We start from the raw sequence: 87,809 nt of genomic DNA on the forward strand, positions 1-87,809 counted from the left end.
GGCTACCGAGAAGATTCGGGTCAGTGGGCCGCAGGGGCGGGCGGTCAGTAAGTTGCCGCAGACGCCTCGGGATAATTCGGGGCCGCGGAATGTGGGGCCGCGAGGTGGGGCGCCGGGGGTGGACGCGCCGGTGGAGGAGACTCGGCCGGCGGCGCCGCCGCGGCCGCCTATGGGGCCTCGGCGGCCGGCTACTGCGCCTTCGCCGGCGGATATGCAGCCGACCATGCCCGCGCAGCCTATCGGTGGGCCGCGCGTCACCGGACCGAATCGGGTTGGCGGACCGCAGGGACCCGGTCAGGCCGGACCGCAGGGGCCCGGTCAGGGCGGACAGCAAGGCGGGCCGCAGGGGGCGGGAGTTGTTGGAGGGCAAGGTGGATTGCAGGACGGCGGGGCGGGGCGGCCGTTGGCGCCGCCGCAGCGGATTCCTGCCGGTGGGGTGAAAGATGGGCAGCCGCAGGGTAATCCGGTGGCTGCGCCGCAGCAGGTGGCGGCTGGACAAGGGGCGGCCGGGGGCGGCACACCGCGGAAGAAGGTGTTGATCATTGCCGGTGCGGCGGTGGCCGTGCTGGTGGTGGTCGTGGGCGTGATTGTCGGGGTGGCGATGAATTCGTCGGACAATTCGCCTGCGGCGCAGGTCAAGACGGCGATAACGACGTATACGAGTGCGTTGTCGTCTGGGGATCTGGACAAGTTGCGTGGGATCACTTGCGGGTCGCAGCACGACTTCTATCAGAATATTTCTGCTGATCAGTTTGCGGGCGTGTACAAGACGTCGAAGGAGCAGAAGAGTATTCCGGTGATCAAGAGTGTGGATGCTGTTCAGGTGACCGGGGACAAGGCGATCGCGCAGGCCACCGTCTATACGTCGGATCCCGCCAAGACGTCGGCGCGGACGTTCGATCTGGAGCATTCGGCGGATGGCTGGAAGGTGTGTGATCCGCCGGCGCAGCACTGAGCAGACCGGTCGTTTTCATTCGTTGCGGCCCCGGCGGATCACATTTCCGCCGGGGCCGCGGCGTGTCCGGTGTGTCTCTGTCGCACTTTCCGCCCGTCTCGCGATGAACGTCACAAACACCTGGTCATCAGACCTACGCGCCGGTAGCATGTGCCGGATTGTCTGGGCCAGCCATGAGGGCATCCGACGCCGCGCGGCTCTCCGTCGTAGCGGCCGTGCGCACACCGAAGTGCCGCGGGCCCACCGGGATTCGAATTTGCAGGGAGCTGAACACCATGCCGGAGACGGCAGAGGCGGCCACCGCCACCGCAACTGAATTGGTCGGCCGGCACTTCCGTGTCCGTGATCACTATGACGTCGGCCGCGAGAAGGTCCGTGAGTTCGCGCGCGCAGTGCGCAACGACCACCCCGCCCATCACCACGAGGCCGATGCGGCCGAACTCGGTTACGGCGCACTGCTCGCCTCGCCGACCTTCGCGTCGGTGATCGGCGCGGCGACCACTCGCTCGCTGATCGGCACCGTGCTCACGGAGTACGACGTCTCGCAGATCCTGCAGACGGATCAGATCTTCGAGTTCGTCCGCCCGATCATGGCCGGCGACCATCTGGCCGTGGATGTGGTGATCGAGAACATCCGCAGCTACGGCGACAACGACTTCATCACCGTGAAGGTGACGCTGTCCGATGTCGAGAACCGGCCGGCGCTGATCGCGACCACCACGATCGTGGCCCGCAAGGGTGTGGAGATCGATCCGGAGTCGGTGCAGACCGTGTCCGGCGTCGTGATGCACGGGCACGTGGCGGATGCCGACGGCACCACCGATCCGACCGGCCTGATCCTGCTGGCCCCCGAGGACGTCATCGAGCTCGACACACCGGCCGCCGCGCTGCCGGTGCACACCGAGCCGAAGGCCGCGACCCTCACCGCCGGAACCGAGCTGCCCGCCGCCAAAGTGCCCGTCACCCGCGGCGACCTGGTCAACTACGCGGGCGTCTCCGGCGACCCGAACCCGATCCACTGGAGCGATGCCGCCGCCAAACTGGTCGGCCTGCCGACCGTGGTCGCGCACGGCATGCTCACCATGGGCCTCACCGCCGGTTTTCTCATCGACTGGCTGGGCGACCCCTCCGCACTGAGCAAGTTCAGCGTCCGCTTCTCCGGCTTCGTCCCGGTCGAGCCGACCGCGCCGACCATCGTCGAACTCACCGGCAAGGTGAAGTCGGTGGACGCCGAAAACCACACCGCCACCATCATTCTGGGCGGTACTTCCGAGGGTAAGAAGCTGTTCGGCCGCGCAGTGGCCGAAATCCGGCTTTCCTGATTGAAACAACTCTCGTAGCTCTCAGGGGCTTACGCCCCTGAAACCCCGAAGAGGGCAGGACGAGAGCGGGCCGCACTTCAAGTGCGGCCCGCTCTTTTACGTGGTACGACAACTCAATTCATGGTGGCATGCATCAGATAGACGTTGTAGTCGCTCCAGGTCGACATCGTGAAGTAGAGGTCCTTACCCGTCGACCACGGGTGGATGAATCCGCCGTACAGCTCCGGGAATTGCAACGCCGAAACCGTGGTGGCGCTGTCGGACCAGACGCCCTGCGGCGAATCGGATTCCCGCACAACGAGAGCCGCCTTGGCGGTATCCAGGTAACTCATCTGCCACACCTTGCGGTCGGCGTCGTAGCGGACCGACAGTTCCCCCGCGGGCGCGTCCACGATCGGGTCGGCCGACACGAATCCGTCTGCGGGCGTCCACGATCCGCCCTTCCAGTACTGGTAGGCGGTCACGTTCAGCACCTGATCCTTGGGCACGCGCGCCAGCCCCACCGCGCCGAGCCGCGAATTGGGGATGCCGAACATGTACACGTAGTCGCCCTGCGGCACCATGGCCGTCACCTGGAAGTTGGAGACGCCGAAGATATTGTCCCAGCGCGCATGTGGATCCTTGGTCCAGTGCTCGCCGTGGTCGTCGGAGTAGGCGATGCCGCCGTAGTTGGTGTACCAGGTGCCCGGAAGGCTGTTCCAGGTGCGAATCGACATGTAGCTCATGTACTGCCGGTCGCCGATGGCGAAGCCGGAGGTCGGGATCGTGGTGATCTCGATATTGTCCAGCTTCTCGCTGCTGAGCAGTTCCGAGGCGTGGCACCGGTCGTCGGTGACCATGCGGTCGAAGACGACGCCGCGGGACAGGTCCTTGTTGCTGCTGAAGGCGAGCAGGTTGCTGCGCCAGTCCTCGCCCATACCGCCCGGCGGATGGAAGTCGCGGCCGACGGTGTCGCCGAAGGCCATGGCGATCTCACCGGGTTTGCTCTCCCACATGATGCCGAGGTCGGTGCCCTGCACCTGCCAGCGCTTGTCGGTGCGGTTGATCGAGTCGGCGCCGGTCACCTTGGCGACCTCGGTGACATTGCCGATCTCGGGTGCGGGCCGGGCAGGCGCCTGGGGCGCCGGCTCGATGGCCGGATGCACCGGCTCCGGGCCCGGCGGTACCGCGGGCGGATTCGGGTTGGGGAACGCGAAATTGAACGCCTGCGGCCGGATCACGAGCTTCGGCAGGCCCAGTTGTTCGAGGACACCGGGTGCGGGCGGCGGGCCGTCGGTGAGGTCCGGGCACGGGTTGACGCACGGGTCCGACGGCAGCTCCATCTTCACGCGTTCGACGGGTTCCACCGCCGGGCCGGGGTCCACGGTCACCACCGGGTAGGAGAACGGCACCTCGAGGGTTTTGGGTACCAGTGATTCGTGTACCGGTGCCGGATCGGTCTTACAGGGCCCGATACCCGGAAGGCCTGCCGGTGCAGCGGAATCCGGTGTCGCCGAGGCGACCGGCCCGTCCACTCCGGCGAGTACACCCGCTCCGAATACCAGCGCTCCCGCAGCTGCCAGCAGCCGCATGGCCATCCATTCAACCTCTCGACATCGGGCTCACCGGACACATCCGGCGCAGAACCCTACCCCCGGCGGCCGGCGATGCGGCGGCACTCGCCCAAGATCGACCGAATCGATACCCGCGCCGCGCCGGTCCGCCCTTCGCGAAACGAAACCGATAGTGCAGCAGCGTAATACAGATACCGTCAGCGCAGGGCCTGGAAGATCAATACGGTGCCGCCGATCCGGACGGCGTCACCGTCGGCCAGGACCGCCGCGCTCTCGATGGGGTCCTCGTTGATGTAGATGCCGTTGGCCGAATGCAGATCCTTGATGAGCAGTCCGGCGCGGCTGGGCGTGATCTGCGCGTGGTAGCGGCTGACCTTGGGATCGTCGAGGACCAGATCGTTATCGGTCATGCGGCCGATCTTCATACCGCTCGCGGCGATCGCGATGACCTTGCCGTCCGGCAGCCGCAGCTGGCCCGCCCGTACGGCGCGCGGCATCTCGGTGACGGTCTCGGTCATGGCCTTGGCCATCCGTTCGACCTCGGCGATCTGCCCGGTGGCGAGGGGTTCCTGCCGCAGCACCTTCTGCTCCAGTGCGATCAGCGGCGGCCCCGGATCGATGCCGAGTTCGTCGTTGAGCAGTTCCCGCACCCGCCGGCACGCGTCGAGCGCGTCGGCCTGCCGTCCGGACAGGTACAGGGCGGTGATGTACTGCACCCACAACGGTTCGCGCAGCGGATATTCGGTGGTCAACTGCCAGAGCAGGCTCACCATGGATGCGGCTCGGCCGCAGGCGATCTCGGTGTCGATGCGCGCGGACAGCACCAGCAGCCGCTCTTCCTCCATGGCGGTGGCGAAGCTGTCGGCGAAACCGAGCCCGATCAGATCGTCGAGGGCCCGGCCGCTCCACTGGTCCAGCGCGTCACCGTAGAGCCGGGACGCGTTCTCGTGGTCGCCGATCGCGGCGGCCTCCGCGCCGGCTCGCCGCAGGCTCTCGAAGCGGCCCAGATCGCAATCGGTATCGGGCACCTCGAGCCGGTACCCGGCGGCCTCGGTGCGCAGCAGTGCCGCGGCGTCCACGCCGGCCGTACGCAGCGTCTTGCGGATGTTCGAGACGAACACCTGCAGACTGGCCTGATACGAATCGGGCGGATCGTCGTTCCACACAATGTCCGCGAGGGCCTGTGAGGACACCGCGCGCCGCCGGTTCACCGTGAGTGCCGCCAGTAGTGCGCGCGGCTTCGGCCCGCCGACCGGCACGGGCCGGCCGGCGACGAACAGCTGCACGGGGCCCAGCACCCGCACATCGACAGTCATGCCACCTGCCTCGATAGAGACCGCGGCGCGCCCGCCGCTCGAAAATTGCCCGGGATTCCGTCGTTTCGGGCGGAATCCCGGGTGTTGAGCTTACTTGGCGCTGATCGAACGTCCCGCCGACTTCAGGTCGTTGCAGGCCTCGACGACGCGGGCCGTCATATTGGCCTCGGCCTTCTTGAGGTAGCTGCGCGGATCGTAGACCTTCTTGTTGCCGACCTCGCCGTCGATCTTCAGCACGCCGTCGTAGTTGGCGAACATGTGTCCCGCGATCGGGCGGGTGAACGCGTACTGGGTGTCGGTGTCGACGTTCATCTTCACCACGCCGTAGCGCAGCGAGTCCTCGATCTCCGACTTCAGCGAGCCCGAACCGCCGTGGAAGACGAAGTCGAACGGCTGCGAACCGGCGGCCAGGCCCAGCTTGGCGGCGGCCACCCGCTGGCCCTCGGCCAGCACCTCGGGCTTGAGCACCACATTGCCCGGCTTGTACACGCCGTGCACATTGCCGAAGGTGGCGGCGAGCAGGTACTTGCCGTTCTCGCCGGAGCCGAGCGCGTCGATGGTCTTCTCGAAGTCCTCGGACGACGTGTAGAGCTTCTCGTTGATCTCGGCCTCGACACCGTCCTCTTCACCGCCGACGACGCCGATCTCGACCTCGAGGATGATGTTCGCCGCGTGTGCCTGCTTCAGCAGTTCCTTGGCGATCTCCAGGTTCTCGTCGATCGGGATCGCGGAACCGTCCCACATATGCGACTGGAACAGCGGGGGCAGGCCGTTCTTCACGCGCTCGGCCGAGATGGCCAGCAGCGGGCGCACGAAACCGTCCAGCTTGTCCTTCGGGCAGTGGTCGGTGTGCAGCGCGATGGTGACGTCGTACTCGGCGGCCACCACATACGCGAACTCCGCGAGCGCGACCGACCCCGTCACCATATCCTTCACACCCAGCCCGGAGCCGAATTCCGCACCGCCGGTGGAGAACTGGATGATGCCGTCGGAACCGGCATCCGCGAAGCCCTTGATGGCCGCGTTGATGGTTTCCGAGGACGTGCAGTTGATGGCGGGAAACGCGAAGGAGTTCTCCTTGGCCCGAGCAATCATCTCGGCGTAGATCTCCGGAGTCGCGATGGGCACAGTGACCTCCGTTGTGTGTGTGCTGTGTACAACAAATTCTGTCAGGCCACACGATAGGCGAATCGTATTTTCCGCACTTGACGGCCTCGCACACCCGACAACTTTGTGAGGTTGCTTCGAGGTTCGGTGTGATGTCCGTACTGCCGGTAGTGTGGTGGCCGTGACCTTGCTGGCCGTGTCAGATGCCGTGACGACCAACGCTGCTTTGCCCGCGATCCTGGACCCGATGCACCTGCTGACGGATACCTGGATGAAGGATGCGGTGCTCCCGGCGATCTTGGTGATCGTCTTCATCGAGACCGGTCTGCTGTTCCCGATCCTGCCGGGCGACTCGCTGTTGTTCACCGGCGGTCTGCTGGCGGCCCATCCGAGCCACCCGGTTTCGCTCTGGGTGCTGCTGCCGTCGGTGGCGTTCGTGGCCTGGCTGGGTGATCAATCCGGTTATTGGATCGGGCGAGCCATAGGCCCGGCGCTGTTCAAGAAGGAAGACACGCGCTTCTTCAAACAGCACTACATCACCGAAACCCACGCCTTCTTCGAGAAGCACGGTCCGAAGACCATCATCCTGGCCCGCTTCGTGCCCATCGTGCGCACGTTCATGCCGGTGCTGGCGGGCGTATCGAAGATGGATTACCGGAAGTTCGCGCTGGTCGACATTATCGGCGCGGTCGCCTGGGGTGGCGGTGTGACCGTGCTCGGCTACTTCCTCGGCAATATCGAATTCATCCGCAAGAACGTGGAAGCCATCTTCCTGCTCATCGTGGTGGTCTCGATCCTGCCGGGCATCATCAGCGTCGCCAAGAATCTGCTGCACCGCGGTACCCGCCCGGCCGAGAGCCCGGAGCTGGCCACCACGACGAACGAGCCGACCCGCTGAGCCGTCGGTGTCGACCACCCCGCTGAACCTTTCGATGAGCGGTTTCGGACCGCTCGAGACGGCCGGGCCACTGCTCGTCTGGGCCATCGTTCTGACATTCGTGTTCCTGGAGTGCGCGTTCATCATCGGGCTGTTCCTGCCGGGTGACTCCATGCTCATCACCGCCGGTGTGGTGCTGGCCTCGCAGGCCGGCGGGCAGGGGCAGGTGTGGGCGCTGTCGATCGCGACCATGATCGCGGCCATCGCCGGCAATCAGGTCGGCTATGTCGTCGGGCAGCGCACCGGGCATCACCTGGTGGCGCGCAAGAACGGTAAATACATCAACACGCGGAATCTGGCTCGCGTGGCGGAACTGCTGCACCGGCACGGTTTCCTGGCCGTACTGGTGGCCCGCTGGATTCCGTGGGTGCGCACGCTGTGCCCGCTTGTGGCGGGTGCGGCGGAGATGGATCATCGCCGGTACACCATCGCGTCGACCATCGGCGCGGTCATCTGGGCGCCGGTGATTCTGCTGACCAGCTACTACGCGGGCAGTTTCCTGGAGGACATTTCCTGGCTCATGCCCGTGGTGATCGGCACGCTGGTGGTGGGCCTGATCGTGGGCACTGTCATCGGTATTCGCCAGTACCGGGTGGAAATGCGGCGGCCCACCGAGGATTTCGACCTGGTGGACATGGACGCGGAGACCCAGCCGATTCCGCACGTGCAGCGCTGAACCGGTTTACCGCGGAGGCGTGCCCGGGACCTCAGAGTCCGGCTGCCGTGACCGTGTGCGCGGCTTCCATGAGTTTCCAGCCCGAAAGCTGAACGGACAGATCGCGTTCGGGGCTGCGGGAGGCTCGCACCGAACCGCTGCCGGTGGCGCGGCCGGCCCCGGCGATCCCGGGTAGTCGCGCGGGTTTGCGCCAGTCCGGTCCGAAGAGCGGGTCGCCCTCGACTTCGAGGCGGTTCTCCCAGGCGGCGTTCGCGGAGCGGTGGACGATACCGGCCGCGGTGCGGCGCGCGGCGGCGAAGTCGCCGTCATCGCCGGGCAGCATGACGGCCAGCAGGGCCAGGTAGCGGACGAGGATGCCGTTGAACAGGCCGCCGTCCCCGCCGCCGCCACCGCTGACGATGCCGCCTTCGGTCATATGCTCTTCGACCGCGAACACCAGCCGGGCCGCGCGTTCGGCGTGCCGGGGTTCGCCGGTGTGCACGGCGAGTTCGGTTTCCAGGCCGAGGACGACGCCCTGGCAGTAGCTGTAGGTGGGGCGTTCGACTTCGCCCGAGGGTAGGTGGATGCCGTCGAAGATGAGTCCGGTTTCCTTGTCGCGCAGCGTGTTGTCGAGCCAGTCGGCGATTTCCACGGCGCGGGGATAACGGCCGAGCCGGGCCATTGCAATACCGACCGGACCGTTTGCTGGGGCATTGAAGAAATCCGAACCCTTACGCCACGGCACCGCACCGAACTCCGGCTCGAAACCGGCGCACAGATCCTTGTCCAGCGCGAGCAGCCCGCCCCGCACCTCGGCGATCCCCTGCGTGCGCTCGGCCCGCTCCAAAGCGATTGCCAGCCACGCCATATCGTCGTAGTACTGATTGGTCCAGCCGCTGAGATTGCGAATTCGCATGGTGCGGGCGATCGCCGCGATCCGCCGCCGGCGCACCGGTGTCGGCGCGCGATTGGCCGCGTCCACACAACAGTCGACGAGATGCGCCTGCCACCAGTAATGCCAGGACGCGAACGCCCGATCCCGTTTGGTCGGCGGCCAGCCCACCACCCCGAGCTGGGTGCGCGGGATCCCCCACAACAGCCGCAGATGCCTGGTCACGATCGCTGACTCGGCCAGATCGGCACGCTCCGCCCAGAGCGCAGCGGTCGGCTCGATATTGCGCCCGGTCCGCGAAGTCATAGGACATATCGTGCCAGTCGGACGGGGCAGTTCGTGGCTGATTTGTTATGTCACCAGGCTGTCGCAGGATCGGCGTGTTGCCGAATCCAGGCGTGCATGGCGATCCCGGCCGCCACGCCCGCATTGATGCTCCGGGTCGACCCGAATTGCGCGATCGAGACGGTCAGCAGCGCACCATCTCTCGCGGCCGCGGTGACCCCGGGACCCTCCTGCCCGAACAGCAACAGGCAATCGCGCGGCAGCCGAGCGGATTCCAGCGGAACCGAGCCGGGAACATTGTCCACGGCCACCACCGTCAGCCCCTGTTCGGCCGCGAAACGCAATAGCTCGGCGGTATCGGAGTGGTGGACGATGTGCTGATACCGGTCGGTCACCATGGCTCCGCGCCGATTCCAGCGCTTACGTCCGACAATGTGCACGGCCGCCGCCGCGAAGGCATTCGCCGTGCGCACCACGGTGCCGATATTCGCGTCGTGCCCGAAGTTTTCTATGGCCACATGGAACGGATGCCGGCGCCGATCGATATCGGCGACGATCGCGGCCCGCGTCCAATAGCGGTACGGATCCACCACATTGCGGCGGTCACCGTGCTCGAGCAGTTCCGGGTCCAGGCGCGGATCGTCGGGCGGTTCGGTGCCGAACTCGTCGCGCCACGGCCCGACACCGTGCGGATGCTCGCCCCATTCGGTGGGACCGGGGGCGAGCGGATCGTCGGAGGCCGGGGCGGAATTCACCCGCTCATCGTAGTGACCGGGTATCAGTAGGAATTCGTGTGCTTGCTGTCGAGCACCGCGAAGAGGATCGCCGCGCCGTAAAACAACACGCCAGCAATTAGTAAGCAGGTGGCTACTATGCCGCACACATAACCGACCGTCACATTGCCGCGACCACCCAGCATGCCGCCCGAATGATCGATCTCCCGGCGCGCCTTGTGCCCCATGAACCACGCGATCGGCCCCAGCAACTGGCAGCACACCAGACTCAGGATGCCGAGCACCATGATGGTGGTGGTCTGCGGATGGTCCGGCGGCCGCCCGTACTGCGGAAAGCCGGGATAGCCACCGGGCGGATAGTCGTAAGGCGGATAACTCACGGCTGCATAGTATTCGGCCGCACCGCCGCGCGCCCGGCTACCCGAAACCCCTCGGACGCTACGAGGAACCGCTGAACGCGGCTGCCAGGATCGCGATCACGAAGATGGTGACGTAGAGCAGCAGCAAGCAGGTGGCGACAATGCCGCACACATAGCCGACCGTCACCAGGGTGCGCCCGCCGATCCCGCCGTTCGACGCATCGATCTCGTCGCGCGCCCGCCGGCCCATGACCCAGGCCACCGGGCCCAGGATCTGGCACAGCACCACGCTCAGAATGCCGACGATGAGGATGGTCGTGGCCTGCGGGTGATCCGGCGGCGGCGCACCGAAATACCCGGCCGGCGGATAGCCCGGCCGGCCGTATCCGCCCGCGGGCGGATAGCCGGGCGGCTGGTTGTAGCCCTGCGAACCGGCGTACGGCTGCCCGTATCCCGATGGCGTGCCATAAGGCTGACCGTATTGCTGTCCCGCCTGACCGTGCTGCTGCGCAGCCTGACCGTACTGCTGTGGCGCCTGACCGTAAGGCGGCTGCCCATAGGGCTGCTGGCCGTAAGGCTGCGCAGTTTGCGGCGCGGCATCGGACGGCGGGGGCGTGGCGCCCGCCGACCATTGGCCGTACTCCATGGGTGGCGCGTCCGTGGGAGCCTCGGTGGATTCCGCGGGCTTGGAAGAGGATTCCGCGGGCTTGGCGAAATCGACCGGTCCCGGATCGGCGTCCCCTGGTGTGGAACCCGGCTTCGAGACGTTCGACGCGTCATCGGTCATGCCCCAGATGCTAGGTGGTAGTGCCTGCCACACCCCGCATTTGCGGGTCTGCTCGATCGCTTCGTCCCCCACATTCCGGCCAGTATGTGAGGTATGACCGATCCGGCGGAGCAGTTCACCCGCACGACCGACCGATCTCCGCAGCCGTCGGGTGCGGCCGCGCCGGACGCGCGAGCGGCGCTGCTGACACTCCTCGTGGCCCCCTTCCAGGCACGGACCTGGAAGGAGTTCATCTACCTGATCATGGCGGGTGGGCTCGGGTTCCTGGCCGCGATGTACGGGCTGCTGGGGTTCGGTGGGACGCTGTACCTTTCGCTGTTCGTGGTCGGAATTCCGCTGCTGGCCTGCGTGATTCTGGGCGCGCGGGTGTGGGGGAAGATCTATCGCGTACTGGGGATCATCCTGCTGGACGCCGAGCTGCCGGATCCGCCGCCGTTCACGTTCCAGCGCAGTCCCTGGGGCTGGTTGCGGGCGGCGTTCACCGATCGCACCGCGTGGCGGGCGGTGGCATTCCTGATGATCCAGACGGTGCTCGGCGTCGCGGTCGGCGGTGGCGTGCTGCTGGTGATCACCCTGGTCGGGATATTCGCGCTGTCGCCGCTGCTGTGGTTCTACCTCCGTCCGACGAATATCGATACGCAGGGGGTGCCGCATCATTCGTTCCTCCAGTTCGGCGACTATTACGTGGAGACCTGGCCGCGGGTGCTGGTTGTCGGATTGTTCGGGCTGCTCGGGTGTTTCGTGCTGCCGTGGCTGATACGCGGTGTCTGCCAGGTACATCGGCTGACGGCGTACTGGCTGCTCACCCCGACCGTCCGCGATCAGCAACTGGTGGAACTGCAGGAGAGCCGCAGGGCCGCGGTGAACGATGCCACCGCGACCCTGCGCCGCCTGGAACGCGATCTGCACGACGGCACCCAGGCGCGGCTGGTGAGCATCGCCATGATGCTGGGCCGCGCCGAGGAACGGACCGCGGCCGGTGGTGAGGCGGGCGAGCTCATCGCCCAGGCCCGCTCCGGCACCAAGGAAGCACTGACCGAACTGCGCGAACTGGTGCGCGGCATCCATCCGCCCGCACTGGAACTGGGCCTGGGCCCGGCGCTGGAGACACTGGCCGCGCGCTGCGCCGTCCCCGTGGAGTTGCGGGTCCTGCTCCCCGTCCGCCCCACACCCGCCATCGAGACGATCGCCTACTTCTCGGTCGCCGAACTGCTCACCAATGTGGTGAAACATGCTGCGGCGACGCATATCTGGGTGGCGGTGCTGCCGACCGGCAATGCCGCGCTCGCGGTGAGCGTGCGGGACAACGGTCAGGGTGGCGCCCTGCAACCGGCCGAGGTCCGGGGTGAAGCGGTGGTGGCAGGCGGTCTTTCGGGCCTGGCCGCGCGGGCCCGGGCGGTGGACGGCACGCTGGTGGTGGACAGTCCGGTGGGCGGCCCGACGGTGGTCACCATGTACCTGCCGATCGCGGGCCCGCAATGATCGACGGCATGCGTACCGAGGAGAAGCGACTACGGGTGATCATCGCCGAGGACAATGCGATTCTGCGCGACGGCCTCACCTCGCTGCTGGTGGAGCGGGGTCACGAGGTGGTGGCCACCGTGGGCGAAGCGACCGGTCTGTCCGAAATGGTTGCCGAACATCTGCCGGACGTCGCCGTGATCGATGTCCGCATGCCCCCGAGCTTCACCGACGAGGGCCTGCTGGCCGCCCTGGCCCTGCGCCGCAGCCATCCGGGCGTGGGTGTTCTCGTTTTCTCGCAATGGATCGAGACCCGCTACGCCACCGAACTTCTCGCCGCCGGCGCCGGCGGTGTCGGCTACCTGCTCAAGGATCGGGTGGCCGATGTCAGCGATTTCGTGGACGCCCTCCGGCGCGTGGCCACCGGCGGTACCGCCCTCGATCCGGAAGTGGTCAGCCAGCTCATGGGCGCTGCCCGCCAGCAGAATTCACTCGCCCGCCTCACTCCGCGCGAACGCGAAGTTCTCGAATCCATGGCCCAGGGCCTGTCCAACGCGGCCATCGCCAAGGCCCTGACGGTGACCGAGCGCGCCGTCGAAAAGCACATCGGCAACATCTTCACCAAACTCGAACTGCCGCCCTCGGATATGCACCATCGCCGAGTATTGGCGGTTCTGCGGTTGAAGGGTTGAAACATCGCTGTGTGGTTGCGGGGCGTGGAAGACTGGGCGCATGCGTCGGTCGAGTTCCGCGGAAGCGCTGCAAACGTTTGCGTCCTGGCCTGATCACCTAGTGACGCTGTCCGAGTGGTCGGCGCTGCCGGAGAACAACCGGCATTGCCGGGAACTGGTGGACGGCGTGCTGGTGGTGGCGCCGCAGCCGCCGCGTCATCAGCTGGCGGTGTGGCGGCTGGCGGCGCAGTTGGAGCGGGCGCTGCCGCGCGGGATCGCGGCGCTGGCGCGGATCGAATTGGTGATCGACGAGGAGCATCCCGCCACGGTGCGGGTGCCGGATGTGCTGGTGGTGGGCGGGGCTGCGGGCGCCTCGCATGTGACGCGGGTGTGGCCGGGGGATGTGCTGGCCGCGATCGAGATCGTGGCGCCCGGCTCGCGGCGGACGGATCGTGTCACGAAGCTCTGGGAGTACGCGGCGGCGGGTATCCGGAATTACTGGCTGCTGGAGCCGGAGGATGCGGTGCGGCTGCTGGCGTACGAGTTGGCCGGGGACAGCTATATACCGACCGGTGAGTATTCCGGGACGCCGGAGATGGAACTCGAGGGCATCACCCTCCCCCTCGATCTCGACGCGCTCACGGTGCTGCGCACAACCGTCTGACCTCGACCGATTCCCCACCCGGTACGAAGATCGGGACTATCCTGGAATTCCAGGAAGCCGTGGTTGGAGGACGTCATGGACCACGCGCGCATATTTCGTACCGTGCTCGGCGTGACCGTCGTCTACGTCATAGCCCTCGGCGTGTGGCTGGGCTGGATCATGCCCCTCACCCCGCCGGGAACCGTGCCCATCCAAGTGATCACGCTGGTCGGCCTGTTCGGCACCTTCCTCGGCATCGGCATGCTGTTCGCGCAGCGCCCCACCCGCTCCGACCGCCGGCTGCTCCGGCACGGGCTGGAGGGCTGGGCCAATATCGAGGCCGTGCACCCGCTCACCCGCACCGACCACTGCACCGAGATCACCGAACTGGACCTCGAACTGGTGGTGCCCGGGTCGGAGTCCTACCGCGGCAGCATCGTCTTCGATATGGAACCGGTGGTGCGGCCGAGAATCATTGTCGGCGAAACCATCTCGATCCGAGTGGACCCGCACAATCGCGACCGCATCATGCTCTGCCTGTGAAAATAGGCGCTCACCGGCTGAAATATATGACATAGCAACTCGGCTGGCCGACCGATACGCCCGATTCTGGCCGTAGCATCACTGGTCATGACCACCGCTGCTTCAGAAGATCGCCGGGAAGCGCCGCTGGTGCTCGACACCGAGCCACCACGCACCCTGGGCTTCGTCGACCAGGGCGCATTCTGGCTGAACATCGGCATCAGCCTCATCGGCTTCAGCGGTGCCGCCGTCGTCCTCTCCCCCGACGGGAAATCGCATCTGCCGATCGCGGGCGCCATTCTCGCGACCGTGCTGGGCACGGTGATCGGTGCGGCCATGGTCGCCGGACCCGGCGCCATCGGCGCCCGCACCGGCGCGCCCGCCATGGCGGTACTGCGCGGACTGTTCGGTACGAAACTCTCCTACCTGCCGACCGTCGCCAATATGGTGCAGTGCATCGGCTGGGGCGTGTACGAGCTGACCGTCATCGCGCTCGGCGTCTCCGCCCTCACCCACGATCATGTGCCGCACTGGATCGTCATCATCGCCGCCGGCGCGCTCTCCACCGCCATGTCCATCTGGCCGCTGAATTCCGTTCGCGCCCTGCGTAAATACGTGTCGGTGGCGGTCGCCATCGCCATGATCTACTTCACGGTTCAGCTACTGCGGCAACCGGTTCCGGCGCCGACGGACACCAGCTGGAGCCAATTCTGGCCCGCCGTCGACAGCACCCTCGCCGTCTCCATCTCGTTCGTGCCGCTGGCCGCCGACTACACCCGGCACTCGCGTTCGCCGCGCACCGCGGCCGGCGCCACCGTACTCGGCTACTCGGTCGCGCAGATCTGGTGCTACCTGCTCGGCATCATCGCCATCCTGCAGGCCGGCGGCGACAGTACCAAGATCTTCGACACCTTCCTCGGCGTGGCCGCGGGCTGGCTGTTCTTCGCGGTCCTGGTGCTGCGTGAAGCCGATCAGTCCTTCGCCAATATCTACTCGACCGCCATGTCCATCCAGAACCTGCTGCCGCGCGTGGACCGCCGGCTGCTCGCGGGCCTGGTCGGGCTGGCGGTCACGCTGCTGGCGCTGCCGGTGCGCGACTTCTCCAGTTACGCCAACTTCCTGGTCCTGATCGGCTCGGTCTTCGTGCCGCTCTGCGCGGTACTGATCGTCGACTACTACTTCGGGCGCGGCCGCCGCGGCTGGGACCTCACCGAAACCGCGCCCACCCGGCTGATCATGCTGCTGCCCTGGGCGGCCGGATTCGTGACCTACCAGCTGTTCAACCCCGGTTCCATCAGCTGGTGGGCGAACTTCTGGAGCAAGGTGCAGGACACCGTGCACATCCACCCGGGCTGGTGGTCCTCGGCGTCACTCTTCGCCTTCCTGATCGCGGCCTTGGTCACCTGGCTGCTGATCCTGCTCGACCGGCGCCCGGCCGACGCCTCCCGACCGGTCGACCTCACAAAGGCCTGACCGCATGACCGATGGCCGCGTCTACGGAATGGGTCACGACCCGCTGGTCGAACCCGACTGGCCGGCACTGACTTCCGCCGAGATCGCGGCGGTCGCAGGCGCGGACGCGGTCATCGAATGGCGCAGCCCGCGCCCACTGTCCGCCACGGCCCGCGTCATGCTGCCGGGCGGACAACCGGTCATCGTGAAGCGGCTGCCGCACACCCTGCGCGATACCGCCGCGCTCGGTGAGGAACACCGCTTCATGGATCACCTGCGCGCGGGCGGCATTCCGATTCCCCGTGTGGTCCGCACCGTCGACGGCGGCGAATTCACCTACGAGGTGCAGGAATTCGGCGTCGGCGCCGACCGGTACGAGGGCGTCTTCTCCTGGTCCCCGTACCTCACCCGCGAGGACGCCGCGGCCGCCGGGCGCCTGCTGGCCAGGCTGCACCTGGCCGCGGCGGGCTACGCCGCGCCCCGCCGCGACCCGCATCCGCTGCTGGCGAGCTTCACCATCTTCTCCTCCGCGAATCCCCTTGCCGCCGTGGCGCAACGGGCGGTCGAACGTCCGGCCCTGGGCGAGTTCCTGGCGCGACGCGATTGGCGTTCCGACCTCGAGCGGGCACAGCTCCCCGTCCACGAACGCCTGTATCCGCTGCTCCCCGACCTGGAACCGCTGTGGACACACAATGATTGGCACGGCACCAACCTGCTGTGGCACGGCGACGGCGTCTCCTCCGTCATCGACTTCGGCCTCTGCGACCGCACCACCGCCATCCACGATGTGGCGACGGCGATCGAACGCTGTGCCGTGGACTGGATTTCGCTGCGCGACGGCGGCCCGGCGCGGGTACAGCTGGAGCAGGTGCGCACACTACTCGCCGCGTACGAATCACTACGCCCGCTCACGCCCGCCGAGCGCCGCGCCCTCCCCGAACTCCTCCCCCTCGTGCACGCCGAATACGAGCTCTCCGAGATCGACTACTTCCTCTCGGTGATCCCCGGCGGCAATGAGAAGAACGCCGAAATCGCCTACACCGAATACTTTCTCGGCCACACCGATTGGTGGAGGAGCTCCCCCGAAGCGCGCCCGCTGCTACGGCTGGCCGGCGGCGAGTAGCCCGAAAGCACCGCGAACGGCGGCCTGGCCGTCGAGGGTGACGGCCATCATGTCCAGCGCCGACTCCGGATCGGACATGAGCAGGACCACGGCGAACTCACGACCGTCGACCGTCCGCGCCGAATAGGTGAACGCGCACACGCCGGGCTCGCTACCGGCCTTGTACCGAACCACCGGGAAGACAGCGGAATCCAGATCCAGACCGCCATCTGTTCGCGTCAGCGCGTGCTCGATCTCCGGCTGTCCGAGCTGCCCGAGCCCCGCATGGGCGCGGCAGAGATCCATCGGCGTGGCGAACCATTCGACCTCGTCGATACGCCGTGGTTCGGTCCACCCGCCGGGCCCGTCCTGCTTCACCGCGAAGAACTCCCCGGTGGTCATGAACGGGATGTTCGACCCGGGATTCGAATGGCCCAGCAGCGTCAGCTCCCGCTCGACCGCGTCCCGGCCGACCCGGTCCATCAGATGATCGGTGGCGGTGTTGTCGCTGATACCGATCATCTTGTCGGCGTAGTCGGTGAGCGGGAGTTCCGTTCCGGCCGCGAGATTCTGCATGCTGCCGGAGGGCGGGCGCTTGAGCTCGTCGCGGATGGGCAGCAGCTCATTCCAGGCGGCCGTGCCCGCCGCGACGGCGCGGCCGATTGCGCCGAGGACATACAGCTTGAAGTTCGATCCGATGGGCCGGGCCGTGTCGGCGTCGATGCCGTGCACGAGCCGGCAGTGACCGGTCTGATCGATCTCCGCGGCGGCGAGCCCGATCCGGATGCCCAGCGCGCGCACGCGCTCATCGAGTTCCGCCCAGGACGCGGGCGGTGCGAGCGCGGCCGCCAGCCCGGTTTCCCGAATCCGGCCCGACTCGTCGATGCCCATCGTCAACCGGAAGTCGCTGCCGCCGCCCCGGACGAGCGCCCGGACGACGGTATCGTCCCGCGCCGTGCCGACTTCCCGGAGCGTCAGTGCGCCGACAGCGGCGAGCCGGGCGCGGAAACCCCCGGGGCCACCGGTGGCTTCCAGCAGCTCGGGGCTCAGATGTTCCCGAATCTCGCTGTCCGGGAGCGTGGTTCGCTCCGAGGCTCGGAGCAGCCAGTCCAGTTGATCGTCGATCATGGGTTCGCCTTTCAGGTTTCTGTATTCGACAGGGAGATGGTCAGCGGCCGAAGACTTTTCGCAGGGCGGCGAGTGGACCGCGGCGATCCGCTCCTACCCAGTCGGCGATATCGGTGATGACGGCCGGGTCGACGTGGTTGGGCTCTTCGTACTGCGCCGGCGCGGACGGTCCCGTGCCGGGGAAGAACATGTGGTCATCGGCGGCGTAGGTACGGAAGGCGGCCTTCGGGTGATCGGCCAGTGCGGTCTGCCAGCCCGGCAGGTCTTCGGCGAGCGTCACCTGATAGTCGCGGGCACCCTGGAGGACGAGGATCGGTTTGTTCAGGGACACAGTGGTTTTCACCTGGTCGTAGGCGCGCAGGTCCAGCCAGTAGGAGGCGGGCCAGCCGAAGAGCAGTTCGGAGGCCGGCGTGTCGGCCGTCAGGCCGGGACTGTCGGTTGCCTCGGCCTGGCGGATGAACGCGTCCGCGGCGGCGCGGGTCACGGGATCCGGGTCCGGGCCGGCCAGGTACCGGGCGGTGCGGATGGCCGAGTAGGGCATGGACACCGTGTCGCCCGCCATGATCACCAGGCCGGCCACGGCCGGCTCGGCTGCCGCCACCCGCGGTACGGCCTTCCCGCCGCCACTGTGGCCGGCGAGGAAGACCCGCGCGGCGTCGACCCGCTCGTGCTGCCGCAGGAAGCGCACCGCGGCAACGGCATTCGGCAGATACTCGTCGACCATGGTGAAACCGGGCCGGGTCACCGATTCGGGGTGCACGCGGGTCGATTTGTCGTAGCGCAGGACCGCGACGCCGCGGGTGGCCAGGCCCCAGGCCAGGTCCTTGAACGGCTTGTTCGGGCCGACGGTCAGATCGCGGTCGACCGGGCCCGAGGAGACGAGCACGACGGCCGGGCAGGGCCCGCGCCCGCGGGGCAGGGTGAGGATGGCGGGGACCTCGGATTCGGCTGGGCCGAGGGTGATTTCGTGTTCGGTCAGCTTGCGTTCGCTCGCGTAGGGCGGGGGTGTCCACGCGTCGGCCGGGGGTGCGAGGCGGAAGCCCTGCAGCGCTCCGGTGTCGTCGACCGCGACGACGAGGGTCATGCCACCGTGCTCGCAGCGGACCGGGATGCTCACGCGGATCAGGCCGCCCGCGATCGCCTCGGTACGCGGTTCGCCCAGTTCTCGTACTGCGCCGATTGTGGCGATTTCACTGCTCCAGGCCACCCGGACGGTTTCGGCGCTCACCGCGGCCCGGAGGTTCGGGGCGAAGAGTTCTTCCAGGTCGTCGAATAGTTCGTCGCGGCAGAGGGCGGCCACGGTGGCCCCCACGGTTGCCGGATCGGTGGTCGATGTCATCATCGGTTCCAACCTTTCTCGTACTTTGAGAACGGTAGCAGTGTATGAGAACGTTGGGAAGTGGGACCACTCGAACTGCTGTCACACCCCGTGCGGATGCGCATCCTGCACGCCTTCCGCGGGCGGGACACCTTGACGACGGCCGAACTCGGGACACTCCTGCCGGACGTGTCCAAGGCGATGCTCTACCGGCACGTGGACACGCTCGCGAGCGCCGGGATCCTCGAGGTCGCGGAGGAGCGGCGGGTGCGCGGCGCGGTGCAGCGGCACTACCGGCTGCAGCCGGCCCGCACCGTGGCCGCGAATGCCGAAGCGCTCGAATCGCTGTCACCCGAGGATCACCGGCAGGTGTTCGCCACCGCCATGACCGTGCTGATCGCGGAGTTCAACGCCTACCTCGATCGCGAGCACGCCGATCCCGTCGCGGATCTGGTGGGCTATCGGCAGCACGGAATATGGCTCACGCACGAGGAACTCGCGGAGTTCGAAGCCGAGCTACGACGGGTGATCCTGCCCCGGCTGGCCAATCAGCCGACGCCGGAACGCGGCCGCTATCTGCTCAGCCCGATCATCTTCCCGGCGGAAGCACCGGCCGGCGAAACCGGCTGAGCCGCAACGACTCAGCGATGCGCGCGCGGATCCGCCAGCAGATACTGCGCAGCGGCGTAGGTCCCGAGGATGACGCCCTCGGTAATGCGCTGCGAACGCGGACTGCGCGCGAAGATGCGACGCAGCACGATCAAACCGTCCGACAGCGTGAACAGGGTCGCGCCCAGGCCGAGGCGGCTGCGCGGATCCGAGTTCGGAATATTCAGGCCCGCAATATTTTTCGAGTCCGGAGCCAAACCGGGATCGGAGGCCAGCGTGGCCGCGGTCCCCAAGGTCGCGCCGTACACGGTCAATGGCACCGCGACGCTCGGGGCCTTGAATCGCATGAGCGTCGCCGCGCCGAGCCAGGCGGCGAGCCGCGGTCCGGCGATCTGCGCCCGCGGACGACCGCCGCGCCGCCACCACAGCCACGAGTACCCGGTCTGCATGAGCGCGAAAGACGAAGCGCCCGCTATCAATCGGCGATCATCGTCCGGATCGATCAACAGGACGTCGCCCACGGTCGCCGCGGCGAGCGAGCCGAGCAGTACGGACCGGTGCGCAACGTCGAGTTCCTGACCGTTTGCCACCACGTCCGCCGCCAGCAGCGGCATGAGCAGAGGCTTTGCGGCCCACTGCAACTTCTCGCGGCCGGTGACCGCACCGAACACGGTCACCGCCGCCGCTGCGGCGAACGCGGCGCGAAAAGGTCTCGCCATGACCGGATTCAGAAGCTGGGCTCGGCCGGGGCCGGCGGCAGCACCGCGACCTGACCCGCATAGGACAGGCCCGCGCCGAAAGCGAGCAGCAGCGCCAGCTGACCGCCCTTGGCCTTGCCGGTGACCAGCATTTCCTCCATGGCCAGCGGAATCGAGGCGGCCGACGTATTGCCGGTGTTCTCGATGTCATTGGCCATCGGGATGTCGTCGGCGAGCCCGAGATTCTTCTTCATGAGCTCGTTGATGCGGGCATTGGCCTGATGCGGGATGAACACCTCGATGTCCTCCTTGGCCACGCCGGACATCTCGATGGCGCTGGACAGGGCGCGCGGCAGCGTGACCGCCGCCCAGCGGAACACCTTCGGTCCCTCCATGTGCAGGGACATGCGGCCGACCGCCTCCACGGCCGGGTCGGTGCCCTGCAGCCGCTGCGCCTTGTTCATGAATTCGAGGAAGTCCACGTCCTGTGCGATGGCCTCGGCGTTCTCGCCGTCGGAGCCCCACACGGTCGGGGAGATGCCGTTCTCCTCGGCCGGACCGACCACCACGGCGCCCGCGCCGTCACCGAAGATCATGGCGGTGCCGCGGTCGGTCGGGTCGAGACCGACGGTCATCGTTTCCGCGCCGATGACCACGATGTACTCGGCCGAGCCGGACCGGATCATGTCGGCGGCGACGCCCAGCCCGTAGCCGAAGCCGCCGCATCCGGAGGTGAGGTCGAAGGCCGGAATGCCGTTGATGCCCAGGTCGGAGGCGATGGTCGGGGCGCCGTGCGGGGTGAGCTTGAGCCAGCTGGAGGTGCACAGGATGAGTGCGCCGATCTTGGATCGGTCGATGCCGGTGTTGTTCAGCGCCCGGTCGGCCGCGGCGACGGCCATGCTGCGCAGGGTCTCGTCGCCGCTGATCCAGCGCCGGTTGTGGATGCCGGTGCGTTCCCAGATCCATTCGGGTGTGGATTCCAGGACCTCGCACACGTCGGCATTGCTGACTATGCGCTTGGGCCGGTAGGCGCCGATGCCGAGCATCGCAACATTCTGATGACCCTTGTTGATTGCAATGCTCACCACAGGTGACTCACACGACCCTTCACAACATCATTGTCGGACGTAAGACCAGGACCCAGGCTAACCCAGAGCTAGGGTTCAGCCCAGGGCAAAGTCACGTCAACCGCACAGTGAGGACATTTGCCCCGACTATCGGAAGACGTGCGGTTCGCGCTACCCGAGCGCCAGATCCTTCAGGCCGAGAATCGACCGGTACTCCAGTCCCTCGGCCGCGATGATGCCGTCGGCGCCGGTCTCCCGGTCCACCACGGTCGCCACGCCCACCACGATCGCGCCCGCGTCCCGTAGCGCGCGCACCGCGGTCAGCGGCGAATTGCCGGTCGTGGTGGTGTCCTCCACCACCAGCACCCGCTTGCCCACGATGTCGGGGCCCTCGATCTGCCGCTGCATGCCGTGCGTCTTGGCTGCCTTGCGCACCACGAACGCGTCGATGGCCCGGCCCGGCGCGTGCATCACGGCCGCCGCGACCGGGTCGGCGCCCATGGTGAGCCCGCCCACCGCGTCGAAGTCCCAGTCGGCGACCAGTTCCCGCAGCAGCTTGCCGATCAGCGGCGACGCCTCGTGGTGCAGGGTGGCCCGGCGCAGGTCCACGTAGTAGTCGGCTTCCTTGCCCGAGGACAGGGTGACCTTGCCGTGTACGACGGCGAGGTCGCGTACCAGTGCGGCCAGTCTGTCCCGGTCGGTCGTCGTTACCTGCATTGCTGTGTCTATGTCCTTCCGCGCGCGTTGAAAATGCCTCTGTTCAGGCGGGTCTGCACGGACCGCGGGAGCAGTCCGGCGACCGCTGCGATCGCTTTGTACTGCACTCCGGGCACGCTGATCACCCGGTCTCTCTCCAGATCACGCAGCGAACCGGCCACGACCTCGTCCACGCTCAGCCACGCTCCTCCTCTCAGCGCTCGCGGTCGTAACGGCGCCGCCGCCGGATCCAGTCCGGCCCGCTGGTGGAATTCGGTGCGGACGAGTCCCGGGCACAATGCCTGCACCCGGACCCCGGTCCCGGCCAGCCCGCCTGCCAGCCCTTGCGAGAAGGATACGACGTACGCCTTGGAGGCCGAATAGGTCGAGCCCCGTCCGGGAATCAGCCCGGCCAGGCTCGCCACATTCACGACCGTGCCGTTGGCGGCGTGCAGCATGGGCGGCAGGGCCGCGCGGGTCAGCTGCATGACGGCGGTGACGTTCACATCGAGTTGGGACTGCAGGTGGCCGGGGTCGAGGGTCCAGAATTCGCCCGCGGTCCCGAATCCCGCATTGTTGACCAGGAATTCGACGCCCCGGCCGAGTCGCTCGCCGACCCGCTCCCGGTCGTCCGGTCGCGCCAGGTCGGCGGGCAGCAGCTCGGCCCGCGCCCCGTAGTGCACTTCCACTTCGTGCGCGAGTGCGGCCAGCCGATCCGCATCGCGTGCCACCAGCACCAGGTCGTATCCGAGCGCGGCCAGCCGGGTGGCGTAGGCCTTGCCGATACCGGAGGTCGGCCCGGTGACCAGGGCCACCGGCCGATGCGCGCCGGGCAGGCGCACGGCGCCGGCCGGATCGCCGGGAGAACGCTCGGTCATCGCGGACTGCCTATCACTCGCACGACAGGGAACCGGTCGGCGATGACCGTGACTGCGCCCCCATTCTGGTCCCTCGCGGGCTCAGACATGCGGAATACACGCGCAAAGAAAAAACCCCGGATCGCCGGTGCGGGACTGGGATCCGGGGTGCGGGTCACCTCGGGGTCGGTCCCTGGTAGGGACGGAACCCCGGATGGAAGGGGCCGCCGGGCGGGGCGCTGCGGCCCTGGTCCTTGCGCCAGCCCTCTTCCGGTTCGCGGTCCGGATCGGGGTCCTCGGCGGGCCAGTCGTCCGGATCCTCGTCGCGCCAGTCTTCCTCGCGGGCGAGGGTGCGTTCGTTCGCGGGCACGCGGTCGTCGTCCGCGGCGCGTTCGGCGTCCTCCGACTCCCAGTCGTCCTCTTCCGGAGCGGGGGGCCAGTTGCGGCGGGGGCGGTTGCGCGGGTCCGGCACGACTTTCAGTGCGGGACGCCAGGATTCGGGTTCCTCGTCCGGTTCGCCGGTGCCGGCGATATCGCTGACCAGCGGGGTGCCGTAGTCGTCGGCGTCGTCCGGATGCGCGGAGCGGACGCGGGCGGCGGGGGCGCGGTCCTCGCCGCCGTAGTCGCCGTCCTCGTCGTAGCCGTCGTAGTCGTCGTCCTCCGGAAGCGGGTGCGAGCGACCGGGTTCCGGCAGTTCGTCGCGGCCGCGTTCGGAGCTGATGACCGGCGGCAGCACGTGCAGCAGGCCGGACAGCCGCAGCACGGCGTCGATGGCCATCTCCCAGTCCTTGGCGACCGCACCCACCGGCAGCATGCCGAGCGTCCAGTTGCCTTCGGACCACAGCTGTTGCACGGTGTCGGGCAGCGATTCGATGAACGCCACCATGCGCTGATCCACCGCGTGCCGGGCGATATCCGGATTGGTGGCGAACACCACCCGGTCCCCGATGGCCCCGAGCAGTTCGAGGTCGTGGTCCTTCGGCGGCGCAGCCGTTTTCAACCGCAGGTCGATATCGATGTCCGAGCCGATCTGCCGGCGCACCGCGACCAGGGTGGCGGCGTCCTCCAGATCGAACAGCACGAACTTCTCACCCTTGCGGTTGCCGGAGACCACGTCCACCGCGGACAGGTAGCCGAGTTTGGCGAGCGCGCCGCGCCGCCAGGTGGAGGCCAGCGCCGGTTCCACCGAAACATAGGTGTAGCCCTGGGATTTCGCCCAGACCTGCCGCACATGCCCGGTGCGCTGCCGTTGCAGCCGATCGAAATAGAGCAGCACGATAGCGCCCACCAGCGCGATCGCGGCCAGCCCGAACCATATTCCCGTCATCGCCGCCTACCCTATCCAGCCGGACGATCGATTGCCCGCTACGCCTGCGGTTTTGCCGTTCATCGCGTCGGCACCGCGGTGCTGATGATGACCTTGGCCTGGATCGACCCGTCGGGGTTCTTGTCGCCCTGCACCATCACCATGTCGCCCACCTTGAGGTCCGCGACCTTGCTGCTGGCCAGCGAGATCACCTGCGTGTTGTCGTCGGTGTGCACGGTGACCGTCTTGCCCGCCATGGTGGTGAGGCCGATGTTCTTACCGTCGTTGCTCGCGATGGTGCCCATATTGGCGCCGAGCTGATCGAGGTCGCCCAGACCCGGGATGGTCGGCACGCCACTGGGCAGCGGCACCACGGAGGTATTGCCCGGATAACCCGGCACCGGATACAGATTGGTGCGCGAGGTGCTGGTGGAGGAGGCATTGTCCGAGGAATCCTTGTGCGCCAGCAGCGCTCCCACGAGCACGCCCACAACGGCCACGAGAACCAGTGCGCCGAGACCGATCCCGATCCACATGCCGGTCTTGCGCGGCGGCTGCGGCGGCGGGGGCTGCTGCGGGAAGCCGGCGGGCACGTACCCGCCGCCCGGCGGCATCCCGGGCCCGCCCGGTCCACCGGGAGCGGCCGGATATCCGCCCTGGGGATAACCGGCTCCGCCGGGGAAGCTCTGGGTCGGCGCGTAACCCGCGCCGCTGTCGTAGGTGGCCGTGGGCGGGTACTCCACACCCGCGCCCTGCCCGGCGTTGGCACCCGGCTCGTACGCACCCCACTGTGCGTCGGCCGGCGGCATCACCCGAGTGGGGTCCTGGCCCAGCGGTTGCCCGAAATACTCGGTCGGCCCGTCCCCCGGGTCACCCTCGGGCCGCCGCGACCACGGATCGCTCGGATTAGTCATGCCCACCAGGGTAGGCGGCCGTGTTTAATTTGCCTCCGCTACGCTCCGGCGGTTCGCAGCCAAGGCGCAGGCTGCAGGGCCGAAAGCCCAGCCTTCCCGGTACAGATTCCGCTGGTGTTCGCGGCCCGTCTCGGTCTGGACTGAGCGGAGCGGGGGAGCGAAGCGGCGGAGCGGAGGGAGGGAAGACCGAGACTTTCACGGCACCCATCACTCTGGGCCTGCCCGCGAACCCGCCCGGAGCGCAGCGGAGGGCCGACTCATCTGCCGACTATGAGGTTGTCGCCGTCCGGGCTGACATTGACCTTGACGGTGTCGCCGTCCTGCACCTCGCCGGCCAGCAGTTCCTTGGCGAGGGTGTCGCCGATGGCCTGCTGGATGAGGCGGCGCAGGGGGCGGGCGCCGTAGGCCGGGTCGTAGCCGCGCACGGCCAGCCAGAACCGGGCCGAATCGGAGACGTCCAGCTTCAGGCGGCGCTGGGACAGGCGCTTCTGCAGCTGGTTCAGCTGGATGTCCACGATCACTTCCAGCTGTTCCTCGTCGAGGGCGTGGAACATGACCACGTCGTCGAGCCGGTTCAGGAATTCCGGCTTGAACGCGGCGCGCACCCTGTTCATGACGAATTCCTTGTCGCCGCCCGCACCCAGATTGGAGGTCAGGATGAGGATGGCGTTGCGGAAGTCGACCGTGCGGCCCTGGCTGTCGGTGAGACGGCCCTCGTCGAGCACCTGCAACAGGATGTCGAAGACGTCCGGGTGGGCCTTCTCGATCTCGTCGAAGAGGACCACCGTGTACGGGCGCCGCCGCACCGCCTCGGTGAGCTGCCCGCCCTGGTCGTAGCCGACGTAGCCGGGCGGCGCGCCGACGAGCCTGGCCACCGAGTGCTTCTCGGAGTATTCGCTCATGTCGATGCGGATCATGGCGCGTTCGTCGTCGAACAGGAAGTCCGCCAAGGCCTTCGCGAGCTCGGTCTTACCGACACCGGTCGGTCCGACGAACATGAAGGATCCGGTCGGCCGGTTCGGGTCGGCCACGCCGGCCCGCGCGCGGCGCACCGCATCGGACACGGCCTGCACCGGTTCCGGCTGGCCCACCACGCGGCGGCCCAGTTCTTCCTCCATGCGGAGCAGCTTCTGGGTTTCGCCTTCGAGCATGCGGCCCACCGGGATTCCGGTCCACGCCGACACCACCTCGGCGATATCGTCGGGCCCGACCTCCTCCTTGAGCATGACGTCACCGTCGGCGGCGGTCTTGGCCTTGGCCTCGGCGTCGGCGAGTTCCTTCTCCGCCTTGGGGATTCGCCCGTACCGGAGTTCGGCGGCCTTGCCCAGGTCGCCGTCGCGTTCGGCGCGTTCGGATTCGCCGCGCAGTGCTTCCAGTTGTTCCTTGAGCCCGCTCACGGAGTCGATGGCCTGCTTCTCGTTCTGCCAGCGGGTCATCAGCTGATTGAGCTTCTCGCGGTCGTCGGCGAGTTCCTGCCGCAGTTTCTCCAGTCGCTGTTTGGAGCCCTCGTCGGTTTCCTTGGCGAGTGCGACCTCCTCGATCTCGAGGCGCCGCACCGCGCGCTCCACCTCGTCGATTTCCACCGGGCGGGAATCGATTTCCATGCGCAGCCGGGAGGCGGCCTCGTCGACCAGGTCGATGGCCTTGTCCGGCAGGAACCGGGAGGTGATGTAGCGGTCGGACAGGGTGGCCGCGGCGACCAGTGCGGAGTCGGTGATCCGTACGTGGTGGTGGCTCTCGTAGCGTTCCTTGAGACCGCGCAGGATGCCGACGGTGTCCTCCACCGACGGTTCGCCGACCAGCACCTGCTGGAACCGGCGTTCCAGGGCCGGGTCCTTCTCGATGTGCTGCCGGTATTCGTCGAGGGTGGTCGCGCCGACCAGGCGCAGTTCCCCGCGCGCCAGCATGGGCTTGATCATGTTCCCGGCGTCCATGGCGGATTCGCCTGTCGCACCGGCGCCCACGATGGTGTGCAGTTCGTCGATGAACGTGATGATCTGTCCCGCGGAGGTTTTGATCTCCTCCAGGACGGCCTTCAGCCGCTCCTCGAATTCACCGCGGTACTTGGCGCCGGCCACCATCGCGCCCAGGTCGAGCGAGACGAGTTTCTTGCCGCGCAAGGATTCCGGGACGTCGCCCGCCACGATGCGCTGGGCCAGGCCCTCCACGATGGCGGTCTTGCCGACGCCGGGTTCGCCGATGAGCACCGGGTTGTTCTTGGTGCGGCGGCTCAATACCTGGACCACGCGCCGGATTTCGGTGTCGCGGCCGATGACCGGGTCGAGTTTGCCGTCGCGGGCGGCGGCGGTGAGGTCGGTGGAGTACTTCTCCAGCGCCTGATAGCTGCCTTCCGGGTCGGCGGTGGTGACGCGGGTGTTGCCGCGTACGGCGGTGAACGCCTCGCGCAGGGCGTCGGCGGTGGCGCCGTACTTCAGGAGTAGTTGCGAGACGTCGGAGTCACCCGAGGCCAGGCCCACCATGAGGTGTTCGGTGGAGACGTACTCGTCGCCCATTTCGGTGGCGAGCCGCTGAGCGGCGGTCACCGCGGCGAGCGCCTCGCGGCCGAGGTTGGGGGTGGTGGTCGCGCCGGTCGCGCTGGGCAGCCGGTCGACGATGTCCTGCGCCTCGCGTCGCACCGGTGCGGAATCGACGGCGACGGCCTTGAGCAGGGGGGCGGCGATGCCGTCGGTCTGATCCAGCAACGCCACCAGCAAGTGAGCCGGACGGATCTCCGGATTGCCCGCGGCGGAGGCCGCTTGCAGGGCGGCGGTCAGGGCCGCCTGGGTCTTGGTGGTGGGATTGAACGAGTCCACAGTCACCTTCCTACTAGTCGTTTTATCTCTGCAACGCGGTTAGAGTTGAGTCTGTTCCGCTCAAGTCTGACTAGTTTCGGGCGTAAGCACCAGAGTCGAAGGGCCATCAATCACGCTACGCGTACGATGAGCCCATTCGTTGACGCATCACCCTGCTGCTCGGTCACCCGGACGCGAAGGAGCCCCATGCGCGCGATCGTCGTTCCCGAATTCGGCGCCCGCCCAGCGCCTGCCGATATGCCGAAGCCCGAACCCGGGCCCGGCCAGGTGCAGATCGAACTCGAGGCCGCGGGCGTCAATCCCTTCGACAAGCGCATCATCGACGGGTTCCTGAAAGATCGAATGCCGCACGACTTTCCGATGATCCCGGGCGTGGACGGGGCCGGGTCCATCACGGCGGTCGGCGCCGGGGTGCACGATTTCCAGGTGGGCGAGCGGGTGGTGGGCAAGTTCCTCATTCCACCTGTAGGGCACGGGACGTTCGCCGAATACATCGTGGTGCCGGTCGATTCCGCCCTCGCCAAGGTGCCGGACGAGGTGACCGCCATCCAGGCGGCGGCGCTGCCGACCGCGGGCATCACGGCTCTCGACCTGGTGCATGCGGCGAAGGTCACCAAGAACCGGACCGTGCTGGTGGTGGGTGCGGCCGGCGGTGTCGGCTCGTATCTGGTGCAGTTGGCCGCGCTGGCGGGCGGGCATGTGATCGCCACGGCCCGGCCGGACGACACCGATCGCATGATCCGCTTGGGCGCGGCCGAAGTGGTGAACTACGGCCGGATGACGGTCACCGATTCCCCGACCCATGCGGAGGCGAGTGAATTGTCGGTGGCCGATTCGGTGCGCATCACGGTGCCCGGCGGCATCGATGTGCTCTTCGATCTGGTGAGCCCGCCCACCGGGTTCGCCGACAATCTGAGCCTGGTGCAGGACGGCGGAGTGGCGTTCACCACGGTGGGCTCGGCGGACGACGCGGCGCTGACCGCCCGCGGCATCACCGGTGGTAACTTCCAATCATCCGGCGGCGCAGCCGAATTGCGGGAACTGCTGCGGCACGTCGGTAACGGCGACCTGGTGGTGCCGATCGACGCGACACCGCCGCTGGAAGCAGCTCCGGATGTCATAGGAGCGCCAGGCGCGCGGGGCAAGACCGTGCTCGTAATCTGAACGACGAGTTCCGCCTCACCCCTCCCAGCGGCTCAAATTCCCCAGCCTCGGCTATATCCGTGCGACCACCAGGTTTTAAGGGATACTTGTCGAGATGGACCGCCCGGAACCAGGCGTGTCCCCTTGACAGCACACGAAAGGAAAGCTCGACGTCGTGGATGCGCGTTCTGCAGCGCTGGTCCGCGCAAACTTCCGGACAGTCGTCGAAGCCCCCCAGGGGCCCGAACGGCTGATCAGCGCGTTCTACGGTCATCTTTTCGCGGAGATCCCCGCCCTGCGGGAATTGTTCCCTCCTGCCATGGACATGCAGCCCAAGCGGCTCGTGACCGCCATCCAGTTCGTGCTGGACAACCTGGAGGACTGGGATCGGGCCCAGCGCTTCCTGGAACAGCTGGCGCGCGATCATCGCAAGTACGGGGTGGAGGCCGCCCATTACGATATGGCGGGGCGTGCGCTGCTGGCCGCGTTCCGCAGCTACAACGGGCAGTCGCATTGGACACGTCAGCTGGAGGCAGGGTGGCGGGATATCACCATCCTGATCTCGGCGTCCATGGCCATCGGCGCGAATTCCGATAAGTCGCAGCCGTATTGGGAGGCGACGGTGGTCGGGCATCGGCGGGTGGTGGACGATCTGGCCATCGTGCGGTTGCAGACCGATGCGCCGATCCCCTATCAGGCCGGTCAGTATGTGCCGGTCGCGATTCCGCAGCGGCCCAAGATGTGGCGGTATCTGTCCCCGGCCATACCCACCAATCCGTACGGGGAGATCGAATTCCATGTGCGCAAGGTGCGTTCGGGCTGGGTGAGCCCCGCCGTCGTGAACGAGACCCAGGTGGGCGACCGCTGGATGATCGCGGCCCCGCTGGGTGGGCTGCACGTGGATCTGCGCAGCCGCCGGGATGTGCTGATGGTCAGTTCGGGTACCGGTATCGCGCCCTTGCGCGCGCAGTTGATCGAGATGGGCAGGCGCGGCATCAATCCGCGCGTGCATCTGTTCATGGGTGGCCGTTATCCGTGCGATCTCTACGACGTCGAGAACATGTGGCAGCTCTCGCAGAGCAACCCGTGGCTCACGGTGATCCCGGTGTGCGAGAACGAAACCAACCCGTGGTGGCATCCGTACCCGCCCGCCGATCCCCCGTTCGGCATGCATCGCCGCCTGATCGGCAATCTGGGTGCGGTGGTGGCCAGCTTCGGCGCGTGGGCGGATCGTCAGATCCAGATCGCCGGTTCGGCCGCCATGATCGCCGATACCAAGCGAGCCCTGCTCGCGGTCGGCACCCCGGAGTCGAGCATCAGCGCGGATCCGGTGTAGGCGATGGATATTCCGGGCCGGTCGGCGACGGCCGCCCCGGAAGATGGTGCGGTACCTGATTTTTCGACGATCGGAGTTGTGCGGTGACCCTCGGCCCGGATGAGACCGGCGCGCTGGCGCTCGGCCCGCAGACGGAGTGGACGGCGACGGTCGTCGGCGCGCACCGGTTGCGGGAGGACACCACGGTGGTGCGGCTGATCGGCGAGTTCGTGCCGTTCGCGGCCGGGCAGTCGGTGGAGGTGCGGACGCCGCAGCATCCGAGCATGGTGCGGCGCATGTATTCGGCGTTGCCGCCGTCGCTGGACGGGAAGCTGGAATTCCATGTGCGGACGGTGCCGGGCGGCTGGTGCAGCGGTTCCATGGTCTCCGATACCCGGGTGGGTGACGAGTGGCGGATCAGTGCGCCCGCGGGCTGGCTGGCGGTGGATCCGGCGGCCACGGATGTGGTGATGATCGCGGATGCGGTGGGGCTGGCGCCGATGCGGTCGCTGCTGCTGGATATCGGGCGCCGGCCGGAGCCGCCGCGCACCCATCTGTTCGTGGGCGCGCGTTATCCGCGCGATCTGTACGCGGCGGACATGCTGTACCTGCTGACCGGTGAAATGCCCTGGCTCACGGTCGTTCCCGTGGTGCAGGACGAGTACGACCCCGAATGGCCCGACCAGTGGTACGAGAGCTGCCGGGTGGATATCGGCTTCCATCCGGAGGAGACGTTCGCCGGCACCATCGCCGATATTCCGTCCCGTTTCGGCCCGCTGACCCACCATCATGTGGTGGTCTGCGGCCGGATCGCGGCGGTGCAGGCCACGGTGGAACACCTGGTCGCGACCGGAACCCCGGCCGAGGCGATCCGGCACGAAGGTTTCTGAACGGGGTTCACTGGACAGACGGCCAGGGTTCATACCGTCGTGGGCGGAGCTGCGACTACTCCCGGGTACCGTGGGCAAATGTCCACCGTGGAGTTTGCCCCGCTGTTGCGTGCCTCTTCGGCGCCGCCCGCGCGCACGCTGGTCGATATTCTGGCCGCCACGGCGAGCATCCACCCGGACGCACCGGCCGTCGATGACGGCGAGACAGTACTGAGCTACGCCGAGTTGCAGATCGAGATCGAGGCCGGAGTGCAGCGACTGGTCGCGGCGGGCGTGCGCCCGGGTGACCGGGTCGGGATCCGGATGCCCTCGGGTAGCTACGAGTTGTACGTCATGATCCTCGCGGTCCTGCACGCGGGCGCGGCCTATGTGCCGGTGGACGCGGACGATCCGGACGAGCGGGCCCGTCTCGTATTCGGTGAGGCCCGGGTGACGGCCATGGCCACCGGCGCGGGCATCGAGAGCTCCGGCACGGCGGTCGGCACGGCCCCGCCCACACCGGCCGCGCCCACACCGGACGACGACGCGTGGATCATCTTCACCTCCGGTTCCACCGGTACGCCGAAAGGTGTTGCGGTGACCCATCGCAACGCCGCCGCGTTCGTCGACGCCGAGGCGCGGCTCTTCCTGCAGGGCGATCCGATCGGGCCCGGGGACCGGGTGCTGGCCGGATTGTCGGTGGCCTTCGACGCCTCCTGCGAGGAGATGTGGCTGGCCTGGCGGCACGGGGCCTGCCTGGTGCCGGCGCCGCGCGCGCTGGTGCGGACCGGCGCGGATCTGGGCCCCTGGCTGGTGCGGCGCGAGATCAGCATCGTGTCCACGGTGCCCACGCTGGCCGCGACCTGGCCCGCGGAGGCCCTGGACGGGGTGCGGCTGCTCATCTTCGGCGGCGAGGCGGTCCCGCCGGAACTCGCGGAACGCCTTGCGGGCGGCGGTGATCGGCCCGATGACGACACCGACGACGAGCCGGACGACGCGGTGCGGATGGACGGCAGCGCACCGCTGCGGGCCAGAATCGCGGGACCGGGCGATCCGGAGGACGGCATCGGTCCCATCGTGCGGCAGACCGGCGCCGCCGCGGGCCCGGTGCAGCGCGAAGTGTGGAACACCTACGGCCCCACCGAGGCCACCGTGGTCGCGTGCGCGGCCCTGCTGGACGGCCGCATGCCGATCCGCATCGGGCTGCCGCTGGACGGCTGGGACCTGACGGTGGTGGACGCGGCCGGAAATCCGGTGGGCGAGGGCGAGACCGGCGAACTGGTCATCGGCGGCGTGGGCCTGGCCCGCTACCTGGACCCCGCCAAGGACGCGGAGAAGTACGCGCCGCTCCCCTCGGTGGGCTGGGAACGCGCTTACCGCAGCGGCGATCTGGTGCGCAATGAGAGTGCGGGCCTGGTGTTCCTGGGCCGCGCCGACGATCAGATCAAGCTCGGCGGCCGGCGCATCGAGCTCGGTGAGATCGACAATGCGCTGCAGCACCTGCCCGGCGTGACCGCGGCCGCCGCCGCCATCCGGACCACCAAGGCGGGCAACAAGATCCTCATCGGGTATCTGACCGGACCCGAACCCGGGTACGACCTGGCCGCCGCCAGAGCCGTTCTCGCCGAACAACTTCCGGCGCCGCTGGTGCCGCGGCTCGCGGTAGTGGCGGATATGCCGACGCGCACCTCGGGCAAGGTGGACCGGGACGCGCTGCCGTGGCCGCTGCCCAAGACCGCGGCCGCCGAGCTGGAGGCCGGGTTCACCGAGACCGAGAAATGGATTGCCGGGCTGTGGGATTCGATCCTCGGCGCCGAGGTGTCCGATCCGAAGGCCGACTTCTTCGATGTGGGCGGCGGCTCGCTGGCGGCGGCGCAACTGGTGGCCGGACTGCGGGAACGGAATCCGCGCATCACCGTCGCCGATCTCTACGATCATCCGCGGCTCGGCGCGCTGGCGGCGCTGCTGGATTCGAGTGGTCCGGCGGCCGTGGTGGTCGAGCGGACGGTGCGGCCGGTGCCGGTACGCGCGCAGTTGTTCCAGGTGCTGGCCACGATTCCGCTCACCACGCTCACCGGTCTGCAGTGGCTGACCTGGCTGGGCATCGTCGGCAATATTGCGGCCTGGTCGGGTTCGCTGCCGTGGCTGCCGCATCTGTCGTGGTGGTGGGCGCTGCTCGCGTTCGCCTTGTTCATTTCCCCGCCCGGCCGCATGACGCTGTGCGTGGTGGGCGCGCGGCTGCTGTTGTCCGGGGTGCGGCCCGGCACCTATCCGCGTGGCGGGCAGGTGCATCTGCGGTTGTGGACGGCGGTGCGGCTGTCGGAGGCGAGCGGCGCCGAGAACCTGTCCGGCGCGCCGTGGATGGTGCCGTTCGCGCGGGCACTGGGCGCGCGCATCGGTAAGGGCGTGGACCTGCACACGCTGCCGCCGGTGACCGGCATGCTGGAGCTCGGCGACGGGTGCAGTGTGGAACCGGAAGTGGATCTGGGCGGGTTCTGGATCGACGGTGACGTCGTGCATATCGGCCCGATCGCCATCGGCCCGGGTGCGGTGGTGGGCGCGCGTTCGATGCTGTTGCCCGGCACCAAGATCGGCCGCAATGCCGAGATCGCGCCCGGCTCCGCGGTGGCGGGCAAGGTGAAGGCCGAGCAGGAGTGGGCGGGTTCACCGGCGGTGAAAGTCGGTAAGGCCCAGCATCGCTGGCCCGACGCGACCCCGGCGCGGGCCTCGCACTGGGTGGCGATCTTCGGAGTCACCTCCATGGTGCTGGCCGCCGTGCCGATCCTCGGATTGGGTGCGGGCGGCCTGTTCCTGGCCTGGTGGATCCGTGACACCACCACGCTGGCAAGTGGATTCGCGCGCGCCATCGCCATTCTCCCGGTGGCCATGCTGCTCAGCCTGGGCGTGTACGCGCTGGTGACGGTGATCGCCGTGCGGCTGTTCTCGATCGGTCTCACCGAGGGGCATCATCCGGTGCGCAGCCGGGTGGGCTGGCAGGTGTGGTCGACCGAGCGGCTGCTGGATGCGGCCCGCACCTTCCTGTTCCCGCTGTACGCGAGTCTGCTGACCCCGATGTGGCTGCGGCTGCTCGGCGCGAAGGTCGGCAAGCGGGTGGAGGCGTCCACGGTGTTGCTGCTGCCCAAGTTCACCACGGTCGCCGACGGCGCGTTCCTGGCCGACGACACCATGATCGCCAGTTACGAATTGGGCGGCGGCTGGCTGCGCATCGGTGACGCCAAGGTCGGCAAGCGCGCCTTCCTCGGTAATTCCGGGATGACCGCGCCGGGCCGCCGGGTGCCGAAGAACGGCCTGGTGGCGGTGCTGTCCGCGGCGCCGTCGAAGGCCAAGGCGGGTTCGTCGTGGCTGGGCAGTCCGCCGGTGCGCCTGCGCCGCGCCGCGGAGAGTGCCGATACGGCACGCACTTTCGATCCGCCGCTGCGTTTGCGGGTGGCGCGCGGGGTGGTGGAGACCTGCCGGTTGATTCCGGTCTTCGTGACCTTCGCCATCGGACTGGGTGTGCTGTTCGCGCTGGCGTGGCTGGCCCGCAACCTGGGTCACCTGCCGGCGGCGCTGCTCAGCGGTCTGGTGCTGCTGGGCGCGGGCGCGCTCGCGGGCGCGGCCTCGGTGCTCGCGAAATGGCTACTGGTGGGCCGGATCCGGGCGGAGGAGCATCCGCTGTGGAGTTCGTTCGTGTGGCGCAACGAGGTGGCCGACACCTTCGTGGAGCATGTGGCCGCGCCGTGGTTCGCGCGCGCCGCGACCGGTACGCCCGTCCTGAACCTGTGGTTGCGTGGACTGGGTGCGAAGATCGGCCGCGGGGTATGGTGCGAGTCCTATTGGCTGCCCGAGGCGGACCTGGTGACCCTCGGCGCCGGCGCGACCGTGGAACGGGGGTGTGTGGTGCAGACCCATCTCTTCCATGACCGGATCATGGCCATGGACACCGTGACGCTCGGCGCGGGCGCGACACTCGGCCCGCACTGTGTGGCGCTGCCCGCGGCGAGCATCGGCGCGGGCGCGACCGTCGGCCCGGCCTCGCTGGTGATGCGCGGCGACAGTGTGCCGCCGTCGACCCGCTGGTGGGGTAATCCGATCGCGCCGTGGTCCGGTGCAGAATCGGGGGTCTGATGACCGATAAATCACTCGACGCGCCCATCGACGATTACCTGCCGCAGAACGGGAACCGCGGCTACCGCGTGTCCCGGTACGACCTGACCCTGGTCTACAAGGTCGCCGCGAACCGGCTGGCGGGCCAGGCGGAGATCACCGGCACCACCACCGGGGTGCGGGAGCGCTTCGCCCTGGACCTGTCGCCCACGCTGGCCGTCGCCAAGGTGCTCGTCAACGGCGCCAAGGCGGCGAAGTACTCCCACCAGCACGGCAAGCTGATATTCCAGCCGCGGCAACGAATTCCGGCGGGCGGCGCGCTGGTGGTGAACGTGCACTACACCGGCTCCCCCAAACCCGTGCGCGGCCCGTGGGGCGAGGTGGGCTGGGAGGAGCTGACCGAGGGCGCGCTGGTGGCCAGTCAGCCGAACGGCGCGGCCTCCTGGTTCCCGTGTGACGATCATCCGAGTTCCAAGGCCAGCTACCGGATTTCGATCACCACCGACTCGCCCTACTACGCGGTGGCCAATGGCACGCTGGTGCGCAAGCAGACCAAGGCGAGCCAGACCACCTGGGTGTACGAGCAGCCCGAACCCATGGCGAGCTATCTCGCCACCATCCAGATCGGGCACTACCGCAAGGAAACCCTGCAGGTGCCGCGGCGCGCGGTGCCCATGCAGGCGGTGCTGCCGCCGCATCTGCACGCCAACTTCGAGCACGATTTCGGCCGGCAGTCGCAGATGATGCGGGTCTTCACCGAGAAGTTCGGGCCGTACCCGTTCGCGGGCTACACGGTGGTGGTCACCGACGACGACCTCGAGATTCCCATCGAGGCGCAAGGCATTTCGGTGTTCGGCGCGAACCACTGCGACGGCCGCCGCGGCTACGAACGGCTGGTCGCGCACGAGCTGGCGCATCAGTGGTTCGGCAACAGCCTCACCATCCGGCAGTGGCGTGATATCTGGCTGCACGAAGGTTTCGCCTGTTACGCGGAATGGATCTGGTCCGAGGCGGGCGGCGGGCCCACCGCCGATCAGCTGGCGCGGGCCGCGCGGCACACCCTCTCGCGACTGCCGCAGGACATCGTGATCGGAAATCCCGGCCCCACTCGCATGTTCGACGATCGTGTGTACAAGCGTGGCGCGCTCACCCTGCACGCCCTGCGCCTGGAACTCGGTGACGAGGCCTTCTTCGACCTTTTGCGCACCTGGACCGAGCGCTACCGGCATTCCTCGGTGAGCACCGACGAATTCATCATTCTGGCAGCGCATTTCAGTCGCGAGCCGCTGCGCCCGCTGTTCGAGAGCTGGTTGCGCAATCCGGCGCTGCCGCAGTTGCCGCCGCAGCACGATCTGGCCGACTCACCCGCTTAGCGCTCCACTGCCCTGTCGCACACCGGCATCCCGGGAGAACGCCGGGGTTCATGCCTCGGCGGGGTCGCGCCCGGCGTTCTCCGGGATGCCGGTGTACGGGTCAGAAGAGCGGGTCGTGGCGGATGTTCCCGGTGGGGGTGCCGGCCGCCATGAGGCGGAATTTCGTCGTCTGGACCATCGAGGGCGAGCCGACGATCTGCACATCGCGGTCGTCCCAATTGCCGTGCCCCGCCACGATCTTCCCGATCTGCCCGATCTGCCGCGGTTGCAGGCCGGGCAGGTCGATGGGTTCCTCGGTGGAGTCGAAATGCCACCACGGGTTCTCGTCGCTCTCGGTGACCGGGGTGACGGTGAGCCATTTGTTGGCGCAGGCCAGCTGGCTGAGCACGTCGAGATCGTAGAGGTCGCACGGATAGTGGCCGCCGACGAACAGATCCACCTTCGGATTGGAGCGGCGCGCGGTCATGGCCATGAGCTGGGCGCGCAGCGGCGCGATGCCGGTGCCACAGCCCACCATCAGCATCTTGCGGCGGGTATTGCGCGGCACGCCGAGCCCGCCGAGCGGTGAACCGATGAGCCACTGTTCGCCGACGCGGGTGTGCCCGACCATGGCCGGGCTGACCCAGCCGCCGGTCACACCGCGAATGTGGAATTCGAGTTCGCCGGCGGCATTGGCGGGGATGGCGGGTGAGAGATATCGCCACATGCGCGGGCGGGAGGGGATCTGCACGCTCATGTACTGGCCGGCCGCGTATTGGATGGGCTGATCCAGCGCCAGTCGCACGATGGCCAGATTGCGCAGCACCTCACGGTGTTCGATGACGGTGCCGGTCCACACCGGCGGGGTGGTCTCCTGGTCGGCCGCCGTGATCATGGTCTCGGCGATGACGGTGATGCCCTCGTCCCAGGCGCGGCTGATCTCGTCGGTCCACAGTTCGGTGCCGGCGTAGGCCTCGAGCGCGGACTTCAGCGATTGCCCCACGGCCGCATAGTGTTCGGCGACGACGCCGTACTTGCGATGATCGCGGCCGAGCTGAGCGAGGAAGGGCAGCAAACGATCCGGGTCCTCCAGCCGGTCGACGCAATAGGCGATGGCCTTCACCAATCGGTCGCGCTGGGCGTCCAGGGCCGCGGGAAAGAAATCGCGGACTTGCGGGTATTGCGTGAAGAGGATGGCGTAGAAAGAACGAGCGAGTTTCTCGGAGCCGCCATCTTCCGCAGCAACCGCCTTGAACGTCGTTCTAATCAATGCGACGGTCCGCGAATCCATATGTGTCACAACCCCATTTCGCACTCGAACACAAGCGGAGGCGGCGAGTGCAGTGCTGCGGGACACTCGACAGCAGCCGTTGCCAAGCAAGTGTAGGGCAGGTTTGCCAGCAACGGAACGGGACGTTTCAACAACACGCCTGTAATTCCTCGAAAACCTGGCAACTTCGGGAATTCGACGTCGAAAACAGACTGTTCACCTGTAACACGCCGAGCGACACGGGGTTTCAGCCATTGAAGTCGGAGGATTCATTTTGCAAGCCTCAACATTCCAGCGATCACACCGCAACCTCGCCAGCTATTTCTCAACCTACCGGTCTGTTTTTAGTTTAGCAAAAGGGGCCCGGAGACTTTGTCTCCGAGCCCCTTTCGATTTACACCATTACTGAGGTTTGCGCCGATTTCTCGGCTGCCACACCACGAGCGCGGTACTACGCGTGGGCGGCGTGAGATCCGGGCGGTATCCCGCCCGGAGCCTTTCCACCTCCGACGTCAACTCCGCCACTCGCTGCTGCAACTCCTCGACCTGATTGGTGAGTTCGATGATCCGTTTGATACCGGCGAGATTGACGCCCTCGTCCTGGGACAGCCGCTGCACCTCACGGAGCAGTTCGACATCCCGGTCCGAGTAGCGCCGCCCGCCGCCCGAAGTGCGTTGCGGCGACACCAGACCCAGGCGGTCGTACGTGCGCAGCGTCTGGGCATGCATGCCCGCCAGCTGCGCCGCCACCGAGATCAGGAAATACTGCGCCTCATTGCGATTCGGATCGGAACTCATCACGCACCCGCCCATCCCGCACGTGGATCGAAGCCGCCGGCCTTCTCCGCCTCCGCATAGCGCCGCAGCGCCTCGCCGGCGTCGTCGTCCAGCTTCTGCGGCACCGCGACCTTCACGGTGACCAGCAGGTCACCGGCCGCGCCGTCACGCTTGGGGACGCCACGGCCCCGCACCCGCAGGGTGCGGCCGTCGGCGGTGCCGGGCGGCACCTTGACGCCCACCCGTCCATCCAGGGTAGGCACGGAAACGGTTGTGCCGAGCACCAATTCGGCATAGCTGACCGGCAGCACCAGGGTCAGGTCATCGCCATTGCGGCCGAACACCTTGTCCTGGCTGACATGCACGGTCACATACAGGTCACCCGGCGGCGCGCCGCGCAGGCCCGCCTCACCCTGACCCGCCAGCCGGATCCGCTGCCCGTCCCGCACCCCCGGGGGGATACGCACGGTGATGGTGCGGGTCCGATTCTGGATTCCGGTACCGCGGCAGTCGACGCACGGGTCGTCGATGATCGAGCCCGTACCCCGGCAGTCCTCGCACGGTTCGCTGAATCCGAACGCACCCTGGTTCCGGCTGACGACGCCGGTTCCGTTGCAGTGCGGGCAGACTCGCGGCGAGGTGCCGGGCTTGGCGCCACTGCCGTGGCAGGTGGTACAGGCGGCCGGGCTGGTCATGCGCAGCGGCACCGTCACACCCTGGGCGGCCTCCCGGAAGCCCAGCGTGGTCTCGGTCTCCACATCCGACCCGCGCCGGGGGCGCGAAGTGGTGCGGGTGCCACCGCGATTGAACAGTCCACCCAGCAGATCGCCGAGTCCACCGTCGGCGGCGCCCCCGGCCTGGCCGAAGATGTCGCCGATATTGAAATCGTTGGAGAACCCGCCGCCCTGGCCGTAGCCGGCGCCGGGGGTGAAGCCGCCGCGGCCGAAACCGCCACCCGCGAACAGCTTCCGGGCCTCGTCGTACTCCTTGCGCTTCTCCGGATCCGACAGCACGGCATGCGCCTCGCTGACGGCCTTGAACCGCTCCTCGGCCGTGGCATCCCCGGGGTTCTTGTCCGGGTGCAGGTCACGGGCCAGCTTGCGGTAGGCCTTCTTGATCTCGTCCTGAGTCGCGCCGGAGGAAATACCCAGCTCTTTGTAGAAGTCCTTCTCGAGCCACTCCCGATTCACCAGGCATCTCCTCCTTTCTCTGTGCGCGCCGGCCGGGATGCCGGCGGGATGGTCGTATTAATCGGTGCCGGCGGCATCGACGCCAGCGTTCGTGCCCGGCTGCGCCGGATCCGCAACCCCATCGGTGACCCCCACCAGCGCGTGGCGCAGGACGCGATCGCCGAAGCGGTAGCCCTTGCGCATGACCATGCCCAGCACCGGATTGTGCCCGGAACCTTCGTGCTGCACGGCCTCGTGCAGGGTCGGGTCGAAAGGCTCACCCTCCGAACCGAATTCCTCGAGCCCCTGCTTCTGCAGGGCGAGGGCGAGCTTGTCGGCGACCGCCTTCAGCGGCCCTTCGAGATCACCGTGCGCGCGGGCCCGATCGAGATCGTCCAGCACGCCCAGCAATTCGCCCACCACCGCCGACTTGGCGGTATCGATCGCGGCCTTGCGGTCGCGTTCGACGCGCCGCCGGTAGTTGGCGTACTCGGCGGTCAGGCGCTGCAGGTCGGCGGTGCGCTCGGCGAGTTCGGCACCGATGGTGTCCGCGAGCGAATCCTCGCTCGCCTCGGCACCGTTCGCGGCCGAGGCCGCGGCGAAATCGTCCGCCGCGGCCCCCTCCCGAACCTCGCCAGTGACCGCGTCGATGGTGACCGGTTCCTGTTCCTGGTTCGGATTCGTCACTTCTTCTCCGGCTCCTCGACGACCTCGGCGTCGACCACGGTGTCATCGGACTGCGGGGCGCCCGCGGCCGCACCGTTGCCCTGAGCGGCCTGGTCCGCGGCCGAAGCCTCGTAGATGGCCTGACCCAGCGCCTGCGACTCGGTGGCGAGCTTCTCCACCGCGGCCTTGATGACCGCGATATCGGTGCCCTTCAGCGCCTCGTTCGCCTCGGCGATGGCCGCCTCGACCTTGGTCTTGACGTCCGCGGGGACCTTGTCCTCGTTGTCCTTGATGAACTTCTCGGTCTGGTGCACCAGCGACTCGGCCTGGTTGCGGGTCTCCGCCTCCTCGCGACGCGCCTTGTCCTCGGCCGCGTGCGCCTCGGCGTCCTTCACCATGCGGTCGATCTCGTCCTTGGACAGGCCGGAGCCGTCCTGGATCTTGATCGTGTTCTCCTTGCCGGTGCCCTTGTCCTTCGCGGTCACGTGCACGATGCCGTTGGCGTCGATGTCGAAGGTGACCTCGATCTGCGGCACGCCGCGCGGGGCCGGCGGGATGCCGGTCAGCTCGAAGGAGCCGAGCAGCTTGTTGTGCGAGGCGATCTCGCGCTCACCCTGGAAGACCTGGATCTGCACGGACGGCTGGTTGTCGTCGGCCGTGGTGAAGGTCTCCGAGCGCTTGGTCGGGATGGTGGTGTTGCGCTCGATGAGCTTGGTCATCACGCCGCCCTTGGTCTCGATACCCAGCGACAGCGGGGTGACATCGAGCAGCAGGACGTCCTTGACCTCACCCTTGAGCACACCGGCCTGCAGGGCGGCGCCGATGGCGACGACCTCGTCCGGGTTCACGCCCTTGTTGGGCTCCTTGCCGCCGGTCAGTTCCTTGACCAGGTCGGACACGGCGGGCATACGGGTCGAACCACCAACGAGCACAACGTGATCGATATCGCCGACCGAGATGCCGGCGTCCTTGATGACCGACTGGAACGGCTTGCGGGTGCGGTCCAGCAGATCCGAGGTGATCTTCTGGAACTCGGCGCGGGTCAGCTGCTCGTCGAGGAACAGCGGGTTCTTGTCCGCGTCGACGGTGATGTAGGGCAGGTTGATCGAGGTCGACTGCGAGGACGACAGTTCGATCTTGGCCTTCTCGGCAGCCTCACGGAGACGCTGCATGGCCATCTTGTCCTTGGTCAGGTCGATGCCCGAGGTGCCCTTGAACTTGTCGACCAGCCAGCCCACGACGCGCTCGTCCCAGTCGTCACCACCGAGGTGGTTGTCACCGGAGGTGGCGCGGACCTCGACGACGCCCTCGCCGATCTCCAGCAGCGAGACGTCGAAGGTGCCGCCACCGAGGTCGAAGACCAGGATGGTCTGTTCCTTGTCGCCCTTGTCCAGGCCGTACGCCAGCGCGGCCGCGGTGGGCTCGTTGACGATGCGCAGCACGTTCAGGCCCGCGATCTGGCCGGCCTCCTTGGTGGCCTGGCGCTGCGCGTCCTCGAAGTAGGCGGGGACGGTGATCACGGCGTCGGTGATCTCTTCACCCAGGTAGGCCTCGGCATCGCGCTTCAGCTTCATCAGCGTGCGCGCGGAGATCTCCTGCGGGGTGTACTTCTTGCCGTCGATCTCCACGGTCCAGTCCTCGCCCATGTGGCGCTTGACGGACCGGATGGTGCGATCGACGTTGGTGACAGCCTGGTTCTTCGCGGGCTGACCCACGAGAACCTCGCCGTTCTTCGCGAACGCGACGATCGACGGAGTGGTGCGCGATCCCTCCGAGTTGGCGACGACGACCGGCTCACCGCCTTCGAGAACAGCGATGACCGAGTTCGTGGTCCCGAGGTCGATACCGACCGCACGAGCCATGGTGATTCCTCCTGGTTTGACGTACCTACGCACCCGATGGGGCACGAATCCTCAGCAACACTGAGTGTGGTCCGCTCAATCCTGCACCCGAATCGGTCGGCGTGCAACTCGAACTTGAGTCCAGGGCACTCAATGTTGTCTGATCAGCTCCAACCGACCAGGTGGATCACCTATTCCCCCGAACCTGGGAATTTTTTTCCGGACACGCCCTGGATGGCCCGGCGAGTCCGAAATGCCGGGCTCGCCACCCTCCGGCCATGAAGATCATCCCAACGTCGTCGCAGCTGAGGAGGGATGATGGCAGCCCGGTTCGGCATCTCGATCCCCCCGGTCGCCTCCGCACTGCCGGTCGTCCTCGACATGGCCAAGGCCGCCGACGACGAAGGACTGGACCTGGTCGGCATCCAGGACCATCCCTACAACGCCGAATTCGGCGACGCCTTCGCGGTGCTCGGCGCGTGCCTGGCGGCCACCAGCCGCGTCAGCGTCTATCCCGGCGTCGCCAACCTGCCGTTGCGCACCCCCGCCATGCTCGCCAAGCAGGCCGCCACCCTCGACCTGCTCAGTGGCGGCCGTTTCGAACTCGGCCTGGGCGCAGGCGCTTTCGAGAGCGGCGTGATCGGCATGGGCGGCCCGCTCCGCAAGGGCCGCGCCGCGCTGCTGGCGCTGGCCGAGGGCATCGAGATCATCCGCGCCGAATGGCGGCCCGGCCGCCTGGTTTCCGTGCTCGGCGCCGAATACACCGTGCAGGGCATCGAGGGTGGGCCCGCGCCCGCCCACCCCATCGGCATCTGGGTCGGCGGCATGGGACCGCACGCCATGGATCTGATCGGCACCTTCGCCGACGGCTGGGTCGCACCCCTGCCCAACTGGATGCCCTGGGAACACTGGGGACCCGCCAATGCCCGTATCGACGCCGCCGCCCAGGCCGTCGGCCGCGATCCGCGCGCCATCTCCCGCCTCGCCGCCCTCCCCGGCGTGGTCAGCGACCGCTCCCTGCAACCGGATCCACGCGGCGCCAACCCGATTCACGGTTCCGCCGACGAATGGGCGGACATCATCGCCCACCTCGCGCGGCAACGCGGCTTCGACACCTTCATCTACTGGCCGCCCGGCTTCGACGTGGACCAGGTGCAACGCTTCGCCCGCCTGGTGGTGCCGGCCGCGCGGGAACGCCTGGGCGAGTAGCTCAGTCCAGCAGCGGGAACCGGCCGGAGCTCAGCAGGCCCGCGATCGCGTCCATCTTCGCCTGCGGCGCAGCGTAATCCGGATGCCCGCCGATGATCGCCGCCGCATCGTGCAGCCGGATCATCTGCCGCTCGGCTTCGGCGACATCCCGTCCGCCGGATGTCACCGGATGCGTCGCGAAGGCCGGGCGGCGCGGATCCACGCGGCCGAGGTCGATCGCCTTCTCCACGCGGCGCGAACAACGGCAGAAAGCCTGCGGATTCGCCAGCCCGCAGGCCGCCGAGAGGAAGTTCCCGAGCCGCTTCTTGGCCCGCTCCAAGCGTTTCCGATAGGCCGCGGGCGTGGTGTCCGCGATCCACGCCGCCTCCGCGGAACTCAATCCGAAGACCTCGGAGAGCACGAACGCCACCCGCTCGTCCCGTGCCAGGCATTGCAGCATGGCCTGACTGCAATTGAGCCGGGTCTCGTGGGTGAGCAGTTCCGACTCGGGTCCGCGGTAATCCTCGTCCGCCAGGCCGTCTTTCAGGCCCTGGCCGAAATCGTCGAGGCTGACCTGCCCGGCCTCCTGCGGCGACTGCCGTCCCAGGTTCAGCAGATAGTTGACCCCGATCCGATAGGCCCAGGTCAGCAACTTCGCCTCACCCCGCCAACTCGCGAGATTCCCCACCACCCGCAACAGAATCTCCTGCGTGGCGTCCTCGGCGTCGGCAGGCCGCCACACCATGCGCAGCGCCAGCCGATAGATCGGATCCTGCAGCAGGCGCACCACTTCGGAGACGGCACCCCGATCACCCGCGACCGCGCGCCCGACCAGCGCCACTTCGGCGGGCTCCGGGCCACGCCGGGCGGATTCCGCTTCGGCCGCGAGGTCGTCCCCCACCGTCTCGGGCCGGTGGGTCAGCGGCTGTGCCTCGTGCTCCATTCCGCCAGCTTGAATCCGCACGCGGTGCCACGCAACCACTGCCGGCGGGACGACATGACTGTTCGCGCACAGCGGAAGCGCCGCTCGGCGCTTCCGCCGGGTCCCACGATCGGTCCGCGCCGCCGGTATCAGGCCACCGCCGGGGTGGCCAGCAGGGCGTGGCGGTGGATCCAGTCGGCGACGGCGGCGCCGATGGCATCGGGCTGGTCTTCCGGGGAGTGATGGCCGGCGAGGCCGATATTCGCGGTTTGGGTGGCGGCGAAGGTCTTCGCGGCCCACTCGATCATTTCGGGGGAGCCGAGGCCGACACCGCCCTCGACGCCCATGACGAGCTTGGGCACCCCGGGGGTTTCCGCCATCCAGCGGTCGTAGTTCTCGATAGCGGCGACCACGTCGGCCGGTTCGCCGTCGAGCGGGAATTCGCGCGGCCACACCAGCATCGGCTTACGGGATTCCGGGGTGGGGTAGGGCTTGCGGTATTCCTCGAGCGCCGACAGGGACAGGTTGCGGGTGGAGGCGGGCAGGTTGAACTCGATGAACATATTGCGTTCGAGAACCATCTCCTCGCCTTCCGGGGACCGGAAGCGGCGGAACAGTTCCGCGCCCTGCGGCGGCATCTCCGACCAGCGCAGCGGGCGCAGGAAGGTCTCCACCACGGCGATGCCGCGCGCCCGGCCGGGATGCCGTGCGGCCCAGTCCATCCCGAGCGCGCCACCCCAGTCGTGGCCGACCAGGACGACCTCGTCCAGGCCCAGCGCGTCGAACCAGGCGTCGAGGTAGCGGGCGTGGTCGGCGAACCGGTAGTCGCTGTCCGGCTTGCCGGAGGCGCCCATGCCGATGAGATCCGGGGCCAGCGCGCGGGTTTCGCCGCTGAGGTGCGGGATCACATTGCGCCAGATGTAGGAGGAGGTGGGATTGCCGTGCAGGAACACGACGGGGATCGCGCCGCTGCCGGTGTCGGTGTAGTTGAGGAACGAGTCGAGCACATCGATGGTGGCCATCGGATTGTCCTTCCGGGTGAGTTGCCTACACCTGGTTGGACACGCGCTGTGCCCGGCTGTGACAGCCCGGTTCGGTGATCCGGGTCACATCAGGCGGTGCAGTCCGTTTCGGCTGTCAGACCGGGGTGGATGCCGGGGGTGAGCCCGACATCCACCGCGACGCGTTGCAGCAGGCCGATGAGCGTCGCCTGCTCGGCCGGGTCGAGGGCGCCCACCATTTCCGCGTCCAGCCCCCGCGCGAGCCGGTCGGCTTCGGCGATCACGTCGCGCGCGGCCGGTAGCAGGTGCACGGCGTGCGCGCGCCGGTCGACCGGGTGCCGCCGGCGTTCCACCAGTCCGCGCTGCTCCAGCGCGTCGACGAGCCCGACCATCACATTGCGGTGGATGCCGAGCGCCTCGCACAGCTGCTGCTGCGTCATGCCGTCATTGACTTCGAGGATGCGCAGGGTGCCGTACTGCCCGGGCTTGAGGCCCAGGGGCTCGAGTAATGCGACGAACCGGTACTCGGACCGAGATCCCAACTGCGCGAAGAGAAATGCGGCGCGCTCGAACATCGGGGGGTAGTTGGAATCGGCGTCGGTCACCCACCCAGGGTACATCCCGGGACGGTTAAATGCCCATGAAGTGATTGCCCTATTGTGTGATAATCACTTGAGGTGCATAGTTTGCAAGCATGGACACGCACACCGCATCACCCCTCGAATCGATCTCCCTCGACCCCCGCCGCTGGATAGCCTTCGCCGTCGTCCTCGCGGCCGGATTCATGGACCTGCTCGACGTCACCATCGTCAATGTGGCCGTCCCGAGCATTCAGAAGGACCTCGGCGCCGCCTACTCACAGATCGAATGGATCATCGCCGCCTACGTGCTCTCCTTCGCCGCGGTACTCATCACCGGCGGCCGGCTCGGCGACATCTTCGGCCGTAAACGCCTGTTCCTGGTCGGCATGACCGGATTCACCGTGGCCTCGCTGCTCTGCGGCCTCGCCGGCTCACCCGCCGTGTTGATCGGCTCCCGCTTCGCGCAGGGCGCGATGGCCGGGCTCATGGTGCCGCAGATTCTCGCCATCATCCGCGTCACGTTCCCGAAATCGGAGCGCGCCAAGGCCATCGCCATCTACAGCGGCGTCGGCGGCTCCGCGTCCGCGGTCGGGCTCGCCCTGGGCGGGCTGCTGGTGCAAGGGAATCTGTTCGGGCTGGAATGGCGGCCGATCTTCCTGGTGAACGTGCCGGTCGGTGTGCTCGCACTGATCGCGACCGCGCTCGTCATGCGGGATTCCCGCGCCCCGCACGCCCCGCGACTGGATATCCCCGGCATGACGCTGGCCGTGTCCGCGGTGCTGCTGCTGGTGTACCCGCTCACCGAGGGACGCCGATTGGGCTGGCCCGCATGGACTTTCGTGATGATCGTGGCCGCCGCGGCGCTCTTCACGGCCTTCATCGGCTACGAACGGTGGCGGGCGCGCACCATCGGGTCACCGCTGGTCGATCCGGCGCTGTTCCGTTCGCGGCCCTTCACCGTCGGGCTGGCGAGCTGGTTGCTGTTCTGGATCGGGTTCGGCGGCTTCTTCCTCATCTGGACGCTGTTCATGCAGGCCGGGCTGGGCTGGTCGCCCATGCGGGCCGGGCTGACCTCGGTGTTCTTCGCGGTCGGCGCGGTCGCCGGGGCGGGCACGTCGGTGAGTGCGCTGGCGCCACGGTTCGGCAAATGGGTACTGCTCGCGGGCGGCGCGGTCACCGCGCTCGGGTTCGCGCTGTACGGCGGGATGGCCACGCATTACGAATCCGGTTTCGCCTCTTGGCAAATGGTGCTGCCCTTGCTCGTGACCGGTATCGGTTTCGGCATCGTGGTCGCGCCGACCATCGACATGCTGCTCGGCCAGATCCCGGACCGCGAGGCCGGAGCGGCGTCCGGACTGCTCAATACCGGCCAGCAGCTGGGGATGGCGCTGGGCGTGGCCCTGGTGGGCATTCTGTTCTTCACTCAGCTCGACCATGATTCGGCGCGCGGCGTGAATGCCGTTGCGGCGCAGACCCGCACAGAACTGAGTGCCGCCGGCATACCCGCACCCGCCGCCGATGAGATCCTCGCGAACTTCCGCGCCTGCGTGCGGGATCGTTCCGCGGAGATCGATCCCAGCGCGGTGCCCGCCGGCTGCAAGACGGCCACGCCTGCGAACCGGGCCGTCGCGAACACGCTGACCCACGCGGGCCAGGACGCGAATGCGGTCAACTTCGCGCACACCTTCGACCGCACCCTGGAGTGGGGCATCGGCCTGATGGCGCTGGTCTGCCTCGGATTCCTGGCCCTGCCGAAGAACGTCCGGCTCGAACCGCACGAGACCGACCCGTCGGAAACCGAACTCGTGGAGGTCTGACTGCGAGAAGAATCGCCGTTGTCAACGTCTTTCGACAGGAGTCATCATGCGCGCGGTCGTGCTCACCAAGGGCGAATTCCGAGTGGAGGACCTGCCCACCCCCACGCCCGGACCGGGACAGCTGCTGGTGAACGTCACCCGCTGCGGCATCTGCGGATCCGACCTGCACGCCCGGGTGCACTGCGACGACCTCGCCGACCTGGCCGCCGCCACCGGCTACGACAACTTCATGCGCTCCGACCAGAACATCGTGCTCGGGCACGAATTCACCGGGGAGGTGCTCGAATACGGGCCCGGCACGCGCCGCCGCTGGAAAACCGGCACCCCGGTGGTGGCGCTGCCGATCCTGCGGCACGGCCGGGTACCCGAACTCACCGGGCTGTCGGCGGCAGCGCCCGGCGGATACGCCGAACAGGTGCTGGTGCAGGAGGCCATGACCTTCGAGGTGCCCAACGGCCTGGCCCCGGACCTCGCCGCCCTGACCGAGCCCATGGCGGTCGGCTGGCACGCGGTGCGCCGTGGCCGGGTCGGCCGGAATCAGACGGCGTTCGTGATCGGTTGCGGGCCCATCGGATTGGCCGTCATCTCCATGTTGAAGGCGTCGGGGGTGCGGACCGTGGTGGCCAGCGACTTCTCACCGCGGCGACGTGAACTCGCCACCCGGTGCGGGGCCGACGTGGTTGTCGATCCCGGGGTCGAATCACCTTGGCAGGCAACGCCGAAGAAGTCGCGCATCAATGGCGCCGCCGACATTCTCAACCTCGGTTTCGACGCCATGGAACGCCTGCGGCGGATTCCGAATGTGCCGTGGTGGTATCTCTTCCGGCTCGCGCACACCCTGAATCAGGGGCCGTCCGGGCCGGTCGTCTTCGAATGCGTCGGCGTGCCCGGCATCCTCGATCAGATTCTGAGCGCCGCGCCGCCGATGTCACGGGTCGTGGTCGTCGGCGTGTGTATGCAGCCCGACACCATTCATCCGGCCACTGCCATCAACAAGGAGATCGACCTGCGGTTCGTGCTCGGTTACGACCCGGGCGAATTCCGCGACACGCTGCACATGATCGCGGACGGCAAGGTCGATCCGTCCCCGCTCATCACCGGAACCGTCGGCCTGGCCGGCGTCGACGCCGCCTTCGCGGCGCTCGGCTCACCCGAGCAGCACGCCAAGGTCCTGATCGATCCGCGGAGTCCGGCCGTCACGCTCGGCCGATAGCCGCCGGATACGGCTCCCCGGGGGATACCCCGGGGAGCGGCAAAGCAAGCTGCGGCGACAAGGAATAACGCGCAATCAGTTCGTGGGGGTAGCGCTCGGGGCCGGCGCGCCGGACGGGTTCGCGGACGGACTACCCGACGGGTTCATACGCTCCCGGGCGTGCTCGATGCGGGTGGCGGTGATGGTGCCGTTGGCTTCCTGGCCCTCGACGCGGACCTTGTCGCCGACGGCGAACTGCGTCGCGGTCTCCTGCTTCTCCTTGGTGCCGAACTGGGTCTGGGCATTGATGGTGACGGTCTCGGAGCTGCCGTCCTGCTTGATGATCAGCCAGCTGCCGCTGCCCTCGGTCTTGATGGTGCCGAAGGCGCCGCCGCGCGGGCCGCCGTGACCGCCGGGGCTGCCCGGTTGCGGGGTCTGGGATTGCGCCTGGGAGGAGGTCGGGGTGCTGCTGCTGGTGCCGCCGTTGGAGCTGCACGCGGCCAATCCGACGACGCCGGCCACCGCCAGGGTCACGGCTCCGAGGGCGAGATTGATGCGCCGCCGGCGGGAGTGGCGCGGTGCGGGTTCCTGCTCGGCAGGGGTTGAGTTCGTCATGACGGCTACGCTATTGGCGCTGCTTGTGAGGTCGCTGGGCGCGCGCTGGTGAGTCACTCTCAGGTCGGTGCGAACGACCAGCCGGTTTCGAACGCGATGCACAGCACTGTCGCAGGACAGTCGCCGCACCGCTCACGGGGCAGCTCCACGTCACGCCCGGAACTTCGAGATCATTTGCGCCGCAATGGATCCAATGCCGGGAAGGGCGTGGTCGGCGGCTCGTGCAGGACCTCCAGCAGACCCTCCGCGCTACGCGCCGCCGTCAGGCACGCATTCGTCATGGCCTGATCCGCCAGTGGATGACGAGCCCGCGCACGCCATTTGCGCACCGCCGCCAACGCCGCCTCCCGCTGCGTCACCAGATCGGTGTGCGGCGGCAGACCCAGGCGCAAGGTCGGCGACACTCCCGCACCACCGATCAGACGCTGCAATTCGGCGAGCTCCTCAGCGGGCAAAGGCAATTCGTCGGCTCGCAGGTGCCCCAGCAGCCGTAGCTCGGTGAAACCGTGCACATCGGCGAGCAGCGTCCGCACCCGCGGGAACAACGCATCCGCCGCGCTCCCCGGATTCGCGCGCAGAATGCGGGCCAGCGCGGTGAGCGCCGAATGCGCCTTCAACTCCTCCGCGCGCTGCGCGAACTGCACATCCAGCACCGTGCGTAACTCGTCCAGGCCGCTGCGATCGGTGAGTTCGGCCGCCAGCGTGTGCGCATCACGCACACCCAGCCGAATCAGCGTGACCGCCAAGCGAATTCCGAACAGGCCGAAACGCGCCACCAGATGGGCGCGCAACTCCGGCGGCACCGGCAGCGGCGACTCCGGACGAGCGAAACGGTCCGCGGACAGCAGCGCCGCACCCAGCTCGTCCACCGGAATGGCGGCCAGCGCCTCGAAGGCCGCGAACTCCCGCTGCCGCAGGGTCGCCGCCGCGAACGCCAGCAGGCCCGCCACCGGAATCACCGACTGGCACAAGCCCGTTCGCTCCAGCTCCACCGCGAAACGAGTCGCCACATCCCGCGCCGAATGCAGGGCGTCGATACGGCCCGCACCGATCTCATCGGCCCGCGACACCACGCCGATCACCCCCAGCGGGCCACCGGCCCCCGCGCCCGCCCCGATGTGCTCCAGAAAATCCACATCCGCCGCATCCAGGCGGCGCAACAGGTAGACGACGGCATCGGCGCTCGGCAACGCGGTACCGGAGGTGCCCGGCGTGAGCAGTTTCGAGGTCCGCGCGGACACCTCCCGGGACAGCGAGGAAATACCCGGCGTATCGATGACCGTGGTGCGCGCGAGCTCCGCCGACGGCCACTCCACCTCCAGCCGGTCCACCTCCCGCGGCTCCTGCGCATTCCAGCGCAGTGCCGACAGATCGAAGGTGAGCCCGTGCGCGCCCGGCAGGCCCTCGGCGCCGCGACCCCGCCGCACCACCACATCGGCGCGGGCGCCGTCCGTGGTGCGGGCCGTCACCCGCGGGGCGGCGCCGTTCCGGTACCAGGTCACCAGGCGCGTGCACTCGGTCGCGTCCGTCGGCGCGATGTCCTGGCCGACCAGGGCATTCAACAGCGTCGATTTACCCGCCTTGAGCTGGCCCGCCAACGCCACCCGCAGGGGCTCGTCGAGCCGGCGCGCACACTCGTCGAGCTGGGCCCGCACTCGCGGCCGATCCGCCAGCGCCCGCCGCGCCGCCGCCACCAGGCCCCGGGTCTCCGGCACCACGCCATATCCGATACCGCCCGGGTCGTCCCTCATGGGTTCCTGATTCCGCAGCACACCGCACCTCCACGCGTCGCATGGGATTCGATATCGACCGGCGCCCCGTTAGCAACCCCGGCATCCCCTCACAGGAACTTCCCACCCGAGGCCCGGGCCACACGGACCGTGTATCGGGGCGAGCAGGCGCTCGCATCGGGCCTGGACCAGCGCGGGATCCGCTCAGGGGCGAGCCTCCAGCGCAGCATGTTCCGGGGCCGCGGGGAGGGCGAGCATCGAGTCGGAGACGCGGCGGAGTTCGGCCACCACGCGCAGGCGGCGTTCCAGCTCGGTCGCGCGTTCGGCGCGGCGCGCGGACTCCAGATTCGCGGCCTCCTGTGCGGCGCGCAGGGATTCGTCGAGGGAACGCAGGGTACGGTCGGCGATCGCGGTGAAATGGTCGCGCAGCAGCCGGTGAATGCGGTGCAGGCGGTCCTTCGTCTCCTTACCGGTATGGAAGGCGACATCGTCCAGATAGCGGCGCACCGCCATCTTGGCGTCGGCGCGGCGCTTGGCCAGGCGGGCCCGCTTGTCGTCACTGAAAGCCTTGCCGCCGAGCAGCACACCCGCACCCAGCGAGATCGGATTCACCAGCGACAACCCGGCCAGCGTGCCGACCAGGCCCGCCATCACCACGCCACCGTAGGAACCCCGCACACCGACCAGTAGCTTGTGGCCCAGACCCAGATCCGGTTCCAGGTCCGCGAGCGTGCAGGAATCGGAGCGGGAGCCGTTCCGCTCCAGCATCTCCCGCAACTCCGGTAGCTCCACCGCACCCAGTTCGGTGAAATGCGCCGCCACCCGTTCACCCAGATCCACGGCGCGGGTTCGGGTCCACAGCAGATTGTCGCCGAGCGCGGTGCCGACGGTGGCGGTCAGCCACTCCTCCACCGTCTCCCAGTGCCGGCCGGGATCGTTGGCCTCGATCCATTCCTCGACCTCACGACCGACATTCCGCAGCCGATCCCGCAGATCGTGATCCACATCCCCCGCCAGATCCGTGACACCGTCACCCAGCGTCTGCTGCCAGGCGGCGGTCGCGCGATGCATCTGCTCGGCAGCGGTTCGCGCGGAACGCAATTCCCGCACCGCCGCCGCGGCCCGCTCCGGATCCCGCAGCGCCACCAGCTCACTGCCGATGGCCAGGGCCAAATGCTCGGCAGCCGAACCGATCTCGAGGCCGATGGCGCGCTGCACGGCCACCTGATCCCGCGCCACCACCTGCTCCCGCAGGAACTGGAACACCGGCCCGAACCCGGACTCCAGGCCGAGCTGCTCGTCCCGCAGCCGCATGGCATGCGTGCGCAGCACCGCCGACACCGGCAACATGGCGATCTCGACCCCATTGCGCGCCAGATGATTCCGGTTCGCCTCGAACACCTGCCGCCAATGCGGATACAGATCGATCTTGCTGACCAGCACCGCCACCGCCGGGCACAACTCCCGCACCTGCCGCAGAAACTCCACCTCCGGATCGGTCAACTCGGTGGACGCGTCGGTCACCAGGAAAACCGCATCCGCCGCCGGCACCACGCCGAGCACCGCCGCCGCACCACCCGTGCCGTGCACCCCCAGTCCGGGGGTATCCACCACGACGATCCCATCGCCGAGCAGCTGATTCGGCACCTCGACCTCGAGCCGCAATACCGCCCGCCCCTGCGCCTGCGGGGCCCGCGTGGTCATCGACCCGATCTCGCCGGCCGCCAAGGGAATCCGCTCCACCTCCCCGCCACCGGCCCCCGCGACCACCAGCGCCGCCCCGGCCTGCGCCCCGAAGGACAACGCCGTCACCACCCCCGTGGTGGCGTCATCCCCGACCGCACACACCTCCATATTCAACAGCGCATTCACGAACTGGCTCTTCCCCTGATTGGCCAGCCCCGCGACAACGATCCGCCGCCGCGGATCCCGCACCTTCCCCGCCAGCACCTCCAACCGCCCGACCAGATCCCCCCGGTCGGCGCCCCGCGCCACCGCAATGGTCTCCGAAAGTATCGACAGCAACGACTGCGCCGCCACAGTGCCAGTCACGAGAATGCCTACCAATCCCTAATCAGCTCAATATTCTTCTGCGCCAACTGTTCACGAGTGCAGCATGTCGCCGACGATATCCCCGGCCGGATGCGTCCCGAGATCGACATGCGTCCCCCCATCCCTGAACAACCCCGCATCCCCACCGGTCTGCACCCCCGAATTCCCGAACAGCCCACCTTCCCCACCGCTCGACACCCCACCCCCGAACGCCTGCGAAACATCCACCCCCGCCCAAGGATTCGCCGCCGCCACATGCACCCCCGCATCCCCCGCCCCGCCAACCGAAGCATCCACCCCACTCCCCACATGCACTCCCCCGCCCACATCCCCCGCCCCGCCCAACCCCGCACCCAGCTCACTCCCCACCTGACTCCCCACCCCCGCAACCGCATTCCCCACCCCGGTCAACCCACTCTCCAGCCCAGCCCCCACCTGACTCCCCGCATCCACCCCACCGGTCAGCCCCGCCCCCAAATGACTCCCGGCATCAACCCCACCATTCAGCCCCGCCCCAACCTGCGACCCGACATCACCCACACCATTCAGCCCGGTCTCCAGCCCCGCCCCAACCTGAGCCCCCGCATTCACCCCACTACCCAATCCACTCTCCAGCCCCGCCCCAACCTGAGTTCCCGCCCCCACCACACTGTTCAAACCGTTCTCCAGCCCAACACCCAACTGACTTCCGGCATCCACGCCACCGGCAAGCCCCGAATCAAGCCCCGCACCCAGGTGCGCCCCGCTATCCACAGCGCCGTTCAGTCCCGCGCCGAGTTGCGAACCGAGGGTGGCTCCACCGTCCAGTGCGCCGTTCAGTCCGGTCTCCAAGCCGCTTCCAAGTTGCGCGCCCAGCCCTGCACCCGCATCCACACCCGAGGTCAAGCCTGCGCCGAGTCCGGCGCCGAGGTCTGTGCCGGCCTGGGTTCCGGCATGCACAGCCGCCCCCAGACCGGTGGAAAGTCCTGTGCCGAGGTCAGTTCCGAGTTGGGTGCCGAGGCCACCTGCTGCACCGAGGGTGCTGTTCAGGCCAGTTTCGAGGCCGAGGCCTGCTTGGGCGCCGCTATCCACAACTGCACCCAAGCCTGTGGACAAACCTGCGCCGAGGTCGGCGCCCGCGTTCAGGGCGTTATCCACAGCCGCGGTGAGGCCCGCACCGAGGGTGGAGCCGACCGCACCGGTCAGGTTCGCGCCGAGACCTGCTCCCAGGTCTGTGGCTGCGTTCGCGGCCGCGCCGAGGGCGGAGGACAGGCCGAGGTCCAGGCCGGTGCCGAGGCCCGCGCCCAAGGCGGCGCCGAGGCCGAGGTCGGTGTTGGTGGTGGCGCCGCCGTTCACTGTGCCGTTGAGGCCGGCGGATCCGTTCAGGCCGGCGGCGCCGTTCACTCCGGCGGAGCCGTTGAGGCCGGTGTCACCGGACAAACCGGCGTTGAGGCCGGTGGACCCGTTCAGGGCGCCGCTGCCTGCGGCGATGATCTCGGAGAGCTGCGAACCTCCGGCAACCAGGGCGGATTCGGCCACCATGGGGGCGCAGGCGGAAATATCCTCGGGTGTCACGTTTTCCAATCCGGCGGCGGCGAGAGCCTGGCCCGGGTTGGTGCAGTAACTGGCTGCGGCCTCGTGATCCCGCAGCAGGTTGAGGATGAACTCGAGAATTGCGTTGGGGCTCATGATGAATCGTCTCCTGGATGGGCGGGCCCCGCTGACCCGCGCTGCTCGAATTACCTTTCACGTTAGGAACGCGACCCGTTACGCCGAAACGGGGTGAACTCCCCCCGATCCACCGACACGCCCATACGGGGCAAGGCGGGCATTAGGGGAATTTCCCCAAACCTGAGCCCGGAACGGTAACGACCATCCCCCAGTAACCGACAGGTCCCGTAGGCCACCCGGCCGACGGCACCGTTTACGTACAAATCGGACCGAAGAGCTTTCCAACGGCGCGCGATTCACCCGGCGCGCGTTTCGAATGACAGGGGAACTCGAATGAGTCAGGGGCTGGCGCTCGGCATCACCGTCGGGACGTCGAACACGGTGGCCGTGACGACTTCGGGGGGACAACGCACACTGCACATCCGCCCCAGCATGCTGGGCGCCGAACAGGAACTTCCGGAAAGCTTCCTGTCCCGGGTCGGGGACCCCGTGGACATTCGGACCAGAGACGGATCCGCTGTTCGCGCAGCGGATCTGGTGGCCGCGGCGGTAGGCCGTGCCGTGGACGACACCGGCCCCGCCGCTTCCATCGTCGCCTGTTACCCGGCCTGGTGGACTCAGCACACGGTGGAGGTACAGCGCACGGCGCTGACCGCCGCCGGCCTGGACAGTGTGGCCCTGGTGCCGGAACCCACCGCCGCCATGCGCTGGCTGCAGGAAGTGCACGAATCCAGCCACGACGGCGCCATGGCGGTATACGACCTGGGCGCAACAGGTTTGACGGTATCGGTGGCTCGTACGGGCGCAATGTCCGGATTACTCGGCGAGCCGATCCACTCCACCACGGTGGCCGGCGCCGAATTCGATCTACTCACCCTGCGTTTCGTGCTCGGATACGCCATCGGTGAAAAGGATTTCGATCCTTTCGACCCGATGGTGGAACAAGAATTGACCGCCTTGCGTGACCGTTGCAGAAATGCGAAGGAAACTCTCTCCAAAAACACAGCCACCGTGGTCCCGGTCCGGCTACCCGGCAGCGCCCCCGTCGATGTCCGCCTGGTCCGCGACGAAGTGGAAGACCTGTACCGCGAATCCCTGCTCGCCTCGGCCGATCTGGTCCGCGAGGCCGTCCGCCGCGCCGGCCTCACCCTGGCCGACCTGGACGGTGTCCTGCTCACCGGCGGCGGCGCGGCCATGCCGCTGGTCACCGAGCTGATCTCCACCGAGATCGGGGTCCCGGTGGCCGCCGCCGCCGATCCGGCCCATCTGAGCGCGCACGGCGCGGCGCTGCTCGCCGCCGACCTGCTCGCCGACTCCATCGCCACCGAAGCGCACCCGGCCCTCGGCGCGAGCGGTCTGCCGCAGCGGGTGCAGGGCACGCCGCTGCCGCAGACCATCCACAGCCCGCGCGCCGGCAGCACCGAACGGTATGGCGCGAACCGCGAAACACTGGGCACCAACCGGTATCCGATCACCGATGCGACCGCGCGGGCGGGCACCGCGGGCGCGAATACGGGTGCGGGCGAAGCGGACAACGGGCCCGCCGGAACGGACGCCGACACGGCCCACAGGCACAACGGCAGCGGACGCACGAACAATGCTGCGGCACAGGCAGGCACCGCCGCCGACGAACCGGGCACGGCCGGGCAGACCCGAGCACTACCCACGCTGCCCACGGACGAGCCCCCGAGCGGATTCGCCCGCTGGCGCAGAGTGGTGATCGCGGGCGCGGCGGTGGTGGTCCTCGCGGGCCTCGGCGCCGGTGGTCTCGCCCTCGGCACCAGCAGTCACACCGCCACCACGAAAACGCCTGCGGCGCCGACGACCTCGGTACTCGCGCCCGCCCCGAACGCTGGCACGACCACCGCCCCGAATGCCGCGAACGCCCCGGCCGCGACCACCGTGCCCGGTCAGCCCGCGGCGGCCGTTCCTGGCGCGCCGTCCACCGCCCAGCCGAACAACGGGCAGTCCGCGCCGCCGGGTCAGCCGGATGCCGCCGCGCCGCAACAGCCTGCGCAGCAACCCGATCCGGGTCAGCCCGCCCCGCAGCAGCCCGCCGCGCCGCAGGCGCCGCAGCTGCCGTCCGTGCAGGCGCCGACCGTCCCGTCCCTGCCCTCCGTCCCGACCGTCCAAGCTCCCAATCTGAACCTGCCCTCCGTGCAGCTCCTCCCCAAGTCCGGCGGCTGAAAGTCGAGTTCTTCGTGATAGGCAATACCCCGGTCGCGCTGGACTCGCTCCCGTGCGCACGAGAGATCTTCCGTGAGCTCGACTCCGAAGATCCCGCTCCCTCGCTCCATCTCGTCCGGGGCCGTTCCGGCACCGGCAAATCCACGCTGCTGTCGGCCCTCCGCTCCCGCCTACGCGCCCGCGGCATCGCTTCGACCGACAATCCCCGGCACCTGCAGGGCGCCGCGACCGGCCGGAGCGCACTGGTGATCGACGATGCGCACACCCTGAATGCGGAAGCATTCGAAATACTGTGCGCGACCATCGAATCCGGCGTCTGCACGGTGGTGCTCGCGACCCGCCCCCAGCCGCACGACCCGCGATTGCGCAGGCTCACCGATCTGGTGGCGCGGCGCGGCCGCGTGATCGACCTGCGTGCCCTGGGCGTCGCCGAAATCGCCCCGTTCGCACGCGAATTGGGCATGATGGTGCCGCGCGGCCTGGCGCAGCACATTCACCGCCAGACGGCCGGTATCCACGGCGGTGTGGTGGCGGCGCTCAGCGCGGCCTGCGCGACCCGCCTGGAAGCCGGTGTGAGCGCCGTGGACGACGCGGTGGCGGCCTGGGCGCGCGCCCGCCTCGACGACGCCGACCCGGACCTGCTGGACACCTTCGTGGTGGCCGCGATCGGCGCGGGCCTGGACACCGGCGAGCTCACCGAGGTCCTGGACCTCACCCCCACGGCCGCACAGGATCTGGTGGACCGCGCCCGCGGCAGCGCCCTGGTCACCGACGCCGACCTCCTGCTGGCCCCCGCCGTCGCACCCCTGCGCACCCTGGTGGGCGACCGCCGCTACCTGACCGTGCAACGCCGCCTCCTGCAGGCCCGCCTCGACGCCGGTCTCCTCCGCGACCACACCGCCCTGCTCCTCGCCGAATCCGGTGTCCGCGACCCGCGCCTCGCCGAATTCCTCTGCGCCACCGCTGAAAAGGCGGGCGACGAAGCCATCCGCCACTACGCGGCCGCCGCGGCAGCGGGCGCCGACCGCAACACCATCGCGGTCCGCTGGGCCGATGCCGCCGCCCGCTCCGGCGATTTCGACGCGGCCCTGCGCCTCGCCGAACCCGCCCTGGCCCGCCCCGGCGTCCCCACTGTCGAATTGGCCGCCGCCGTCCGCATCTGCGCCGGTGTCTGGACCCGCCGCGGCCTCACCACCCGCGCCGCCCAGCTCTACACCTGGCTGGGCCCCGACCGCGTGGGCCCCGACTGGGCGGTGGCCACCACCGCCCTCTACCTCGCGGGCGACGCCGACCCCGCCACCGCCTTCTCCGCCGGCGCAACCCAATGGCCCACAACGGAAGCCACGGCCCGCGCCGGCCAAATCGCCCACGCTCTCGCCGACTCGATTCGCGCCGCCGGTTCCTGCTCGACGGCTCCCCGCACCCCGGGCACCCACGGCGGTACGATCGACCCCGCTGAACCCATCGGTTCCGGCGGCCTGATCGCGCCTGGTGGTTCGGCTGCTCCCATTGCTGCGGCGAACCTGTCTGCTGTGCAGGGAGTTCCGAGCCCGGCGACCCGACCCCCGAGCAATTCGTCCGGTCCATCGGCGCAACGGGCGGCTGTCGGCGCAATGCCGGCGGCTTCGCCCCTGGCGGACGCAGTCGGCCCGGCTGCCGGCAGATCCGCCGTCACGAGCGACCGAAGCGAGACGGCTACCGGGGCTTTCGCGGCGGCAGCGCGGTCGGCATCGGCGCAGCGGATGGTTTCGGTGTGGGGGACGGATGCGCGGCGGAGTGCGGCGCTGGCGGCGGCCTCGCATCTGATTCATGCGGCGCATGCCGGCGTGGCGCCCGGGGAGGACGGCGGGGATCGGGTGCTGCCGTGTTCGGCGGTGTCGATGGCCGTGCTGTTGTGCCTGAGTATGGGGGAACCGCGGCGGGCGGCGGATGCGCTGCGGAATGTGGCGGCGGATCCGCAGTCGGCGGTGCTGACCGCGTGGGTCGCGATGCTGGGCGGGGATGAGCAGTCGGCGCAGGCGATCATGTCGAAACTGGATGTGGGCGTGCTGGATCCGCGGGATCGGCTGCTCGCGCACGGTGTGATCGTGGGGTTGGCGCGGCGCGGCGGCGATCACACGGCGCTGACGCTGGCCTGGCAGGCCGCCTATCCACTGTTCGATGAGGTGGGCGCGGATCTGCTCGCGCTGCTGCCCATCGGTGAACTCTGGCTGGCGGGTATCCGGCTACGTGACGAGGGCCGGGTGACGGCGCTGGTCGACGCGGCCGGGGACCTGCTGCGGCGGCTCGGCGATCCGCCCGCCTGGTCGAATGCGTTCCACTGGTACGCGATTCAGGCCGCCATCGCGCACGAGAGCCCGAACGAGCTACTGCCGCACGCACATCGGCTGAAGGCCGCCGCCGCGGCGGGTGACCCGCAGGCGGCCGCGCTGGCCGATGCCGGCCGCACCTGGGTGCTGGTGCTGCGCGGGCAAGTCGACCGCGAGCAGGTGGAGGCGGCCGTCGCACGACTGGCCGGGCTCGGCCTCAGCTGGGATGCGGCCCGGCTCGCCAGCGAGGCGGCCCTGGCCGCCGGTGATTCGGCGACCGCGACCGCACTGCTCAAACTGGCCCGCACAGTCCGCGCGCAATCCCGTCCACCCGAACCGCCCATCCGCCCGCCTGCACCGGCGCCCGCGCAGCAGCCCCGCCCGGAGCCGCTCCCGGACACGGTGCTGAGCGAGCGGGAACGCGAGGTCGCGGAGCTGGTCCTGCTGGGTTTGACGTACCGTGAGATCGGCGCGCGACTGTATATATCTGCCAAGACCGTGGAGCACCACGTGGCGCGGATAAGACGTCGGATCGGTGCCGGCTCGCGTTCGGAGTTATTGTCAATGCTCCGCGCCATGGGACACGGTTCACTGCTCGTGTGACCGCGCGGTGAGAACCCGGACGCACCGAGTGAGGTAACCAGGATGGCCACTGGGGTGGGCCTGCGGATCGCAGACGACGAATCCGTCGTCGCTGTGGTCACCGGCGACGACGCCACACTCCCGGTGCACTACATCGTGCGCGAGTCGGTCCTGCACATGTCCGACGACGGGGACGCCGTGCTCGGCGGTCCGCAGCCGGATGGATACACGCATTCCATCAGCGGTTTCGTCGGCGCGGTCGGCGACCCGGCGGGCCTCCCGGTGGACGACGGCGAGGCCTACCGGGCCGAGGATCTGATGGCGACGGCCGCCTTCTGCCTGATCAACCTGGCGGCCGACCATCTGAACGGCCCGGCCGAGTTCTACGCCACCCATCCGACCGGCTGGACCGAGGCCCAGGTCCGTTCCCTGCGCGAGGCCCTGGACTACCTGGGTCTCAAGTCCCTGGTCCTGGTCAGCGAACGGGACCTACCCCCGCCGGACGCGGAGGCGGGCAAGTCGCTCGCCTACAACGCCGCCCGCGCGGCCCTGGCGGCGGTGCTGTCCACGCCGGCCGGCCTGACCCCGCCCGATGCGACGGCCTCCACCGCGAACGCCGCCGATGTCACCGATGTCCTACCGGCGTTGCCGGCGGCGGTGCTGGCCGCGCAGGCGTATTCGGCCGCGGTCCCGGCGGTCACCACCGCCGAACCGGAGGTATCGGACGGCGACCCGGCCGATCCCACCGCATCGACGGCCCCGGCCAAGTCCATGCGCGGCGCGTACCTGATCGCCGCCACCGCCGCCGTGCTCGGGTTGCTGCTGGGTGGCTTGGGGGTGGCCGCCGTGTTGCGCCAGCACGAGGACACTCCGGGCCCGCCGCGCGGTGAGGTCCGCTCCGAACCGGATGCGACGGCCGGGGTGCTGCCGCCGCTGCAGCCGCAGGGTTCGGGCTCGGATTCGACGACGCCGCCCGCGCCCGTCGCCGAGTCGCCCGCTCCGGAGACGAGCAGCGATCCGCCTCCGGTCACCACCACGCCGCCGCCTCCGCCGACCACGATCACGCCCCCGCCGGCGACCACTCCGCCGTCGACGCGCACCACACCGCCCACGACCACGGTCCCGCTGCCGCCGATCTACCGGTATCCGCCGGTGCCCAACTTCGATTACCCCGTGCCACCCGTGCTGCAAGACCCGTGGGGAATGACTCCTCAGTGATTTAGTAGGGACCTTCGGAGGTTTGTGCCCTAAAGTGATGCGCTGACCGGTGTTCCGCAAAGTAACCGGCTCGTCGGTCTGCTGGGCGCACTACGAAGGGACTCCATGCGCAAGTTCATGGCACGGCGCGGCGCGACTCGAAAAGCACAGGGCGGCGCGACTCGAAAATCGCAGCGTGCCGCGGTCCGGGCAGCCACCGTCGCTTTCGCTTCGACCGTTCTCGCCGGCCCCCTGCTAGCTGCGCCCGCCATGGCGGAACCGGCGACCCCCGATCAGCTTGCCGCGGAAAATCTTCCGCCCGAACTCGTGACCGCCATCCAGCGCGATCTGAAGATGTCCCCGGCCGAATACCTGGACCGCGCCGCACGAGCCCAGCAATTGCGCGGCTACGCAACGGAATTCCGCTCCCAGCGGCCCGACGAGTTCGCCGGCGCCTGGCTCGGCCAGGACGGCAAACCCGTCATGGCGGTCACCTCGGTGGATGCCGCGAAGATCGTCGCCGCGGACGGCTACCAGACCCGGCTCGCACCCATCAGCGCCAACAATCTCGAAGGCTCGATGGATCAGCTGAACAGCTGGATCGCCGGCCTGCCGCGGGAGATCTCCGGCGCCGTCAACAATGTCGCCATCGATTTCCTCAACAGCCAGCTGGTGCTCAGCGTCGCCAATACTCCGGCCGGGCATCTGCTGAACCTGCCCACGCTGATCGCGAACATCAAGGTGGTGCTGTCCCCGGACGCCGGCGGCCCGGTCGAACATCGCCCCATGGGCGGTGACACCTACATCAGCGCGCCGACCCCGCTCAACGATCAGTTGCAGAGCGTGGATGTGTGCTCGTTCGGATTCAACAGTGTCGACTCGGCCGGTAATGCGCTGAACATCAGTGCCGGCCACTGCAATCCGAATATCGGCAAGAACGACGACAGCGCCAACGTCTATCTGCCGAATGTGCGCAACCTGATGTCGAGCCCGCAGCTGGGCACCTTCGTCAGTTCCACGCTCGGCGGCCGCAGCGCCCTGGATTACTCGGTCATCAAGCTGAACGACGACGCGGTGAAGGCCGGCATGGATCAGCCGTCGGTGCGCGGCGCCAATGGCACCACGCTCACTGTTACCGGTGTGGCCGATCCGATCACGGGTGCGCCGATCTGCAAGTCGGGCCAGTCCTCCACGTTCACTTGCGGTTTCGTGGTGGCGGACCGGGTGGAGACGCAGCTGTACACGGCCGAGGGCCAGTCGAAGACGGTCCGTGGTTTCGCGTCCAGCGCCTGCACCCTGGGCGGTGACAGCGGTGGCGCGATCGTGTCGGGCACGCTGGCGCTCGGCATCACCAGTGGTTCGAATGCGGCCGACGCGCCGAACTGCAACGAAGCCAATACCGCGCTGGCGCAGTACGGTGGTACCGCTTCGCTGGGTATTCCGATCCGCGACATCCTCTCCGATATCGACGCCAATTCCGGTGGCGGACTCGGCAGTGGAATTCAGGTCCGGACCCGCGCGAACGCCTGATTTCCCTGTTCAGGCGTCGCGGTTGCGGAATCCCGCGACGCCTGATCAGGCCAACCGGACGACACGGACTTCGAGCCGGTTTCGGACATCCTGGCTGTTTGCCCGGTGAATACCGAAAAGTCACCTCACAATAAGTAGGCATAACGGGCCCGACACCATATAGTCGCCTCATGCTCCTGCCACGTATGCGCAAATACTCGCCTGCCGTGAGCCGTCCCTCACGGTCCCTAGTCCGAACAGCCGCGATCGCAGCCACCGCGCTGCTCGTGACCGGACCCCTGGCGGCGAGTGCGCACGCGGAGCCCGCGGCCCCGGCCGCCCCCAATCTGCCGGCCGAACTCATCCAGGCCATTCAGCGCGATCTCAAGATCTCCCCCGACGACTACCTCGCGCGCGCGAACCGCGCCCAGCAGGTCGCGGCCTTCGCCACCACCGCACAGCGCCAGTTCCCGGACGCCTTCGGCGGCGCCTGGCTCGACGAGGCCGGTAAGGCCATCGTCGCCGTCGCGGGCGGACAGGACGCCGACGCGGCCCGCAAGGCCGTGCAGGACGCCGGCTTCACCGTGAAGGACGTCGCCAAGAGCGAAACCACCCTGCGCAGTGAGAAGAACGCCTTCCAGACCTGGCTGCAGGGCCAGCCGTCCGATGTGGCGCAGGCGGTCCGGGGCGTGGCCATCGACACCGTCAACAACAGCGTCGCGGTGCGCGTGGACCACACCGGCATCCAGCTGCCCGGCTTCATCGACCCCGCGCACGTGGTCACCATGTCGGTGCCCGCCGCCGGCGACGACTCCGACATCAAGCAGGCCACCCCGATCGCGCAGCAGGGCCCCGGCCCGCTGGCCGCCGGTGACGCCTACGCCTCGGTGGCCGGCCGCATGCAGCTGCGCTGCTCGCTCGGCTTCAACGGCACCGATGCGTCCGGCGCCACGGTGAACATCACTGCGGGACACTGCAACCCGAATATCGCCGCCACTCCGGGCGCCAACTCGCCGGGCGTGTTCACCATGGTCAACCAGGACACCCTGGGCGCCCAGGTCGGCACCTTCCAGAAGTCGGTGCTCGGCAACGAGGACTACTCGATCGTCTCGATCAACGACTCCGCGCAGGGCGCCTTCAACAACAACCTGGTGCGCGTGCCGGGCGCGGCGCCGGTCGCCATCACCGGCGTGGCCGTCCCCGTGGTCGGCGCCCCGGTCTGCAAGTCGGGCTGGCGCACCGGATTCAGCTGTGGCGTGGTGAACGCCACCGACCAGACCGTCCAGGTCGGTGACCGGCTGCTCGCGCAGTCCTTCTCCATGAACATCTGCGCCCTGCCCGGCGACTCGGGCGGCCCGATCGTGACCGGCACCCAGGCCCTGGGCATCTCCAGCGCCTCCACGGTCGCCGACTACCCGATCTGCGAGATCCCCAACATCCTCGGCCTGCTGACCGGCAACCCGCCGCAGCTCTTCGCCCAGCCGGTGACCACGGTGCTCTCCGACAACCCGGGCCTCCGCGTCAACGGCGCGTAATTCCCGAATCACGGTAAAGGCCGGTAGCCATTGCGCTACCGGCCTTTTCGTTTGCGGGCGGGGTTCGGTGTTCGCTGGCAGTATTCGGGCGGTGTAGAGCCGCCTGTCGGGCATGGGTCGCGCCGGGCCGGGTGCGGCATGCTGTAGGTATGTGTTTGGTGCTGCTCGGGTGGCGGGCGCATCCGGAGTATCGGTTGATCGTCGCCGCCAACCGGGATGAGTTCTTCACCCGCCCAACGGAATCGCTGCGCTGGTGGGATGAGGTACCGGGACTGCTGGCCGGGCGGGATCGGGGCGCGGCGGGGCCGGTTCCGGGCACCTGGCTGGGTGTCGCCCAGAATTCGCACCGGTTCGCCACCGTCACCAATGTGCGCGGGCAAGAGGCCGTGCGCGCCGACGCGCGGTCGCGCGGGGCGCTGCTCATGGATTTCCTGCGCGGCGACAGCGGCCCGGAGAAGTTCGCGCGCGGAGTCGCCGCCGCGCCCGACGATTACAACGGGTACAACCTGGTGATCTCGGATCTGGAAACGCTGTGGTGGCACAGCAATCAGAGCGAGCGGACACCCCGTGAACTCCCGCCGGGCTTCCACGGACTGTCCAACAGCGCCGTCGCCGGCACCCTGCAACCCGACGGTGCGGTCACCACCGGCACCGCGGACCCGGCCTGGCCGAAGGTCCGCGAGGGGGTCCGGGCGCTGCACGCGGTCGTCGCATCCGATCCCGCGGATACCGACGGCTATCTCGCCGTACTGGCGAATCGGGTGCGCGCCACCGACGCGGAACTACCCGACACCGGGATGAGCCGCATGGTCGAGCGCGCGGCCTCGTCCCGCTTCGTCACCCACCCGCTGCACGGAACACGGTGCAGCACCGTGCTACTCGTGCGCGAGGACGGCACGTTCGAGATGACCGAGCGCACGTTCGCCCGCTTCGGGCGGCGGCTCGGCACCGTGTCCTATAACGGCCGCATCGAAATTCCGGCCTAGAGAACAGCGGTGGTTCAGAGAACAGCGATGGCCCGCCCGCCCCGAAGGGAGAGCGGGCCATCGCGGATCCAAGGTGTTACGCGCCCCAGCTGGAACAGCTTGCGCCACCGCTCGAGAGGGTGCACAGGGTCCGCAACAGCGTGAAGAGCATCGACTGAATGCCGGTCATGAGATCTCCAGAATTTGACTAGTCGTTATTGACTCCGTGGTCCGCCCGGCCGGGCGACGCCGACCGATCGGAAGGAGATCAGTTCATGTTGGCGTCGGCCCACTTGGTGGTGCCGTCGGGCGCCTGCATGGTCTGCAGCAGGTCGATGCCCGCCGCGATCAGGGTCGGGCCACCCGCGCCGATGGTGCCGAGGATGCCGCCGATACCGGCGCCGGCGACCAGGCCGGGGATGCAGCCGGCCACGAAGGTCACCACGCAGCCGATGACAGCGCCGACGGCGGTGCCGACGAAGCTACCGATGCCGACCGCGAGGCCGAACTTGGTGGAGAAATCGTTCATCGCCCGCTGGTTCTCGAGCGGGGATGCGATGTCCTTCAGCACGGGGACCGGCTGCACCTGCATGGGCTGGGCAACGGGGGCCGCCGCGGCGGGCTTGTCCGGAGTCACTTCGAGAACGGTGTTGTCGTTCTTGAGATCCGACTTCACCGGAATGTTCGTGCCCGCGATCTTGAAGTCCAGGGGGAAGGACATGACCGTCGCGCCCGAGGTGTCCTTGACGTTGACCACCGTCTGCTTGGGGTCGTCGGGCGTTGCGCCATCCTGCTGCGCGAGTTCGAACGTGCCGTTCTTCAGGGCGGACACGACAGTCTTGGTGTCCTGTCCGTTCGCGTCCTTGGTGTCGACCATCTTGGTCGAGTAAGCGATGTCCGCAGGCTTGGCGGGATCATCGGCGTGGGCAGTAGACATCCCAACGGTCATTGCGCCTATGACCAGGGCAGCCGCCGCAGTGGTGCTGCGAAGCTTCATTCGGTTGTTTTCCAATCCGTCATCAGGTAATCCGCTGTGTGCGTCTCCGCCACGCGAGGCCCGGCTTCCCTCGGGCCAGCCCACGCGCTAGGACGAGTCCTCCCCGAGCATGTGAAGACGCGCACAGCTGTCGGACAGCGTGAGCCTAGTCGATCACATTACGATTTGCGAGATTCCTTTCTTTCCGCAGGACAACGGCTTTCGAAGTAAGCCTGCCCTTTGTTATGGGCGTGATTTGCCGGGATTTACGGTGTGGGAACACCCTGGACAGCTAAGTTACCGGCGGGTAACTTACTGTCCATTAGGATACGAGCCAACCCGGGCAGAACCAGGCTGCCCGCACCGGAGCTCGTAGAACCGTAAGAGAGGTCGCGACATGAATGCCCTGACAGTGACGCTGGGCACGATTGGGGCGGTGTTCACAGTTTTCTGTTGGGCATCGTTCATCGGAGGCGTACGGAACATCGCGCGCACCGTCATGGTCGGCCAGTCCGCACCCGATCGGTGGCGGCCGTTCCTCCCTCGCATCAAGACCATGCTCGTGGAATTCATCGCGCACACGCGCATGAACAAGTTCCGCACGGTCGGCTGGGCCCACTGGCTCGTCATGGTCGGATTCCTGCTCGGTTTCATCCTGTGGTTCGAGGCATACGGGCAGATCTTCAACCCCGAATTCCATTGGCCGATCATCGGATCATGGGGCATCTACCACCTGGTGGACGAAATCCTCGGCATCGGAACGGTAGTCGGCATTCTGGTGCTGATCGCCATCCGCCAGCTGAATCACCCGCGCGTGCCCGACCGCCTTTCCCGGTTCAGCGGTTCCAAATTCGCGCCCGCCTACGTGATCGAAACGATCGTCCTCGTCGAGGGCCTGGGCATGACCTTCGTGAAGGCCGGCAAGATCGCCACCTATCACGAATCCAGCACCTGGAGCGACTTCTTCACCGAGCAGGTGGCCAAGCTGCTGCCCGAGTCGGTCGTCATGGTGTCGATCTTCGCGTTCATCAAGCTGATCTCCGGCGCCACCTTCCTGCTGCTGGTCGGCCGCAACATCACCTGGGGCGTGGCCTGGCACCGTTTCGCGGCCTTCCCGAACATCTACTTCAAGCGTGAGGACGACGGCAGCGTCGCCCTGGGCGCCGCGAAGCCGATGATGTCCAACGGCAAGCCGATCGAGATGGAGACCGCCGACCCGGACAACGACACGTTCGGTGTCGGCAAGTTCGAGGACTTCTCCTGGAAGGGCATTCTCGACGTCACCACCTGCACCGAGTGTGGTCGCTGCCAGTCACAGTGCCCGGCATGGAACACCGGTAAGCCGCTCTCGCCCAAGCTGTTGATCATGTCGCTGCGCGATCACGGTTACGCCAAGGCCCCCTACCTGCTGGCCGGCGGCCGCAAGGATATGGGCGGCGACGAGATCGGTCTCGTCGACAAGGACGGCAAGCCCAACGAGCGTGCGCTGGCGCAGGTTTCGGAGGCCGCGCGTGCCGAGGCCGAGCGGCCGCTGGTCGGTGGTGAGGATGTGCACGGGGTCATCGATCCGGAGGTGTTGTGGTCGTGCACCACGTGTGGTGCGTGTGTGGAGCAGTGCCCGGTGGATATCGAGCATGTCGATCACATCATCGATATGCGCCGCTATCAGGTGTTGATCGAGTCGGAGTTCCCCTCCGAGCTGGCGGGGTTGTTCAAGAACCTGGAGAACAAGGGCAACCCGTGGGGTCAGAACGCCAAGGACCGCTTGAATTGGATCTCGGAGGTGGACTTCGAGATTCCGGTGTTCGGTAAGGACGCCGACAGCTTCGACGGTTACGAATACCTGTTCTGGGTGGGCTGTGCGGGTGCCTATGAGGATCGGGCGAAGAAGACCACCAAGGCCGTGGCCGAGCTCTTGGCGACGGCGGGGGTGAAGTTCATGGTGCTGGGTCAGGAGGAGACCTGCACCGGTGACTCGGCACGCCGCGCGGGTAACGAGTTCTTGTTCCAGCAGTTGGCGATGCAGAACATCGAACTGCTGAACTCGGTGTTCGACGGTGTCGAGCAGGCCAAGAAGAAGATCGTGGTCACCTGTGCGCACTGCTTCAACGCACTCAATAACGAGTATCCGCAGGTGGGCGGCAATTACGAGGTGGTGCACCACACCCAGTTGCTGAACCGGCTGGTGCGGGCCAAGGCGCTGATCCCGGTGTCGCCGGTCGCGCAGAACGTCACCTATCACGACCCGTGCTATCTGGGCCGGCACAACAAGATCTACAACGCGCCGCGTGAGCTGATGGAAGCCTCGGGCTCGACTTTGGTCGAAATGCCGCGCCACGGTGAGCGTTCCATGTGCTGTGGCGCCGGTGGCGCACGCATGTGGATGGAAGAACAGCTCGGCAAGCGCATCAACATCGACCGCGTGGATGAGGCCCTCGATACGTTGAAGGGCGGTAACGAGCCGTCGATGATCGCGACCGGCTGCCCGTTCTGCCGGGTGATGCTCACCGATGGTGTCACCGCTCGTAAGGATGGCGGCGAGGTCGGTCAGGGTGTCGAGGTCGTCGATGTCGCCCAGCTCATGTTGCAGTCCATCGACCGCGTCGATTCCGCGGTGCTGACGCAGAACCTGAAGGTCATCCAGACCCCGAAGGTCGAAGAGCCCGAACCGGTCTCGGAACCCGAACCGGTCAAGGCCGAGGCCGCGGTCGCCGAGGCGCCGGCCGAGTCGGCCACGAAGGCTCCGGCCGGTGGTGGCCTGGGTATGAAGGGCGGCGCGAAGGCCCCCGGTGGCAAGGGCCTGGCCATGAAGGGCGGCCTGAAGGCACCGGGCGCAAAGGCCGCGGCCCCCGCCGAAGCGGCCCCGGCCGCCGAGGCAGCCTCCGAGGCGACCGCGGCACCGGCTCCGGCCAAGGGTCTCGCCATGAAGGGCCCCGCGAAGGCTCCGGGCAAGGGCCTGCAGATGAAGGGCGGCCTCGAGGCCCCCGGCGCGAAGGCAGCCGCCGACACCACGGCACCGGCCGCCGACGCGGCAGCAGCCGAATCCGCTTCGGCCCCGGCCGAATCCGCGGCTGCGGAGACCAGCGCTCCCGCGGCCCCGACCGCCAAGGCGGGCGGCCTGGCCATGAAGGGCGGGCTCAAGGCGCCGGGCGGCAAGGGCCTCCAGATGAAGGGCGCAGCCAAGGCGCCGGGCGCCAAGCCCGCCGCATCGGCCGATTCGACTGCGGCTCCGGCGGATTCGGCCTCGGCCGAGTCGGCTCCCGCTCCGGCGGAATCCGCGGCCACGGAATCCACTGCGGCAGCGGCCACCCCGGCCGCCGCCACCGAGGCAAAGCCGTCCATCGCCCCCAAGGGCCTGGCCATGAAGTCGGGTCTGAAGCGCCCCGGCCCCAAGGCCCCCGGCGCAACGGCCCCGGCTCCGGCTCCTGAGACCGAGGCCCCCGTGGCCCCGGCCGCATCCGCTCCCGCGGAAGCTGCCGCTCCGGCGACGGCCACTGCGACCGATCCGGCTCCGGAATCGGCCCCGGCCGAGCCCACCGCCGAAAGCAACGGCGGTAACGGCACTGCCGCGAACCCGCCGGCCGCCAAGCCGGGCGGTCTCGGTTTCAAGTCGGGTATGAAGGCCCCGGGCCGAAAGAACTGACGGCCGAAAGCAATAGCTGAAGGGCGCGCCTACCACCGGTAGGCGCGCCCTTCCTCGTTCAACGAGGCGCTTCGTGCCGTCGGCTGCTGTCGATGGCTGTTTGCCTGCGCGCCGGTCGAGGGACCGATTTCGGGGCATGAGGGCCGAACAGGCTAACGCCGGGCAACATTCTCGAGCGGTTTCGCCCATACTGCAAGGTATGACGGATGCGCGGGCGGTGCGGGTGGAGATCGGGGTGGAGTCGCTGGGCGGGGTGCGGATCGCGGATGCGGCGGGGGCCACGCGGGTGGAGTTGTGTACTGGATTGTCGGTCGGGGGGCTGACGCCGGGGGCGGGGTTGGTGGATGCGGCGGTGCGGGCGGCGGGGCATACCGAGGTGCATGTGCTGATTCGGCCGCGGCCGGGGGATTTCCGGTATTCGGCCGAGGAGGTCGAGCTGATGAAGACCGATATCGTGCGGGCGCGGGAGCTGGGGGCCGACGGGGTGGTGATCGGCGTGCTGGACGAGGGCGGGAATGTGGACGCGGCGGCGAACTCGGAACTGCTCGGCGCGGCCGAGGGTATGGAAGTCACCTTTCACCGCGCGTTCGATGTGTGCACCGACCCGTACGCGGGCTTCGATCGCTTGCTGGAGCTGGGTTTCACCCGGCTGCTCACGTCGGGCCGCCAGGTTTCGGTCCTGGACGGCGCCGCACTGATCGGGCGGCTGGTGTCGCTCGCGGACGGGCGCATCGATGTGATGGCCTGCGGCGGTCTGCGCGCCGACAATGCGCGCCGGGTGATCGAACTGACCGGCGTGCGTGATCTCCATGCCGCCGTGCGCATTCCGGTGCCCGGCATGACCCAGAACGACAGCGAGGTGTCCTTCGCCGAATTCGGCGTCCCCGGCGGCTTCGATCATTTCCAGACCGACGCCGCGGGTGTGGCCGCCCTCTGCGAGGCGGCCCACTTCAGCGCGTGAGACCGGCCACCGGATGAATCCGCCTGCCAGGCAGACTCATCCGGCGTGGCGACTTATCCGCCAGGCAGGCTCATCCGGCGTACAGGCTCATCGGGCGTCGAGGATCATCCGACGTACAGGCTCGTCGAGCGTGCCGGGTCATCCGGCGTGCCGGGTCATCCGGCGTGCGGGGTCATTCGGGCGTGCGGGATCATCCGGCGTGCGGGGTCATTCGGGTCGCGAATGCCGTCCGCCGCGCGGCGGCTCGGGCGGCCAGGGCGGATCCTGCCGCCCGGTGGCCTCCGGCCAGGACGGGTCGTTGCCCGGCCAGGATGGATCCTGGCCGGACCAGGAGTCGTCGTCATCGGTCCAGGCGCGGTCGTCCTCGGCCCAGGATTGATCGTCCTGCGCCCACGAGCCGGTGCCGTGCTGTTCGGGGAAGGGATCGCCCTGGAACCAGGACCCGCGGGCGCTGTTCGGTTCGTTCCGCTGCGGGTTCGGCTGCACCACACTGGTTCTCGGCACGGTCGGCGGTTCACCCGATCCGGAGACGGTGGGGTTCGGGCCGCTGTGCGGCGCGACCGGTTGGGAGCCGGTCCAGGCGGGCGGATACTCGCCGCTGCCGGGCTCATAGGGCCCCGGCTGCTGCGGTACTCGAGGTTGCGAGCCGGTATTCGGCACCGCCGGGTGTTCTCCGGTGTGCGACAACACCACGGATGCTCCGGTCCACGGCGCGGACAGCTGTTCGCCGCTGTCCGGCCCGGTGTCCCGTCGTTGCGACCGCGGCTGGGCTCCGGTGCCCGGCACGGCCGGTTGTTCGCCGCTGCGCCCGGTTTGCGAATCTCGCCGCGCCCCACCGGTTTGCGGGTCCCGTGGCCCGCCGGCGCGGTCGTCGCCACGCAGTCCGCCGGACTGCGCGCCACCGCGGACCGCGGGTTGCGCGCCGGTGCGGGGGCCGGTGCGGCGCGCGCCCGCGCGACCCGGATTCTGTTGCGCCTCACCGGTCCGCGGGTATTCCGCACCGCCGCGACCGCGTGCCGCACCGCCGCGCGGACCGCCGGCGAGGGCGAGTTCCTCTTCGTATTCGTCTTCGTCGTCGTATTCGTCGTCATGGTCGTGATCGTCGTGGCCGCCGGAGCCGAAGGGCCGGGCGAGCAGGACGGCGATCACCGTGGTGAGCGGGACGGACAGCGCGAGAGCGATGCCGCCGACCGCGGATCGCGCGATCTCGATACCGACCGCGTCCCCGGTCAGCACATCGCGAATCGACCGTCCCGCCACGCTGAACAGCAGCAGCAAGGGCAGTGCGCCACCGGCGTAGGCGAGCACGAGGGTGTAGACGGTACTGGCGATGTGGTCGCGCCCGACGCGCATGGCCGCGGCGAAGATGCTGCGGCGCGAGGCATGCCGGTCCAGTTCGGCCAGCTCGAAGGCCGCGGAGGCCTGGGTGATGGTGACATCGTTGAGCACACCGAGCGAGCCGATGATGAAGCCCGCCAGCAGCAGTCCGGTAATGCTCACATGCTGCAGGTAGGTGGCGACATTGGTGTTCTGTTCCTCGGACAACCCGGTCAGATGGGTCATCTTCAAGGCCACCCAGGACAGCACCGCGCCCACGATCATCGAGGTGAGCGTCCCCAGGAGTGCGGAACTGGTGCGCAGATTGACGCCGTGCGCGAGGTACAGCACCGCGTAGAGAATGATCGCTCCCGCCACCAGTGCCACCGGTATGGCGGGTTTCCCGTCCAGCATGGCGGGCAGCAGGAATCCGACCAGCACACCGAAGGCGACGACCAGGCCGAGTAGTGCGCGCAGGCCGCGCCAGCGCGCCACCACGATCACCACCACCGCGAAGACGCCGACGATGATGCTCAGCGGCATGCCGCGCGAGTAGTCGTCGAAGGAGTAGAGGGGTGCGCCGCTGGGATCGTTCTGCCGGACCAGCCGGATGTGATCCCCGGCGGACAGCTCGGGTTGTCCTGGGCCGGGCGCGATTTCGAGCAGGGTGAAACTGCCCTTCGCGGGCCCGGATTCGATGCTGACGATGCTGCGCTGGCAGTTGTATCCATTGGCGCGCGGCAGCAGCGGTTGATCGGTGAATGTCTTGCCCTGCGAAGGACTTCCGCACGCGCCGATGTCCTGTTTCACGACGGTGCCGGCTTCGGTCTGCACGGCGCCGCCGCCCTGGTTCTGCATGGGCAGCGGGATGTCGATGTGCTGATGGCTGGGCCACAACCAGATCAGTCCCCCGAGCACCACCACGGCGATGACCGCGAGCAGCCCGATGACCACGCGTTTTGCGTTGGCGCCGATCGCGATGGGTCCGGAATGGTCGTGGTGGTGATGGTGGTGGTGATCGCTCACTGGGCGAGCCTAAAGGAAAACCGTTTCTGACATGCTGAGAGGTTCTTGGCAACCATTTCGGCTCGGGGTAATCGCATCGAATGTCCGGAAACGGAGAGGGCGAATAGCCGAAAGTGCGAGAAAAGTGGGAGGGGGCGGCGGAGAGCAGGGGGATGTCTCCGCCGCCCGGGTGCCAGCGGCCCAGGGGGGGTAGGCGGCTGACACAGGGCCGGACGAACCAGGGGGGGTAGTTGGTCCGGCCTGGGCACTCTGGGTGCCGAGGACCACTGTACACAAAAGACGGTTCTTTGCGCTAGCTAAGTCTCTAAAAACCGACCTTTTTCGTACTCACGGTCTGTTTTGGTCGAGGTCACACACGCGCCAGGAGGAAAACTCCGCCTGGCGTGGACGGGACATTACTGCCGGTACGAGGCCAGGAAATTGCCGAACCGCTCGATCGCGACCGACAGATCCCGCGCCCACGGCAGCGTCACGATCCGCAGGTGATCATGGTGCGGCCAGTTGAACCCGGTGCCCTGCACCATCAGGATCTTCTCCTGCAACAGCAGATCCAGCACCAGCTTCGAATCATCGTGGATCGCATGCACTTCCGGATCCAGCCGCGGGAACGCGTACAGCGCACCGCGCGGCTTCACACAGGACACGCCCGGAATCGTATTCAGCTTCTCCCAGGCCACATCCCGCTGCTCCAGCAGCCGGCCGCCGGGCAGCACCAGATCGTCGATGCTCTGATGCCCACCCAGCGCCACCTGAATCGCATGCTGCGCAGGCACATTCGGGCACAAGCGGGTGGAGGCGAGCAGGTCGATACCCTCCAGGAAGCCTTCGGCGTGCTCCTTCGGGCCGGTGATGACCAGCCAGCCGGACCGGTATCCGGCCACCCGGTACGCCTTGGAGAGCCCGTTGAAGGTGAGGCACAGCAGATCCGGGGCGAGCGTCGCCAGCGAGACGTGCTTGGCGTCGTCGTAGAGGATCTTGTCGTAGATCTCGTCGGCCAGCAGCAGCAGATTGTGCTTGCGCGCCAGGTCCACCACCTGCTGCAGCACCTCGGCCGAGTACACCGCGCCGGTCGGATTATTCGGGTTGATCACGACGATGGCCTTGGTCTTGTCGGTGATCTTGGATTCCATATCGGCGATATCCGGCTGCCAGCCGTTCGACTCGTCCGACAGATAGTGCACCGGCGTGCCGCCCGCGAGCGAGGTCATGGCCGTCCACAGCGGATAGTCGGGCGCCGGGATGAGCACCTCGTCGCCATTGTCGAGCAGCGCCTGCATGACGATGGTGATCAGCTCGGAGACGCCGTTACCCAGGTAGACGTCGTCGACATCGAACTCCGGGAAGCCGGGGACCAGCTCGTACCGGGTGACGATGGCCCGCCGCGCCGGCAGGATGCCCTTCGACTCCGAGTACCCCTGCGCGTACGGCAGCGCCGCGATCATGTCGCGCATGATGACGCTCGGCGCCTCGAACCCGAACGGCGCGGGATTGCCGATGTTCAGCTTCAGAATCCGATGTCCCTCGGATTCCAGCCGTGCCGCATGCGCGTGTACCGGGCCCCGGATCTCGTAGAGAACGTTCTGCAGCTTGGTGGACTGCTCCAGGACACGCGGGGACCTGTGCGGGGGGTGACTCGAGGCGCTCACTTGTCCAATGGTGCCATTCGCCCGCAATCCGAATTTTTCAGCGCGATGTATCGGGCGGCAGCACCCCTTTGACGGCGGTGGATCCGCAGAACTCCTCGATGCGTTCGTCCAGTTCCCGGGCTTCCGGTGTGTTGCGGAACTCGGGGCTCGCTAGGCGTTGCCGTAGGGCGGTGAGCCGTTCCTCGAGTTGGGCGATGCGCTTGTCCTCGTCCAACTCCAGCACCGGTTCCAGTGCCTCGGTGGCTCCGTCGAGACTGCCCCTGATCAGGTGCGCGGCCGCATTGTCGATGCGCGCGAGCGCCTCGGCGCCGTAGGACCGCTTCTCGGTGGGGCCACTCGTATACAGCTCGATCGCCCGCCGCGTCGCCTCCAGCGCCTGCTCGGCCTCGCCGAGATGGATGTAGGTGGCGCCGGCGTAGTAGTGACTCTTGGGTTCGTTGAATCCGAATACGCCCCCGACCTCGTCGTGTAGCGAGTCGCTGGTCTGGACGTCGCGGGCGTCGTGTGCGGCGCGGATACAGCGTTCGGTGTCATTGGTGCTGCCCAGGCGCGACCAGATGCGGGCCTCGATATTGAGCAGTCGCACCTTGGAGGTCGCGGATTCCGCGTACTGGTGACCGTTCTGCGCCAGGACGACGCCGCGCCGCGGCCGATCGGCGCGGTATTCGATGAGCGCCTGCATGCCACGGGTCCAGGCGCGCAGGCCGTTGTGCCCGCACAGTTCGGCGTAAGCCCATGAGGCCCTGGCCTGTTCACCGGCGGCGTCGAAATAGCCGAGGTCGGTGGACGCGTTGGCGAGCAGACCGGACAGCGTGCCGGCCAATAGATATAGATGTGAGGTGTCCACCGGACGCTGGTGACCCTCGAGCAGCCGGTAGACGCGGCGGCGCACCCGCAGCATCTCCACCATCATCGGTACCGGCGGTACGTGCACGTAATCGTTCGCAATGCGTGTGACATCGGCGTCGAGCTGTTCCAAGGTGGTGGCACCCACATTGGTGCTTTCGGCCCTGCCGGCATGCTCACTCGCTTCATGGGCAGCCGCCATGATCAGATCCCTCTCCGAAATCGCCGCTAACGCATCGCCCCTCATTGCACCCGTGTCGACGAGTGCCAGCAGTTCCGCGTCGCTGGAATAACTGGCCTGCGCCGCCGCGCCGTACGACACATCGGACACACCGTGCCGCGCATCGGAAACGCCTTGGCGCACATCGAGACCGGGTACGGTGGGGCGGTCACTCGAGGGCTGCTCGATCAAAGCCGCGAACCGTGCCCGCACAACATCGTCGGACCGGGCAAGGGATGTGTCCAATGCGGCCTGGTTGATCGGCCGGGGGTGCACCCTGGCGCCCCCGGCCTCCCATTTCGAGACCAGGCGTTCGTGCACACCGAGATGCGCCGCGAACTCCCGGATACTCATCCGCTTGGCATCGCGGAGGGCTCGGGCCTCTTTGCCTGACCACTGCCGGACCACGACGTCATCCCTTCCGAACGAACTCCGATGTCCAGGGTACGAGCGGGAAGTGGCCACGGCCACAACCGAAACCTACCTGTCACCAGCCTTAATGCGGATCGGTAATGGAGCTCTTCACAGCTTCGTTCGCAGAGACAGCGGAAAGGCAGCGTAAGGGGGGCGTGGGGGCGTTTTCACATCGCGCCCACCGGCGGGACCCTGGAGTCAGCGGCCGAGAGGCGGGGATTGTGAACGCGGACAAGCTCAGAACCGTCGAGGATTGGGTGGCGTACTACCGGCACGAATTCGGACTCCCGGTCGTGGAGCGCGGCGGCTTCGTCATGCTCCCGGTCACGAATCACATCGGCGTCGTGCACCTTCCGGTGCGACGGGCCGAAAAGGTCCGTGCCGCACTGCAAAACCAGCAGCGGTCGGGTCCGATGCTGGCCCGCCAGATTCGCTGGAGTTTTCTCGCCGAGCCGGATTCCCGCCCCGGAGAACAGATCATGGAGGTACTGAACCGCCTGGATATCGGCATTCCCGCCGCCGGCAGCGCCGTCATGCTCCCCACGGGGCTCGGCCGCTGGACCCGCGAAGGATGTCATTGGGTGACACCGCCCACCAAGGATTCGAAGCTCCCACCCCTGTCGGCAATCATTACGACAGCTCTGGCGGTGGGAACCGGAAGCGAGGACTGAACGCAGCCGGTCCTCGCACACCGGCGCGGGGCACGCGCCGGCCCACCGAGTCCGCCCCTTTCTGGCAGTCGACGGGGCGGACTCGGCGGGTGAACGGACAAATAACCCAAATGAGTTGGGGGCGAATTCTGTTGAGCCGACAGGCCAAGGTCAGTTGCCCGGCGGGGCCGCGGGCGGGAACAGCGGCGGCAAGGTCGGCACCACGACGGGCGGGAGGCCCGGGATGATGGTGATCGTATTGGGGCCGGGCGCGGGTGGCGCCGTCGTCGTGGTGGTCGGGTCGTAGCGCGGGGGCGGCGCGGCCAGCGACTCATTGGTGACGTCGGTGGTGGGGGAAGCAGCCGCCGTGGTGGTGGCGGACGGATGCGTGCTGGTGGCCGACGGGGAGGTGGTCGCCGCATCCGAACTCTGCGAATCATGTTGCAGCACTTGCGGTCCCCAGCCGAGGGTGACACCGATGGCCGCGACCACGACCAGCGCGGCGACCGTCACACCGGCAATGCTGACTTCGCGCCGGCGGCTGAACTTCTCCACCGCCCCCGGTCCCGCCAGCCAGGACGGTGACGGATCCGGCGGTAGCGCAAGGTCGTCGGGCGCGGCCGGGAAGGGCGCGGCGGCGGGCCGCTGCTGCACCGGCCGGGCCAGCAGTGCGGCGCCGCGGGCGGCCACCGTCTCGGGTGCGGCGGGCACCACCACCGGTACGCCCAGCCACCGTCGTAAAACCCTTGCCACCAGCGGAATCTGGGCGCAACCGCCGATCACCACGACGGCCTGGACGGGTTGTTCGGACCGCAGGATGACATCGCGCGCCATGCGCGCGGAGGACTCCACGGCCAGCATGATCAGCGCCTCGAAGTTCTCCTGCGACAGCAGCACCAGCCCCTCCGGCGAGGGCAGCGCGACCGCGCTGCTGGTGGAGAGCTGTTCCTTCGCGGTGCGGCACAGGGCATCCAGTTCGATCAGCCCGTCATGCCCCTCCGGATGGGCGATTCGCCCGGATGCGATCTGCTGCTCCCGGATCAGCGCATCGAGGTAATCACCACTGATATCGCTGGTCCGCTCGCTGAAACAGATCTGCCGGGTGGCGGTGTCCAGCACCGTCACCGATAGCCCGGACGCGCCGAGATCGTAGAGCGCGACGGTGCCGGAGCCGGACCCCGGGAGGTGCTGCGCGAGTTCACCGGAGTATTCGAGAAACTCCAGCGCCGCAATCACATCCGGCACGAGCTCGTAATTGGTGACCTGCCGGCGCGCCAGCTCGGCGCGCAGCGCGCGGGCATGCTGTTCGTCCCGGTAGGAGATGGCGGTGGCGGCGATCCGCGGATCGGCGGCCAGGATGGCGCCGATGGCGTCGGCCGCCAATTCCTCCACCCGCCGATCACCGGTCGGCACCGCCTGGATATCGAAGGCATCCGGACCGGCGAAAGGCCGCGAGCCACGCCCGGAATCATTTCCGGGGCCGAACGAATTCGGGGCGCCGGAGAACGCATGGGCGCCACCGGAATCGAAGGCAGGGGTATCGGCGGGATTCGCGGTCTGCGGGCGTGCGACGCGCACGGCGCCCGCCCCCAGCGAAACTCCCAGTACCGAACTCATCTGCTGCCCATCTCGTTTCCACACTCCCCGAAGCGCAGAAAGGACGAGCTGCACACTCGGGGGTGGAGTCACTGTACCTGTCGCCGCCACCTTACGACGTGGCGAGCCATCCGTACACCCGGCGCCGGCATCCGATACGGGTACTGCCGGGGCCTCGCTATGAAACCCCCACCGCACCGGCGGCGATTTTCCGGCTCCGCTGCCGCCGGGCGCGGCTCACATAGCATCGATGGGGTGCGAAAACACCGTCGCGCCTGGATGACCGCCATTCTCGTGGCCATTGCCGTGTTCGTGGCGGCACTGTGGCCGGTCTATGTGCGCCCGCGCGTCGACACGCCGGAACACGCCGACGCCATCCTGGTGCTCGGGGGCGCACACGACGGGCGGGAGGAACTCGGGCTGCGGCTGGCGCACGAAGGCTACGCACCGCGGGTACTGATCTCGAACCCCTACGACCACAGCGAACTCGTGAACCGAATCTGCCACGGCGGCTACAGCTTCCAGGTGGAATGTTTCGACCCGAATCCGCGCACCACCCGCGGCGAAGGCCGCTACCTGGCCGAACGCGCCCGGGAGGAAGGCTGGCGGCGGGTGCTGGTCGTCACCTTCACCCCGCATATCTCCCGCGCCCGCCACATTCTCGGAAAGTGCTGGCGGGGCGACATTCTCATGCTGGACGCGCACCCGCGCATCAGCCCGCTCCGCTGGGCCTACCAGTACGTTTACCAGTCGGCCGGTTATCTGAAGGCCGTCTTCGAGGACTGCTGAATCAGTTCCGGGACTGGAAGTTGAGGTAGGCGCGGGAAGGCGTCGGCCCGCGCTGGCCCTGATACTTCGAGCCGGCCGCGGCGCTGCCGTAGGGGTGCTCCGCCGGACTGGTGAGCCGGAACAGGCACAGCTGCCCGATCTTCATGCCCGGCCACAGGGTGATCGGCAGGTTCGCCACATTCGACAGTTCCAGCGTGATGTGCCCGCTGAAGCCGGGATCGATGAACCCCGCGGTCGAGTGCGTGAGCAGGCCGAGCCGCCCGAGACTGGACTTGCCCTCCAGCCGACCGGCCAGATCGTCGGGCAGGCTGCACACCTCGAGGGTGGAGCCCAGCACGAATTCACCCGGATGCAGCACGAACGGCTCCCCCGCGGTGGGTTCCACCAGCGTGGTCAGCTCGTCCTGCCGCTGCGCGGGATCGATATGCGTGTACCGGGTGTTGTTGAACACCCGGAACAAACTGTCCAGCCGCACATCGATGCTCGACGGCTGCACCAGCTTGTCGTCGAACGGGTCGAGCCCGAGACGCCCAGCGGCGATCTCCTTGCGGATGTCGCGATCGGAAAGCAGCACGGGCCTATTCTGCCGACCCGTCCTCATGTCTCCTGGGTCGGGGTGTCGACGGTGGTCTCCACGACCTGCTTCGGTTTGCGGAGGCCCCAGCCGGCGTGGGCTTCGGCGCGCATGCGTTCGACCATGTGGGGGTAGTGGAGTTCGAAGGCCGGGCGCTCGGAGCGGATGCGGGGGAGTTCGTAGAAGTTGTGCCGCGGGGGTGGGCAGGTGGTCGCCCATTCGAGGGAGTTGCCGTAGCCCCAGGGGTCGTCGACGGTGACGAGCTCGCCGTAGCGGTAGGACTTGAAGACGTTCCACACGAACGTGATCATCGACAGGCCGAGGATGAACGAGCCGATGGTGGAAATCGTGTTGAGCGTGGTGAATCCATCGCTCGGCAGGTAGTCGGCGTAGCGGCGCGGCATACCCATGTTCCCCAGCCAGTGCTGCACCAGGAACGTGGTGTGGAAGCCGAGGAACGTGGTCCAGAAGTGGATCTTGCCGAGCCGCTCGTCGAGCAGCCGCCCCGTCATCTTCGGGAACCAGAAGTAGATGCCCGCGAAGGTCGCGAACACGATGGTGCCGAACAGCACGTAATGGAAGTGCGCCACCACGAAATACGTGTCCGAGACGTGGAAGTCCAGCGGCGGCGACGCCAGGATGACACCCGACAGGCCACCGAACAGGAAGGTGACCAGGAAGCCGATGCTGAACAGCATCGGCGTCTCGAAGGTCAACTGGCCGCGCCACATGGTCCCGATCCAATTGAAGAACTTCACCCCCGTCGGCACCGCGATCAGGAACGTCATGAACGAGAAGAACGGCAGCAGCACCGATCCCGTCGCATACATGTGGTGCGCCCACACCGCGATGGACAGTGCGCCGATGGCGAGCGTCGCGTACACCAGCGTGGTGTAACCGAACAGCGGTTTGCGGCTGAACACCGGGAAGATCTCGGTCACGATGCCGAAGAACGGCAACGCGATGATGTACACCTCGGGATGCCCGAAATACCAGAACAAGTGCTGGTAGAGAATGGCCCCGCCATTGGACGGGTCATAGATGTGCCCGCCCAGATGCCGGTCCACCTCCAGCGCCATCAGCGCCGCGGTGAGGATCGGGAAGGCAATCAGCACAAGCACACTCGTCACCAGGATGTTCCAGGTGAAGATGGGCATGCGCCACATGGTCATACCGGGACAGCGCAGGCAGATCACGGTGGTGATCATGTTGACCGCGCCCAGAATGGTGCCGACACCGGCGACGACCAGGCCCATGATCCACATGTCCGCGCCCACGCCCGGCGAGTGTTCGGCCAGGCTGAGCGGCGTGTACGCGGTCCAGCCGAAGTCGGCGGCACCGCCCGGGGTGACGAATCCGAGGGTGGCGATGGTGGCGCCGAACAGGTACAGCCAGTAGCTCAGTGCGTTCAGCCGCGGGAACGCCACATCGGGTGCACCGATCTGCAGCGGCAGCACCGCATTGGCAAATCCGAAGACGATGGGTGTCGCATAGAACAGCAGCATGATCGTGCCGTGCATGGTGAACAGCTGATTGAACTGCTCGGGCGAGAGGAACTGCAGGCCCGGCCGGGCCAGCTCGGTGCGCATCAGTAGCGCCATCAGCCCGGCGATCAGGAAGAACGCCATGGCGGTGAACAGATAGAGGTTCCCGAGCACCTTGGGATCGGTGGTGGTGATGGCCTTCCACAGATAGGAACCCTTGGGCCCCATGCGCCGCGGAAACGGGCGCGTGGGCTCCAGCTGCGGGACTTCCCGGGCGGGCGACGCGGTCATACGTCCTCCTCGGCCGCCGAACAGCATGCGCCGAACCAGTGCCGGCAAATGTTCAGCGCATCCAAAGTTCTTGTGGTGGACGGGTTTTCGACCCTGCCGGAGAGTCTAGATCGATTACGGAAGAAACTCCCTGGTTCGGCAAAAGAAGGTCAACGATCTCCGGCGAGCCCCCGACGACACGACCCGGGATCCCTACGCTGGACTCATGGTCGAAGCAAGCGAATGGAAAGTGGACGAATCCGAACTACGCACGCGGCGCGCCGGCTCCTTCGGCGCCGTCGCCGCGACCTACGCCGCACACCGGCCCGACTATCCGGAGGCCGGTATCCGCTGGGCCCTCGAATCCGCCCCGGCCGGCGCCCCCGAGGTACTCGATCTCGGCGCGGGCACCGGGAAACTCACCGACGGCCTGCGCGCGCTCGGCGCGCGGGTGCACGCCGTCGAACCCGATGCGGACATGCGGGCCGAGTTCGCCCGGCTGCACCCGGATGTCCCGCTCGCCGACGGTTCCGCGGAAGCCGTTCCGCTGCCGGACGATTCGGTGGACGCCGTGGTGGCCGGCCAGGCCTTGCACTGGTTCGACACCGACCGCGCCTTCCCGGAGATCGCCCGCGTGCTGCGCCCCGGCGGCGTGTTCGCGGCCTTCTGGAACACCGACGACCAGAGCGTGGACTGGGTCCGCGACCTCGGCCGGCTCGGCCGCACCCATGTCTCCTTCGAGCGCCGCAGCACCTCGGGCCTGCCCGCCAGCCCGCTCTTCCACCCGTTCGAGCGCACCGAATTCCCGCACTCGCACCGCCGCACCGCCGAGTCCCTCACCGCCACCATCGGCACCCAGTCCCACACCCTGGTGATCGGCCCGGAGGAGCGCGCGCAGCTGCTGGCACGCATCACCGACTACCTGCGCGGTCGGCCGGAAACCGCCGACGGCGAATTCGACTACCCCATCCGTACCCTGGTCATCCGCACAACCCTGGTCTGAGCGGGAGGACGGCGCCCCGGACCCGGCCATACCGGGAAAGAGTTGCCATCGGCGCGGCCGCTTCTGATAGAGTCGCGACTGCAGTTGGACCAACGCCGGTGTGGTGTAGTGGCAACACGCTACCTTCCCAAGGTCGAATTGCGGGTTCGATTCCCGTCACCGGCTCCACCGAAACCCCTTGCCCAGCAAGGGGTTTCGTCGTTTCGAGACCCAGTGGACCGGAAGCCGGTTCCTACTTCGTGCACTCGGTGGCGATGCGCTTGGCGGCCTTGGCCGCTTTCAGCAGGTCATCGCCGGTCAGGTCGATCTTGGTGGAGGTGGGGGTGGGCTGCGTGGTGTTCGCGTCGTCGATGAGCTTCTGGATGCCACTCTGCGAGAGGCCTTCCTGCACATAGATGTTCGCGATGCAGTCGGCATCGGTTTGGCTCAGCTTGCCCTTGTCCTGCAGGGCCTTCGAGATATCGGACACCGACGGCCCGCCGGTGGCGCCCGGGCCGGTGGTGGGGCTGGTGGTCGGCGCGCCGGACGACGTGGTCGGCGCGGCCGTGGTGGTCGTCGCGGCCGCGCTGGTGGTGGCGGGCGCGGACTGCTGACTGTTGCTGCACGCGCTCAGCAGCGGCAAGGCCAGCAGCGCCACCACGACAACGGATTTCCTCATGATTCCCTCCCGAAGCCGGGGCGGATCCCCGTCGGCTTTCGCTGGGGAGATTGCACACCGGCACCGGAGAGTTAACAAGCGGAGATCGAAATCCGTTAGGAGGCGGCGCTCTTCAGGCAGTCGGTGACGATCTTGTTGGTGGCGGTGCGCGCCTTGTCGGCGTCGTCCTTGGTCATGCCCAGCGATTCGGGATCGGCGGCGGTCGCGCTCTTCGAGTCGTTCTTGATCATGAGACGCAGCCCGTCCTGCGAAATACCCTGATCCACATAGATCTTCGCCGCGCAGTCGGCCAGCTTCTGATCCTTCAGACCGCCGTCCTGCAGGGCCTTGGACACCTCGGCCTGGGAGACGGCCGGCTTGTCACCGCCGCTGCTCCCGCAGCCGGCCAGCAGCGGCAGCGCGACCAGCGCCGCGGCGATCAGGGAAATACGCACAGGTTCCTCGCTTCTCGCGAATTGACGGGATGGCCGCAGGAACGATCTCACAGATCCATGGCCGCGCGCAGGGCTGTGTCGATCCGATCCAGTGTCTCCGCGTCCGCGACGTCGATGCGCTCGGCGAGCCAGCCGCGATAGATGCGCCCCAGATTCCCGGCGTGTACCCAGCCGTGCCCGGGAATAGGCACGGCGAGAATGTCGCGGGGGTCCGCATCCTCCACCTCCGCGGCGATCAGCCACGGGCGCGGTGATTCGTTGATGCCGTCACTGCTGATGAGGATGATGTTGCGGCGGCGGGTGGTGGAGCCGTGCGGGCGATAGACCCAGAGTTCACCCTTGCGCACGCAACTCCTGCTCCGCGGCTTCGAGTTCCGCGGCGTCCGCCGTGGCGAGTTCGACCGGGTCCGGCACGGGTCCGAAGCCGAGGCGGACGGCTTCGCGGCGTGCGGCGCGGGAGATCCACGCCGACGGCGACATGCCCGCTCGCGCTGCGGCATCCTGTGCGTACGACCAGGCCGCCTCGTCCAGCGACAGTGTCACTTTTCGGGTTGCCATACCTTTTATCGTACCGCCGTGAGCAGCTATTGGCGTCCCGTCAACGACTGTTAGGGTGAGAGAGGCAAAGTTCTTGCGCGGGGAGCCGTCATGACGAAGTTGAACCACCACCGGACCGGATCGGGCGAACCTTTGGTGCTCGTGCACGGGGTCGGCAGCCACTGGCAGGTGTGGGAACCACTGTTCGAACTGCTCACCGATTCGTTCGAGGTGATCGCGGTGGACCTGCCGGGCTTCGGCGGCAGCGAAACCCTCGAACACACCACGGTATCCACCCTCGCCGACGCACTCGTCGGATTCCTCGCCGCCGAGGGCCTCGAAAAACCGCACCTGGCAGGCAATTCCATGGGCGGCGGCATCGTGCTCGACCTGGCCGCCCGCGGGCTCGCCCGCTCGGTCACCGCATACTCGCCGATCGGGTGCTGGGACACCGCGGGCCGCGTCTGGTGCCAGCAGGCGCTCGGCAACGCCAAGCGGCTCACCAAGGCCCTGCATCCGGCGGTGCCGGCCATCTTCGGCACCGCGGCGGGCCGGTCCGCCTTCCTGGGCCTCGTCTTCGGCCGGCCCTGGGACATCACCGAGCAGGTCGGCATCGACACCGCCGAGGGCGTACTGGGCGCGGGCGGCTTCGATGCCGCGCTGGCCTCCTTCACCGAATTCCGGCTGCCCGATCACACCGCCGTCGCCGATATCCCGGTCACCGTCGCGTGGGGCAACCGTGACATCCTGCTCACGTACGCCACCCAGTCCCGGCGCGCCCGCACGCTGCTCCCCGGCGCACGGCATGTGACACTGCCGGGCAGCGGCCACACGCCGTTCTACGACGACCCGGCAGGATGCGCCCGGCTACTGCTGGACCAGCTGTAAGGATTCGGATCGTGAGTAACAACGTCACCCTGACCTTCGACGGCGACCGCGCCTACGTCGCCCTCGACCGGCCCGACAAGCACAACGGCCTCACCATCGACATGCTGCGCGAACTCGCGCGGGTCGCCGGAATCATCGGCAAGCGCAAGGACATTCGCGCGGTCATCCTCTCCGGTAACGGACCCAGCTTCAGCTCCGGCCTCGATGTCGCGAAGGCCATGGGCAACCCGGTCGACGTGCTGCGCAGCTTCATCCCGCTGCCGTGGCTGGGCACCAACACCTTCCAGGAGGCGTGCTGGGCGTGGCGGCGCCTGCCGCAGCCGGTGATCGCGGTCGTGCACGGCCGCTGCTACGGCGGCGGACTGCAGATCGCGCTGGCCGCCGACTTCCGGTTCGTCACACCGGATTCCGAGTTCTCGGTGATGGAGGCCAAGCACGGGCTCATCCCGGACATGACCGGCGCGGCCACCCTGTCCCGGCTGATCGGGATCGACAAGGCGCTGCTGCTCACCATGACCGCCGATCCGGTGGACGCCGCCTACGCCGAGCGCATCGGCCTGGTTACCGAGGTCACCGCCGACCCGCTGGCCGCGGCGGAGAAACTCGCCGACCGCATCGCGGCCCGCCCGGCGCCCGCGGTGGCGAGCGCCAAACAGCTGTTCGATCGCACCTGGCAGGCGTCCGTGCGGCGAACATTGGCCGTGGAGCGGGCAACTCAGCTGCCGTTGATCGTGCGCCAGGCGCTGAATCGTGGTAGGAACTCTGAGAAGTAAGCCAATTCACGGCAAACAATCCGGTTTGCAGCAACATTAATTCGGGTATCGCTGTTAGCATTTTCACACTTTGCCAACGAGTCGAACTTACTGTGCGACCCGTCACATACTGTGTGGGCCGCGCATTATTCGGCGAGACTCCGGAGGTCCCACCGCATTGACCAAAGCCGCCCCCCTGCTGCTGTCCGCGTTAGCAGGTGCCACGGCCTTGCTCCTTACCGTGACGGCGCCGGCCACAGCCGACCCAAACGCGATCAACCCCATTCCCGTCCTCAACGGCACCAATGGCCTGCCCAACCTGCCAGGACGCACCAAGGCGGTCTTCCAGGTCACCGGCATGGCCAGCCCCAACAACACCGAGAACTACAACGTGCTGGGCACCGACCTCGGCATCATGTGGGACAACGGCAACGGTGAAATGCTCACCGCCTTCGGCGATACCGCCGGCTTGGGCCTCCCCAACCTGCTGATCGGCAGCACCTGGGCGTGGCGCTCCAACATTCTCCTGCGCTCGCACACCCAGAACCCCGGCAACGGCATCTTCTTCGACAGCGTCGTCCGCGACATCTTCGGACAGGCCCGGGATCTCATCCCCAGCCCGAAGATTCCGTTCATCGAGATCAGCCGCATCCCCACCGCGGGCATCGCGGTCGGCGGCACCCAGATCATGAGCATGATGTCGGTCAAGACCTGGGACGACGTCGGCGAATGGACGACCAACTTCTCCAGCATCGCCGTCTCCGGCGACAACGGCGAGAACTGGGTCGAACTGCCCGCCACCCGCCGCCCCAACGACGGCGGCAATGCCAACTTCCAGATGAACGCCTTCGTCAAGGGCGGCGGCTTCGTCTACGAATACGGCACCCCGTCCGGCCGCAACCACCCCGCCTACGTGGCACGCGTTCCCGAGGGCGCCGTCGGCGATCTCGGCGCCTACGAATACTGGGACGGCGGCAAATGGCAGAAGGATGTGAACGCGGCCCAGCCGGTCATCGGCGGCGGCGTCGCCGAGATGTCGGTGCAGTGGAACGACTACCTCGGGCAATACGTCATGCTCACCACGGATCCGTGGAACTCGGTGGTCATGTACACCTCCCCGAACCCGGAAGGGCCGTGGAGCGCGCCGTCGGTGCTCATCGACACGCGGGAACTGCCGACGGCCTACGCGCCGTACATCTTCCCGTACCAGACCGGCCGTGACCTCTACTTCCTCACGACCGTGCACAGCCAGTACAACGTGATCCTCATGCACACCACGCTCTAGAGATTCCCAACTCTCGGGGGCTCTCCGGGGCAAGCCCCTGAAACCCCGCACAGTCGGGGGGGGCCACCCCCCGGGGGGGGGGGCCCGCCCAATGTACGGCCGGTTGCAAAATAAAAGGGGGGTGGGGTGCGTGGGGTTGG

General features: G+C 68.0%; 71 protein-coding genes, 1 tRNA gene and 1 pseudogene. 34 read left to right on the top strand and 39 right to left on the bottom strand.

Annotation, left to right across the window (positions count from 1 at the left end; all coding sequences use genetic code 11):
• The first annotated feature begins 466 nt into the window (after nucleotides 1-466).
• Nucleotides 467-955 carry a hypothetical protein gene (locus tag ACIP5Y_RS45410; RefSeq protein ID WP_400359987.1) on the top strand — a complete coding sequence of 163 codons (489 nt, stop codon included), beginning with the start codon at nucleotides 467-469 and terminating at the stop codon, nucleotides 953-955.
• A 275-nt stretch (nucleotides 956-1,230) separates the two neighbouring features.
• Nucleotides 1,231-2,277, top strand: coding sequence for a fused (3R)-hydroxyacyl-ACP dehydratase subunits HadA/HadB (locus tag ACIP5Y_RS45415; RefSeq protein WP_400359989.1), 1,047 nt, complete (start codon nucleotides 1,231-1,233; stop codon nucleotides 2,275-2,277).
• Between the two features lie 113 nt (nucleotides 2,278-2,390).
• On the opposite strand, the gene ACIP5Y_RS45420 is transcribed toward ACIP5Y_RS45415, so the two are convergent.
• The 3 genes from ACIP5Y_RS45420 to fbaA form a co-directional block, all read right to left on the bottom strand.
• Nucleotides 2,391-3,854 carry a DUF4185 domain-containing protein gene (locus ACIP5Y_RS45420; RefSeq protein ID WP_400359991.1) on the bottom strand — a complete coding sequence of 488 codons (1,464 nt, stop codon included), beginning with the start codon at nucleotides 3,852-3,854 and terminating at the stop codon, nucleotides 2,391-2,393.
• A gap of 173 nt (nucleotides 3,855-4,027) precedes the next feature.
• The gene (locus ACIP5Y_RS45425) at nucleotides 4,028-5,146 is read right to left on the bottom strand and encodes a BTAD domain-containing putative transcriptional regulator (RefSeq protein WP_400359993.1); all 1,119 of its coding nucleotides are present in this window, start codon (nucleotides 5,144-5,146) and stop codon (nucleotides 4,028-4,030) included.
• 90 nt (nucleotides 5,147-5,236) lie between these two features.
• The gene (gene fbaA, locus ACIP5Y_RS45430) at nucleotides 5,237-6,274 is read right to left on the bottom strand and encodes a class II fructose-bisphosphate aldolase (RefSeq protein ID WP_400359995.1); all 1,038 of its coding nucleotides are present in this window, start codon (nucleotides 6,272-6,274) and stop codon (nucleotides 5,237-5,239) included.
• Nucleotides 6,275-6,449: 175 nt separating this feature from the next.
• On the opposite strand from fbaA, the gene ACIP5Y_RS45435 reads away from it, so the two are divergent.
• Together ACIP5Y_RS45435 and ACIP5Y_RS45440 are read left to right on the top strand one after the other, a co-directional pair.
• Entirely contained in the window at nucleotides 6,450-7,151 is a 702-nt protein-coding gene (locus ACIP5Y_RS45435) for a VTT domain-containing protein (RefSeq protein WP_400360283.1), read from the top strand.
• Between the two features lie 34 nt (nucleotides 7,152-7,185).
• On the top strand, nucleotides 7,186-7,866 hold the full coding sequence (locus ACIP5Y_RS45440) for a DedA family protein (protein WP_400360284.1): 681 nt from the start codon (nucleotides 7,186-7,188) through the stop codon (nucleotides 7,864-7,866).
• A gap of 31 nt (nucleotides 7,867-7,897) precedes the next feature.
• On the opposite strand, the gene ACIP5Y_RS45445 is transcribed toward ACIP5Y_RS45440, so the two are convergent.
• Genes ACIP5Y_RS45445 through ACIP5Y_RS45460 form a run of 4 tightly spaced genes read right to left on the bottom strand, consistent with a single transcriptional unit; the run spans nucleotide 7,898 to nucleotide 10,902 of the window.
• On the bottom strand, nucleotides 7,898-9,043 hold the full coding sequence (locus ACIP5Y_RS45445) for a glycoside hydrolase family 76 protein (protein WP_400359996.1): 1,146 nt from the start codon (nucleotides 9,041-9,043) through the stop codon (nucleotides 7,898-7,900).
• A 50-nt stretch (nucleotides 9,044-9,093) separates the two neighbouring features.
• Nucleotides 9,094-9,777 (bottom strand): TrmH family RNA methyltransferase, encoded by a 684-nt coding sequence (locus ACIP5Y_RS45450; RefSeq protein WP_400359998.1) that lies wholly within the window; start codon nucleotides 9,775-9,777, stop codon nucleotides 9,094-9,096.
• A gap of 23 nt (nucleotides 9,778-9,800) precedes the next feature.
• Nucleotides 9,801-10,136 carry a DUF4190 domain-containing protein gene (locus ACIP5Y_RS45455; RefSeq protein WP_400360000.1) on the bottom strand — a complete coding sequence of 112 codons (336 nt, stop codon included), beginning with the start codon at nucleotides 10,134-10,136 and terminating at the stop codon, nucleotides 9,801-9,803.
• A gap of 58 nt (nucleotides 10,137-10,194) precedes the next feature.
• A complete protein-coding gene (locus ACIP5Y_RS45460) occupies nucleotides 10,195-10,902 on the bottom strand; it encodes a hypothetical protein (RefSeq protein WP_400360002.1) in 708 nt (235 codons plus the stop codon).
• Between the two features lie 93 nt (nucleotides 10,903-10,995).
• On the opposite strand from ACIP5Y_RS45460, the gene ACIP5Y_RS45465 reads away from it, so the two are divergent.
• The 6 genes from ACIP5Y_RS45465 (at nucleotide 10,996) to ACIP5Y_RS45490 (ending at nucleotide 16,774) form a co-directional block, all read left to right on the top strand.
• Nucleotides 10,996-12,384 carry a sensor histidine kinase gene (locus ACIP5Y_RS45465; protein WP_400360003.1) on the top strand — a complete coding sequence of 463 codons (1,389 nt, stop codon included), beginning with the start codon at nucleotides 10,996-10,998 and terminating at the stop codon, nucleotides 12,382-12,384.
• A gap of 8 nt (nucleotides 12,385-12,392) precedes the next feature.
• On the top strand, nucleotides 12,393-13,055 hold the full coding sequence (locus tag ACIP5Y_RS45470; protein WP_400360005.1) for a LuxR C-terminal-related transcriptional regulator: 663 nt from the start codon (nucleotides 12,393-12,395) through the stop codon (nucleotides 13,053-13,055).
• 100 nt (nucleotides 13,056-13,155) lie between these two features.
• Nucleotides 13,156-13,698 carry a Uma2 family endonuclease gene (locus ACIP5Y_RS45475; protein ID WP_400360007.1) on the top strand — a complete coding sequence of 181 codons (543 nt, stop codon included), beginning with the start codon at nucleotides 13,156-13,158 and terminating at the stop codon, nucleotides 13,696-13,698.
• A gap of 75 nt (nucleotides 13,699-13,773) precedes the next feature.
• Nucleotides 13,774-14,220, top strand: coding sequence for a hypothetical protein (locus tag ACIP5Y_RS45480; protein ID WP_400360009.1), 447 nt, complete (start codon nucleotides 13,774-13,776; stop codon nucleotides 14,218-14,220).
• Nucleotides 14,221-14,307: 87 nt separating this feature from the next.
• The gene (locus ACIP5Y_RS45485; protein ID WP_400360011.1) at nucleotides 14,308-15,672 is read left to right on the top strand and encodes a purine-cytosine permease family protein; all 1,365 of its coding nucleotides are present in this window, start codon (nucleotides 14,308-14,310) and stop codon (nucleotides 15,670-15,672) included.
• A gap of 4 nt (nucleotides 15,673-15,676) precedes the next feature.
• On the top strand, nucleotides 15,677-16,774 hold the full coding sequence (locus ACIP5Y_RS45490) for a phosphotransferase enzyme family protein (RefSeq protein ID WP_400360013.1): 1,098 nt from the start codon (nucleotides 15,677-15,679) through the stop codon (nucleotides 16,772-16,774).
• Here ACIP5Y_RS45490 and ACIP5Y_RS45495 read toward each other — a convergent pair.
• Together ACIP5Y_RS45495 and ACIP5Y_RS45500 are read right to left on the bottom strand one after the other, a co-directional pair.
• A complete protein-coding gene (locus tag ACIP5Y_RS45495) occupies nucleotides 16,751-17,881 on the bottom strand; it encodes a serine hydrolase (protein ID WP_400360014.1) in 1,131 nt (376 codons plus the stop codon). The genes ACIP5Y_RS45490 and ACIP5Y_RS45495 overlap by 24 nt on opposite strands.
• A gap of 40 nt (nucleotides 17,882-17,921) precedes the next feature.
• Entirely contained in the window at nucleotides 17,922-19,223 is a 1,302-nt protein-coding gene (locus ACIP5Y_RS45500) for a hypothetical protein (RefSeq protein WP_400360016.1), read from the bottom strand.
• 57 nt (nucleotides 19,224-19,280) lie between these two features.
• On the opposite strand from ACIP5Y_RS45500, the gene ACIP5Y_RS45505 reads away from it, so the two are divergent.
• Entirely contained in the window at nucleotides 19,281-19,829 is a 549-nt protein-coding gene (locus ACIP5Y_RS45505) for a helix-turn-helix domain-containing protein (protein WP_400360018.1), read from the top strand.
• 11 nt (nucleotides 19,830-19,840) lie between these two features.
• Here the strand turns inward: ACIP5Y_RS45505 and ACIP5Y_RS45510 are convergent, their stop codons facing one another.
• From ACIP5Y_RS45510 to clpB, 7 genes are all read right to left on the bottom strand, one after another.
• Complete coding sequence (locus ACIP5Y_RS45510; RefSeq protein ID WP_400360020.1) at nucleotides 19,841-20,527, bottom strand: lysoplasmalogenase; 687 nt, start codon at nucleotides 20,525-20,527, stop codon at nucleotides 19,841-19,843.
• An 8-nt stretch (nucleotides 20,528-20,535) separates the two neighbouring features.
• Complete coding sequence (locus ACIP5Y_RS45515) at nucleotides 20,536-21,594, bottom strand: beta-ketoacyl-ACP synthase 3 (RefSeq protein WP_400360021.1); 1,059 nt, start codon at nucleotides 21,592-21,594, stop codon at nucleotides 20,536-20,538.
• Nucleotides 21,595-21,744: 150 nt separating this feature from the next.
• A complete protein-coding gene (gene pyrE, locus ACIP5Y_RS45520) occupies nucleotides 21,745-22,290 on the bottom strand; it encodes an orotate phosphoribosyltransferase (RefSeq protein ID WP_400360023.1) in 546 nt (181 codons plus the stop codon).
• A gap of 8 nt (nucleotides 22,291-22,298) precedes the next feature.
• Nucleotides 22,299-23,147: an SDR family NAD(P)-dependent oxidoreductase gene (locus tag ACIP5Y_RS45525; RefSeq protein WP_400360025.1), complete on the bottom strand. Its 849-nt coding sequence runs from the start codon at nucleotides 23,145-23,147 to the stop codon at nucleotides 22,299-22,301.
• Between the two features lie 154 nt (nucleotides 23,148-23,301).
• Nucleotides 23,302-24,453 (bottom strand): hypothetical protein, encoded by a 1,152-nt coding sequence (locus tag ACIP5Y_RS45530; protein WP_400360026.1) that lies wholly within the window; start codon nucleotides 24,451-24,453, stop codon nucleotides 23,302-23,304.
• A 59-nt stretch (nucleotides 24,454-24,512) separates the two neighbouring features.
• The gene (locus tag ACIP5Y_RS45535; protein WP_400360028.1) at nucleotides 24,513-25,346 is read right to left on the bottom strand and encodes a DUF5666 domain-containing protein; all 834 of its coding nucleotides are present in this window, start codon (nucleotides 25,344-25,346) and stop codon (nucleotides 24,513-24,515) included.
• 257 nt (nucleotides 25,347-25,603) lie between these two features.
• A complete protein-coding gene (gene clpB, locus ACIP5Y_RS45540; protein WP_400360030.1) occupies nucleotides 25,604-28,159 on the bottom strand; it encodes an ATP-dependent chaperone ClpB in 2,556 nt (851 codons plus the stop codon).
• Nucleotides 28,160-28,345: 186 nt separating this feature from the next.
• Here clpB and ACIP5Y_RS45545 point away from each other — a divergent pair, with 186 nt between their 5' ends.
• The 5 genes from ACIP5Y_RS45545 (at nucleotide 28,346) to ACIP5Y_RS45565 (ending at nucleotide 36,966) form a co-directional block, all read left to right on the top strand.
• On the top strand, nucleotides 28,346-29,323 hold the full coding sequence (locus tag ACIP5Y_RS45545; protein ID WP_400360032.1) for an NADP-dependent oxidoreductase: 978 nt from the start codon (nucleotides 28,346-28,348) through the stop codon (nucleotides 29,321-29,323).
• 154 nt (nucleotides 29,324-29,477) lie between these two features.
• Nucleotides 29,478-30,638, top strand: coding sequence for an FAD-binding oxidoreductase (locus tag ACIP5Y_RS45550; RefSeq protein WP_400360033.1), 1,161 nt, complete (start codon nucleotides 29,478-29,480; stop codon nucleotides 30,636-30,638).
• Between the two features lie 83 nt (nucleotides 30,639-30,721).
• Entirely contained in the window at nucleotides 30,722-31,507 is a 786-nt protein-coding gene (locus ACIP5Y_RS45555; RefSeq protein ID WP_400360035.1) for an FAD-binding oxidoreductase, read from the top strand.
• 78 nt (nucleotides 31,508-31,585) lie between these two features.
• Nucleotides 31,586-35,614 carry a Pls/PosA family non-ribosomal peptide synthetase gene (locus ACIP5Y_RS45560; protein ID WP_400360037.1) on the top strand — a complete coding sequence of 1,343 codons (4,029 nt, stop codon included), beginning with the start codon at nucleotides 31,586-31,588 and terminating at the stop codon, nucleotides 35,612-35,614.
• The gene (locus tag ACIP5Y_RS45565; RefSeq protein ID WP_400360039.1) at nucleotides 35,614-36,966 is read left to right on the top strand and encodes a M1 family metallopeptidase; all 1,353 of its coding nucleotides are present in this window, start codon (nucleotides 35,614-35,616) and stop codon (nucleotides 36,964-36,966) included. Before ACIP5Y_RS45560 ends, ACIP5Y_RS45565 begins: the two co-directional genes overlap by 1 nt.
• Before the next feature lie 100 nt (nucleotides 36,967-37,066).
• On the opposite strand, the gene ACIP5Y_RS45570 is transcribed toward ACIP5Y_RS45565, so the two are convergent.
• From ACIP5Y_RS45570 to dnaK, 5 genes are all read right to left on the bottom strand, one after another.
• On the bottom strand, nucleotides 37,067-38,236 hold the full coding sequence (locus tag ACIP5Y_RS45570; RefSeq protein WP_400360041.1) for a globin domain-containing protein: 1,170 nt from the start codon (nucleotides 38,234-38,236) through the stop codon (nucleotides 37,067-37,069).
• 381 nt (nucleotides 38,237-38,617) lie between these two features.
• A complete protein-coding gene (locus ACIP5Y_RS45575) occupies nucleotides 38,618-39,013 on the bottom strand; it encodes a heat shock protein transcriptional repressor HspR (RefSeq protein ID WP_400360043.1) in 396 nt (131 codons plus the stop codon).
• Nucleotides 39,013-40,185, bottom strand: coding sequence for a molecular chaperone DnaJ (gene dnaJ, locus ACIP5Y_RS45580; RefSeq protein WP_400360285.1), 1,173 nt, complete (start codon nucleotides 40,183-40,185; stop codon nucleotides 39,013-39,015). Before dnaJ ends, ACIP5Y_RS45575 begins: the two co-directional genes overlap by 1 nt.
• Nucleotides 40,186-40,239: 54 nt before the next feature.
• Nucleotides 40,240-40,848: a nucleotide exchange factor GrpE gene (gene grpE / locus ACIP5Y_RS45585; protein WP_400360045.1), complete on the bottom strand. Its 609-nt coding sequence runs from the start codon at nucleotides 40,846-40,848 to the stop codon at nucleotides 40,240-40,242.
• Complete coding sequence (dnaK, locus tag ACIP5Y_RS45590; RefSeq protein WP_400360047.1) at nucleotides 40,845-42,689, bottom strand: molecular chaperone DnaK; 1,845 nt, start codon at nucleotides 42,687-42,689, stop codon at nucleotides 40,845-40,847. Before dnaK ends, grpE begins: the two co-directional genes overlap by 4 nt.
• 294 nt (nucleotides 42,690-42,983) lie before the next feature.
• Here dnaK and ACIP5Y_RS45595 point away from each other — a divergent pair, with 294 nt between their 5' ends.
• A complete protein-coding gene (locus ACIP5Y_RS45595) occupies nucleotides 42,984-43,877 on the top strand; it encodes an LLM class flavin-dependent oxidoreductase (RefSeq protein WP_400360049.1) in 894 nt (297 codons plus the stop codon).
• Nucleotide 43,878: 1 nt separating this feature from the next.
• On the opposite strand, the gene ACIP5Y_RS45600 is transcribed toward ACIP5Y_RS45595, so the two are convergent.
• The 3 genes from ACIP5Y_RS45600 to ACIP5Y_RS45610 form a co-directional block, all read right to left on the bottom strand.
• Entirely contained in the window at nucleotides 43,879-44,799 is a 921-nt protein-coding gene (locus ACIP5Y_RS45600; protein WP_400360051.1) for an RNA polymerase sigma factor, read from the bottom strand.
• Between the two features lie 128 nt (nucleotides 44,800-44,927).
• Complete coding sequence (locus ACIP5Y_RS45605; RefSeq protein ID WP_400360053.1) at nucleotides 44,928-45,800, bottom strand: haloalkane dehalogenase; 873 nt, start codon at nucleotides 45,798-45,800, stop codon at nucleotides 44,928-44,930.
• Between the two features lie 89 nt (nucleotides 45,801-45,889).
• On the bottom strand, nucleotides 45,890-46,384 hold the full coding sequence (locus ACIP5Y_RS45610) for a MarR family winged helix-turn-helix transcriptional regulator (protein ID WP_400360055.1): 495 nt from the start codon (nucleotides 46,382-46,384) through the stop codon (nucleotides 45,890-45,892).
• A gap of 89 nt (nucleotides 46,385-46,473) precedes the next feature.
• On the opposite strand from ACIP5Y_RS45610, the gene ACIP5Y_RS45615 reads away from it, so the two are divergent.
• Both ACIP5Y_RS45615 and ACIP5Y_RS45620 read left to right on the top strand, forming a co-directional pair.
• Nucleotides 46,474-48,177, top strand: a complete 1,704-nt coding sequence (locus ACIP5Y_RS45615; protein ID WP_400360057.1) for an MFS transporter — start codon at nucleotides 46,474-46,476, stop codon at nucleotides 48,175-48,177.
• A 46-nt stretch (nucleotides 48,178-48,223) separates the two neighbouring features.
• On the top strand, nucleotides 48,224-49,390 hold the full coding sequence (locus tag ACIP5Y_RS45620) for a zinc-binding dehydrogenase (protein WP_400360059.1): 1,167 nt from the start codon (nucleotides 48,224-48,226) through the stop codon (nucleotides 49,388-49,390).
• 75 nt (nucleotides 49,391-49,465) lie between these two features.
• Here the strand turns inward: ACIP5Y_RS45620 and ACIP5Y_RS45625 are convergent, their stop codons facing one another.
• From ACIP5Y_RS45625 to ACIP5Y_RS45640, 4 genes are all read right to left on the bottom strand, one after another.
• Complete coding sequence (locus ACIP5Y_RS45625; RefSeq protein WP_400360061.1) at nucleotides 49,466-49,984, bottom strand: DUF5666 domain-containing protein; 519 nt, start codon at nucleotides 49,982-49,984, stop codon at nucleotides 49,466-49,468.
• 170 nt (nucleotides 49,985-50,154) lie between these two features.
• Complete coding sequence (locus tag ACIP5Y_RS45630; RefSeq protein ID WP_400360063.1) at nucleotides 50,155-51,735, bottom strand: dynamin family protein; 1,581 nt, start codon at nucleotides 51,733-51,735, stop codon at nucleotides 50,155-50,157.
• Between the two features lie 183 nt (nucleotides 51,736-51,918).
• On the bottom strand, nucleotides 51,919-53,766 hold the full coding sequence (locus tag ACIP5Y_RS45635) for a dynamin family protein (RefSeq protein ID WP_400360065.1): 1,848 nt from the start codon (nucleotides 53,764-53,766) through the stop codon (nucleotides 51,919-51,921).
• 51 nt (nucleotides 53,767-53,817) lie between these two features.
• Entirely contained in the window at nucleotides 53,818-55,434 is a 1,617-nt protein-coding gene (locus ACIP5Y_RS45640; RefSeq protein WP_400360067.1) for an IniB N-terminal domain-containing protein, read from the bottom strand.
• A gap of 315 nt (nucleotides 55,435-55,749) precedes the next feature.
• On the opposite strand from ACIP5Y_RS45640, the gene ACIP5Y_RS45645 reads away from it, so the two are divergent.
• The 6 genes from ACIP5Y_RS45645 to ACIP5Y_RS45670 all read left to right on the top strand — a co-directional run bounded on the left by ACIP5Y_RS45645 (nucleotide 55,750) and on the right by ACIP5Y_RS45670 (nucleotide 65,721).
• Nucleotides 55,750-57,603 carry an Hsp70 family protein gene (locus ACIP5Y_RS45645; protein WP_400360068.1) on the top strand — a complete coding sequence of 618 codons (1,854 nt, stop codon included), beginning with the start codon at nucleotides 55,750-55,752 and terminating at the stop codon, nucleotides 57,601-57,603.
• Nucleotides 57,604-57,617: 14 nt separating this feature from the next.
• Nucleotides 57,618-60,515 (top strand): LuxR C-terminal-related transcriptional regulator, encoded by a 2,898-nt coding sequence (locus ACIP5Y_RS45650; RefSeq protein ID WP_400360070.1) that lies wholly within the window; start codon nucleotides 57,618-57,620, stop codon nucleotides 60,513-60,515.
• Nucleotides 60,516-60,557: 42 nt separating this feature from the next.
• On the top strand, nucleotides 60,558-61,712 hold the full coding sequence (locus ACIP5Y_RS45655; RefSeq protein WP_400360072.1) for a hypothetical protein: 1,155 nt from the start codon (nucleotides 60,558-60,560) through the stop codon (nucleotides 61,710-61,712).
• A 117-nt stretch (nucleotides 61,713-61,829) separates the two neighbouring features.
• On the top strand, nucleotides 61,830-63,221 hold the full coding sequence (locus tag ACIP5Y_RS45660) for a S1 family peptidase (protein WP_400360286.1): 1,392 nt from the start codon (nucleotides 61,830-61,832) through the stop codon (nucleotides 63,219-63,221).
• Nucleotides 63,222-63,406: 185 nt separating this feature from the next.
• Nucleotides 63,407-64,735 carry a S1 family peptidase gene (locus tag ACIP5Y_RS45665; RefSeq protein ID WP_397008194.1) on the top strand — a complete coding sequence of 443 codons (1,329 nt, stop codon included), beginning with the start codon at nucleotides 63,407-63,409 and terminating at the stop codon, nucleotides 64,733-64,735.
• Between the two features lie 149 nt (nucleotides 64,736-64,884).
• Complete coding sequence (locus tag ACIP5Y_RS45670) at nucleotides 64,885-65,721, top strand: NRDE family protein (RefSeq protein WP_400360073.1); 837 nt, start codon at nucleotides 64,885-64,887, stop codon at nucleotides 65,719-65,721.
• 247 nt (nucleotides 65,722-65,968) lie between these two features.
• Here ACIP5Y_RS45670 and ACIP5Y_RS45675 read toward each other — a convergent pair whose 3' ends face one another.
• Nucleotides 65,969-66,637 carry a hypothetical protein gene (locus tag ACIP5Y_RS45675; RefSeq protein ID WP_400360075.1) on the bottom strand — a complete coding sequence of 223 codons (669 nt, stop codon included), beginning with the start codon at nucleotides 66,635-66,637 and terminating at the stop codon, nucleotides 65,969-65,971.
• A gap of 436 nt (nucleotides 66,638-67,073) precedes the next feature.
• On the opposite strand from ACIP5Y_RS45675, the gene ACIP5Y_RS45680 reads away from it, so the two are divergent.
• Together ACIP5Y_RS45680 and ACIP5Y_RS45685 are read left to right on the top strand one after the other, a co-directional pair.
• Nucleotides 67,074-70,319 carry a (Fe-S)-binding protein gene (locus ACIP5Y_RS45680; protein WP_400360077.1) on the top strand — a complete coding sequence of 1,082 codons (3,246 nt, stop codon included), beginning with the start codon at nucleotides 67,074-67,076 and terminating at the stop codon, nucleotides 70,317-70,319.
• A gap of 199 nt (nucleotides 70,320-70,518) precedes the next feature.
• On the top strand, nucleotides 70,519-71,280 hold the full coding sequence (locus ACIP5Y_RS45685; RefSeq protein WP_400360078.1) for a copper homeostasis protein CutC: 762 nt from the start codon (nucleotides 70,519-70,521) through the stop codon (nucleotides 71,278-71,280).
• Between the two features lie 1,113 nt (nucleotides 71,281-72,393).
• On the opposite strand, the pseudogene ACIP5Y_RS45690 reads toward ACIP5Y_RS45685, so the two are convergent.
• The 3 genes and pseudogenes from ACIP5Y_RS45690 to ACIP5Y_RS45700 all read right to left on the bottom strand — a co-directional run.
• A pseudogene (locus tag ACIP5Y_RS45690) lies at nucleotides 72,394-73,623 on the bottom strand (YibE/F family protein); the annotation flags it as partial.
• A gap of 395 nt (nucleotides 73,624-74,018) precedes the next feature.
• A complete protein-coding gene (locus ACIP5Y_RS45695) occupies nucleotides 74,019-75,278 on the bottom strand; it encodes a pyridoxal phosphate-dependent aminotransferase (protein ID WP_400360287.1) in 1,260 nt (419 codons plus the stop codon).
• Between the two features lie 28 nt (nucleotides 75,279-75,306).
• A complete protein-coding gene (locus ACIP5Y_RS45700) occupies nucleotides 75,307-76,689 on the bottom strand; it encodes an XRE family transcriptional regulator (protein ID WP_400360079.1) in 1,383 nt (460 codons plus the stop codon).
• Nucleotides 76,690-76,970: 281 nt separating this feature from the next.
• On the opposite strand from ACIP5Y_RS45700, the gene ACIP5Y_RS45705 reads away from it, so the two are divergent.
• The gene (locus tag ACIP5Y_RS45705; RefSeq protein ID WP_400360080.1) at nucleotides 76,971-77,420 is read left to right on the top strand and encodes a hypothetical protein; all 450 of its coding nucleotides are present in this window, start codon (nucleotides 76,971-76,973) and stop codon (nucleotides 77,418-77,420) included.
• Nucleotides 77,421-77,570: 150 nt separating this feature from the next.
• Here the strand turns inward: ACIP5Y_RS45705 and ACIP5Y_RS45710 are convergent, their stop codons facing one another.
• Entirely contained in the window at nucleotides 77,571-79,016 is a 1,446-nt protein-coding gene (locus ACIP5Y_RS45710) for an Hsp70 family protein (protein WP_400360082.1), read from the bottom strand.
• A 234-nt stretch (nucleotides 79,017-79,250) separates the two neighbouring features.
• Here ACIP5Y_RS45710 and ACIP5Y_RS45715 point away from each other — a divergent pair, with 234 nt between their 5' ends.
• Nucleotides 79,251-79,784, top strand: coding sequence for a YdcF family protein (locus ACIP5Y_RS45715; RefSeq protein WP_400360084.1), 534 nt, complete (start codon nucleotides 79,251-79,253; stop codon nucleotides 79,782-79,784).
• Between the two features lies 1 nt (nucleotide 79,785).
• On the opposite strand, the gene dcd is transcribed toward ACIP5Y_RS45715, so the two are convergent.
• On the bottom strand, nucleotides 79,786-80,358 hold the full coding sequence (gene dcd / locus ACIP5Y_RS45720; RefSeq protein ID WP_400360086.1) for a dCTP deaminase: 573 nt from the start codon (nucleotides 80,356-80,358) through the stop codon (nucleotides 79,786-79,788).
• Nucleotides 80,359-80,381: 23 nt separating this feature from the next.
• Nucleotides 80,382-82,133, bottom strand: coding sequence for a cytochrome c oxidase subunit I (ctaD, locus tag ACIP5Y_RS45725; RefSeq protein ID WP_400360088.1), 1,752 nt, complete (start codon nucleotides 82,131-82,133; stop codon nucleotides 80,382-80,384).
• A gap of 205 nt (nucleotides 82,134-82,338) precedes the next feature.
• Here ctaD and ACIP5Y_RS45730 point away from each other — a divergent pair, with 205 nt between their 5' ends.
• Together ACIP5Y_RS45730 and ACIP5Y_RS45735 are read left to right on the top strand one after the other, a co-directional pair.
• Nucleotides 82,339-83,115 (top strand): class I SAM-dependent methyltransferase, encoded by a 777-nt coding sequence (locus tag ACIP5Y_RS45730; protein ID WP_400360090.1) that lies wholly within the window; start codon nucleotides 82,339-82,341, stop codon nucleotides 83,113-83,115.
• Nucleotides 83,116-83,209: 94 nt separating this feature from the next.
• Nucleotides 83,210-83,283: transfer RNA gene (locus ACIP5Y_RS45735), tRNA-Gly, on the top strand.
• A 64-nt stretch (nucleotides 83,284-83,347) separates the two neighbouring features.
• Here the strand turns inward: ACIP5Y_RS45735 and ACIP5Y_RS45740 are convergent.
• The 4 genes from ACIP5Y_RS45740 to ACIP5Y_RS45755 form a co-directional block, all read right to left on the bottom strand.
• Nucleotides 83,348-83,773 carry a hypothetical protein gene (locus tag ACIP5Y_RS45740; RefSeq protein WP_400360092.1) on the bottom strand — a complete coding sequence of 142 codons (426 nt, stop codon included), beginning with the start codon at nucleotides 83,771-83,773 and terminating at the stop codon, nucleotides 83,348-83,350.
• A gap of 95 nt (nucleotides 83,774-83,868) precedes the next feature.
• A complete protein-coding gene (locus tag ACIP5Y_RS45745) occupies nucleotides 83,869-84,207 on the bottom strand; it encodes a hypothetical protein (RefSeq protein WP_400360094.1) in 339 nt (112 codons plus the stop codon).
• 47 nt (nucleotides 84,208-84,254) lie between these two features.
• Nucleotides 84,255-84,554, bottom strand: coding sequence for a hypothetical protein (locus tag ACIP5Y_RS45750; protein ID WP_397007478.1), 300 nt, complete (start codon nucleotides 84,552-84,554; stop codon nucleotides 84,255-84,257).
• Nucleotides 84,541-84,765: a hypothetical protein gene (locus ACIP5Y_RS45755; RefSeq protein ID WP_400360095.1), complete on the bottom strand. Its 225-nt coding sequence runs from the start codon at nucleotides 84,763-84,765 to the stop codon at nucleotides 84,541-84,543. Before ACIP5Y_RS45755 ends, ACIP5Y_RS45750 begins: the two co-directional genes overlap by 14 nt.
• A gap of 90 nt (nucleotides 84,766-84,855) precedes the next feature.
• On the opposite strand from ACIP5Y_RS45755, the gene ACIP5Y_RS45760 reads away from it, so the two are divergent.
• The 3 genes from ACIP5Y_RS45760 (at nucleotide 84,856) to ACIP5Y_RS45770 (ending at nucleotide 87,669) form a co-directional block, all read left to right on the top strand.
• Nucleotides 84,856-85,632, top strand: a complete 777-nt coding sequence (locus tag ACIP5Y_RS45760) for an alpha/beta fold hydrolase (RefSeq protein WP_400360096.1) — start codon at nucleotides 84,856-84,858, stop codon at nucleotides 85,630-85,632.
• A gap of 11 nt (nucleotides 85,633-85,643) precedes the next feature.
• Entirely contained in the window at nucleotides 85,644-86,405 is a 762-nt protein-coding gene (locus ACIP5Y_RS45765) for a crotonase/enoyl-CoA hydratase family protein (protein ID WP_400360097.1), read from the top strand.
• Nucleotides 86,406-86,562: 157 nt separating this feature from the next.
• Entirely contained in the window at nucleotides 86,563-87,669 is a 1,107-nt protein-coding gene (locus tag ACIP5Y_RS45770; protein WP_400360098.1) for a DUF4185 domain-containing protein, read from the top strand.
• Nucleotides 87,670-87,809: the final 140 nt, after the last annotated feature.

The organism is Nocardia sp. NPDC088792, from assembly GCF_044750615.1.
Lineage (GTDB): Bacteria > Actinomycetota > Actinomycetes > Mycobacteriales > Mycobacteriaceae > Nocardia.

Excerpts from the sequence above, each read along its gene's own strand:
- ACIP5Y_RS45415 (WP_400359989.1), top strand. The coding sequence starts at position 1,231 with ATGCCGGAGACGGCAGAGGCGGCCACCGCCACCGCAACTGAATTGGTC.
- ACIP5Y_RS45420 (WP_400359991.1), bottom strand. The coding sequence starts at position 3,854 with ATGGCCATGCGGCTGCTGGCAGCTGCGGGAGCGCTGGTATTCGGAGCG.
- ACIP5Y_RS45425 (WP_400359993.1), bottom strand. The coding sequence starts at position 5,146 with ATGACTGTCGATGTGCGGGTGCTGGGCCCCGTGCAGCTGTTCGTCGCC.
- ACIP5Y_RS45440 (WP_400360284.1), top strand. The coding sequence starts at position 7,186 with ATGAGCGGTTTCGGACCGCTCGAGACGGCCGGGCCACTGCTCGTCTGG.
- ACIP5Y_RS45445 (WP_400359996.1), bottom strand. The coding sequence starts at position 9,043 with ATGACTTCGCGGACCGGGCGCAATATCGAGCCGACCGCTGCGCTCTGG.
- ACIP5Y_RS45460 (WP_400360002.1), bottom strand. The coding sequence starts at position 10,902 with ATGACCGATGACGCGTCGAACGTCTCGAAGCCGGGTTCCACACCAGGG.
- ACIP5Y_RS45465 (WP_400360003.1), top strand. The coding sequence starts at position 10,996 with ATGACCGATCCGGCGGAGCAGTTCACCCGCACGACCGACCGATCTCCG.
- ACIP5Y_RS45470 (WP_400360005.1), top strand. The coding sequence starts at position 12,393 with ATGCGTACCGAGGAGAAGCGACTACGGGTGATCATCGCCGAGGACAAT.
- ACIP5Y_RS45480 (WP_400360009.1), top strand. The coding sequence starts at position 13,774 with ATGGACCACGCGCGCATATTTCGTACCGTGCTCGGCGTGACCGTCGTC.
- ACIP5Y_RS45485 (WP_400360011.1), top strand. The coding sequence starts at position 14,308 with ATGACCACCGCTGCTTCAGAAGATCGCCGGGAAGCGCCGCTGGTGCTC.
- ACIP5Y_RS45490 (WP_400360013.1), top strand. The coding sequence starts at position 15,677 with ATGACCGATGGCCGCGTCTACGGAATGGGTCACGACCCGCTGGTCGAA.
- ACIP5Y_RS45495 (WP_400360014.1), bottom strand. The coding sequence starts at position 17,881 with ATGATCGACGATCAACTGGACTGGCTGCTCCGAGCCTCGGAGCGAACC.
- ACIP5Y_RS45500 (WP_400360016.1), bottom strand. The coding sequence starts at position 19,223 with ATGATGACATCGACCACCGATCCGGCAACCGTGGGGGCCACCGTGGCC.
- ACIP5Y_RS45510 (WP_400360020.1), bottom strand. The coding sequence starts at position 20,527 with ATGGCGAGACCTTTTCGCGCCGCGTTCGCCGCAGCGGCGGCGGTGACC.
- pyrE (WP_400360023.1), bottom strand. The coding sequence starts at position 22,290 with ATGCAGGTAACGACGACCGACCGGGACAGACTGGCCGCACTGGTACGC.
- ACIP5Y_RS45525 (WP_400360025.1), bottom strand. The coding sequence starts at position 23,147 with ATGACCGAGCGTTCTCCCGGCGATCCGGCCGGCGCCGTGCGCCTGCCC.
- ACIP5Y_RS45530 (WP_400360026.1), bottom strand. The coding sequence starts at position 24,453 with ATGACGGGAATATGGTTCGGGCTGGCCGCGATCGCGCTGGTGGGCGCT.
- ACIP5Y_RS45535 (WP_400360028.1), bottom strand. The coding sequence starts at position 25,346 with ATGACTAATCCGAGCGATCCGTGGTCGCGGCGGCCCGAGGGTGACCCG.
- ACIP5Y_RS45545 (WP_400360032.1), top strand. The coding sequence starts at position 28,346 with ATGCGCGCGATCGTCGTTCCCGAATTCGGCGCCCGCCCAGCGCCTGCC.
- ACIP5Y_RS45560 (WP_400360037.1), top strand. The coding sequence starts at position 31,586 with ATGTCCACCGTGGAGTTTGCCCCGCTGTTGCGTGCCTCTTCGGCGCCG.
- ACIP5Y_RS45565 (WP_400360039.1), top strand. The coding sequence starts at position 35,614 with ATGACCGATAAATCACTCGACGCGCCCATCGACGATTACCTGCCGCAG.
- ACIP5Y_RS45570 (WP_400360041.1), bottom strand. The coding sequence starts at position 38,236 with ATGGATTCGCGGACCGTCGCATTGATTAGAACGACGTTCAAGGCGGTT.
- ACIP5Y_RS45575 (WP_400360043.1), bottom strand. The coding sequence starts at position 39,013 with ATGAGTTCCGATCCGAATCGCAATGAGGCGCAGTATTTCCTGATCTCG.
- dnaK (WP_400360047.1), bottom strand. The coding sequence starts at position 42,689 with ATGGCTCGTGCGGTCGGTATCGACCTCGGGACCACGAACTCGGTCATC.
- ACIP5Y_RS45595 (WP_400360049.1), top strand. The coding sequence starts at position 42,984 with ATGATGGCAGCCCGGTTCGGCATCTCGATCCCCCCGGTCGCCTCCGCA.
- ACIP5Y_RS45600 (WP_400360051.1), bottom strand. The coding sequence starts at position 44,799 with ATGGAGCACGAGGCACAGCCGCTGACCCACCGGCCCGAGACGGTGGGG.
- ACIP5Y_RS45605 (WP_400360053.1), bottom strand. The coding sequence starts at position 45,800 with ATGGCCACCATCGATGTGCTCGACTCGTTCCTCAACTACACCGACACC.
- ACIP5Y_RS45615 (WP_400360057.1), top strand. The coding sequence starts at position 46,474 with ATGGACACGCACACCGCATCACCCCTCGAATCGATCTCCCTCGACCCC.
- ACIP5Y_RS45620 (WP_400360059.1), top strand. The coding sequence starts at position 48,224 with ATGCGCGCGGTCGTGCTCACCAAGGGCGAATTCCGAGTGGAGGACCTG.
- ACIP5Y_RS45625 (WP_400360061.1), bottom strand. The coding sequence starts at position 49,984 with ATGACGAACTCAACCCCTGCCGAGCAGGAACCCGCACCGCGCCACTCC.
- ACIP5Y_RS45630 (WP_400360063.1), bottom strand. The coding sequence starts at position 51,735 with ATGAGGGACGACCCGGGCGGTATCGGATATGGCGTGGTGCCGGAGACC.
- ACIP5Y_RS45640 (WP_400360067.1), bottom strand. The coding sequence starts at position 55,434 with ATGAGCCCCAACGCAATTCTCGAGTTCATCCTCAACCTGCTGCGGGAT.
- ACIP5Y_RS45645 (WP_400360068.1), top strand. The coding sequence starts at position 55,750 with ATGAGTCAGGGGCTGGCGCTCGGCATCACCGTCGGGACGTCGAACACG.
- ACIP5Y_RS45655 (WP_400360072.1), top strand. The coding sequence starts at position 60,558 with ATGGCCACTGGGGTGGGCCTGCGGATCGCAGACGACGAATCCGTCGTC.
- ACIP5Y_RS45660 (WP_400360286.1), top strand. The coding sequence starts at position 61,830 with ATGGCACGGCGCGGCGCGACTCGAAAAGCACAGGGCGGCGCGACTCGA.
- ACIP5Y_RS45665 (WP_397008194.1), top strand. The coding sequence starts at position 63,407 with ATGCGCAAATACTCGCCTGCCGTGAGCCGTCCCTCACGGTCCCTAGTC.
- ACIP5Y_RS45670 (WP_400360073.1), top strand. The coding sequence starts at position 64,885 with ATGTGTTTGGTGCTGCTCGGGTGGCGGGCGCATCCGGAGTATCGGTTG.
- ACIP5Y_RS45675 (WP_400360075.1), bottom strand. The coding sequence starts at position 66,637 with ATGTCTACTGCCCACGCCGATGATCCCGCCAAGCCTGCGGACATCGCT.
- ACIP5Y_RS45680 (WP_400360077.1), top strand. The coding sequence starts at position 67,074 with ATGAATGCCCTGACAGTGACGCTGGGCACGATTGGGGCGGTGTTCACA.
- ACIP5Y_RS45685 (WP_400360078.1), top strand. The coding sequence starts at position 70,519 with ATGACGGATGCGCGGGCGGTGCGGGTGGAGATCGGGGTGGAGTCGCTG.
- ACIP5Y_RS45700 (WP_400360079.1), bottom strand. The coding sequence starts at position 76,689 with ATGAGTATCCGGGAGTTCGCGGCGCATCTCGGTGTGCACGAACGCCTG.
- ACIP5Y_RS45710 (WP_400360082.1), bottom strand. The coding sequence starts at position 79,016 with ATGAGTTCGGTACTGGGAGTTTCGCTGGGGGCGGGCGCCGTGCGCGTC.
- ctaD (WP_400360088.1), bottom strand. The coding sequence starts at position 82,133 with ATGACCGCGTCGCCCGCCCGGGAAGTCCCGCAGCTGGAGCCCACGCGC.
- ACIP5Y_RS45730 (WP_400360090.1), top strand. The coding sequence starts at position 82,339 with ATGGTCGAAGCAAGCGAATGGAAAGTGGACGAATCCGAACTACGCACG.
- ACIP5Y_RS45740 (WP_400360092.1), bottom strand. The coding sequence starts at position 83,773 with ATGAGGAAATCCGTTGTCGTGGTGGCGCTGCTGGCCTTGCCGCTGCTG.
- ACIP5Y_RS45755 (WP_400360095.1), bottom strand. The coding sequence starts at position 84,765 with ATGGCAACCCGAAAAGTGACACTGTCGCTGGACGAGGCGGCCTGGTCG.
- ACIP5Y_RS45760 (WP_400360096.1), top strand. The coding sequence starts at position 84,856 with ATGACGAAGTTGAACCACCACCGGACCGGATCGGGCGAACCTTTGGTG.